General features: G+C 70.0%; 105 protein-coding genes and 6 pseudogenes (2 of these 111 cut by a window edge). 57 read left to right on the top strand and 54 right to left on the bottom strand.

The annotated features are described in order from the left end of the window. The 3 genes in view from OO70_RS29585 to OO70_RS29575 are tightly spaced (at most 17 nt apart) and all read left to right on the top strand, a layout consistent with a single transcriptional unit that may run on beyond the window. Positions 1-293: the 3' end of an ABC transporter permease gene (locus OO70_RS29585; RefSeq protein ID WP_043677705.1), read on the top strand. The gene continues 628 nt to the left of window position 1, outside the view; 293 of the gene's 921 nt are visible here — the last part of the coding sequence; its start codon lies beyond the left edge, outside the window; its stop codon occupies positions 291-293. Positions 294-310: 17 nt separating this feature from the next. After that, positions 311-1408, top strand: coding sequence for an ABC transporter ATP-binding protein (locus OO70_RS29580; protein WP_043677703.1), 1098 nt, complete (start codon positions 311-313; stop codon positions 1406-1408). After that, complete coding sequence (locus OO70_RS29575; RefSeq protein WP_043677702.1) at positions 1405-2475, top strand: ABC transporter ATP-binding protein; 1071 nt, start codon at positions 1405-1407, stop codon at positions 2473-2475. The genes OO70_RS29580 and OO70_RS29575 overlap by 4 nt, the downstream gene beginning before the upstream one ends. On the opposite strand, the gene OO70_RS29570 is transcribed toward OO70_RS29575, so the two are convergent. Genes OO70_RS29570 through OO70_RS29560 form a run of 3 tightly spaced genes read right to left on the bottom strand, consistent with a single transcriptional unit; the run spans position 2448 to position 5210 of the window. Then, positions 2448-3503: a protein kinase family protein gene (locus tag OO70_RS29570; protein ID WP_043677699.1), complete on the bottom strand. Its 1056-nt coding sequence runs from the start codon at positions 3501-3503 to the stop codon at positions 2448-2450. The genes OO70_RS29575 and OO70_RS29570 overlap by 28 nt on opposite strands. Before the next feature lie 14 nt (positions 3504-3517). Beyond that, positions 3518-3820, bottom strand: a complete 303-nt coding sequence (locus OO70_RS29565) for a DUF1905 domain-containing protein (RefSeq protein ID WP_043677799.1) — start codon at positions 3818-3820, stop codon at positions 3518-3520. Positions 3821-3854: 34 nt separating this feature from the next. After that, positions 3855-5210 carry a dipeptidase gene (locus OO70_RS29560; protein ID WP_043677695.1) on the bottom strand — a complete coding sequence of 452 codons (1356 nt, stop codon included), beginning with the start codon at positions 5208-5210 and terminating at the stop codon, positions 3855-3857. A gap of 132 nt (positions 5211-5342) precedes the next feature. On the opposite strand from OO70_RS29560, the gene OO70_RS29555 reads away from it, so the two are divergent. After that, positions 5343-6602: a geranylgeranyl reductase family protein gene (locus OO70_RS29555; protein WP_043677692.1), complete on the top strand. Its 1260-nt coding sequence runs from the start codon at positions 5343-5345 to the stop codon at positions 6600-6602. Here the strand turns inward: OO70_RS29555 and OO70_RS29550 are convergent. Further along, a complete protein-coding gene (locus OO70_RS29550) occupies positions 6592-7041 on the bottom strand; it encodes a nitroreductase family deazaflavin-dependent oxidoreductase (RefSeq protein ID WP_043677690.1) in 450 nt (149 codons plus the stop codon). The two genes, OO70_RS29555 and OO70_RS29550, sit on opposite strands and share 11 nt — an antisense overlap. Positions 7042-7213: 172 nt before the next feature. Here OO70_RS29550 and OO70_RS29545 point away from each other — a divergent pair, with 172 nt between their 5' ends. From OO70_RS29545 to OO70_RS29535, 3 genes are all read left to right on the top strand, one after another. Beyond that, positions 7214-7906, top strand: a complete 693-nt coding sequence (locus tag OO70_RS29545) for a TetR/AcrR family transcriptional regulator (protein WP_043677685.1) — start codon at positions 7214-7216, stop codon at positions 7904-7906. 160 nt (positions 7907-8066) lie between these two features. Next, positions 8067-9287, top strand: a complete 1221-nt coding sequence (locus tag OO70_RS29540; RefSeq protein WP_043677684.1) for a sensor histidine kinase — start codon at positions 8067-8069, stop codon at positions 9285-9287. Further along, positions 9284-9949: a response regulator transcription factor gene (locus OO70_RS29535; RefSeq protein WP_043677681.1), complete on the top strand. Its 666-nt coding sequence runs from the start codon at positions 9284-9286 to the stop codon at positions 9947-9949. Before OO70_RS29540 ends, OO70_RS29535 begins: the two co-directional genes overlap by 4 nt. On the opposite strand, the gene OO70_RS29530 is transcribed toward OO70_RS29535, so the two are convergent. Together OO70_RS29530 and OO70_RS29525 are read right to left on the bottom strand one after the other, a co-directional pair. Continuing rightward, a complete protein-coding gene (locus tag OO70_RS29530; protein WP_043677679.1) occupies positions 9910-10197 on the bottom strand; it encodes a DUF6332 family protein in 288 nt (95 codons plus the stop codon). The genes OO70_RS29535 and OO70_RS29530 overlap by 40 nt on opposite strands. Before the next feature lie 174 nt (positions 10198-10371). Next, on the bottom strand, positions 10372-11862 hold the full coding sequence (locus tag OO70_RS29525) for an MFS transporter (RefSeq protein WP_043677677.1): 1491 nt from the start codon (positions 11860-11862) through the stop codon (positions 10372-10374). Positions 11863-11949: 87 nt separating this feature from the next. Between OO70_RS29525 and OO70_RS29520 the strand changes: the two genes are divergently transcribed. Next, complete coding sequence (locus tag OO70_RS29520) at positions 11950-12327, top strand: MarR family winged helix-turn-helix transcriptional regulator (RefSeq protein WP_043677676.1); 378 nt, start codon at positions 11950-11952, stop codon at positions 12325-12327. 7 nt (positions 12328-12334) lie between these two features. Here OO70_RS29520 and OO70_RS29515 read toward each other — a convergent pair whose 3' ends face one another. Both OO70_RS29515 and OO70_RS29510 read right to left on the bottom strand, forming a co-directional pair. After that, positions 12335-13075 (bottom strand): maleylpyruvate isomerase family mycothiol-dependent enzyme, encoded by a 741-nt coding sequence (locus OO70_RS29515; protein ID WP_043677797.1) that lies wholly within the window; start codon positions 13073-13075, stop codon positions 12335-12337. 63 nt (positions 13076-13138) lie between these two features. Beyond that, entirely contained in the window at positions 13139-14107 is a 969-nt protein-coding gene (locus OO70_RS29510) for an alpha/beta hydrolase (protein WP_043677675.1), read from the bottom strand. Between the two features lie 195 nt (positions 14108-14302). On the opposite strand from OO70_RS29510, the gene OO70_RS29505 reads away from it, so the two are divergent. Together OO70_RS29505 and OO70_RS29500 are read left to right on the top strand one after the other, a co-directional pair. Further along, the gene (locus tag OO70_RS29505) at positions 14303-14758 is read left to right on the top strand and encodes a MarR family winged helix-turn-helix transcriptional regulator (protein ID WP_199827429.1); all 456 of its coding nucleotides are present in this window, start codon (positions 14303-14305) and stop codon (positions 14756-14758) included. 302 nt (positions 14759-15060) lie between these two features. Further along, positions 15061-16674, top strand: a complete 1614-nt coding sequence (locus tag OO70_RS29500; RefSeq protein ID WP_043677674.1) for an MFS transporter — start codon at positions 15061-15063, stop codon at positions 16672-16674. Positions 16675-16689: 15 nt separating this feature from the next. On the opposite strand, the gene OO70_RS29495 is transcribed toward OO70_RS29500, so the two are convergent. Genes OO70_RS29495 through OO70_RS29460 form a run of 8 tightly spaced genes read right to left on the bottom strand, consistent with a single transcriptional unit; the run spans position 16690 to position 23913 of the window. Beyond that, positions 16690-17322 (bottom strand): TetR/AcrR family transcriptional regulator, encoded by a 633-nt coding sequence (locus tag OO70_RS29495; RefSeq protein WP_043677672.1) that lies wholly within the window; start codon positions 17320-17322, stop codon positions 16690-16692. Between the two features lie 12 nt (positions 17323-17334). Further along, positions 17335-17922, bottom strand: a complete 588-nt coding sequence (locus tag OO70_RS29490; RefSeq protein WP_043677670.1) for a TetR/AcrR family transcriptional regulator — start codon at positions 17920-17922, stop codon at positions 17335-17337. A gap of 32 nt (positions 17923-17954) precedes the next feature. After that, the gene (locus OO70_RS29485; RefSeq protein ID WP_043677667.1) at positions 17955-19127 is read right to left on the bottom strand and encodes a pyridoxal phosphate-dependent aminotransferase; all 1173 of its coding nucleotides are present in this window, start codon (positions 19125-19127) and stop codon (positions 17955-17957) included. A gap of 27 nt (positions 19128-19154) precedes the next feature. Further along, complete coding sequence (locus tag OO70_RS29480) at positions 19155-19940, bottom strand: SDR family oxidoreductase (RefSeq protein ID WP_078651599.1); 786 nt, start codon at positions 19938-19940, stop codon at positions 19155-19157. Between the two features lie 49 nt (positions 19941-19989). After that, entirely contained in the window at positions 19990-20988 is a 999-nt protein-coding gene (locus tag OO70_RS29475; RefSeq protein ID WP_043677665.1) for a 5-oxoprolinase subunit C family protein, read from the bottom strand. Continuing rightward, complete coding sequence (locus tag OO70_RS29470) at positions 20985-21719, bottom strand: 5-oxoprolinase subunit B family protein (RefSeq protein ID WP_043677662.1); 735 nt, start codon at positions 21717-21719, stop codon at positions 20985-20987. The genes OO70_RS29475 and OO70_RS29470 overlap by 4 nt, the downstream gene beginning before the upstream one ends. 7 nt (positions 21720-21726) lie before the next feature. Further along, positions 21727-22533: a 5-oxoprolinase subunit PxpA gene (locus OO70_RS29465; protein ID WP_043677659.1), complete on the bottom strand. Its 807-nt coding sequence runs from the start codon at positions 22531-22533 to the stop codon at positions 21727-21729. A gap of 27 nt (positions 22534-22560) precedes the next feature. Next, complete coding sequence (locus OO70_RS29460) at positions 22561-23913, bottom strand: MFS transporter (RefSeq protein ID WP_043677658.1); 1353 nt, start codon at positions 23911-23913, stop codon at positions 22561-22563. Between the two features lie 251 nt (positions 23914-24164). Here OO70_RS29460 and OO70_RS29455 point away from each other — a divergent pair, with 251 nt between their 5' ends. From OO70_RS29455 to OO70_RS57110, 5 genes and pseudogenes are all read left to right on the top strand, one after another. Continuing rightward, positions 24165-24812: an RraA family protein gene (locus tag OO70_RS29455; protein ID WP_043677656.1), complete on the top strand. Its 648-nt coding sequence runs from the start codon at positions 24165-24167 to the stop codon at positions 24810-24812. Positions 24813-24844: 32 nt separating this feature from the next. Then, positions 24845-25900 (top strand): D-2-hydroxyacid dehydrogenase, encoded by a 1056-nt coding sequence (locus OO70_RS29450; protein ID WP_043677790.1) that lies wholly within the window; start codon positions 24845-24847, stop codon positions 25898-25900. Between the two features lie 143 nt (positions 25901-26043). Then, positions 26044-26478 carry a hypothetical protein gene (locus OO70_RS29445; protein WP_043677655.1) on the top strand — a complete coding sequence of 145 codons (435 nt, stop codon included), beginning with the start codon at positions 26044-26046 and terminating at the stop codon, positions 26476-26478. Positions 26479-26710: 232 nt separating this feature from the next. Then, entirely contained in the window at positions 26711-27532 is an 822-nt protein-coding gene (locus OO70_RS29440) for a class I SAM-dependent methyltransferase (protein WP_043677788.1), read from the top strand. A gap of 318 nt (positions 27533-27850) precedes the next feature. Continuing rightward, positions 27851-28071, top strand: a pseudogene (locus OO70_RS57110) (aldehyde dehydrogenase family protein); the annotation flags it as partial. A gap of 8 nt (positions 28072-28079) precedes the next feature. Here the strand turns inward: OO70_RS57110 and OO70_RS29430 are convergent. Then, positions 28080-28688, bottom strand: a complete 609-nt coding sequence (locus OO70_RS29430; RefSeq protein ID WP_043677651.1) for a flavin reductase family protein — start codon at positions 28686-28688, stop codon at positions 28080-28082. Between the two features lie 296 nt (positions 28689-28984). Here OO70_RS29430 and OO70_RS29425 point away from each other — a divergent pair, with 296 nt between their 5' ends. The 3 genes and pseudogenes from OO70_RS29425 (at position 28985) to OO70_RS29415 (ending at position 31650) form a co-directional block, all read left to right on the top strand. Then, positions 28985-29674, top strand: coding sequence for a haloacid dehalogenase type II (locus tag OO70_RS29425; RefSeq protein WP_043677649.1), 690 nt, complete (start codon positions 28985-28987; stop codon positions 29672-29674). 30 nt (positions 29675-29704) lie between these two features. Continuing rightward, positions 29705-30104, top strand: a pseudogene (locus OO70_RS29420) (DUF1062 domain-containing protein); the annotation flags it as partial. 148 nt (positions 30105-30252) lie between these two features. After that, on the top strand, positions 30253-31650 hold the full coding sequence (locus OO70_RS29415; RefSeq protein WP_043677647.1) for a DEAD/DEAH box helicase: 1398 nt from the start codon (positions 30253-30255) through the stop codon (positions 31648-31650). Between the two features lie 114 nt (positions 31651-31764). On the opposite strand, the gene OO70_RS29410 is transcribed toward OO70_RS29415, so the two are convergent. Next, positions 31765-32112 (bottom strand): VOC family protein, encoded by a 348-nt coding sequence (locus OO70_RS29410; RefSeq protein WP_063749747.1) that lies wholly within the window; start codon positions 32110-32112, stop codon positions 31765-31767. 169 nt (positions 32113-32281) lie between these two features. Here OO70_RS29410 and OO70_RS29405 point away from each other — a divergent pair, with 169 nt between their 5' ends. Continuing rightward, on the top strand, positions 32282-32890 hold the full coding sequence (locus OO70_RS29405; protein ID WP_043677646.1) for a TetR/AcrR family transcriptional regulator: 609 nt from the start codon (positions 32282-32284) through the stop codon (positions 32888-32890). Between the two features lie 145 nt (positions 32891-33035). Here OO70_RS29405 and OO70_RS29400 read toward each other — a convergent pair whose 3' ends face one another. After that, a complete protein-coding gene (locus OO70_RS29400) occupies positions 33036-33695 on the bottom strand; it encodes an SDR family NAD(P)-dependent oxidoreductase (RefSeq protein WP_043677645.1) in 660 nt (219 codons plus the stop codon). A 287-nt stretch (positions 33696-33982) separates the two neighbouring features. On the opposite strand from OO70_RS29400, the gene OO70_RS29395 reads away from it, so the two are divergent. From OO70_RS29395 to OO70_RS29380, 4 genes and pseudogenes are all read left to right on the top strand, one after another. Continuing rightward, positions 33983-35503, top strand: a complete 1521-nt coding sequence (locus OO70_RS29395) for a carboxylesterase/lipase family protein (RefSeq protein ID WP_043677643.1) — start codon at positions 33983-33985, stop codon at positions 35501-35503. 64 nt (positions 35504-35567) lie between these two features. Beyond that, positions 35568-35831: pseudogene (locus OO70_RS29390) on the top strand (MmyB family transcriptional regulator); the annotation flags it as partial. A 155-nt stretch (positions 35832-35986) separates the two neighbouring features. Then, entirely contained in the window at positions 35987-36448 is a 462-nt protein-coding gene (locus OO70_RS29385) for a nuclear transport factor 2 family protein (protein WP_043677640.1), read from the top strand. A 70-nt stretch (positions 36449-36518) separates the two neighbouring features. Further along, positions 36519-37139 carry a TetR/AcrR family transcriptional regulator gene (locus OO70_RS29380; protein WP_043677636.1) on the top strand — a complete coding sequence of 207 codons (621 nt, stop codon included), beginning with the start codon at positions 36519-36521 and terminating at the stop codon, positions 37137-37139. A 212-nt stretch (positions 37140-37351) separates the two neighbouring features. Here the strand turns inward: OO70_RS29380 and OO70_RS29375 are convergent, their stop codons facing one another. Together OO70_RS29375 and OO70_RS29370 are read right to left on the bottom strand one after the other, a co-directional pair. After that, complete coding sequence (locus tag OO70_RS29375; RefSeq protein WP_043677634.1) at positions 37352-38383, bottom strand: zinc-dependent alcohol dehydrogenase; 1032 nt, start codon at positions 38381-38383, stop codon at positions 37352-37354. Beyond that, positions 38380-39204, bottom strand: a complete 825-nt coding sequence (locus OO70_RS29370; protein WP_043677632.1) for an IclR family transcriptional regulator — start codon at positions 39202-39204, stop codon at positions 38380-38382. The genes OO70_RS29375 and OO70_RS29370 overlap by 4 nt, the downstream gene beginning before the upstream one ends. A 50-nt stretch (positions 39205-39254) precedes the next feature. Here OO70_RS29370 and OO70_RS29365 point away from each other — a divergent pair, with 50 nt between their 5' ends. The 3 genes from OO70_RS29365 to OO70_RS29355 all read left to right on the top strand — a co-directional run bounded on the left by OO70_RS29365 (position 39255) and on the right by OO70_RS29355 (position 43471). Further along, positions 39255-40967 carry an IlvD/Edd family dehydratase gene (locus OO70_RS29365; RefSeq protein ID WP_043677630.1) on the top strand — a complete coding sequence of 571 codons (1713 nt, stop codon included), beginning with the start codon at positions 39255-39257 and terminating at the stop codon, positions 40965-40967. Between the two features lie 108 nt (positions 40968-41075). Next, a complete protein-coding gene (locus OO70_RS29360; protein WP_043677626.1) occupies positions 41076-42632 on the top strand; it encodes an MFS transporter in 1557 nt (518 codons plus the stop codon). 113 nt (positions 42633-42745) lie between these two features. Further along, a complete protein-coding gene (locus OO70_RS29355; RefSeq protein ID WP_043677625.1) occupies positions 42746-43471 on the top strand; it encodes a GntR family transcriptional regulator in 726 nt (241 codons plus the stop codon). Here the strand turns inward: OO70_RS29355 and OO70_RS29350 are convergent. The 6 genes from OO70_RS29350 to OO70_RS29325 are packed head-to-tail and all read right to left on the bottom strand — an operon-like array spanning position 43461 to position 49620. Beyond that, a complete protein-coding gene (locus OO70_RS29350) occupies positions 43461-43784 on the bottom strand; it encodes an L-rhamnose mutarotase (RefSeq protein ID WP_043677622.1) in 324 nt (107 codons plus the stop codon). The genes OO70_RS29355 and OO70_RS29350 overlap by 11 nt on opposite strands. Then, the gene (locus OO70_RS29345) at positions 43781-45307 is read right to left on the bottom strand and encodes a sugar ABC transporter ATP-binding protein (protein ID WP_043677619.1); all 1527 of its coding nucleotides are present in this window, start codon (positions 45305-45307) and stop codon (positions 43781-43783) included. The genes OO70_RS29350 and OO70_RS29345 overlap by 4 nt, the downstream gene beginning before the upstream one ends. Continuing rightward, positions 45304-46335 carry an ABC transporter permease gene (locus OO70_RS29340; RefSeq protein ID WP_043677783.1) on the bottom strand — a complete coding sequence of 344 codons (1032 nt, stop codon included), beginning with the start codon at positions 46333-46335 and terminating at the stop codon, positions 45304-45306. Before OO70_RS29340 ends, OO70_RS29345 begins: the two co-directional genes overlap by 4 nt. A gap of 5 nt (positions 46336-46340) precedes the next feature. Then, positions 46341-47405, bottom strand: coding sequence for an ABC transporter permease (locus tag OO70_RS29335; protein WP_043677617.1), 1065 nt, complete (start codon positions 47403-47405; stop codon positions 46341-46343). Continuing rightward, positions 47402-48493 carry a mandelate racemase/muconate lactonizing enzyme family protein gene (locus tag OO70_RS29330; protein ID WP_043677615.1) on the bottom strand — a complete coding sequence of 364 codons (1092 nt, stop codon included), beginning with the start codon at positions 48491-48493 and terminating at the stop codon, positions 47402-47404. Before OO70_RS29330 ends, OO70_RS29335 begins: the two co-directional genes overlap by 4 nt. A 35-nt stretch (positions 48494-48528) precedes the next feature. Beyond that, on the bottom strand, positions 48529-49620 hold the full coding sequence (locus OO70_RS29325; RefSeq protein WP_199827428.1) for a sugar ABC transporter substrate-binding protein: 1092 nt from the start codon (positions 49618-49620) through the stop codon (positions 48529-48531). Between the two features lie 329 nt (positions 49621-49949). On the opposite strand from OO70_RS29325, the gene OO70_RS29320 reads away from it, so the two are divergent. After that, positions 49950-50858: a helix-turn-helix domain-containing protein gene (locus tag OO70_RS29320; RefSeq protein WP_043677613.1), complete on the top strand. Its 909-nt coding sequence runs from the start codon at positions 49950-49952 to the stop codon at positions 50856-50858. A gap of 36 nt (positions 50859-50894) precedes the next feature. Here the strand turns inward: OO70_RS29320 and OO70_RS29315 are convergent, their stop codons facing one another. Continuing rightward, the gene (locus tag OO70_RS29315; protein WP_043677611.1) at positions 50895-51710 is read right to left on the bottom strand and encodes an SAM-dependent methyltransferase; all 816 of its coding nucleotides are present in this window, start codon (positions 51708-51710) and stop codon (positions 50895-50897) included. A gap of 625 nt (positions 51711-52335) precedes the next feature. Here OO70_RS29315 and OO70_RS29310 point away from each other — a divergent pair. Beyond that, positions 52336-53289, top strand: a complete 954-nt coding sequence (locus OO70_RS29310; protein WP_043677610.1) for a sugar ABC transporter substrate-binding protein — start codon at positions 52336-52338, stop codon at positions 53287-53289. 270 nt (positions 53290-53559) lie between these two features. Here OO70_RS29310 and folE read toward each other — a convergent pair whose 3' ends face one another. The 3 genes from folE to OO70_RS29295 all read right to left on the bottom strand — a co-directional run bounded on the left by folE (position 53560) and on the right by OO70_RS29295 (position 57355). Continuing rightward, positions 53560-54162, bottom strand: a complete 603-nt coding sequence (folE, locus tag OO70_RS29305; protein WP_043677608.1) for a GTP cyclohydrolase I FolE — start codon at positions 54160-54162, stop codon at positions 53560-53562. 239 nt (positions 54163-54401) lie between these two features. Continuing rightward, complete coding sequence (locus OO70_RS29300) at positions 54402-55745, bottom strand: aminomethyltransferase family protein (RefSeq protein WP_043677606.1); 1344 nt, start codon at positions 55743-55745, stop codon at positions 54402-54404. 710 nt (positions 55746-56455) lie between these two features. Further along, positions 56456-57355, bottom strand: coding sequence for a LacI family DNA-binding transcriptional regulator (locus tag OO70_RS29295; protein ID WP_234336957.1), 900 nt, complete (start codon positions 57353-57355; stop codon positions 56456-56458). Between the two features lie 478 nt (positions 57356-57833). Between OO70_RS29295 and OO70_RS29290 the strand changes: the two genes are divergently transcribed. The 7 genes from OO70_RS29290 to OO70_RS29260 all read left to right on the top strand — a co-directional run bounded on the left by OO70_RS29290 (position 57834) and on the right by OO70_RS29260 (position 65910). Further along, complete coding sequence (locus OO70_RS29290) at positions 57834-59240, top strand: NAD-binding protein (protein ID WP_051741715.1); 1407 nt, start codon at positions 57834-57836, stop codon at positions 59238-59240. A 169-nt stretch (positions 59241-59409) separates the two neighbouring features. Further along, complete coding sequence (folP, locus tag OO70_RS29285) at positions 59410-60300, top strand: dihydropteroate synthase (RefSeq protein ID WP_043677603.1); 891 nt, start codon at positions 59410-59412, stop codon at positions 60298-60300. A gap of 107 nt (positions 60301-60407) precedes the next feature. After that, positions 60408-61748: an aminomethyltransferase family protein gene (locus OO70_RS29280; RefSeq protein ID WP_043677602.1), complete on the top strand. Its 1341-nt coding sequence runs from the start codon at positions 60408-60410 to the stop codon at positions 61746-61748. Positions 61749-61905: 157 nt separating this feature from the next. Beyond that, entirely contained in the window at positions 61906-62778 is an 873-nt protein-coding gene (locus OO70_RS29275) for a methylenetetrahydrofolate reductase (protein ID WP_051741713.1), read from the top strand. Beyond that, on the top strand, positions 62775-63683 hold the full coding sequence (purU, locus tag OO70_RS29270; protein ID WP_043677600.1) for a formyltetrahydrofolate deformylase: 909 nt from the start codon (positions 62775-62777) through the stop codon (positions 63681-63683). The genes OO70_RS29275 and purU overlap by 4 nt, the downstream gene beginning before the upstream one ends. Before the next feature lie 219 nt (positions 63684-63902). Next, positions 63903-64766, top strand: a complete 864-nt coding sequence (locus OO70_RS29265) for a bifunctional 5,10-methylenetetrahydrofolate dehydrogenase/5,10-methenyltetrahydrofolate cyclohydrolase (protein ID WP_043677775.1) — start codon at positions 63903-63905, stop codon at positions 64764-64766. Between the two features lie 76 nt (positions 64767-64842). Continuing rightward, on the top strand, positions 64843-65910 hold the full coding sequence (locus OO70_RS29260; RefSeq protein WP_051741711.1) for a chorismate-binding protein: 1068 nt from the start codon (positions 64843-64845) through the stop codon (positions 65908-65910). 31 nt (positions 65911-65941) lie between these two features. Here OO70_RS29260 and OO70_RS29255 read toward each other — a convergent pair whose 3' ends face one another. From OO70_RS29255 to OO70_RS29235, 5 genes are all read right to left on the bottom strand, one after another. Then, complete coding sequence (locus tag OO70_RS29255) at positions 65942-67054, bottom strand: cobalamin-independent methionine synthase II family protein (protein ID WP_043677598.1); 1113 nt, start codon at positions 67052-67054, stop codon at positions 65942-65944. A 103-nt stretch (positions 67055-67157) separates the two neighbouring features. Continuing rightward, positions 67158-67763 (bottom strand): TetR/AcrR family transcriptional regulator, encoded by a 606-nt coding sequence (locus OO70_RS29250; RefSeq protein ID WP_234336963.1) that lies wholly within the window; start codon positions 67761-67763, stop codon positions 67158-67160. Between the two features lie 49 nt (positions 67764-67812). Then, positions 67813-68841 (bottom strand): ABC transporter permease, encoded by a 1029-nt coding sequence (locus tag OO70_RS29245; protein WP_051741709.1) that lies wholly within the window; start codon positions 68839-68841, stop codon positions 67813-67815. Further along, a complete protein-coding gene (locus OO70_RS29240) occupies positions 68841-70424 on the bottom strand; it encodes a sugar ABC transporter ATP-binding protein (protein ID WP_043677766.1) in 1584 nt (527 codons plus the stop codon). Before OO70_RS29240 ends, OO70_RS29245 begins: the two co-directional genes overlap by 1 nt. Positions 70425-70441: 17 nt before the next feature. Next, the gene (locus tag OO70_RS29235; RefSeq protein ID WP_043677596.1) at positions 70442-71608 is read right to left on the bottom strand and encodes a sugar ABC transporter substrate-binding protein; all 1167 of its coding nucleotides are present in this window, start codon (positions 71606-71608) and stop codon (positions 70442-70444) included. A gap of 513 nt (positions 71609-72121) precedes the next feature. On the opposite strand from OO70_RS29235, the gene OO70_RS29230 reads away from it, so the two are divergent. The 3 genes from OO70_RS29230 to OO70_RS29220 all read left to right on the top strand — a co-directional run bounded on the left by OO70_RS29230 (position 72122) and on the right by OO70_RS29220 (position 75831). Then, positions 72122-73033 (top strand): LysR family transcriptional regulator, encoded by a 912-nt coding sequence (locus OO70_RS29230; protein ID WP_043677763.1) that lies wholly within the window; start codon positions 72122-72124, stop codon positions 73031-73033. Positions 73034-73169: 136 nt separating this feature from the next. Further along, entirely contained in the window at positions 73170-74294 is a 1125-nt protein-coding gene (locus OO70_RS29225) for an MBL fold metallo-hydrolase (RefSeq protein WP_043677594.1), read from the top strand. Between the two features lie 175 nt (positions 74295-74469). Beyond that, positions 74470-75831, top strand: coding sequence for a glycine cleavage T C-terminal barrel domain-containing protein (locus OO70_RS29220; RefSeq protein ID WP_043677592.1), 1362 nt, complete (start codon positions 74470-74472; stop codon positions 75829-75831). Between the two features lie 133 nt (positions 75832-75964). Here the strand turns inward: OO70_RS29220 and OO70_RS29215 are convergent, their stop codons facing one another. The 3 genes from OO70_RS29215 to OO70_RS29205 form a co-directional block, all read right to left on the bottom strand. Next, complete coding sequence (locus tag OO70_RS29215; protein ID WP_043677590.1) at positions 75965-76585, bottom strand: flavodoxin; 621 nt, start codon at positions 76583-76585, stop codon at positions 75965-75967. Positions 76586-76677: 92 nt separating this feature from the next. After that, positions 76678-77457: an SDR family oxidoreductase gene (locus tag OO70_RS29210; RefSeq protein ID WP_234336956.1), complete on the bottom strand. Its 780-nt coding sequence runs from the start codon at positions 77455-77457 to the stop codon at positions 76678-76680. A 122-nt stretch (positions 77458-77579) separates the two neighbouring features. Beyond that, positions 77580-78431 (bottom strand): aldo/keto reductase, encoded by an 852-nt coding sequence (locus OO70_RS29205; protein WP_043677588.1) that lies wholly within the window; start codon positions 78429-78431, stop codon positions 77580-77582. Between the two features lie 151 nt (positions 78432-78582). Here OO70_RS29205 and OO70_RS29200 point away from each other — a divergent pair, with 151 nt between their 5' ends. Further along, a complete protein-coding gene (locus tag OO70_RS29200) occupies positions 78583-79497 on the top strand; it encodes a helix-turn-helix transcriptional regulator (RefSeq protein WP_043677586.1) in 915 nt (304 codons plus the stop codon). Between the two features lie 40 nt (positions 79498-79537). Here OO70_RS29200 and OO70_RS29195 read toward each other — a convergent pair whose 3' ends face one another. Genes OO70_RS29195 through OO70_RS29185 form a run of 3 tightly spaced genes read right to left on the bottom strand, consistent with a single transcriptional unit; the run spans position 79538 to position 82336 of the window. Next, on the bottom strand, positions 79538-80560 hold the full coding sequence (locus OO70_RS29195) for an NAD-dependent epimerase/dehydratase family protein (protein WP_043677583.1): 1023 nt from the start codon (positions 80558-80560) through the stop codon (positions 79538-79540). A 10-nt stretch (positions 80561-80570) separates the two neighbouring features. Further along, positions 80571-81290 carry a DUF998 domain-containing protein gene (locus OO70_RS52780; protein ID WP_078651596.1) on the bottom strand — a complete coding sequence of 240 codons (720 nt, stop codon included), beginning with the start codon at positions 81288-81290 and terminating at the stop codon, positions 80571-80573. Then, complete coding sequence (locus OO70_RS29185) at positions 81287-82336, bottom strand: aldo/keto reductase (protein WP_043677581.1); 1050 nt, start codon at positions 82334-82336, stop codon at positions 81287-81289. The genes OO70_RS52780 and OO70_RS29185 overlap by 4 nt, the downstream gene beginning before the upstream one ends. A 75-nt stretch (positions 82337-82411) precedes the next feature. Between OO70_RS29185 and OO70_RS29180 the strand changes: the two genes are divergently transcribed. Further along, complete coding sequence (locus OO70_RS29180; RefSeq protein WP_043677579.1) at positions 82412-82948, top strand: TetR/AcrR family transcriptional regulator; 537 nt, start codon at positions 82412-82414, stop codon at positions 82946-82948. 69 nt (positions 82949-83017) lie between these two features. Here OO70_RS29180 and OO70_RS29175 read toward each other — a convergent pair whose 3' ends face one another. Then, the gene (locus OO70_RS29175) at positions 83018-83944 is read right to left on the bottom strand and encodes a helix-turn-helix transcriptional regulator (protein ID WP_043677577.1); all 927 of its coding nucleotides are present in this window, start codon (positions 83942-83944) and stop codon (positions 83018-83020) included. Between the two features lie 208 nt (positions 83945-84152). On the opposite strand from OO70_RS29175, the gene OO70_RS54770 reads away from it, so the two are divergent. Next, positions 84153-84329, top strand: a complete 177-nt coding sequence (locus OO70_RS54770; protein WP_158711531.1) for a hypothetical protein — start codon at positions 84153-84155, stop codon at positions 84327-84329. 45 nt (positions 84330-84374) lie between these two features. Here OO70_RS54770 and OO70_RS29170 read toward each other — a convergent pair whose 3' ends face one another. Beyond that, entirely contained in the window at positions 84375-84782 is a 408-nt protein-coding gene (locus OO70_RS29170; protein WP_051741707.1) for a winged helix-turn-helix transcriptional regulator, read from the bottom strand. A 96-nt stretch (positions 84783-84878) separates the two neighbouring features. On the opposite strand from OO70_RS29170, the gene OO70_RS29165 reads away from it, so the two are divergent. The 3 genes from OO70_RS29165 (at position 84879) to OO70_RS29155 (ending at position 87611) form a co-directional block, all read left to right on the top strand. Then, positions 84879-85517: an NAD(P)-dependent oxidoreductase gene (locus OO70_RS29165; RefSeq protein WP_043677575.1), complete on the top strand. Its 639-nt coding sequence runs from the start codon at positions 84879-84881 to the stop codon at positions 85515-85517. 15 nt (positions 85518-85532) lie between these two features. Beyond that, on the top strand, positions 85533-86309 hold the full coding sequence (locus OO70_RS29160; protein WP_324604881.1) for an NADPH-dependent F420 reductase: 777 nt from the start codon (positions 85533-85535) through the stop codon (positions 86307-86309). A gap of 453 nt (positions 86310-86762) precedes the next feature. Then, positions 86763-87611, top strand: coding sequence for an SDR family oxidoreductase (locus tag OO70_RS29155; protein WP_043677571.1), 849 nt, complete (start codon positions 86763-86765; stop codon positions 87609-87611). Positions 87612-87851: 240 nt separating this feature from the next. Here OO70_RS29155 and OO70_RS29150 read toward each other — a convergent pair whose 3' ends face one another. Continuing rightward, the gene (locus OO70_RS29150) at positions 87852-88781 is read right to left on the bottom strand and encodes a helix-turn-helix transcriptional regulator (protein WP_078651595.1); all 930 of its coding nucleotides are present in this window, start codon (positions 88779-88781) and stop codon (positions 87852-87854) included. Positions 88782-89010: 229 nt separating this feature from the next. Here OO70_RS29150 and OO70_RS29145 point away from each other — a divergent pair, with 229 nt between their 5' ends. Together OO70_RS29145 and OO70_RS29140 are read left to right on the top strand one after the other, a co-directional pair. After that, the gene (locus OO70_RS29145; protein WP_043677569.1) at positions 89011-89424 is read left to right on the top strand and encodes a (R)-mandelonitrile lyase; all 414 of its coding nucleotides are present in this window, start codon (positions 89011-89013) and stop codon (positions 89422-89424) included. 25 nt (positions 89425-89449) lie between these two features. Further along, on the top strand, positions 89450-90484 hold the full coding sequence (locus OO70_RS29140; protein WP_043677567.1) for a zinc-binding dehydrogenase: 1035 nt from the start codon (positions 89450-89452) through the stop codon (positions 90482-90484). Between the two features lie 25 nt (positions 90485-90509). Here OO70_RS29140 and OO70_RS29135 read toward each other — a convergent pair whose 3' ends face one another. Continuing rightward, entirely contained in the window at positions 90510-91427 is a 918-nt protein-coding gene (locus tag OO70_RS29135; protein WP_043677565.1) for a helix-turn-helix transcriptional regulator, read from the bottom strand. 188 nt (positions 91428-91615) lie between these two features. Here OO70_RS29135 and OO70_RS29130 point away from each other — a divergent pair, with 188 nt between their 5' ends. The 6 genes and pseudogenes from OO70_RS29130 to OO70_RS57105 all read left to right on the top strand — a co-directional run. Then, on the top strand, positions 91616-93022 hold the full coding sequence (locus tag OO70_RS29130; protein ID WP_043677564.1) for an MFS transporter: 1407 nt from the start codon (positions 91616-91618) through the stop codon (positions 93020-93022). Continuing rightward, on the top strand, positions 93019-93411 hold the full coding sequence (locus tag OO70_RS29125; RefSeq protein ID WP_043677563.1) for a DUF2255 family protein: 393 nt from the start codon (positions 93019-93021) through the stop codon (positions 93409-93411). The genes OO70_RS29130 and OO70_RS29125 overlap by 4 nt, the downstream gene beginning before the upstream one ends. Before the next feature lie 56 nt (positions 93412-93467). Further along, the gene (locus OO70_RS29120; RefSeq protein WP_043677754.1) at positions 93468-94538 is read left to right on the top strand and encodes an NAD(P)-dependent alcohol dehydrogenase; all 1071 of its coding nucleotides are present in this window, start codon (positions 93468-93470) and stop codon (positions 94536-94538) included. 97 nt (positions 94539-94635) lie between these two features. Next, positions 94636-95019 carry a DUF2255 family protein gene (locus tag OO70_RS29115; RefSeq protein WP_043677561.1) on the top strand — a complete coding sequence of 128 codons (384 nt, stop codon included), beginning with the start codon at positions 94636-94638 and terminating at the stop codon, positions 95017-95019. A gap of 139 nt (positions 95020-95158) precedes the next feature. Continuing rightward, a complete protein-coding gene (locus OO70_RS29110; RefSeq protein WP_043677559.1) occupies positions 95159-96751 on the top strand; it encodes a Na+/H+ antiporter in 1593 nt (530 codons plus the stop codon). Beyond that, positions 96748-96966 (top strand): annotated as a pseudogene (locus OO70_RS57105) (DUF4440 domain-containing protein); the annotation flags it as partial. The gene OO70_RS29110 and the pseudogene OO70_RS57105, both read left to right, overlap by 4 nt. Before the next feature lie 216 nt (positions 96967-97182). Here the strand turns inward: OO70_RS57105 and OO70_RS29105 are convergent. Beyond that, positions 97183-98364, bottom strand: a complete 1182-nt coding sequence (locus OO70_RS29105; protein WP_043677558.1) for an MFS transporter — start codon at positions 98362-98364, stop codon at positions 97183-97185. A 227-nt stretch (positions 98365-98591) separates the two neighbouring features. Next, the gene (locus OO70_RS29100; RefSeq protein ID WP_051741705.1) at positions 98592-100361 is read right to left on the bottom strand and encodes a serine/threonine-protein kinase; all 1770 of its coding nucleotides are present in this window, start codon (positions 100359-100361) and stop codon (positions 98592-98594) included. A gap of 179 nt (positions 100362-100540) precedes the next feature. Between OO70_RS29100 and OO70_RS57100 the strand changes: the two are divergent. The 4 genes and pseudogenes from OO70_RS57100 to OO70_RS29090 all read left to right on the top strand — a co-directional run. Further along, positions 100541-100774, top strand: a pseudogene (locus OO70_RS57100) (MFS transporter); the annotation flags it as partial. A 581-nt stretch (positions 100775-101355) separates the two neighbouring features. After that, entirely contained in the window at positions 101356-101826 is a 471-nt protein-coding gene (locus OO70_RS54760) for a hypothetical protein (RefSeq protein WP_158711530.1), read from the top strand. A 279-nt stretch (positions 101827-102105) separates the two neighbouring features. Further along, positions 102106-102270, top strand: a pseudogene (locus OO70_RS56190) (lantibiotic dehydratase); the annotation flags it as partial. Positions 102271-102572: 302 nt separating this feature from the next. Beyond that, positions 102573-103724 carry an acyl-CoA dehydrogenase family protein gene (locus tag OO70_RS29090; RefSeq protein WP_043677551.1) on the top strand — a complete coding sequence of 384 codons (1152 nt, stop codon included), beginning with the start codon at positions 102573-102575 and terminating at the stop codon, positions 103722-103724. Here the strand turns inward: OO70_RS29090 and OO70_RS29085 are convergent. From OO70_RS29085 to OO70_RS29060, 6 genes are all read right to left on the bottom strand, one after another. Beyond that, entirely contained in the window at positions 103718-104266 is a 549-nt protein-coding gene (locus tag OO70_RS29085; protein ID WP_234336953.1) for a PaaI family thioesterase, read from the bottom strand. The genes OO70_RS29090 and OO70_RS29085 overlap by 7 nt on opposite strands. A gap of 68 nt (positions 104267-104334) precedes the next feature. Then, entirely contained in the window at positions 104335-105309 is a 975-nt protein-coding gene (locus OO70_RS29080; protein WP_043677550.1) for an LLM class flavin-dependent oxidoreductase, read from the bottom strand. Then, positions 105306-107723, bottom strand: coding sequence for a bifunctional acetate--CoA ligase family protein/GNAT family N-acetyltransferase (locus OO70_RS29075; RefSeq protein ID WP_043677549.1), 2418 nt, complete (start codon positions 107721-107723; stop codon positions 105306-105308). The genes OO70_RS29080 and OO70_RS29075 overlap by 4 nt, the downstream gene beginning before the upstream one ends. A gap of 14 nt (positions 107724-107737) precedes the next feature. Further along, a complete protein-coding gene (locus tag OO70_RS29070; protein WP_043677548.1) occupies positions 107738-108817 on the bottom strand; it encodes an amidohydrolase family protein in 1080 nt (359 codons plus the stop codon). 85 nt (positions 108818-108902) lie between these two features. Next, the gene (locus OO70_RS29065) at positions 108903-109868 is read right to left on the bottom strand and encodes an electron transfer flavoprotein subunit alpha/FixB family protein (protein ID WP_043677547.1); all 966 of its coding nucleotides are present in this window, start codon (positions 109866-109868) and stop codon (positions 108903-108905) included. Positions 109869-109955: 87 nt separating this feature from the next. Continuing rightward, entirely contained in the window at positions 109956-110717 is a 762-nt protein-coding gene (locus tag OO70_RS29060; RefSeq protein ID WP_063749749.1) for an electron transfer flavoprotein subunit beta/FixA family protein, read from the bottom strand. 163 nt (positions 110718-110880) lie between these two features. Between OO70_RS29060 and OO70_RS29055 the strand changes: the two genes are divergently transcribed. Next, a protein-coding gene (locus OO70_RS29055; protein ID WP_043677544.1) for a phenylacetate--CoA ligase family protein crosses the window boundary here: on the top strand, positions 110881-112035 show its 5' portion. Its footprint extends 168 nt past the window's final position; only the first 1155 of its 1323 coding nucleotides appear in the window; its start codon is at positions 110881-110883; its stop codon lies off the right edge, out of view.

Raw genomic sequence — 112035 nt, 5'->3', positions numbered from 1 at the left:
TCTTCCGGCATCTGCTGCCCAACGCCCTCGGCCCGATCATCGTCAACGCGACGATCCTGGTGGCCACCGGCATCCTCACCGAGACCGCGCTCTCCTTCCTCGGCTTCGGCGTCCAACCGCCCGACACCTCCCTGGGGTTGCTGGTCTCCCAGGCACAGACGGCGGTCGACACCCGGCCCTGGCTCTTCTACATCCCCGGCGCGTTCATCATCGCCATCGCGCTGACCATCAACTTCATCGGCGACGGACTGCGCGACGCCTTCGACCCCCGGCAGCAAAGGGTGCGACAGTGACGACCACGAGTCATGGAGTGCACGAGGTCCCCGTGACGTCCGCCGTCCTCGAAGTCGAGGACCTCAGCGTGGAGTTCGGCACGGAGGACGGCACCGTACGCGCCGTGCGCGGTGTCGGCTACCGGCTCGACCGGGGCGAATCCCTCGGCATCGTCGGCGAGTCCGGGTCCGGGAAGTCGGTCACCGCCCTCGCCGTGATGGGGCTGCTGCCGACCGGTGCCCGGGTGCGCGGCTCGGTCCGCTTCGAGGGCACGGAGCTGCTCGGCCTGTCCGACGCGCGCCTGTCCGACCTGCGCGGCAGCGGCGTCGCGATGATCTTCCAGGACCCGATGACCTCGCTCAACCCCGTCTACAACGTGGGGTACCAGATCAGCGAGACCCTGCTCCGCCACAACCCCGAGATGAAACACAAGGACGCCCGCAAACGGTCGATCGAGCTGCTCGGCACCGTCGGCATCCCCAGCCCCGAGCGGCGCGTCGACAGCTACCCGCACGAGATGTCCGGCGGTATGCGTCAGCGCGTCGTCATCGCGATCGCCATGGCCAACGACCCGGACGTGATCATCGCCGACGAGCCGACCACCGCCCTCGACGTCACCGTGCAGGCCCAGATCCTCGAGGCCCTGGAGACCGCCCGCGCCGAGACCGGCGCCGCGCTCGTCCTCATCACCCACGACCTGGGTGTGGTGGCCGGCCACACCGACCGGGTCGCGGTCATGTACGCGGGCCGGATAGTGGAGACCGGCTCGGTCGAGGACATCTTCTACACCCCGCGCATGCCCTACACCCTCGGTCTGCTCGGCTCCCTGCCCCGTCTGGACCGCGAGGAGGAACGTCTCACCCCCATCTCCGGCTCACCGCCGAGCCTGCTCAACCTGCCGCCCGGCTGCCCCTTCTCACCCCGGTGCCCGATGAGCCGGGACGTGTGCGACACGGACGAACCCGCGCTGCGCAGGGTCGGCAGCGACCTCCACCTCAGCGCCTGCCACTTCGCCGACGAACTCGTAGACACGGGCGCCGGTCAGGTCTTCGACGCGGTCGGCGCGGACACCGAGGCCCTGGCCCGCTTCGCCGACGCGGCCCCCGCCACGAACCCCGAGGAGGACGCCGTATGACCGCGCCCGCGCAGGCCACCACCCCCCTGCCGCCGCTGCCCGGCCACGGCGGCACCGGCGAACCGGTCCTCCAAGTCCGCGACCTGGTCAAGCACTTCCCGGTCATGTCCAAGGGCGTCATCCGCCGCCGCGTCGGTGATGTGCACGCGGTGTGCGGGGTCTCCTTCGACCTGTACGGGAACGAAACCCTGGGCCTGGTAGGGGAGTCGGGCTCCGGCAAGACGACGATCTCCCGCACCGTCCTCGGCCTGGAACGGGCCACCTCGGGCCAGGTCCGCTACCAGGGCCATGAACTCACCGAACTGAGCAGACGTCAGATGCGGCCCCTGCGGCGCGAGTTGCAGATCGTCTTCCAGGACCCGTACGCCTCCCTCGACCCACGGATGACCGTCCACGAGATCGTCGCCGAACCCCTGCGCATCCACGGGCAGTACGGGACGGGCGCCAAGGGCGAGGTGAGCGAACTCCTGCGCCTGGTCGGGCTCAACCCCGAGCACGGCAACCGTTTCGCCCACGAGTTCTCCGGCGGGCAGCGCCAACGCATCGGCATCGCACGGGCGTTGGCCCTGCACCCGAAGGTGATCATCCTCGACGAGCCGGTGTCGGCGCTCGACGTCTCGATCCAGGCGGGCGTCCTCAACCTGCTGATGGACCTGCAGAGCGAACTGAGCCTGTCCTTCCTGTTCGTGGCGCACGACCTGTCGGTGATGCGGCACGTGGCCGGCCGGGTCGCCGTCATGTACCTGGGCCGCCTGGTCGAGATCGCCCCCGCCCGCCAGCTCTTCGCCCGCCCCGCGCACCCGTACACCCAGGCCCTGGTGTCGGCCATCCCACTGCCCGACCCGCGCAAGGAACGCGCCCGGAAACGGATCACCATCCAGGGCGACGTCCCGAGCCCCGTCCGCCCGCCCAGCGGCTGCCGCTTCCGCACCCGCTGCCCCAAGTTCGCGAACCAGCTCACCGACAGCGAACGCACCTCCTGCGTCGAGGAGATACCGGCGCTCGTCGACCGGGGCGGCGGCAACCCGGTCGCCTGCCACTACGCGGAGAGCGTGGAGCTGCTGTAGTCGAGGCCGAGCTCCTCGGCGGACGGGTACGGGGTCAGCCTGCTCTCGTCCTTCAGGCGACGGTTGAAGTCACCGACGACCGCGCCGAGTTGGGCGTACCGGGAGATGAGCCCCGCGGCGGCATGCGGGATGCCCTCGGGCCGCTTGCCCTCGGCGCACGCGCGGAGGAACTCCTGGCGCTCGTCCGGGCCGTAGCCGTACAGGTCCACGACGAGCCAGTGCACCAGGTAGGAGAAGGCGTAGGCGCGGTCGTAGTGAAGGTGACGGTCGTAGAAGTCGCGTTCGTCCGGGGCGAGTCGGAAACGCGGGGAGAGCGCGAGACCGTAGTCGGCGAGGTAGAGCTGCTGTCCGTCGGTGAGGATGTTCCCGAAGTGGACGTCGAAGTGCAGGAGTTGCTGCGCGCGGAGGAAGCCGGTGACGGCTTCGAGGCCCTGTTCCACGAGGGCGCAGGCGGTGTCGGCGTCGTCGGTGCGCAGTTGGGCGGAGAGCCAGTCGTGGACGGTGTGCGGTTGGTGTTCCATGAACAGCGTCAGGCTCGCGGAGGCCGTGCGCAGGGCCTCGATGTGCTCACGTCCGCCGCCCCAGTAGGCCACGTTCCGCTCCACGTCGGCGAGTTCCTCGGGAAGTGACTGCTCCGGGTCGGGCAGCACACGCCAGTGGTGCAGCAGCGGGAAGCCCGAAAAGCGGTCGGAGAGCACCCAGTTGGTCGTCATCTCGTGCGTGGCCAGCTCGCGCCAGACGCCGAAACCGGGGCTGGGGATCGCACCGATGCCGTAGTGGCAGTAGGCGGGCGCCCCGAACACGTTGGCCGTGGACCGCACGTTCTCCGGCCGCCGCTCCAAGTCGGTCAGCGGCATCCGCTTCACGAACACGTTTCTGCCGTCGACCTCGATCAGCGTCGAGCGACCGCCGATGCCGGTCCCCAAGGGCGTGCCGGCCTCGACCAGTTCGGCGAGTTCGTGGTCGGAGAGAAGCGCGAGAGACGTGGCGATGTCGGCGTGGGCGGCGACGCGCGAGGTGCGGGACATGCCCTCATCCTCGTTCAGGAAGCGCCGAGTTGGAGGTGGACGGTCATCTCCACGGTCACCTCGTCGTCCGCCCCGAGACCCTGCGCCCCTCTCACGGCGCTCTTGAGCGGCAGCAGATAACCGCCGTCCTTGGGGAAGAGCGACGTGGTGAACTCGACCTCGCCGATGCGGGCCTCGACGGGGATCACACCCCAGCCGTACGAGGCTATGGCGGCGACCTCACGGATGTCCGCCGACTCCTCGTCCGGCACGGGGACGAAGTAGTACGGCGAAGGCCCGCGCCACTCGATCACCCGGCCGGTGAAGACGAACCGCATGCCGTCGATCCCTCCAACACCCATCAGTCCGCGCTCAGTTGCCCGCGTAGTTCTGCAGGAACAGCGCCTCCGCCACCGACAGCCGCTCCAACTCCTCAGGGGAGACACTCTCGTTCACCGCGTGGATCTGGGCCTCCGGTTCGCTGAGGCCGATGAGGAGGATCTCCGCCTGCGGGTAGAGGGCCGCGAGGGTGTTGCACAGCGGGATGGAGCCGCCCTGGCCGGCGTACTGCATCTCCTGGCCCGGGTAGGCCACGGCCATCGCGTCGGCCATCGCCGTGTACGCCGGGCTGGTCGTGTCGGCGCTGAAGGGCTGGCCCTGGCCGATCTGCTCGGTGCGGACGCGGGCGCCCCACGGGGTGTGGGCCTCCAGGTGGGCCTGGAGCAGCTTGGTGGCCTCGGCCGCGTCGACGCCCGGCGGGACCCGGAGGCTGACCAGCGCGCGGGCGCCGGCCTGCACGGACGGGGTGGCGCCGACGACCGGCGGGCAGTCGATGCCGAGGACCGTGACGGCCGGGCGGGCCCAGATGCGGTCGGCGACCGCGTCGGAACCGATCAGCTCGACGCCGTCCAGCACCTTGGCGTCCTTGCGGAACTGCTCCTCGTCGTACGTCAGCCCGTCCCAGGTCGACTGGGCGGCGAGCCCGTCGACCGTCGTCGAGCCGTCCTTCGCGCGCAGCGAGTCGAGTACGCGGATCAGTGCGGCCAGCGCGTCGGGCGCGGCACCGCCGAACTGGCCCGAGTGCAGGTTGCCTTCGAGGGTGTCGACCTGCACGCGCACCATGGTCATGCCGCGCAGGGTCGAGGTGACCGTGGGCAGACCGACCCGGAAGTTGCCTGTGTCGCCGATCACGATGGTGTCGGCGGCGAGCAGCTCGGGGTGTTCCTCGGCGTACCGCTCCAGGCCGCCCGTGCCCTGCTCCTCCGAGCCCTCGGCGATCACCTTGACGTGCACCGGGACACCGCCGTTGGCCTTGAGGGCGCGCAGCGCGAGCAGGTGCATGATCAGGCCGCCCTTGCAGTCGGCGGCACCGCGCCCGTACCAGCGGCCGTCGCGCTCGGTCAGTTCGAACGGCGGGGTCGTCCAGGCGGCCTCGTCCAGTGGCGGCTGCACGTCGTAGTGGGCGTACAGCAGCACGGTCTTGGCACCCTCCGGGCCGGGCAGGTAGCCGTACACCGACTGCGTGCCGTCCGGGGTGTCGAGCACGGCCACGTCCTGGAAACCCTCGGTGCGCAGCGCGTCGGCGACCCAGTTCGCGGCGCCCTCGCTCTCGCTCTTCGGGAACTGGTCGAAGTCCGCCACCGATTGGAAAGCCACGAGCTCGGTGAGCTCGGTCCTCGCCGTGGGCATCAGCGAGGCGACGGTCTCGGCGACCGGATGCGACGACATGGGCACGCTCCTTGTGGGTGCGACGTTGTACGAATGATGCCGTCGATCCTCCCACAGCGGTCTGTGGCGATGTCCGCCGTAGGATGCGGGGGACAGGTGCGGCAGCGGCTTGATCGGGAGCAGTAGACCATCGTGAGCAGCGAGAACTCTTCGGCGGACGACGAACAGCGGGTGTGGGACGTCGTCGTGGTGGGCGCGGGACCCGCGGGGGCTTCGGCCGCCTATGCGGCGGCGGTCGCGGGACGGCGCGTGCTGTTGCTGGAGAAAGCCGAGCTGCCCCGCTACAAGACATGCGGCGGCGGCATCATCGGACCCTCGCGCGACTCCCTGCCACCGGGCTTCGAGCTGCCGTTGAAGGACCGGGTGCACGCCATAACGTTCTCGAACAACGGGCGTTTCACGCGCACCCGCCGGTCCCGGCAGATGCTCTTCGGGCTGATCAACCGGCCCGAGTTCGACCAGCAGCTCGTCGAGCACGCGCAGAAGGCGGGCGCCGAGCTGCGTACGGGCGTCACAGTGACACGAGTCGAGCAGCACGGCTCCGCGGTGCCGGACCGGCGTACGGTCGCCGTGGTCCTCCAGGGCGGTGAGACGGTGCTCGCGCGGGCCGTCGTCGGCGCCGACGGCAGCGCCAGCCGGATAGGGGCGCACGTCGGGGTCAAGGTCGACCAGGTCGACTTGGGACTGGAGGCGGAGATCCCGGTGCCGGAGACGGTCGCCGAGGACTGGAAGGGCCGGGTGCTCATCGACTGGGGCCCGATGCCCGGGAGTTACGGCTGGGTCTTCCCCAAGGGCGACACGCTCACGGTCGGGGTGATCTCCGCGCGCGGTGAAGGCGCCGCCACGAAGCGGTACTTGGAGGACTTCATCGCCCGGCTCGGACTCGCCGGATTCGAACCGAGCATCTCCTCCGGGCACTTGACCCGGTGCCGGGCGGACGACTCGCCCCTGTCGCGCGGTCGAGTACTGGTGTGCGGGGACGCGGCGGGACTCCTGGAGCCGTGGACCCGGGAGGGCATCTCGTTCGCGCTGCGGTCGGGGCGGCTCGCGGGGGAGTGGGCGGTACGGATCGCCGAGGCGCACGACGCCGTGGACACCCGCCGCCAGGCCCTGAACTACGCGTTCGCGATCAAGGCGGGGCTCGGCGTGGAGATGAGCGTCGGCAAGACCATGCTGGCGGTCTTCGAGCGGCGCCCCGGTCTGTTCCACGCGGCCCTCACCGGCTTCCGGCCGGCCTGGAAGGCCTTCATGGACATCACCCGGGGCTCGACGACACTGGGCGAGCTGGTGCGCAGCCACCCGATGGCGCAGCGCGCGCTGACCGCGTTCGACCGCAGGACCGCGGAGGCCGAATCGCCCGTGGAGCCCGAGGAGGGCGAGGTCAGCTCCTGACCGTCACGTGGAAGACGGGGTGGTCGGGGGCGATCCGCCGCAGCTCGTCGTCGGAGGAGTCCGGGCCGACTCCTCCGAAGAACACGCCGACCTCGGCCTTCCAGCGCTTGAGGTAGGCGCGCAGCAGCGGCACCTTGTCGTCGCCGGTGACCTCGGTCGCGGTGAACGTGTCCACCTTCTTGCCGAGCCGCAGCTCGCCGCCGCCCGCCGCCCGCATGTTGTGCGTCCACTGGACGTGACCGCGCGGGGCGACGAGGTACTGCTGTCCGTCCACCGTCAGCAGGTTCACCGGGGTGGTCCGCCACTCGCCGCTCTTGCGGCCGCGGACCGCCAGCACCCGTGAACCCCAGACGCTGAGACCGCGGCGGGTGAACCAGGCGACGGCGCGGTTGAAGACGTTCACGGTGAACCAGCCGGGCTTCTGAACGTGCGTGCTCATGACGACTCCTGGGTTTCGTTTCGGAGAGCGCGGCTCCCATTTGTAAGCACTGCTCTCGCTCTCGGGAACAGTCTGCATCGGCTTGCCGGTCCAATGCAAGAGCGGTGCTCTCTTTTTTGTTCGGCGCTCTTGTTTGTGTGCGCTGCTCTGGATCCATGCCACACTGGCTCGTATGAGCACCACACAGGGCGCCCGTGCCCGAGCCAGGATCGAGGTCACCGCCGCCATCAAGGACGAGGCGCGCAGACAGCTCGCCGCCGAGGGCGCCGCGAAGCTCTCGCTGCGCGCGGTGGCTCGTGAGCTGGGCATGGTGTCCTCCGCCCTGTATCGCTACTTCCCCAGCCGGGACGATCTGCTGACCGCTCTCATCATCGACGCGTACGACTCCGTCGGGGAGGCCGCGGAAACGGCGCACGCCGAAGTCGCGGACGCGGGCGTGTTGCTCCGGTGGACGGCCGTGTGCGAGGCGGTGCGGGGTTGGGCGCTGGCGCATCCGCACGAGTACGCGCTGATCTACGGCTCGCCGGTCCCCGGGTATGTCGCCCCTGAGACCACCGTCCCGCCTGCCGCCCGCGTTGCCCTCCTGCTCATTGGCATCGCGCGGGACGCCCAGCGGGCCGGCATGCTGGCCGAGCCCCCGCTCCCGGCGGACCTCCACGCCGAGGCGGAGCGCATGGTCGCGGACTTCGCCGGTGACCTTCCGCCCGCGGTGGCCGTGGCCCTTGTGGCTGCGTGGGCCGAGCTGTACGGGCTGGTCAGTTTCGAGCTGTTCGGTCAGTTTCGCCGGGTGGTGGAGGATCGGGAGGCGTTCTTTCGGTATGCGGTGCGACGGCTTGCGCTGGGAGTGGGGCTTGCGGATGTCTGAGTGCTGCGCTGGACAGGTGGTTCGTTGGCTGCGAGCCGGTGGGGGCTGATCGCGCAGTTCCCCGCGCCCCTTGCAGGGGCGCTGTACTTCCCGGGGAGTATGTGTGATCACCCCGTCCGGCTGACGACCCCGACCCCGCCCGGCGTCTAGCGTGACGTGCATGGACGAGCAGCGGGTGCACGGCGAGGGACCGCCGCAGTGGTGGCGCCACGGGCCGCCGTGGGGCGGGGCGGCGGCCCCGACGCGGTGGCCCTGGCGGTCCACGCTGCTGGTCACCGTGTTCGTGCTGGGCGGCAGCAACTTCGCCTCGCACAGCCAGCCCGACCGGGTCCCACTCGACCTCTACGCGCGCGTGCTGCTCGTCGCCGGATCGGTGCTGCTCCTGTGGCGCCATCGGTACCCCGTGGGGGTGGCCTTCGGCACCGTGCTCGCCACCGTGCTGTACTTCGGCGCCGGATATCCGTACGGCCCGGTCTTCCTGCCCGTCGCGCTCGGCTGCTTCAGCGCGGTCGTCGCCGGCCGCCGGTGGGCCGCCTGGACCGCGCTGGGTGTGCTGTGGTCGGCGCATGTCCTGATCGCGCACTGGCTCTACCGCTGGCTGCCCCCGCAGCACGACCACGGAATGCCGTGGGGCCGTGAACTGGCCGTCGCCACCTGGGTGGTGGCCATCGCAGCGATCGCGGAACTGGCCCGCACTCGCCGCGAACAATGGGCCCGGGACCGTGCCGAGCGCGCCCAGGCGGCCCGCCGCCGCGCCGACGAGGAACGGCTGTGCATGGCCCGCGAGCTGCACGACGTCCTCGCGCACAGCATTTCCGTCATCAACGTCCAGGCGGGCGTCGGCCTCGCGCTCCTCGACTCCGACCCCGAGCAGGCCCGTACGGCCCTCACCACCATCAAGGCCGCCAGCAAGGAGGCGCTCGGCGAGGTCCGCCAGGTCCTCGACACCCTGCGCACCCCGGGCGACGCACCACGCGCCCCGGCACCCGGCCTCGACCGCCTGCCCGAACTGGTGCAACAGGCGGCGAGCGCCGGCCTCACGGTCGCGATCGACGGAACACCGCCGCACCTCCCGCCCGGCACCGACCTCGCCGCCTTCCGCATCGTCCAGGAGGCGCTCACCAATGTCGTACGGCACTCGGGCTCGCGGCACGCGCGCGTGCACATCGGCCACGAACGCGGTGCGCTACGGCTGCGCGTCGACGACGACGGGCCCCCGACCGGCGCGGACGCCGGGGGCAGCGGCAACGGGCTGGCCGGAATGCGGGAGCGGGCCGCCGGCCTCGGTGGCACGATCGAGGCGGGCCCGCGCCCGGACGGCGGCTTCCGGGTGCTCGCCGTACTGCCGTTGAAGGTCACGCCGAAGGAGGACGACCGGTGATCCGGGTACTGCTCGCCGACGACCAGTCACTGGTCCGGGCCGGCTTCAAGGCGTTGCTGGACGCGCAGCCGGACATCGAGGTGGCGGGCGAGGCGTCCGACGGCGAGGAAGCCGTGCGCACAGTGCGCGAACTGCGCCCCGACGTCGTCCTGATGGACATCCGCATGCCGCTGCTCGACGGGCTGGCCGCGACCCGCCGGATCACCGGGGACAGTGACCTGAAGGACGTGAAAGTGGTCATGCTGACCACCTTCGAACTCGACGAGTACGTCTTCGAGGCGATCCGCTCGGGCGCTTCCGGCTTCCTGGTCAAGGACACCGAACCGGAGGAACTCCTGCGTGCCGTAAGGGCGGTGGTCGAGGGCGACGCGCTGCTGTCGCCGGGTGTGACCCGCCGTCTGATCGCCGAGTTCGCGGCCCGTTCCAAGGAACCGGCGACCGCCGATGTCCTCACCCGGCTCACCGAGCGGGAACGGGAGGTGATGGCCCTGGTCGGCATCGGCCTCTCCAACGACGAGATCGCCCGCCGCCTGGTCGTCAGCCCGCTGACCGCCAAGACCCATGTCAGCCGCACAATGGTGAAACTCGGCGCCAGGGACAGGGCTCAACTGGTCGTGCTGGCCTACGAGTCGGGGTTGGTGCGGCCAGGCTGGCTGGGCTGACCCGCTGCCTGCCGGTACCGGTACAGCACGGTCACCACCCGGACGAGGAACACGACCGGCACGAGCACGAGCGCCCCGCGCACCAGCAACGTCTCGACGACGCCCGGCAGTTCGAACATCAGGGCGGGACCGGCGACCACCCCGAACAGCACCGCCGCCACGAACACCGCGCTGACCAGCGCGTACCCGATCTCCACGGTCATCGCGTCCCGCTCGGCCTGCGTGCGCCGTCCCCCGGTCATATCCATCCAGAAAGTCTCACACGTGTGCGCCCGGCGGGCAATCGACTCCGCCGGGCGCACAGGTGGGACGAGTTTCTCTGGGTGAGGCCTTGTAATCAGGCTCAGTCAGTCGCGCCCCATAGGGGCGCGGGGAACGGCGCGACCAACCCCCACCGGACCCGCAGACGAAATCCGACGCGCCTAGTCGTTGACCGCTACCCGCTCCGCTTCCGCCTCCGTCACCGTGGACTTGGCTACGACGATGGACTCTTGGGCATGCCGGGTACGCAGCCCCGGCAACGTGATCAACAACCCGGCCAGCGCGATGAACGTCACCACGACCAGCCCGGGCCGGTAACTGTCCAGCACCGCCTGCGGGGTGGCGTGTGCGGGCGCGTGCGCGGTGACCACGGCCGTGACGACGGCCAGGAAGATCGCGCCACCCACCTGCACCGAGGTGTTCAACAGCCCGGAGACCATGCCCTGTTCGTGGTCGTCGACCCCGTTGGTGGCCTGGATGTTGAGCGAGGGGAAGACCAACGCGAAGGCCGCTCCGATCAGCAGCATCGACGGCAGGATCACCGACGCGTACACGGGATCGACGCTGACCCGCAGGAACAGGGCGTACCCCACGACCATCAGCGCGAAGCCCACCACGATCAGTCGCTGGGTACCGAACCGGTCGACGATCGCACCCATCTTCGTCGAGGACGCCGCCACCAGCGCACCGGCCGGCAGGAAGGCGAGCGCCGTGTGCAACGCCGACCAGCCGAGCAGTTGCTGCATGTACAGCGTGACCAGGAACTGGAAGCCGACGTACGACCCGAAGAGGGCCATCGCGCCGAGCTGCGCGCGGATCTGGTTGCCGGAGCGCAGCACCCCGAGCCGGATCAACGGCCCGGCGGAGCGCCGCTCGACGTACACGAACACGGTGAGGAGGACTGCAACTGCCAGGAAGGACAAGAGAGTTCGCGCCGACGCCCACCCGGCCTCGGGAGCCTGTACGACGGTGAAGACCAGCAGCAGCATCGACGCGGTGCCGAGGACGGCGCCGGGGACGTCGTAGCCGTTGTGGTCCTTCTCGCGTTCGCTGCGCGGCAGCAGCTTGAGGCCGGCGAGCAGGGCGAGCAGTGCGATGGGCGCGGGGAGCAGCATGGTGAGCCGCCAACTGGCCTCCGTGAGCAGGCCGGAGAGCACCAGGCCCATGGAGAAGCCGGTGGCCGCGCAGGTGGTGTAGATGGACAGGGCGCGGTTGCGCAGGGGGCCCTCGGCGAAGGTCGTCGTGATGATCGAGAGGCCGGCGGGTGCCGTGAACGCCGCGCTCAGGCCCTTGATGAAGCGGCTGGCGATCAGCAGCGGGCCCGAGTCGACGAGGCCGCCGAGCAGCGAGGCCACCGCGAAGACACCCAGGGCGACCAGGAAGACCTGACGTCGGCCGAGCAGGTCGGCGGTCCTGCCGCCGAGGAGGAGCAGCCCGCCGTATCCCAGGATGTAGCCGCTGACGATCCATTGGAGCGTCGAGGTGGAGAGGTCGAGTTCGGAGCCGATGGAGGGCAGGGCGACGCCGACCATCGACACGTCGAGCGCGTCGAGGAACATCGCGGCGCAGAGCACCAGCAGGGTGCCCCACAGCCGGGGGGTCCAGCGGACCGCCGACGACGGGGCCGCCGGAGGGGAGAGCGGAGAGGTCATGCCGAAGACACTACATGCGCGTGCATCGAATGCAAATGCATTTAATTCCGATGCAACAATCCTGCTTCTCTGCTACGGTGCGCTGTCATGGCGGCGAAGAAGGCCGAGCAGGCGCTCGTGGACCAGTGGCGGGAGATGCTGGCGCTGCACGCCCGCACGCAGTGCGAACTCGACCGGGCGCTGCATCAACACGGCCTGTGCGGCAGCGACTTCGAGGTGCTGGACGTGCTGTCCGGCGAGTCCTGCGCGTTCCGCGTCCAGGAGATCTCCGAGCGCGTCCACCTCAGCCAGAGCGCCCTGTCCCGGCTGATCGCCCGGTTGGAGAAGGACGGTCTCGTCGAGCGCGGCATGTGCGCCGAGGACCGGCGGGGCGTCCGCGTGACCCTCACGGACAAGGGGCGCACACTGCACGGTGAGGTACTCCCGTTGCAGCGCGCGGTGTTGACGAAGATGCTGACGGACTGACGACTCGTCAGCTCCAGGTGACGGCCGACTTCTCCCGCCACAGCCCGGCGATCGACATGTCACCGGTCACCCTCGGGAACGGCCCCCGGTTCCACAGCGCCCGGTACAACTGCCCCGCAGGACCGGACAGTTCGCAGTCGGCATCCCCGGTGCCGCCCCTCTCGGCGGCGGGCGGTTCCTGGGACAGTCGTACGGTCCACACCGCGCCGTCCGTGTCCGTCGCCCGCACTCGCAGCACCCGGGGCTCCTCACTGCGGACCCTGCTCTTGCGGCGACCGTGGAAGCCGCGCAGCAACTCGTCGATGCCGTCGGCCGCGAAGTCCGGGGCGATCTCGGCGGCGATCCCGCCGCGCGCCGCCTCGGCGTCCAGCCGGTGCACGGTCGTCTCGTGCGCCTGCCGCCGCGCCCAGAAGGCGAGCGGTGACGGTGCCGCGAAGAACTGCCAGCACTCCACGTCGGGCGGGGCGGCGGAGAGGGTGTCCACGAGGGAGCGGTGCCCCGCCCGGAACCAGGCCACCAACTCGGCGCCGTCCAGGTCCGGGAGGCCACCGTCGGGGTGGTGCTCGGTGTACCCCTCGGCGACGAACGCGGTCGCCCACCGATGCACCATCCCCGTGTGCCGCAGCAGATCCCGCACCTGCCACCCCGGACAGGGCGGCACCTCGGCGCCGACGCCCGCCTCCTCGGCGGCCGAGGCCAGCAGGCCGCCCTCCCGGTCCAGCGTCCGTACGAAAGCGTCGGTGTCCATGCGGCCGAGTGTGCCGTATCGCAGGGGTGGCGCGCGCGTCACCACGGGAGGGCGGCCGGTACGTCAGCCGGAGGCGAGGGCCTTGCGCAGGACCGTGACGGCCATCGTGATCGCGGCCTCGGCGGCGTGCGTCTCGCGCAGGGCGTTGAGCATCACGAAGTCGTGGATGATGCCTTGGAAGCGGACGGCGGTGACGGGGACTCCGGCTTCGCGCAGCTTGTTCGCGTAGGCCTCGCCCTCGTCGCGGAGCACGTCGGCCTCGCCGGTGATGACGAGGGCCGGGGGCAGCCCGGTGAGCTGCTCGGTCGTGGCGCGCAGCGGCGACGCGGTGATCTGCGCGCGGTCGGCCTCGTCGGTCGTGTACTGGTCCCAGAACCACTGCATGCCGTCACGGCGCAGGAAGTAGCCGGTGGCGAACTGGTGGTAGGAGGCGGTGTCGAAGTTCGCGTCGGTGACCGGGTAGAACAGCACCTGCTGCACCAGGGGAACATCCCCCCGCTGCTTGGCCATCAGCGTCAGCGCGGCCGTCATGTTGCCGCCCACCGAGTCGCCGACGACGGCGATGCGCGTGGGGTCGAGGTCCTTGGTGGCGCCCTGTTCCACGATCCACTGGGCGACCGTGTAGTTCTGCTCGATGGCGACCGGGTAGCGGGCCTCGGGGGAGAGGTCGTACTCCGGGAAGACCACGGCGGCGTGCGCGCCCACGGCGAGTTCGCGCACGAGCCGGTCGTGGGTGTGGGCGTTGCCGAAGACCCAGCCGGCGCCGTGGATGTAGATGATCACGGGGAGCGTGCCGGTGACCCCGGCAGGGCGGACGATACGGGCCCTGACCTGCCCGGTCGGGCCGCCGGGCACGGTGATCCACTCCTCGTCGACGGCGGGCTTCGCGATCTCCCCGGACTGCACCTCGTCGACCGCCTTGCGGCCCTCGGCGGGCGCCAGATCGAAGAGGTACGGCGGGTTCGCGGTCGCCTCGGCGAAGGCCTGCGCCGCGGGTTCGAGGACGGGGCGGGGTGCGCTGCTGTCGGTCATGACGATCTCCTCGGATCGGGTACCGCGGGCGGGTTCCGGCGGGATTCCGGACCGGTGGTGCGGCACGAGAATGAGAGTAGCGTGCGATTAAGTCGTGCACAACTAAAGCGTGCTCGATAGAATCGACCGGACTTGAACGATAAGGTGGAGATTGCCCTGAAGAGCGCCTCAGGCGCCGGAGCGAGGAGTCGCACCATGAGCCCAGCCGCCGCGGAACCGGCAGAGGGATCGCTGCTCCTCGACGACCAGCTGTGCTTCGCGCTCTACGCGGCATCCCGCGCGGTGACCGCCCGCTACCGCCCGCTGCTGGAAGAACTCGGCCTGACCTACCCGCAGTACCTCGTCATGCTCGTCCTCTGGGAGCAGGACTCGATCTCCGTACGGGACCTGGGCACCGCGCTCCAACTGGAGTCCAGCACGCTCTCCCCGCTGCTGAAGCGGCTGGAGGCGAACGGCCTGCTGCGCCGTGAACGCCGGCGGGACGACGAGCGCTCGGTCGCCATCCGGCTCACCGACACCGGGGCGCGGATGCGCGAACAGGCCGCCGCCGTCCCCCTCGCGATCGGCGACGCGATGGGCCTGACCCCCGATCAGGACGCCCTGGCCAAGCAGCTCCTCCGGCTGATCACCGCGAACGTCGCCGCGGGCTGAACGGCCCGCCACCTGCGCGTTCCCGCTCGTCGGAGCGGTGTGTCGTCGCGGCTGTTCACCTTAGTTTGCAGGCCCAACGGCATCTCCAGGACCGGGTCCCCGGTATACGGTCCGAAGCGATTTCCCGAAGAGAAATGGCTTACGTCAATGGAGATTCGAGCCGATCAGCCACGTCATGTACCGGGTCGCGGGCCGCGACCGACGGAGTCGGCACCGTCACCACCGCCGTAGCCACGCGCGGAACGCCTCGCGAAGGTCACACCCCGTCAACCCGCCCCCGTACGACGACGTTTAGAGGTGCCATGCCGACCCTCGTCTCCGAAGTCTCGCCGCCGTCTCCCCAGCCGGACTCCCCGTCCCGGAACGTCACCGCCACCATCGCCCTGGCCTGCGTGGGGGTCTTCGTCTCCTACCTGCCGGTCGTCGGAGTCTCGGTCGCGCTGCCGGTGATCCAGCAGGCGCTCGGCGCCTCCACCACCGGGCTCCAGTGGATCACCGACGCGTTCATCCTGCCGACCGCCGCCCTGCTCCTGACCTGCGGTGTCATCGGTGACCTCTTCGGCCGCAAGAAGATGTACCTGATCGGGCTGGCGCTGTCCTGTCTCGGCTGTCTCGTCGCGCTCACCGCCCACGGTGTCGTCCAGGTCTGCGTCGGCCAGGCGCTCACCGGCGTCGGCACCGCCGCCCTCCTCCCCGCGACCCTCGGCCTGATCAGCCACGTCTGCCCCGACCACCGCAAGCGGGGCGCCGCGATAGCCCTGTGGACGGCCGCCCTTGGCCTCGGCCTGACCCTCGGTCCGCTCTTCAACGGCGTGATCGTGGAGCACACGAGCTGGCGCTGGATCTTCCTGCCCACCCTGGCCATCGGCGCCGTCACGGTCCTCGTCGGCGCCCTCGTCCTGGTCGACTCCCGCTCCGACCGCGAACGCCACCTCGACATCCCCGGCCAACTCCTCGCGATCGTCGCCATCACGGCCCTCGTCTACGGCGTCATCGAGGGCGGGGGCGCTCCGGGGTGGGGCTCGGCGGAGGTCGTGACCGCGTTCGTCGTCGCCGCGCTCGCCCTGCCGGCCTTCGTCCTCGTCGAACTGCGCTCGCGCTGCCCGATGTTGGACATGCGGCTGTTCACGTCCTCGGCGTTCTCCGGGGCCGCGCTCGTCATGGCGCTCACCCTGTTCGCCCAGGTCGGCCTGGTCTTCTCGCTCAGTGAGTACTTCGGGCTCGTCCATCACGCCTCGACCTGGGACATCGGGGTCCGCCTGATCGCGCTCAACGGTTTCACCGTCGTCCTCGGCCCGCTGGTCGGCAAGCTGATGCACCGCTTCTCGCCCGGCCTCGTGCTGGCGACCGGTCTGGTGATCGGTGGTGTCGGGGCGCTCATGGTGAACCTTTTCGACGCCACCACCGGCACCGGAGAAGCGGTCCTCGTCATCGCGGTGCTCGGCCTCGGTATCGCGCTCGCCATGGCGCCGATCACCACGATCGCGATGAACAGCCTCCCGCGTCGGCTGGGCAGCACCGCCGGTGCCGCCAACAGCGCGCTGCGCCAGATCGGCAGCGCCTTGGGCCCCGCCATCTTCGGCGTCGTCCTCACCCACCGCACCCTGGACACACTGCCCGGGCATGTGGCCGCGTCAGGTCTGAGCCCCGCCGACCAGGGCCAGGTCATCGGCACGGTGAACGGCGTCGGCATCCAGGCGGGCGCCTTCCTCCACCTCGACACCGGTGAGGCGACGGGCCAGGCACTGGCCGCCTACGGCGCGAGCTTCACGGATGCGCTGCACACCTGTGCCCTCGTCGGAGGCATCGGCATGCTGGTGGCCGCGGCCGTCGCCCTCGCCACGATCGGCATCCGGGCCCGGGCACCGCACACCGAGCCGGAGACCGCAGTGGCGACCGTCGGCGAGGCCGGCTGAGCAACAGCCTTTGTTTCAGGGGCGGTTGTCGTTCTCCAGCGCCGGGGTGAGGAGATGGCACAGGGAGTCGGCAAGGAGGCGGAGGGGGTCGGCGGTCTCCAGGGGCCACTCGACGGCGATCCAGGTGGAGAAGAACGACTCGGTCTGCAGAACGGTCATCAGCGCGCGTTGGCGGGCCTCCGCGGGGTCGACGCCCCGCCAACGTTCGGGGTGGCCGATCAGCAGGGCGACATAACGCTCGTGCGCCTCGACGAACTGCGCCCGGCCCTCGCCGAGGCTACGGAGTGCGGCCGGGGCCGCCGCGTTGGCGACGCGGCGCACCGGTGCCATCTCGCGCCAGCGGTCCGCGGCCTCGTCGAGCCAGGCGCGAATGGCACCCGGGGTCCAGCGGGGAAGTGCGGCCAGGTCGGCGTACGCCTCACCCATCACCCCGTACACGCGCTCCACCAGCGCGTCGACGATCTCGGCCTTTCCGGGGAAGTGGGCGTAGACCGTCACCCGGGTCACCCCCGCGGCCCGGGCGATGTCCTCCATCCGCGCGTCGAGGAACGGCTTCTCGGTGAACACCGTGACGGCCGCGTCGAGCAGTCGGCGATGCGTGAGGCTCTTCTGCTCTTCGCGCAGGTTCCTGCGGGGCGTCGGCTCCATCCGCCCACGATCTCACTCGTCCCGCCGGTCCGGTGCCGTCGACCAGCCGATGAGGGCGCCGCGCAGTGCGGCCACCAGACGGGAGGCGGCCTCGTCCTCGGTGCGTCCGCTCTTGATGAGGTCGAGGATGTCGCGGGGGTCGAACAAGGCGTTCCACAGGAACAGTGCCTCGTCGCCCAGGTCGCCGAGACCGAGGTCCTCGGTGGTCTGGCGGAGGGGTTCGGTGAGCGCTTCGGCCTGCGGGGCGAGATAGCCGGTGTTCTCGCGCAGCCGCTCCAGATAGCCGCGGTGCGAGCGCATCTGCGCCATCGCACCGCCGTGTTCGAGGACGAGCGACACCCAGTAGCGGGACACCGCGTCGAGGCGCTGCATGCCACGGGTGGTCTGCTCCGCGCTGAAGTCCCGTAGCTCGGAACCCACTTGGGCGCGAAAGGCGTGCAGGACGTCCTCGACGGAGGAGAAGTGCCGGTACGCCGTCGCGGTGGACACCTCGGCCCGCTTGGCGATCTCGGCCAGGCTCACCGGAGTCGGCGAGTTCTCGAACAACTCCGCGGCGGCCTTGATGAGTTGCCTGCGGTTGCGCTGGGTGTCACTGCGCATGGGTCGACTCCCCGTCTGCGTGGCGGCGGCGTTCACCGGAGGGCCGACAGGCCGTGGCCCAGACGACGGACGCCCTCGGTGACGGACTCCGCGTCGGCAGCGTACGACAGCCGCAGATGCCCCTCGCCCCGGGCACCGAACTCGCTCCCAGGCCGCACCGCCACGCCGTGCGTGCGCAGTGCCGCAACGACGTCCACGGAGGGCAGGTCGAGGTCGTAGCGCGGGAATTGGTAGAACGCCCCCTCGGGCGTGCTCAGGGTGAGGCCCGGGATCTTGGCCAGCTCGGCCCGCATGAGCTCGCCGCGCCGCTCGTACTCCGCCCGCATCCGCGCGATGTCGGCGTCGCAGGTGCGCACCGCGACCAGCGCGGCGTCCTGGACGACCGTGTTCACCGAGCCGTTGAAGGTGTTGTGGATGCGCGCGGCGGCCTGGATCAGCGGCGGCGGACCCCAGAGGTAGCCGACGCGCCAGCCGGTCATCGCGTAACTCTTGGAGAAGGTCTGGCAGTAGACCGTACGGTCGCGCAGGCCGTCGAGGGAGATCGTCGAGGTGAACGGGCGGCCGGTGAAGTCGAGATCGGCGTAGGCCTCGTCGGAGATGACCAACGTGGGCGTGCCGTCGAGGAGTTCGGCGAGGGCCTCCAACTCGGCCCGGCTGTGCACGATTCCGGTCGGGTTGCCCGGGTTGCAGAAGACGAAGAGCTTCGCCCCGGCGAGGGCGTCGCCCAGCCGGTCGAGGTCCCAGTGCAGGTCGGGTGCGAGCGGGACGGGGACGACGACTCCGCCGGCCATGCTCACCAGGTCGGCGTAGAGGGAGTACGTGGGATCCGGGATCACCACCCTGTCGCCCGGGTCGACGAGGGAGAGGATCGACGCGGCGAGGCCTGCGGTGCCGCCCTGGGTGATCAGGACGTCGGCGGCGGAGACCGGTGCTCCGGCGATGCCGGCGAGCTTGTCGGCGAGCGCTTCGCGCAACGCGGGTTCGCCCAGCAGCGGCGAGTAGTGGGTACGACCCCTGCGCAGCGAGGCGTGTGCGGCCTCGGTCACCTGCGCGGGTGTGTCGAAGTCGGGTTCGCCCATGGCGAGGGAGACCAAGTCGCCCCCGGACTGCGGCTGTTGGGTCCGGCGGGAGGCGGCGGCGATGCGGGCGACGGCGGCGGCGGGCGCGAACGAGGGCAGCGGGCCGGCGGTGACGGTGGAAGGCATGCGGTTCTCCTGGTGAGGCAGGGGGCGTCAGTCCTGGGGTGAGGCACCGGCGGGGGCGCCCGCCCATCGGCTGATCTCGAGGTCTGCGGAGGTGTCGCGCTGGCGGGTCGGGGCGACGACGATCTCCTGGAGGACGACCCGCTGGGGGAGCGTGATTGCGAGGTGCACGGCCTCGGCCACGTCCTGTGGCTGCAGCATGTGGGCGCGTTCCTCCGGGGCCGGCGGTCGGGCGCGGTTGTCGAGGATGGGCGTGTCCGTCTCGCCGGGCAGCACGGTGACGGCCCGCAGGCCCTCGTTGCGGAAGGTGTGGTGCAGGAAGGTCATGAAGTTGCGGACGCCAGCCTTGGCCGCTCCGTAGGCCGCCCCGCCGAGCAGGTTGGGGTTGACGGCGGCGAGCGAGGACACCGTGACGATCGTGCCGCCGCCTCGGCCGAGCATGTCGGGCAGTACGGCCTGGGTGAGCTGGAAGACCGCCGTGAGGTTCACGTCCAGAACCTGGCGCCATTCGTCGTGCGGCAGCCACTGCGGGTTGAGCACCGAGGAGGAGCTGCCCGCGTTGTTGACGAGGACGTCGATCGGACCGAGTTCCGCGTGGGTCCGGTCGATGACGCGACTCACGTCGTCCGCTCTGGTGATGTCCGCCGCGAGGGCGAGGGCCGTCCCTCCCTCGGCGCGGATCTCCGCCTCGGCCTTGTCGAGCGCTTCCTGCCGACGCCCGACGAGGACTACGGCGACGCCGTCCCGGGCGAGCAGGCGGGCTGCTTCGAGCCCGATCCCGCTGCCGGCGCCGGTGATGAGCGCGGTCCGCGTCACTGTTCTCCTCCAGGTGAGACGTTCATATCAAGTGAGAATAGTTTCTCATCTATGGATGGATCAAGTGTCCTGCAAAACCGAGCGCGCCGAATGCCTCGGCCGTCGCCCGCTCCAGCGCCCGCACCTCGTCCTCCCGCTGTGCGGACCGTCGGACCGAGGTCTCCCGGTCGACCCAGCGGAACCGCAGTTCCCGCCCCGGGCCGGCCTGCCCGAGCAGCGGGAGCGAGGCCCGCGAGGCGACCCCGACGATCGGGTAGCCCGCCGTCAGGCTCCGGTAGCGGCCGAGGACGATCAGCTCGTCCGCGTGCGGGATCTGGAGCGCCCCGACCGGCACGCCGTGCGAGACGATCTCCGTGTCCGTGTCCGGGTGCAGCACCGGTCCGTCGAGCCGCAGTCCGACATGGTTCGAGCGGGCGGTGACGACGTACGACGAGTCCGCGATCAGCTCACGGACCCCCGGGATCGAGCGGGCGCCGTAGCTCTCGACGACGTCGACGAGCCACGGCCCCTCCTTCGCGCAGGGCAGGACGGGGACGGGGAGCCGGAAGAGCGGGGGAGCGAAGTGACTGTGCCGGAAGCCCCGGAAGCCGGACTCCAGCAGGACCCGTTCTCCGAGGGCCTGTGTGAACCCCATCCGGGCGTCCGGGGCGGTGCTGCCCAGCAGGGTCTCCGCCGTGAACACCCCGTTCACGGCGAGGTAGTTGCGGGCGCCGAGAGCCAAGTCGGCGCGCACGTGGATCTCCTGGCCCGCCGGCACCACCAGCGGTGACCAACTCGCGGCGGGCGCACCGCCGATGGTGACTCGGGCGGGCGCACCGGTCACGGCGACCAGGACATCGGCGTCGGGCACGAACGCCAGCTCGCCGCCCAGGTTCTCGATCAGCGTGGCGTCGCGCGGGTTGCCCACGAGGACGTTCGCCACGGCGGCCGAGTGCTGGTCGGCCGCGCCGCCGGTGGGTACGCCACGGCGTTCGGTGTCGCGCCGGCCGAGATCCTGGAACGTCGTGACCCACCCGGTGCGGGTGATGTCGAGGCCCACGGTCCTCATACGGGCACCTCCGCCACCGGCAGCAGGAAGTCCGCGCCCAGCGCCGCCGCCTCGTCCCGCGTCACGGGCACGAACCGCACCACGTCACCCGTACCGAACGAGACGGGCTCCGGGCGGGAGATGTCCACGATGGTGTACGGCGTGCGTCCGACCACCCGCCAGCCGGTCGGGCCGGGGAACGGCTGGATGATCGCGTTGGTGCCGGCGATCATGATCGCGCCGGGTGCCACATCGGTACGCGGCTCGGCCCGCCGCCGCACCGGCCTCGGCACCCGGAGCCCGTCCATCATCGGAGCCATCGCCGCGCCCAGCAGGGCGATCGTGAACGTGGACTCCGCGATCGCCTCGACGACTTCGGTGGGGGCCACGCCCAACTCCTCGGCGACGGACGCCAGATCGGGCCCGGTCTCCTCGTCGAACACGACGGGCACCGCGAACCGCAGCGCCGTACGCGCCCGGAGCGGCTCATGGACCGGCGGGCGCTCGGCGAGCAGTCGTACGGCGTACTCCACGTGCGGCAGCGTGGTCTGCAGCGGGTCGAACTCGACGAGCAGCGACTCCAGACCGGAGACGACGTCGAGCACACCGGGCGGGCGATGCGCCAGGAACCGCTCGCGGAAGGCGACGATCGCGGTCCTGCGGATCGCCTGCTCGGGATGGGGGACGGTCACCATCACCGCCGAGTCCCCGAAGGGCTCGACGGTGACGGCGGTGAACTGTTCGGTGGTCATGGGGTGTTCAGACCAACGCCTTCGCCTTCTCGGCCAACACGTCTTTCAGCCCTGTGACGTTGACAGCCGCCGCCTCCAACGCGACCCGCAGCGCGGTGCCGTTGGCGAGCACGGTCGGATGGTCGCCGTGCAGGAGGAGTACGTCGACGTCGTGGCCGAGCGGTACGACATTGCCGTCCACCGAGCGCACGGTGCCCTCCCGGACGACCTGGACGCAGCGCTCGCCGATGAGTTCGGGGTCGTAGATCAGGCCTTGTTGGTGCGAGCGCGGGACGGGCATGCCGTCGTCGCCGTAGCCGCGGTCGGCGAGGAAGACGTAGCCCACGTCGAGGCCGCGCTTGCGCGACTCCTCGGCGAGCAGGCCGCGTTGACAGATGACGATGTACTCCTTGTTGTACGCGGCGATCGCGTCGGTGATGGCGCGGGCGTGCTTGGCGTCGGTCTGCGCGATCGAGCCCATGCGGCCGTGCGGGGCGACATGGCTGATCGTGCCGCCGTGCACGCGGGCGAAGGCGTCGAGCGCCCCGAGCTGGTAGAGGACGTCGGTGCGGATCTCCTCCTCCGACGCCTCGATGAGCCGGCGGCCGAAGCCGACGAGGTCGGGGTAGCCGGGGTGGGCGCCCAGTTCGATGCCGCGCTCGACGCAGTCGGCGACGGTGCGGTCCATGATGCGCGGGTCGCCGGCGTGGAAGCCGCAGGCGATGTTCGAGGCGGTGACGAGGCCGAGCAGGGCCGCGTCGTCGCCGATCGTGTAGTTGCCGAAGCTCTCGCCGAGGTCGGCGACGACGGCCACCGAGTTGATTCCGGATGCCATGGTGTCTCTCCCGAAGTGCGGTTCGGTTCAGTGGGAAGCGAGCGGCCGGCCCTTTGTCTCCCGCAGGAACGCCACGGTGACCAGGGTGATCGCGGCGGTGATGATCGCGGCGAACGCCGGGATCAGGTTGGACCCCGTCGACTCGATCAGATCGGTCATCACGAGCGGGGCGCTGCCGCCGAAGACGACCGTCGAGAGGCTGAACCCGATGCTGTACGCGGAGTAGCGCACGCTGGTCGGGAACATTTCGGCGAGCACGGTGTGCACGACCGCCGCGTGGCCGGAGAACGCCACGGCCAGCACGACGGTGCCGATACAGGCGAGCCCGAACCTGCCGGTGGTGATGAGCAGGAACATGGGGTACGCCACCACGCCCACCGCGACGGCGGAGAAGGCGAGCACGGGCTTGCGGCCGATCCGGTCCGACAACCGCGCCATCAGCGGAATGCTGATCACGATGGCGACCAGGCTGCACGCGGTGACCATGAGCGCCCGCACCATCGAGAAGTTGTGGTCGCCGAGCGAGGTCTTCAGATAGGTCGGCATGTAGACGAACAGCAGGTAGTAGCCCGGTCCGTTGAGCGCGGGCAGGAAGATCGTGAGCAGGATCGCCTTCAGATGCCGCTTCGAGGTCAGTGCCTCCCGCAGCGGGTTGCGGGCGACGGTCCGCTGCTCGCGCAGGGCCGTGAAGTGCGGGGTCTCCTCCAGCTTGCTGCGGATGTAGAAGCCGACGTAGCCGAGCGGTACGGCGACCAGGAACGGCACCCGCCAGGCCCAGGAGGTCATCGCGCCGTCGCCGAGCGTCGTGATGAGGACGGCGGAGAGGGTGCTGCCGAACATGAGGGCAACGAACGAGCCGACCGCGATGAAGCTCATCATGTAGTTGCGGCGCGCGTCCGGCGCGTACTCGCCGACGAACGACATGGCACCCGCCACCTCGCCGCCCGCCGAGAAGCCCTGGAGCACCCGGAGCAGGACCAGGAGGACGGGCGCGCCGACCCCGATGGCCGTGTGCGAGGGGATGAGGCCGATGGCGGCCGTCGCTCCGGAGATGAGCACCAGAAGGATGGCCAGCAGCTTCTTGCGCCCGAGCCGGTCCCCGAGGTATCCGCAGATCACGCTGCCGAAGGGGCGGGCGAGGAAGCTGACCAGGAAACCGACGTTGGTGAGGAAGAGTCCGCCCGCGTCGGCCTCGCCCATGATGTTGAGCGCGAGATAGGTGACGAGCAGGCCGTAGATGCCGTAGTCGTACCACTCGACGAACGAGCCGATGGCGCCCGCGACGGTGGCCTTGCGGACGACCTTGTCCTGTGCGGTGACGACGTCGACCGCTGTCTCTGAGGGTTCTGTGGTGGTGCCGAGTCGATCTGACGTTGCCATGGGCCCACTTCCGGTCCGGAGCCGAGCTGCGACTTGAATCGCGAATGAGAATAAGTTCGCATTCTCGGAGCGGTCAAGGGCTGGAGTTGCGCTGGTGTCAACCTTGCGATTCGGTCATGTTTCCGTGGTGATGGCAGGTGTTCCGACGATCACGACCCCTTGCCTGTCGACGTGGACGGATGCAGACTGGCACCTTGAAACGCGAAAGGGTTCGCATTTTTGTGAAGGGGTCTGTGGTGAAGGGGTCTGTGATGAGTCAGGACAACGTGCGCGACAACGTGCGCGTCAGCACCGGGTGGGAGCGCGTCGACCGGCAGGTGCTCGACCGGTTCCGCGAGCACTCCGTGGCCAACCTCGGTGACGCCCTCGACCGGCTGAACATCGTCGACGGGGGCATCGCACCCGTCTGGAAGGGGGCCCGGGCCGTCGGCACCGCGCTCCCGGTGCTCACCGTCGCGGGCGACAACAAGGCCGTGATCGCCGCGCTCGAACACATCCGCCCCGGCGACATCCTCGTCATCAACTCCTTCGGCCATCCCGGTCGCGCCATCATCGGCGACAACCTCGCCCAGCGATTCGACGTGTACGGCGCGGTCGGCGCCGTCGTCGACGGCTATGTGCGTGACGGCGCGATCATCGAGAAGCTCGGCGTCCCCGTCTTCGCCCGCGGCCTCACCCCGGCCGGCCCCTTCAAGAACGGTCCCGGCACGATCGGCGAACCCGTCGCCGTCGGCGGGGTGGTGGTGAACCCCGGCGACATCGTCGCCGCCGACGCCGACGGCGTGATTGTGATCCCCCCGCACCGCGCCGAGGAGGCCCTCGCGGCGGTCGAGGAGATCGTCGCCCGTGAGGCCGACCTCGACGCCGAGGTCGAGGCGCTGCGGAAGCGGGCCGCCTGATGCGGGAGAGCGACCGGCTCCGTGTAGCGCTGATGGGGGAAACCGACCGGCTCCGCGTCGCGGTCGCCGCCCCGCTCGCCGAGGAAAACTGTGCGCTCGTACGGGAGTTGGAACCCAGGATCGACCTCGTCGTCGACCATTCCCTCCTCCCGCCGATGCGCTGGCCGGCCGACTTCGCGGGCGACCCCGCCTGGCGGCGCACACCGCGGCAGCAGAGCGCCTACGAGGCGGCACTCGACTCGGCCGACGCGCTCTACGGCATCCCCGACGTGGACCCGTCCGCCCTGGCCCGTACGGTCCGTGCCAACGGGCGGCTGCGCTGGGTGCACACCATGGCGGCCGGCGGCGGCAGCCAGGTCAAGGCGGCGGGACTCGGCCCCGAAGAACTCGACCGGGTCGCCTTCACCACCTCGGCCGGCGTGCACGGACAGCCGCTCGCCGAGTTCGCCGTCTTCGGCGTCCTCGCGGGAGCCAAGGACCTGCCTCGTCTGAGCCGTCAGCAGCGCGCCCACGAATGGAGCGGGCGCTGGACCATGAAGCAGGTGAGCGAGCAGACGGTACTCGTGCTCGGCCTCGGCGGGATCGGCCGTGTCGTCGCCGCGAAACTGCGGGCGCTGGGCGCGCGGGTCATCGGCACCAGCAGGAAGGACGTGAGCGTCCCCGGTATCTCCGAGGTCGTCCATCCCGACCGCCTGGTCGAGGTGGCGTCGACGGTGGACGCCGTGGTCAACACCCTCCCCGGCACGGCGGCGACCGAGCACCTGCTCGACAAGCGGTTCTTCGACGCCCTCCGGCCCGGCGCGACCCTCGTCAACGTCGGGCGCGGAAACGTCGTCGACGAAACCGCCCTGATCGACGCCCTCGACACCGGCCGGGTCGGCTTCGCCGCACTCGACGTCTTCGAGACCGAACCGCTGCCTGCCCACAGCCCGCTCTGGGACCACGACCAGGTCCTGATCAGCCCCCACACCGCCGCGCTCAACGCCGCGGAGGACCGTCTCATCGCCGAACTCTTCGCCGCCAACGCCACCCGTCTCCTCGACGGACGCGCTCTGCTCAACAGGGTGAACACGGTCGAGTTCTACTGACCGACCCGGGAGAAGACACCTCCGGGCCGCGAACGGGTGGTGCTCGGTGACCTGCCCTCCACCGCCCCGTTGAGCCGCCGGGACACGTGTCCGCTGTCCCCTTCGCGAACCGCCGCACCTGGCGGGTGCAGGGAGAGGGAATCATGGGAGCGTTGAAGTGGTCCACGGCTCTGGGGACTTCGGGGCTGGTGCTCGCCGCCGTGACGGCAACCGCCGCGGGGTCGGCGGCCGCTCAGGGTCAGGCATCACGCGAGTACCTGGCCGCGCGCGTCGTGCTCACGAACGCGGACAGCGGCCGGTCGGTGCAGGCGAGCGTCGGTGACGACGTCGAGGTCAGGCTCACCGGCTACCGCGAGCGCGGACTGACCTACACCTGGAGCGTTCCGGTTGCCGGTGACGCGGCGGTGTTCCGGCGTACTTCCGGCACCACGTCACCGGCCGGAGACGCATCGGCCGTCTTCCACGCGGAAGTTGGTGGCGTGGCCACCCTCAGCGCGGAACTACGCTGCGTGCCGGATCCGGGCCGCGTCTGCCCGTTGACCGTCGTCCCCTGGAAGGCCACGATCGAGGTGAAGTGACCCGGCGGACCGGGTTCTCGGCGGATCCGGCCGGACGTCACGTCCAGACTTCACGCCCAGAGGTCACGCCCAGAGGTCACGCCCAGACGTCACGTCCACGGGAAAGGGCTGTGCGCCGACGGGAAAGACGGCATCTCCTTCGCGTTGGCAGAGTCGTCCTCGCAGCGAACTCACCGGGTGGGACACCTGACAGATGCCCCACCCGGTACTCATGAACGGCGAGGGGACGGACATGTCGGAGAATTCCATGAGCGCGTACGCGATGGGAGACACCCCGGAGGAGGCGGACCGGCTGGATGTCCAGGACGGGCTCTACCGGGGAGCCACCGAATACCTCCTGAGGGCTGCCGGTCTGCGCGAGGGAATGCGTGTCCTCGACGTCGGCTGCGGCACGGGCGGAGTCTCCCTCGCGGCTGCGCGCATTGTCGGTCCGGAAGGCCATGTCGTCGGCGTGGACATGAATCCGGAGGTACTGGAGATCGCGCGCACGAACGTTGCCGCGGCCCGGATCCAGAACGTCGGGTTCGAACACCACCTGCTGCCCGATGTCGAACTCCCGGAGCCTGTCGACGCGGTGGTGGGCCGACTGATCCTGATGCATCTCGACGACCCGGTGGCGGTCGTGAAAGAGCTGACCGGGCTCGTACGTCCCGGCGGTCTCGTGACCTTCCAGGACGTCAACATCTCCCGGGCGCGGGCCGTACCGGACGTACCCCTGGTGACGCGATGCCGCGACTGGATCTCCGCGGGGCAGCGAGAGGGGGGCCGCAACCCAGACATGGGCGAACAACTGGCCCACGTGCTGCGCTCCGCCGGGGTGACCGATCCCGCCGTCACCGTCGTCGTGCCGACCGGCGGCGCGGACTCGGACGCGATGACCCTCGTCGCCGAAACCGTACGCAGTCTCCTGCCGTTGATCGAGCGCAGCGGGGTCGCCGATGCGCGGGAAGTGGATGTCGAGACTCTGGAGAGCCGCCTGTCGCAGGCGTGCGCGGAGGTGCAGGCGACCGTCTATCTGTCGGAGTTGGTCGCGGCGTGGGGACGCGTCGGCTAGGGGCTGTCCGACCATTCCCGTCGTCGTCGGAGGGGGGGGCCGCGCGCCCGCTGCGGCGAGAGTGAGTGCAGGGCTGCGCGAGGCAGACGGGAAGTGTCGGACAGGCCGCCCTGGTACCCCGAAGGCCGACGAGACTCCGGCCAAGCGGCCCAGGTCGCTCACCAGCAGCGAGGCGCAGTGAACCAGTCCGGCCCCGAGCAGTCCGCCGACATCGTCGCCCGGCTGCGCGCCACCTTCCGTACCAGGCGCACCAAGCCCGTCGAGTGGCGCACCACCCAACTGCGCGGGCTGCGTGCCCTGTTCGTGGAGAACGGCCCCATCTTCTACACCGGCAACGGTGTCGTCGGCCGTATCGTCCTGCGTGCCGCCGCCGAGCATTTGACCCTGGTCGCCCTCGAACTCGGCGGCAAATCACCGGCGTTCGTCTACGGGGATGCCGATCTCGCCGTCGTGGCCGACCGGTTGGCGCGCGGGAGTTCCTCAACGCCGGCCAGACCTGCGTGGCCCCCGACTACGTCCTGACCGACCCGGAGACCGCCTGCCCGGCTCAGTCCGACTCGGGCCAGTCGGCGTATCGGATACGGCGCAGGTCGAGGACTTCGCCGAGGGTGCCCCACTCGTCCTTGCCCAGGCGTGCCAGGGGGCGCATCCGATTCACCTCGGGATGGCCGTTGTCCAGGACGGTTTCGTCGATCGCGATGTGCACCACCCGTCCGAAGACCACGGTGGAGTCACCCAGCCCGAGGGTGCTGTGCAGCTCGCACTCCAGCGCCGCGGGGGAGCCGGCGACGCGCGGTGCCTTCACCCGTGCGCCGGCCTCGCGCTTCAGTCCCACGGCGTCGAACTCGCTGACACCTTCCGGGAAATCCGTCGCGGTCTTGTTCACTTCTTCGATGAGCGACTCCGGGGCAAGGTTGACCACGAACTGCCCGGTGGCCTCGACGTTGCGCAGCGAGTCCTTACGGCCGACCGAAGTGAACTGGACGATGGGCGGCGTGACAGACGAGACCGTGAAGAAGGAGTGCGGAGCGAGATTGTCGACGCCGTCGGCGGAGACGGTCGAAACCCAGGCGATGGGGCGCGGAAGAACAGTCGAGGTGAGCAGGCGATACACCGCGAACGGCTCCAGCTGGGCCAGGTTGTATTCAGTGCGCATACCAGCGATATATCAGATGCTCGCGAACCTCCGTACTGCCGTCTCGACGGTTCCGCCCGGACACCACGCCCACGGGAAAGGACTGTGCGCCGACGCGAAAATCGACTTCGTGGGCAGCACGCCGACTCAATCGGCGAAGGCTTCCAGGTATCGCCCCCGGCATCGCCCTTCCTCGCCGATGAGGCAGAGCGGGACGTTTCGGTGCGTCACCGGGTCCTTCCGGAATCCGGTGGTTTCCCTACGCGTTGGATCAACAGCCGCTCCCGCGCCCCTACTTCGTCCAGGAGACCTCGCCCATGCCAGAGCTGGACATCGATGCCGTCGTATTCGACGTGCTCGGAACGCTCGTCGATGAACCCGCCGGTATCCGCACCGGCATTCGTATGCTCGACCCATTGCTCGACGATTCCGGGATCGAGCGGCTTCTGTCGCTGTGGCAGCGGCACATCGACCGCGAGCAGCGGCGCATTCTCGGCGGCGACCGGCCCTACCTCCCCAGTGACTTCCTCGACCTGGAGGCCGCCCGGCTCGTCGCCGAGGCCGTCGGAGTCGACGAGCCGGATGCCGTAGAGGCGCTGGCCCGGTCGGGGCGTCGGCTTCCGCCGTGGCCCGACACGGTGGCGGGGCTCGCCCGACTCGCCGAACGGTTCCCGCTGATCGGGCTCTCCAATGCGAGCCGGACGGCGTTGTTGGAACTCAACGCGCATGCCGGCCTGCGCTGGCATCAGGCCCTGTCCGCGGAGGAGGCCCGGACCTACAAGCCCGACCCGGCGGTGTACCAGTTGGCCGTCACCGTTTCCGGTCGGCCGGCGGAACGGCTCCTGATGGTCGCCGCCCACGCCTGGGATCTGCGCGGAGCGCAACGCCTCGGCCTGCGCACCGCCTACGTCGCCCGTCCCGTCGGCGACCCGCCCACCTCCGCGGACCGGTTCGACCTCCACGCCGACGGCCTGGCCGACTTGGCCGACCAACTCGCCGATTTCTAGCGGAGTTTCAGGCCGGTTGTCGACATATTTCTGCGTTCCGTACGATCTGGACTGCTGGACCAGGTGCACGGCAACTCCCCTGGCCTGGCAGCCGAGTTGCTCCAGGATCCGGTCGTGCGGCGCCGTCACCGCATCGCTCTCGACTGGGACGGCGCCTGGGGGCGCCGACACCGGCGGGTCGGACTGCCAGGACCGCGAGGTGATCGACGTCCGGGTTTGCTTCGCGGCGCGGATCCCGGTCCGGCCCGTGCGGCTGATCGCTGAAGGGCGCGGTCTTTCGCGGGCCGAGGTCGAGGGATCGATCGCCGAGGGGAACCTTGTCTCGGCAGTCCGGCTGAGCGGCAGGCTCTCCGGAGACTTCACCTTCACCTTCACCTTCACCTTCACCTTCACCTTCACCTTCACCTTCACCTTCACGCTCAAGCCCTGAGCCCTCCTCGCGGCGTACCTGAAAGAGCTCAGGCCGGTGCCTCGGGTGTCCGCTGGTAAAATGGGTGAACGCTTCGACACCGCTGGGGCCCGTGCCAAGAGGTACGGGCCCCAGCGCGTTGCGGGCATCAGACCCAGGAAGGTTCCCCATGAACGCGAAGCCGCCGGCCTCCGGACACTCCCGTGCCGACGAGGACGGGTCGGCACCGGCGCCCCGCGCGGTCTCCGCGAACCCGTCGCCGGTCGCTTCCTTCGACGGGTTCGGGCTGCCGCCCGAGCTGGTGGCGACGATGACCGGCCTCGGGGTGACGGAGCCCTTCCCGATCCAGGCGGCGACCCTGCCCGACGCGCTGGCCGGCCGGGATGTGCTGGGCCGGGCGCGCACCGGCTCCGGCAAGACGCTTGCCTTCGGACTCGCGCTGCTCGTACGGACCGCGGGCCGGCGGGCGGAGTCGAAGCGGCCGCTCGCACTCGTCCTGGTGCCGACCCGGGAGCTCGCCCAGCAGGTGAGCGACGCGCTCGAGCCGTACGCGCGGACAGTGGGTGTGCGGCTGGCGACGGTGGTCGGCGGCCTGTCGATCAACCGGCAGCAGGCGTTGCTCCGGACCGGCGTCGAGGTGGTCGTCGCGACGCCGGGGCGGCTGGCCGATCTGGTGTCACGCCGGGACTGCATTCTCAACCATGTGCGGATCACCGTGCTGGACGAGGCGGACCAGATGTGCGACCTGGGGTTCCTGCCGCAGGTCTCGGAGATCCTGGACCAGGTCCGCCCCGACGGGCAGCGGCTGCTGTTCTCGGCCACGCTCGACCGTGACGTCGACCAACTGGTCAAGGACTACCTTCACGACCCCGTCGTCGCGTCGGTCGACCGGGCCGCGGGCTCGGTCACGACGATGGACCACCACGTGCTGAACATCCACGCCGCCGACAAGTACGCGACGGCGACCGAGATCGCCGCGCGGGACGGCCGGGTGCTGATGTTCCTCGACACCAAGGCCGGTGTGGACCAGTTCACCCGTCACCTGCGGGCCAGCGGCGTACGGGCGGCCGCCCTGCACAGCGGCAAGTCGCAGCCCCAACGCACGCACACGCTCGGCCAGTTCAAGGACGGTGAGGTCACCGTGCTGGTGGCCACCAACGTCGCCGCCCGGGGTATTCACATCGACGCGCTCGACCTCGTCGTCAACGTCGACCCGCCGGCCGACGCCAAGGACTACCTGCACCGGGCCGGCCGCACGGCACGCGCCGGGGAGTCCGGGAGCGTGGTCACCCTCGTCACCCCCAACCAGCGGCGCGACGTGAACCGGATGATGTCCGACGCCAGCATCCGCCCGACCGTCACACAGGTGCGCTCGGGCGAGGAGAAGCTGACCGCCATCACCGGCGCCAAACGCCCGCCGACCGGCACGAAGACCAGCGGCGGCAACGCCCCCTTCCGCGGCATGGGCACCCGCTCGGGCCGCCCCGCGAAGGAGTCCCGCAAGGCCGCCGAGGCCCGCAAGACCGCGGAAGCCCGCGCGGCGGCCCGGGTCCGCAAGGGCCGCTGACTCGATGGAAGAGTTCTGACCGGGCCTTTTGGTCGGCGGGGGGCAATCGAGTGCCCTGGGACTCTTGCCGCTGCTGCCTGCGCGCCGCCTCACGACGATGCGGGCGCTCGGGGCTCAGGAGCGAGGCTGCATGTACTCGAAGACGGAGCCGTCGGGGTGGCGGGCGACGATCCTGGTGCCGTTGGGTACTTCGTTGGGAGTTTCGAGGATCTCGGCGCCGGCCTTGCCGAGGGCGTCGAGAACGGGCGTCAGGGATTCGACGACGACGGTCGCGTTCTGCGAGACGTACTTCTCCAGCGGGCCGGAGTAGAGCAGAAAGGGTCCTACCAGTGCCACCTCCAGTTCGCGGTAGGGGAAGCGGCGGACTTCCGCGTCTCCGGCCAGGGCCTGGTAGAGAGGGATCGCGTCTTCGAGGTTCTCTACTTCGACGTTCGCGACGATGGCTCGGATGTTGCTGCTCACGGGGATCTTCCTTGCTCAGTTGGCGATGAAGGGGCGCCGAAACAGGCCGCGCACCCACATCTGCGCCTGCCAGGTCGAGCGGGCAGCAGGAGTAGCGTCATGGGGGCCTTGGTTATGATGTTAGGCATCATTAAAAAGGTCAAGTCGAGAGCGATGCGAGAGGACGGTCATGCCGCGGATCACCAAGGAGGACAAGGCCCGCAACCGGCACAACATCCTCGAAGCTGCGGGCCGTATGTTTCGCTCGCGGGGTACAGACGCGGTCGGTATCGCCGAGTTGATGAAGGAAGCCGGACTCACCCACGGCGGCTTCTATAACCACTTCGCCTCCAAGGACGATCTGGTCGTGGAGGTGTGCGGTGCCTCCTTCGCCGCCTCGCTCGGGGGCCTGGCCCGGACGATCGAGGACGGTCCCGGCCAGGCCGGCTCTCCGCTGGAGCGGGTCGTGGCCGGGTACCTGTCCAGCGCGCACCGTGACGCCCCGGACGGCGGCTGCCCCTCCGCCTCCCTGGTCACCGACGCCGGACGGCACGGCGAAGCCGTGCAGAGCGCGTACGCCGAGGGCGTCGAGGGCTATCTCCTCGGCTTCGCCGCCGAGTTCCTGCGCGAAGCCGAGGAGAAAGGGCACGAGCTCGACCCGGGCGAGGCCCGCAACAGGGCCGTCCGCCTGCTCAGCGAACTGGTCGGCGCGCTGGTGCTCGCCCGCGCCGTACGCCAGGTCGAGCCCGAGCTGTCCGACGAGATCCTGCGGACCGGCCGCGGCCACGCGCTCGACTGATACGGCTCGGGGTCGCTGCGGGACGTGGAGTTGAGGCGTTCGCGACAGACGGGCCGGCCACGCTTCACCACGTAGCCAACCCCTCCGGCCGTTCTCGCCTCATGGCCCAGGCGTCCCCGATGCTGCCGTAACCGGCTTCACGCGATCAGACGTAGAGGAGCTCGGCCTCCCACTGGTCCTGCGGCTGCTGATGCAGGTTCAGGTAGGCCGCGGCCAGGTTCTCGGGAGAGAAGCGCGGGTTGTCACCACCGATGGCGCCGGCGACCGTCACGGTGGTCACGTGCACGCCGGAGCCTTGCTGCTGCTTGTGCAGAGACTGGACGTACGCCCGCAGCGACGCCTTGCTCACCGACAGGGACGTGTAGTCGGGCGAGGGGTCCAGAGCCAGACCACCACCGGTGAACAGCAGGCTCCCTCGGTCGTCGCGCAGGAGTGGGAGAACCGTCCGGGCCGCGACGACGGCTCCGGTGACGTTGACCGCGAGGGTCTGCGCGAACTCCCTTGCGTCCAGCTCGGTGGGCGTGTCGGCGCTCATCAGGGCCGCGTTGTACACGAGCACGTCCGGTGACCCGGATTCGTCCGCGGCACGAGTGAGCGCAGCCTCCAGGCCTTCGGGATCGGCCGCGTCCACCGAGTAGGCGCGCGCTGCGTGGCCCTCGGCGGTCAGCTCGGACGCGTACTTGTCCAAGCGCCCGGCGTCACGCCCGAACAGCGCCACGGGGTGGCCGTCCCTGGCGAAGGCTTCCGCAAGGGCGAGGCCGAGGCCGGGGCCGACTCCGACGATAAGCGCGGATCCCTTGGTCATGATCGCTACTCCTTCTGCTGAGTGTTGAAACGGGGCGCGACAGTGCGCCGACCGATGTCGCCACCAGGGCAGGCGAGCTGGGAGGACCCTGGTCCGACCTAGCGACCAACATCCACAGGGATGAGCTTGTTCCGCTTTCAACGGACACCGTTGGAGCGGTGGCCCGAGACAGTCGAGAAAGTTCGCCTGGTGAAATATGATTCACTGAGAATGGACATGAGTCTCACCTGAATCGAATTCCGTACGCGGATCGCCTGCCCGGCAGCCGGTCCTTTGAGGAGTCACCGATGAGCAGTGGCGAGTTCCCTGAGGTGAGGACGGTGGCGGGCGCGGTTCGCGGTCGCCGCGAGGGTGGTCTGGAGGTGTTCCGGGGTATCCCGTTCGCGCAGCCGCCGGTGGGTGAGGCGCGCTTCGGGGCGCCGCGACCGGTGGACGGCTGGGACGGCGTACGGGATGCGTTCGCGTTCGGTCCGCCGCCTCCGCAGGAGCCGATGGGCCCCGAGGTCGAGCCGCCTGCCGGACTTCCGGCCGGTGACGACTGGCTGACGGTCAACATCTGGACCCCGGAGTCGGACCCGGCCGCGCGACGGCCCGTGATGGTGTGGATCTACGGCGGCGCGTACAAGTACGGTTCCGCCGACGACCCGGCCTACGACGGCAGCCGGCTCGCCCGTGATGGCGAGCTGGTCGTGGTCACCCTCAACTACCGAGTCGGCATGGAGGGGTTCGCCCTGATCGAGGGGGCGCCCGCGAACCGTGGTCTGCTCGATCAGGTCGCTGCCCTGGAGTGGGTGCGCGAGAACATCACCGCCTTCGGGGGCGACCCCGAACAGGTCACCGTCTTCGGTGAATCCGCGGGTGCCGGGTCCATCGCCGCGCTGATGGCCATGCCGCGGGCGCGGGGTCTGTTCCGGAGGGCGATCACCCAGAGCGTGCCGGGCACGTTCTTCTCCTCCGCGCTGGCCGGTGACATCGCCGAGGCCCTGGCAGGCGAGCTGGGGCTGCGCCCGACGGTCGCCGACCTGTCCGGTGTGGACCCGCGCAAGCTGCCTGCGGCGGGAGCCGCGCTGACCGCCCGGATGCGTGAGTACGTCCACCGGTGGGGTCCGGTGGCTCTCACCCCGACCCCCTTCTCGCCCGTCGTCGACGGCGACGTCCTGCCCACCGCGCCATGGCAGGCCGTCGCGGACGGCGCCGCGCGGGACGTGGAGCTGATCGCCGGGCACAACCGGGACGAGTACCGCCTCTTCCTGATGCTCGGTGGCCTGCTCGGCCGGGTGGACGAGGGCCTGGCCTCGACGGCATTGGGCCTGTTCGGGCCGACACCGGACGCCGAACGGGCATACCGCACCGCGTTCCCGGACGCCTCCGCGGAGTACCTGTTCGAACTGGTGCAGTCGGACTGGCTGTTCCGCATGCCCTCGCTGCACCTCGCGGAGGCGCAGGTGGCCGGCGGTGGCCGGGCGCACGTGTACGAACTCACCTGGGCCGCGCCTGCCAACGACGGCGCCCTGGGCGCCTGCCACGGCCTCGACGTACCCCTGACCTTCGGCGTGTACGGCGGTCTCGGCGCCATGCTGATCGGGCCCGAGCCCACCCCCGAGACCGAGGCGCTCTCCGCCCGCTTCCGCTCCGCGTGGACTGCCTTCGCCGCCACGGGTGACCCGGGCTGGCCCGCGTACGACGTCGAGCGCCGCCTCGTCCAACTCCTCGACACCGAACCGACGGTGACCGCGTACCCGGAGGAGGCCGCCCGCCAACTTTGGGAACACCACGCCTTCGCCGCGCTGCCCCTGACGACCGCGTAACCCGGGCACCTCTGCCCCGCTTCGCCCGACGGCCGACCAGGTAGTGACTGGTCGGCCGTGCGCGCCCTCGCTGCTGGACCGGCCGGCCACCACGCCGGCCCAGGTCATCACCGACCTGCACGAGACCCGCGTCCAGAACGAGCCGGCCGCAGCGCTGCTCGGCAGGGCCCCGGAACCGCGAGGCCCCGCCACCGGCTTCGCGTACCGCTGGTTCACCGATCGGTCGTCCCGCGCGACATACCCGCCCGAGGACCATCCGCACCACTCACGGGTCTTCGTCGCCGACCTGCACGCGGTCGCCGCCCGCCGCAGCCACGACACCGAGGTCGGCATTCACACGGGCTGACAGCGGGCGATCGCCCCCTGCCGGCGCCCGCACGGCAGCCCCTCGGCTCGATTTTTGCGACAACCTGTCGTAATGTTTACGACAGGTTGTCGCATAAAGATGCGTCGCCATAGTGCGGGTGGAAAGGGACTCTTCTCATGAACGCCGACGATCGCGCCGACATCATCCAACTGCTGGGCCTCTACGCCGACATCGCGGACCAGAAGGAGTTCACGGAGCTGCCCCGCCGGGTCTTCACCGACCCGCTGACGCTCGACTTCTCGTCGGTCACCGGCATGCCGCCGATGGAGACGCCGCTCGGCCAGTACACCGAGATCCTCCGGGGCGCCTTCGCGCCCTTCGCGGCGACCCACCATGCGATCACGGGCCACGTCGTCGACATCGACGGCGACCGCGCGACGATCCACGCACACGTCCGTGCCGAGCACTGGCTCCCGGACGAGGCGGCCGGAGACGGGCCCAACCGATGGCTGGTGGTCGGCTTCTACGACAACGAGGCGGTCCGTACGGCGGACGGCTGGCGTCTCGACCGGGTGAAGCTCACCTCGACGCACCAGGAGAACGCGCAGCTGGCGAGCGCCGCCCTGCCCGCCGAATAGGCATACCGGCGGCGGGGGCCGAGGTCGACCCCGGGCGACAGGGAAGCCGCAGGGAAAGGAGAATGACCGGATGCCGCGTATCCGGGGAGCCAGCATCGAGGAACACCACGAGATGGTGTGGGCCGAACTCGCCGAGGCGACACGGCAGTTGCTGCTCGAACGCGACTACGACTCGATCAACATGGGCCATATCGCGGCCCGGGCCGGGCTCGCGCGCAACACGCTGTACAACTACGCCCGCGACAAGAGCGCCCTGGTCCTGGCCCTGACCGAGCGGGCGAGCCGGCCCGTGGTCGAGCGCGTGGCCGCGATCGCCGCGCGCTCCGAGGACCCGGCCGCGGAGCGGATGCGGGAGATCATCGAAGCGATCCTGGAGGCGTCCACCGACGAGGCCATGCGGCCGATGTTCCGGCCGGGTTCCGGCCCGCTGGTCGCCGAACTGCCCAAGGGGCCGGCCAACCCGTTCCACGCGATCGTGGTCGAGGTGGAGAACGTCGTCCGGGACGGCATCGCGCGCGGAGAGTTCCGCGATGTCGGCGACGTACACCTCACGGTGGAACTGCTGTCCGGTGCCATGCGCGCCGGAGCCGAACGCATCGGCCGGGACCCGTCCGCCTTCACGGCCACCGTCCGCGCGGCGCGCGAGATCGTCCTCGCGTCCCTGGCCCGCCACCCGGATCAGGACCAGTAGGCACAAGACCCGGTCCCGGAAGACCTGCGCACCCAAACCGGCGAGCGGCTGGGCGAGTTGATCCACGAGGCCGTACCCGTCTGTGCAGCGGGTTCCCGGCCGCGCCTACCTGCTCCCCCTCTTGGTGGACGGTGGACGGCGGACGGCGGACGGCGGACGGCGTTCGGTGGACACCGGGACGTCGCCTACGAGTTCCCGCCATGGGTCGCGCGTCAGCTCGTCCGTGGGTCGACGTGGATCTTCGGTCCGGGGCCGGCGTCGGCCGGGCGCTCGCCGGCGAGGACGGCTCCGACCTGTTCCAGGCCGACGGTCGCGGCGACGAGAGGCCTCGGGTCGACGGTGCCGTCGGCGTACGCGCGGATGGTGTCGTCGAGGCCGGGGGACGCGGACAGTACGCCCACCGCGGTCACGTCCTTGAGCGCGAGCCTGCGGGTGTCGATCCTGCTGGGCTCACCGGCCAGTCCCACGTACACGACACGTCCGGCCGGCTCCACCAACTCCAGTGCCAGGCCCGGCAGATGGGCGGCGTTCGAGGCGTCGACGACCGCGTCGAACGGCAGGTCCGGCACGGAGTCCTCCGTCCACATCTGCTCGAAGCCCAACTCGTGGGCGAGGACAGGGGAGTTGTCGGCGCGGCCCATCAGATGCACCTCCGCACCGGCGGCCCGGAGGAACATCGCGACCAGCAGGCCGATGGTTCCGGGACCCAGGACCAGCGCCCGGTCACCGGGCCGTGGCGCTGCGGCCCGTGCCGCCCGCAGGGCGTTGCCGCCCGGCTCCACCAGCGCGCCCAGCACGGAGTCGACGGAGTCGGGCAGGACGTGCAACGAGGAGACGGGCACGGCGAGTTGCTCCGCGAGGGCACCGGGCCGCTCCCCGCGTATGCCGAGCTCCTGCCGCTTCTCGCACACATGCTGGTGACCCCGTCGGCAGCGGCGGCAGACACCGCAGCCGAGCATGGTGTCGCCCATGACCCGCCGGCCCACCCACGCCGGGTCCACTCCGGCGCCGACCGCCGCGACACGGCCGGCCCACTCGTGGCCGAGCCGCATGGGGTAGGTGGAGTGGCCTTGATGGAGATAGGCCATCGCGCCGGTGAAGAACTCCATGTCAGTGCCGCACACGCCGACCCGCTCGACATCGATGACGGCCTCGCCGGGCGCCGCGATCGGTGCCGGAACCTCCTGAACCGCGTACTTCCCGGGGGCTGTCAGGACGAACGCCCGCATGAGGCGGTTGTTCATCGGGGCGGCTCACCCAGGGGCCCGAGCACGGCACGGATCTCGTCGAGCGCGTCGAGCAGGATGGACAGGGGTGTGCGGTAGGCCAGTGCGCTGATGCTCACGGCGCCGGAGGGGGCCGACGGTGAGGTCGCGTACACGGGCAGGGCGAGGCAGTTGACGCCGGCCTCGTTCTCCTGGTCGTCGCAGGCGTGGCCCTCGGCGCGGATGGTGCGCAGCTCGCGGTGCAGGGCAGGTGCCGTGCACAGGGTCCGCGGTGTACGGCGTGCCAGGGGCGTGTCGCCGATCCACTCCCTGACGTCCTCGACGGTGTCCAACTGGTGGGCGAGGAGCAGCTTTCCGGCAGCGGTGGCGTGCGCTGGGTTGCGGCCGCCGACCGTCGAGGTCAGCCGGACGGCGCCTGCCGCCGGGTCGGCCTTGGCCCGGTGGACGACCTCGCGGCCGTCCAGGATCGCGTAGTGCGCGGTCTCGCCGAACCGTGCGGCCAGTGCTTCGAGCAGGGGCCGGAGGCGGACCGGCTCAGGACGGGCCTCGTGATGGGCGAAGGCCATCCGGACGAACTCGTCGCCGAGCAGGTAGTGGCCGCGGCCGTCCTGGTCGGCCAGACCGGCCCGGCGCAGCGCACCCAGCGCCCGGTGCACGGTCGGTTTGGGGCTGCCGACCGTCCGGGTCAGCTCCTCCAGGCCCACTCCGCCGGGATACCGGGCGAGTTCCCTGAGGACGGCCAGGACCCGGTCCGATCCCACAAGTCGGCCGCGGTCGGGGCCTGTTGGGCCGTCCCGGCCGGGGACTGCCACCCCGTCGTGCGTCTGCGTAAGCTCCATGGCGTTCCAAAAAATAGACCTTCGTGTCGATTGTCGGAAGGAGCTCGACGATGAGACTCCGCAGTGCGCAGTGGTACGAGGGTCAGGACCGCAATGCCTACATCCATCGGGCGTGGATGCGGCGCGGTGTCCCGGAGGGCGCCTTCACCGGCCGCCCGCAGATCGCCATCGCCAACACCGCCTCGGACCTGACCCCTTGCAACGCGCACCTGAACGAGGTGGCGGCATCCGTGCGCAACGGTGTGTACGAGGCGGGCGGTATCCCGCTGGACCTGCCCGTGGTGTCGCTGGGGGAGACCCAGGTGCGGCCCACGGCCATGCTCTGGCGGAACATGGCGGCGATGGCCACCGAGGAGATGCTGCGGGCCAACCCCCTTGACGGCGTTGTCCTGTTGGGCGGTTGCGACAAGACCATCCCTTCGCTGCTCATGGCCGCCGCGTCGGTGGATCTGCCGGCTGTCGTGGTGCCGGGCGGCCCGATGCTGACCGGGACCTTCCGGGGTACGCCACTGGGCTGCGGTACTGATGTCTGGCGGCTGTCGGAGGAGGTCCGGGCCGGCACGCTCTCGCAGGAGCAGTTCACCCGGTCCGAGTCGTCGATGATCCGCAGCCGGGGCCACTGCAACACGATGGGCACCGCCTCCACGATGGCCCTGGTCGCCGAAGCGCTGGGCACCGTCGTCCCCGGGGTCGCCGGCACCCCCGCCCCCGACAGCCGACTGCTGGTCGCCGCCCACGACACCGGCCGACTCGTGGTCGACATGGTCGCCGCCGACCGGCGCCCCGGCACCTTCCTGACCAAGGCGTCCTTCCACAACGCGATCGTCGCCCTGGCCGCCGTCGGCGGGTCCACCAACGCGGTCGTCCACCTGCTCGCGATCGCCGGCCGCCTCGGTGTCGACCTGTCGCTCGACGACTTCGACCGCATCGGCTCACGCGTGCCGGTCCTCGTGGACCTCCAGCCGGCCGGCCGCTTCCTCATGGACGACCTCCACCGCGCCGGAGGCCTGCTCGCCGTACTGCGCGAGGTCCGCGACCTGCTCGACCCCGACGCGCTGACCGTCACCGGGAAACCACTGGTCAACTACCTTGACGACGCCCCGATCTGGGACCCGGAGGTCATCCGTACCCGCGCCGAACCACTCGTCGCCGAGGGCGGGATCGCCGTACTGCGAGGCAACCTCGCCCCCTCCGGAGCACTGATCAAACCCGCGGCGGCCTCCGCGCACCTGCTGCGTCACCGTGGCCGGGCGGTGGTCTTCGACAGCATCGAGGACTTCCACGCCCGCGTCGACGACCCGGACCTCGACGTCGACGCCGACTCCGTCCTCGTCCTGCGCGGCTGCGGCCCCAAGGGCTACCCCGGCATGCCGGAGGTGTCGAACATGCCCCTGCCCAAGAAGCTCCTCGAACAAGGTGTCCGCGACATGGTCCGTGTCTGCGACGGCCGGATGAGCGGCACGGCGTACGGCACGGTCGTCCTGCACGTGGCACCGGAGGCCGCGGCCGGTGGCCCGCTCGCGCTGGTGCGGACGGGGGACTTCGTCGTCCTCGACGTCGATGCCCGCCGTATCGACGTCGACGTACCGGACGACGAACTGGCCCGCAGGACACCCGACTTGGCCACCGTCACGGCCTTCGCCACCCCTCGGCGCGGCTGGGAGCGGCTCTACGTGGACCACGTCCTCCAGGCCGACACGGGCTGCGACCTGGACTTCCTCGTCGGCTCCAGCGGCTCGGAGGTGAGCCGGGAATCGCACTGACACCGCGGTCGCCAGGACGGCACTGTTTCGCGCTGCTATGCGCCGTGTATGGTGACTCGATGTCGCTATACGTGCTGTATAGCGAACCGGTGACTTGGAGTCTGTCTGATGAGCACGGCAGTGAACGAGTCGAGTCCCACGGACACGTCCCCCGCGGCCCGCCGGAAGGTGCTGAAGGCGCTCAGCGGGCTGCTGCTCGCGCTGTTCGTCTCCACCCTCAGCAGTACGGTCGTCTCCAGCGCGCTGCCGAAGATCATCGGGGCGGTGCACGGATCGCAGACCCAGTACACGTGGGTCGTCACCGCGACCCTCCTCACCACCACGGCGACGACGCCGATCTGGGGCAAGCTCGCCGATCTGTTCAGCAAGAAGACCCTCGTGCAGGCCTCCATCGCCGTGTTCGTGCTGGGTGCCGTGGCGTCCGGGATCAGCCAGACCGCGGGGCAGCTCATCGCCTCGCGGGCCCTGCAGGGTGTGGGAGTGGGAGGGGTGCAGGCCCTCGTCCAGATCACCCTCGCGGCGATGATCCCGCCGCGCGAGCGCGGTCGCTACAGCGGTTACCTCAGCAGTGTCACGGCCACCTCGACCATCGGCGGGCCGCTGCTCGGCGGTGTCATCGTCGACACCTCGTGGCTGGGTTGGCGCTGGTGCTTCTTCATCGGCGTGCCGATCGCCGCCGTGGCCCTGTTCCTGCTCCAGCGGACCCTGAACCTTCCCGTCGTCCGCCGCGAGAACGTCAGGATCGACTACCTGGGCGCGACCCTTATCGCCTCGGGCGTCAGCGTGTTGCTGGTCTGGGTGTCGTTCGTCGACAACTCCTTCGGCTGGGCCTCCTGGCAGACCGCGGCCATGGTGGCCGGCGGGCTGGCCCTCATCGGCGCGGCCGTGTGGGTGGAGTCGCGGGCCGCCGAACCCGTCGTACCGCTCGGCATCGTGAAGCAGCGCACGACCGCCCTGGCGATCGTCGGCAGTCTCGCCGTGGGGACGGCGATGTTCGGCGCCGCCGTCTTCCTCAGTCAGTACTTCCAGCTCAGCCGTGGGCACAGCCCGACCGAGGCGGGCCTGCTGACGATTCCGATGATGGCCGGCATCCTCATCGCCTCCACGGTCGCGGGCCGACTGATCAGCCGGACCGGGAAGATCAAGCCGTTCATCATCACCGGCGCGGTCCTCCTCACGGTCGGCTTCGCGGGCCTCGGCACCATCGACTCCAGGACGCCCATCCTGCTGCTGAGCGTGGAGATGCTGTGCGTCGGGATGGGTGTCGGCATGACGCTGCAGAACCTGGTGCTCGTCGTGCAGAACACCGTGCCCCTGAAGGACATCGGCGCGGCCAGCTCCACCGTGTCCTTCTTCCGTTCCCTCGGCGGCACGATCGGCGTCTCCGTCCTCGGCGCCGTACTGGCCCGGCACGTCCAGGACCAGATCGCGCACGGGCTCACTTCCGCGGGACTGCGGACCACGGGCGCCGCCTCGGACATCGCCGGGCAACCCGCCGCCGTACAGGAGATCATCCGTGTCGCGTACGGCGACGCCACGGCGCAGATCTTCCTCCTCTCGGCCGGGGCGGCCCTCCTCGCGGTGATCGCCGCGATCCTGCTGAAGCCGGTCAGTCTGCGCAGCAGCCTCGACCTGGCGGAGAAGAGCGGTGCGGCGGCTGGGTGAGGCCAGGCGATCGAGAGCGGCATCGGGTACGGCAGGGTGCCGCACCGACCCCCGCTCGCCGCGTCCACCTGGGTAAACTGGGGGAGTCCGCAGTGCCTTGAGGAGGAGTCGGGATGCCGCCGCACAGTCCTTCCGCGGCCGTCCCGGACGAGGGCGACGAGCGGGGTGCGCCGCCTGTGCGGCAGGCGCTGTCGGACAGTGTGTACGAGCGCATCAAGGCGATGGTCATGGACCATGAGATCGCCCCCGGCGCCCGCGTCGGCATCGAAGCGCTCGCCCGCAACCTCAAGGTCTCGCCAACTCCCGTACGGGAAGCGCTGGCCCGGCTGGAGTCGGACGGGCTCGTCGTGAAGCGCGCGCTCTCCGGGTACCGGGCCACGCAGTTGCTGACCCGGCAGGGGCTCGACGAACTCTTCGAAATGCGGCTGCTGTTGGAGCCCAGGGCAGCCGCGCTGGCCGCCGTCAACGCCACCGAGACGCAACTCGACGGCATCGAGCGCATCGTCGAGGAGATGCAGGCCCACCCGAGCCCGAACGAACGGTACGCGTCGTACCGCGACTTCGCCGCTCTCGACCAGCGCTTCCACGAAGCGATCGGACAGGCCGCGCACCGGCCCCTGTTGGCGGACGCGGTGGAACGGCTCCACGCGCATCTGCACATCTTCCGGCTCAGCAAGGTGGTCGGCGCCTGGGGCCCGACCGTCGCGGAGCACGAACGGATCGTCCGCGCGGTGCTGCGCCGCAACCCGGAGCGGGCGGCCGAGGCGATGACGGAGCATCTCACCCGGAGTCTGGAGCGGCAGATCGAGGACGGCGGCGGCGAACCGGCTACTCCATGAGGAACACCTGCTCCGCGGTGGCCCACCACGCGCCGGGGGCCGCCTCCGGAACCGGTGTCTGGCAGGGCGCGGTGAGGCGCCACCACTCCTGGGTCGCCTCGTCCGCGGCCATCAGTGCCAGGTCCGCGGTCAGATCGTCGCCGTGGTACTCGAAGTAGGCGAACAGCCGGTCGCCGAGCAGATGGATCGAGTAGTTGGCGATGTGGCAGTGCCGGAGCCGGGTCAGGACCGGCTCCGGCACCCTGCGGTGCAACTCCCGGTATTCGTCGAGCTTTTCGGGACGTACGGCGATGACCTGGGCCACGCGCTTCATGAGCGCACCGTGTCGCGGTCGTGGATCAGGCGGATGACCCGGCCGCTCATGCGGTCGTAGTCGCGGTCGTTGGCGATCTCGCCGCGGACGCGGTGGTCCGTCATGACGACGATGCGGTCGGCGAGGGTGACCATCTCCGCGAGGTCGCTGCTGATGAGGAGGATGGGCAGGCCGTCGCGGGCGAGGTCCCAGATCAGCTCGTGGAAGGTGTGCTTCGTGCGGACGTCGACACCCACCGTCGGTTCGTCGACGACCAGCAACCGGGTATCCGCGGCAAGCCACTTGGCGAGGCTGACCTTCTGCTGGTTCCCGCCCGAGAGTTCACCGGCGTTCTGCCCGAGCCCGGAGATACGGATGCCGAGCCGGTCGACGAGATCCTGCGCGGTGTCGCGCTCCTCGCGTGCCGAGACGTACCCGAGTGCCTTGGCGAGTCTCTTCCACACCGTCACCGTGATGTTGCGGACGATGGGCTGATCGAGGAAGACGCCCTCCTCCTTGCGGTTCTCGGTGACGTACCCGATGCCGAACTCGTGCAGGGCCTGACGGGGTGAGGTGATGCGCACCGGCTTGCCGTGCACCCGGACCTCGCCGCCGGTGATGCGGTCCAGGCCGAGCACCGCCTTGACCAGTTCGCTGCGCCCGGCGCCGACCAGTCCGTACAGGCCGACGATCTCGCCGGGCCGTACCTCCAGGCTGATGTCATGGTGCCCGCCGGCCGTGGAGACCGCGTCCAGTACGAGAGTCGGTGTGGTGGAGCGGTCGACCGTGCGGGGCCGCATCTCCGTCGCCGCGTGGGCGCGGCCCACCATGAGGCCGACGATGTCGTCGTGGGTGTGGTCGGGGAGCGGTGAGGACTCCAGCACCGACTTCCCGTCGCGCAGCACCGTGACCGTGTCGCAGACCGCGAAGACCTCCTCCAGTTTGTGGCTGACGAAGACGACGCAGGCGCCTCGGTCGGCCAGTCGCCGGATCACCTCGAAGAGGCGTTCCGTCTCCTGCGGGGAGAGGGACGCGGTGGGTTCGTCCAGGAGCAGTACCCGGCTCTCGGTGTAGAGGGCTTTCGCTATCTCCACCAACTGCTGCTGTGCGACGGACAGTTCACGTACTGGTTGCTGTGGATCGAGGTCGACTCCGAGTTCCGCGAGGCACTCAAGGGCCGGTGCGGTCATGGCCTCGCGGTCGACCAGGCCGCGGTGGGAGGGCGGGTTCTGGAGGGTGATGTTCTCCGCCACGGAGAAGCCCGGGATCAGGTTGCGTTCCTGGTGGACGACGCCGATGCCGGTGCGGGTCGCCTCCAACGGCGAGCGTAGATGCACCTGTTGGCCACACCAGGAGAGCGATCCGGCGTCGGGGGAGTGCGCCCCGGTGAGGACCTTGATGAGGGTCGACTTGCCGGCGCCGTTCTCACCGAGGAGCGCGTGCACGGTGCCGGCGGTCAGCCGTAGACCCACGCCGTCCAGCGCCCGCACACCGGGGAAGACCTTGACCAGGTCGTGGCATTCGAGAAGAACCGTGCCGCTCACTGGGCACCTCCTGTCTGCGGCAGGGCGGTTGGTGACTGCGGGCTCTTCTCCAGACGGGTCTGGTGCAGTCGGCCACCGGCGACCGTACCCAGCACGACCAGGCCGATGAGGAGGTTCACCCAGCTCGGGTCCAGCGAGAACTGGGCTCGCGCCGCGTCGATCAGCCGCGTCACGAAGGCCGCAAGGACCGTGCCCAGTACGGCAATTGAGCCGCCGGTCAGCGCCACGCCCCCGATGATCGGTGCGGCGAAGCTCGGCAGCAGCCAGTCGCCGCCGACGCTGCGGTTGACGCCGGGCAGCGAGGCCGTGGACGTCACGGCGGCCACGCCGATCAGCAGCCCGGACAGGGTGTGCGCGGCCACGATCTGCCGGTCGGTGGAGATCCCGGACAGCCGTGCCGCGAGCGGGTTGCCGCCCGCGGCGAGCAGTCGCCGGCCCGCGACCGTGCGGTACATGAAGCCGGCCAGCAGCGCCGCCGCGACGAGCGCCGTGACGAAGACCAGGGGGATGTTCAGCGGTGCCGCCGTGCCGAAGTCGCGCAGCGTGCGCGAGTAGCCGTCGACGGTACGGGTGCCGGTGAGCCGGTACTGCGCGCCCAGGAGGATCGTCATCGTGGCCAGGGTGACGATGAACCCGTTGATCTGCGTGGCCACGATGGCGGCCCCGGTCGCCAGGCCGATGGCCGTCGCCGTCAACAGGCCCAGGATCACGGCGACTCCGGCGGGCACCCCGTGGTCGGCCATGAGGACACCCATCAGGCAGGCGGTGAAGCCGCCCAACGCGCCGACGGCGAGGTTGAGTTGACCCACGCACAGCGCCACCATCTGGGCCAGCCCGATGAGGATGGGCGTGGCGAGGTACTGGAGGAAGACCCGTACCGAGGGACCCTCGAAGAAGGAGCCCGACGAGGCCACACCCAGCGCCAGGTATCCCGCCACGACCACGCACAGCAGCAACGCCGCCGTGGAACGGGAGAACCGGCGCAGCGACGCGTTGGCCCAACTCCCTTGGCCGAGAGCTGTGTTCATGCGGTTCATGTGGAGCGCACCACCTTGCGATAGGACACCACGGCGCGGATCCGGTCGGCCGACAGGGCCAGCAGGAGGACGCAGCCGAGATAGATGTTCAGGCTCTCCAGGCCCACGCCGAGCAGGTCGAGGCCCTTGCGGATCACACCGACCAGGGCGGTGCCGAGCAGGGTGCCCAGCACGGACACCACGCCGCCGGTGAGCAGGGTGCCGCCAAGTACCGCGCCCAGAAAGGAGGGCAGCATGAAGTCGTCGCCGATGGAGGCGCGGAACGTGCCCGTGCCGGCCGCCGCCATGAACCGGGCGAGCGCCGCGAGCAGCCCGGAGAGCGTGTGCGCGAGCAGGACCCGGCGCCCGGTGGGAACGCCGGACAGCTCGGCGGCGGCCGGGTTGGCGCCGGTGAGCAGCAGTTCGCGGCCGATACGCGTACAGCCGTAGAGGAAACCGAGGCCGAGCATGGCGAGGACGGTGAACTGGGCGATCTGCGGTACGGCGGGGGAGCCGCAGATCGGGCCCGCGCAGATGTCGGCGAGCGAGTAGGAGCGCAGTTGGTCGATGCCGGACGGGTGGGTGGTGAAGGCGGCGTCGTCGGTGAGGGCCGAGTAGAGGAGGGAGACCAGGCCGAGCAGGGCGAAGTCCATCGCCAGGGTGACGACGAAGGAGCTGACTCCGGTACGGGCGATGAGCCAGCCGGTGACCGCGCCGATGGCCGCACCGGCGAACAGGCAGAGGAGCAGGCCCACTTGCATGGGGAGGCCGAGGCGGTCGTAGCCGAGGCCGGCGAACAGGGCGCCGAAGGCGGCCATCCGGCCGACCGCGAGGTTCATGTGGCCGACGGACAGGGCGACCATCTGCGCGAGCGCGACCACGGTCAGGGTGGCGACGTCGCGCAGGAGCGGGAAGAGCACCAACTGCTGGTCCAGGAACGCCGGTCGGAGCACGCCGAACAGGACGCTGAGCGCGATGACCAGCACCAGCAGGCCGAGCCGCTGGTTGACCCAGAACGGCATGCGGTGCGGTGCCGTCCGCTCCTCCGGGACGGTGTCCGGCGGGCTGATCGAGGTCGTCATGCCACCCTCCGGTCGTCCAGCGCGTCCGGGTCCCAGTCGATGCCGATGCCCGGTACGTCGGGAGCGATCGCCATCCCGTCGCGGATGGTCAGCTCGGTCCGGGTCACCGCCCTCAACTGCGGGATGTACTCGACGTATTGGCCGTTCGGCACCGCGGCGGCGAGGCTGACGTGCAGCTCCATCAGGAAGTGCGGGCAGACCGCGACGTTGTGACTCTCCGCCAGGTGCGCGACCTTCAACCACGGTGTGATGCCACCGATCCGGGCGGCGTCGACCTGTACGACGGAGGCGGCACCGGCCTCCAGATAGCTGCGGAACTGCATCAGCGAGTACATGGACTCCCCTACGGCGACGGGGATTTGGGTCGCCGCCGCGAGCCGGACGTGACCGCTGATGTCGTCGGCGGGCAGCGGCTCCTCCAGCCAGTACGGGTCGTACGGCTCCAGCGCCGCCGCGAGCCGGAGGACGGAGGACGCCGTCTGGGACTGGTTGGCGTCGGTCATGATGTGCAGCGAGGGGCCGACGGCTTCGCGGACCGCGCGCAGCCGTTCCGCGTCCTCGGCGGGATGCGGCCGGCCCACCTTGATCTTGACGCCGGCCCACCCCAACTCCTGTGCGCGCAGGGCGCCTTTGACCAACTCCTCGGCGCTCAGATGGAGCCAGCCGCCCTCGGTGTCGTAGACCGGCACCTCCTGACGGTGCCCGCCGGCCAGCCGCCACAGCGGTTCGCCCGCCCGTTTGCAGCGCACGTCCCACAGGGCGGTGTCCACGGCGGCGAGCGCGAGCGAGGTGATGGCCCCGGTGGTGGTCGCCCGGGTCAGCGCGAACAGCCGCTGCCACAGCGCCTCGACGTTGCGGGCGTCCTGTCCGACGAGCGCGGGCAGCAAGTGGTCGCGCAGCAGGGCGAGTACGGACGTGCCGCCGGTGCCGATGGTGTAGGAGTAGCCCGTTCCCGTGACGCCTTCGGCCGTCTCCAGGTCGACCAGGACCGTCTCCTGTTTGACGAACGACTGCACCGCGTCGGTACGGTCCTGCTCGACGGCGATGTCGACCAGCCTGGCGGTCGCGGTCGTGATGATGCTGCTCATCCGGCGATTCCGATTTCTGTCGTGGGGGTCGGCGATCAGCCGCAGGAGAGGATCTTGTCGGCGAACTCCTGCTTCAGCTGCGCGGTCTTCGCCTGCCGCGCCTTGTCGTAGCCGGAGACGTTCGCCTTGGTGACGACGAACGAACCGGAGTCCACCTCGACGCCGGGGGAGCGCACGGTGCACTGCTTCGTCTGCAGCAGCGCCAGCGCCCAGGTCCCGATCTCGGCCTGCCCGACCGGGTTCTGGACCACGGTGGCCGTGACCGTGCCCTGCTCGATACCGCTGAGGATCTTGGCGTCGTCGTCGATGGCGATGACCTTCGCCTTCGACCCGGTGGACTTGACGACGTCCGCGGCGGCGACGGCCGGGTTGTAGGCGGTGGCGACGATGCCGGTGATCTGGCCGCCCTTGGCCGCCATCAGGTCGGACACCGCCTTCTGCGCGGTCTGCAGGTCCGTGTCGATGTCGGTGATGGTCTGCAGGAGCTTCACCTTGCCGCCCGACTCCTTCACGGCCTGAGCGACGCCCTTGATCCTCAACTGGGTATTGGCGTCGACGTTGTTGCCGGTCAGGTGGACCAGGGTGCCCTTGCCGCCCATGGCCGCGATCGCCGCCTTCGCGGCCTTGTAGGCGGCGAGTTGGACGTCCGTGGAGAGACAGAAGTCGGCGTCGTCCTTGTCTCCGGCCGGGCAGGACCCCAGCGAAGCCACCGGGAAACCCTGCGACTTGAGGTCCGCGAAGGTCGAGTTGATGTCGGTGGGGGAGACGCCGAACACCCCGAACGCGTTGTAGCCGCGCGCCGCCAGCGTGGACAGCAGGTTGTTCTGCTTCTGCTGGTCCCACTCGGCCGTCTCGTCGAAGGCGACGGCCCCGAGACCGTACGTCTTCTTCGCGGCGGCGCCCGCTGTCTTCCAGGGCTGGAAGTACGGGTGGGCGCCGCCCGGCACGAGGGCGACCTTGGTCCCGGAGGCGTCCCCGAGTTCGGCGCCGCCGCCCGTCCGAGCAGCAGGCGTGGCCTGACCGCCGGACTGGGCACCCGAGTTCTTGTAGGTACAGGCCGCCGTCCCCGTCGCCAGCAGCACGACTGCGACAACTCCGGGCAGGACAGATCTGGTTGGGAAGCGCATGCCCCACCCCTGAAGAATCAGATAGGAAATCGATGCGGCGATCGTGGGGGAGGAACGCGTACGCGTCAAGACTTGCGGCACGAATAGGTGCCGTGGGTAGGGGTGTTATGCCCCTGGAGGTGCCGCGGCCGCTGCGTCGAGAGGCGTCGAGGGGCATCGAGAGGCTCGGTCGCGCGTTAAATCGTATAGGAAATGTCCCCATGTCGGCCTGGCAGCAAAGGCGGAGATCATTCGCACGACTCGGGGATCGGGTACCCGACAGCCCCTAGGATGGCTGGCTTCAACGCATGTACGCGTGCAAGGTCCCGTTCACCGCAGGGAGATTGCCCATGGGCTCCGATGAGGCCTTCTTAACCACACCGTCCGACAGCGGGGTCCTGGACGACCAGTCGGCCGGTCCGATGCTGGCGCGCCTGGTACTGGGCGCGCGGCTGCGCGATCTGCGGGAGGACCTGGCCATCGCCCGTGAGGCGGCGGGATACGTCATCCGCGCCTCCCGGTCCAAGATCAGCCGCATGGAGGCCGGCCGGCACGGCTTCAAACTCCGTGACGTGGCCGATCTGCTCACCCTCTACGGCGTCACGGACGAGGCCGAGCGCGCCACCCTGCTCACACTGGCCGAGGAGGCCAACTCCCCTGCCTGGTGGCAGTACTTCAACGACGTGGTGCCCCCGTGGACGCAGGCCTACCTCGGGGCCGAACAGGCGGCGAGTCTCATCCGCTGCTTCGAGGTCCAGCGCGTTCCCCCGCTGCTGCAGACCCCCGACTACGCGCGCGCCTCCATCAGGCTTGCCCACGCGGGCAGTGGTGGGGAGGAGCTCGACCGGCGCGTGAAGCTGCGGATGACACGGCAGCGGATTCTGCGCAGGCGGCCGGCGGCACAGCTCTGGGCCGTGATCGACGAGGCGGCGCTGCGCCGACCGGTGGGCGGTATCCGCACGATGCGGGCCCAGTTGAGGCATCTCATCGAGATCTGCCGGCTTCCGCAGGTCACCGTCCAGGTCATGCCGTTCCTGGCCGGTGGCCACGCGGCGGAAGCCGGTCCGGTGACCATCCTGCGGCTGCCCGGCGGACGGCTGCCCGACATGGTCTACCTCGAGCAGCGCGTCACCGCCCTCTATCCCGACAAGCCGAACGAGATCGAGTGCTACTGGGATGTCATGAACCGCCTGGTGGTGGAGGCGGAATCGCCGGACGAGACTCCGACGATCCTGCATCGCATCCTTCAGGAGACGTGATCCGGGACGTGGGCGGACGGGGGGTGGACCGTGCGTTCAGCGCTTGAAGGCGACGCCGCCGTACTGGTGCACTTCGGCGGGCAGGCCCCAGGCGCTGTCGTCGGGACGCCAGCGTGAGCACGACGCGACGCCCGGTTCGATCAGCTCCAGCCCCTCGAAGAAGCCCGCGATCTGCTCGGGGCTGCGGAGGATGTACGGGATCGAACCGCCCTCGTTGTACTGCCGGATGGCGTCGACGTAGGCCTCGCTGGTGTCGGTGCTGTCGTACTGCACGAGGTAGCTGCCGGACGGCAGGGCGGCCACCAGGCGCCGTACGATCGAGCGCGCCTCGTCGTAGTCCTCGATGTGGCCGAGGATGCCCATCAGCATGAGGGCGACGGGCTGGTCGAAGTCCAGCGTCTTCGCGGCCTCCCGCACGATGGTGTCCGGGTCGCGGAGGTCGGCGTCGACGTAGTTGGTGACGCCCTCCGGGGTGCTGGTGAGCAGCGCGCGGGCGTGTGCCAGCACCAGCGGGTCGTTGTCGACGTAGACGATCCGGCACTCGGGGACCACCCGCTGGGCGATCTCGTGGGTGTTGTCCACGCTGGGCAGTCCGGTGCCTATGTCGAGGAACTGCCGGATGCCCTCCTCGGCGGCCAGATGACGGACGGCGCGGGCGAGGAAGTACCGGGCGGCGCGGGCTCCGGTCTCGATGCCGGGGAAGATCTCGCGGAACGCGTCACCTGCCACCCGGTCGACCTCGTAGTTGTCCTTTCCTCCCAGCCAGTAGTTCCAGATCCGGGCCGACTGCGGCACCGTTGTGTCGAACCTGGAAAGCGCATCCTGCTCGGAGTTCGCTGCCTCATCAGTCATGGACGCTCCTGTGCGTACGCGGCGAAACCACGAAACCGTCGAACATCGGTCGTGGACACCCACGTTATTCCTCCGGGGCTCGACTCATGCGCCCCGTGGGCCCCAACTGCCCTTGTCAGGCCACCCGTTGGCTTGTTCGCCACCCCTCGTGACGCGGAATCAGCGCTTGGCGGCCTGCCGGGTGAGGAATCCGATGCCGGCCGCGGTGGCGGCCGACGCGGCCACGCTGGTGAGGACGCCGGATCAGGCGTTGCGGACGGGCAAGTGTGCGCGGAACGCAAGCAAAGATTGCGCTACCGTGCCCTCGCCGCCCTGAGATTCACTCTGCTAGCTTCCGCCTGGGCCAATTCGGCTATCGATCTTGCCCCCGTCCCCATCATGTCAATCACGCGGAGAAGGATTTTTCTGCGTTGTCACTAGAACGTTCCAGTTCCTGGCTGGGCCAACGTCGGCCTGGTCGGTACTGGCTCGGTGCAGATGCTGACCGGCGATGCCTACGCCGACCCCGAAGTACCGCCGACAACCCCGTACCTCGTCCCCCATCGCAGGGTTCCCCTGCACCAGTCCAGCCCAGCGCTGTCTGCCTCGACACCGACGTCACGCGCAGCAGAAAGGCTCCCTTCTCATGCCCCTGTCCAACAGACGACTGCTCGCAACCGCCGTTGGCCTCGGCCTCCTGGCAACCGGATGCACTCTGGATCCCACCGACAGCACCCACACCACCGGCCCAGTCGTCTTAGGGTTCATCAATGGGGGTACCACTTCGTTCCACGCCTGCTTGCAGACGGCGATCACGAAGACCACATCGAACAACCTGGCAAAACTGCGGACCGCCGACTCGAACGGGAGCAAGTCCGCGGAACTGCGCAACGTGCGGGACATGATCGCGCACAAGGTCGACGCCATCGTCCTGCTCAGCGTGGACGCCAGTGCCCTGGACGCCGACATCGCCGCAGCGCAGAAAGCGAAGATACCCATCAGTCTGATCGCGGTGACGCCTTCGGACGACAGCAAGATCCTTGGTGCCGTCATCAGCGACCTGCCCGGGATAGGCAAGTTGGACGCCCAATGGGTCGACGCCGCCGCCGCCGGAAAACCTGTCAAGGCCGGTGTCATCTCCGGCGACGGGAGTACATCGTCCAACTTGATGGTCGACGGATTCACCAAGAACCTGGCAGGCGACGTTCAGTTGGTGGGGAACGAGCGGGGCATGTTCGACCGGGCGACGGCCAAGGCCGCCGCGGCCAGGATGATCCAGGCTCACCCCGACCTCCAGTACGCGTTCGTAGCCAACGAGGACATGGCCTTCGGTGTGCGGCAAGCGTTCGATGCGGCGGGCGCGTACGGCGTGAAGATCGTGACCGTCAACGGCACCGACCAGGGACTCGCCGCGCTCAAGGACGGGAAGTTCGCGGCGACGGTCTCCAACTCGGTCCGGGACTTGGGAGCACTGGCAGTGACACACACGCTCGCCCTGCTCCGCAAGGAGGAGACGAACAAGATCGAACACATCGATGCCCGTCTGGTGACCAAGGCCAACGCGGATACCGCGCCCCTGTATTGCGATACGGAGGGCTGATCGGCCAAGTCAAGGAGCGGGGTCGGCAGCTGCGTTGAACGGCGAACCGCGGGGCGCCCGAAGGTGTCGAGGAGGCCGTCGGCTCCAGCGTCGATGCCTCGCGGCGCGCCAGGTGGACGGGATCGGTCGCCAGGAGTTGCCGGCCAGGTGGCGAAGCCTTCCCGGGCTCTCCCGCGGTTCCGCTCACGCCGACGGCGAGGGCTGCGAGGTGAATCCCAGGCGCGGCAGGCTGAGTTCGTGGCGGGAGCTCACTGATCACGGGCGCTGTGGTCAGCGAGTCAGGATGAGGCTCATCGCTTCGGCGCGCGTCGCGGGCCGGCGCAGTTGGCCGCGTACGGCGGATGTCGTCGTCCGGGCCCCGGGTTTGCGGATGCCGCGGGCCGACATGCACATGTGCTCGGCCTCGACGACCACGATGGCGCCGCGCGCGTCCAGGATGCCCATCAGGGCGTCGGCGATCTGTCCGGTCAGGCGTTCCTGGACCTGGAGTCGGCGTGCGTACACCTCCACCAGCCGTGCCAGCTTGGACAGTCCGGTGATCCGGCCGTTCGCGGCGGGGATGTACCCGACGTGAACCCTTCCCCGGAAGGGCAGGAGATGGTGCTCGCACAGGCTGACGATCTCTATGTCCTTGACGAGGATCATCTCGTCGTGGCTGAGTTCGAACACGGTGGTCAGCACGTCTTCGGGCTCCTGCCGCAACCCGGCCAGGAGTTCTTGGTACGCCTTCGCCACGCGCGCGGGCGTGTCGCGGAGTCCTTCCCGGTCGGGGTCTTCACCGACGGCGATCAGCAGTTCGCGCACGGCGTCCTCGGCCCGCTTGGTGTCGAACGCGGAGACCGGTTGTCCGGGGAGTGGATCCAGGTGCGTCATCGGTGTCCCGTCTCTGCGTCGGGGCGAGTGCTCGCGCAGTCGTGGGGGAGGGGCGCTGGGGAAGTGCGGGCGGGGCACCAGGCGGGAGCCGCCTGCCTGGTGCCCCGCCCTGATCGACGAGCCCTCGGGTCACCGGGTTCTCGGTGCGCCTTCCGACGGACGGGGCTTGGACGACCCTCCGCCCGAAGGTGCGGGGCGGACGGGCTCGGGAGCGGGGGAGAGGTCGTAGACGGTCGTTGTCAGCGTTTGTCGCCGGCGAAGGGCCTGCGGGTGACGGTGGCGCGGACGGTGGTCTGGGAGTGGCGTTCGACGGTGGGGTTGGCGGAGCCGCCGCCGGGCTCGCCCCAGACCAGTTCGACCTGTTGTCCGTAGTGCACGTCGCCGTCGATCATGACGACGGAGATCCAGCCGCGGACGTTGGACGTGTAGCTGCACAGTGTCGAGATGCCGACGAGCCGGCCGTTGCTCTCGACGCGGTCGAACTGGGAGGCGGCGTAGAAGGCGGCGGGCATCTCGATGTGCTTGAAGCGCCGGTCGCCCTGCTCGTACTGGGAGGCGAAGACGCGGGCGACATCGTCGCGGTGCCAGGCCAGCCACGCCTTCCGGCGGTGCTTCTCGCCCTTCCGGCGTTCCAGGGCCTCGCGGCCGATGAAGTCGTGGTCGAACTTGAGGATGTGGCCGTAGCCGAGGTCCCAGGGGGTGACGTAGTAGTCCTCGACGTTGTCGGAGGCGAAGCTGCCGCCGAGGGAGAGGTTGGCCTCGAAGGTCCTGACACCGAGCCATTCGCGGTACGTCTTCATGCTCTCGCCCGAGTACACGGCGGGGACGGTGTTGGCGATCCAGCCGGACTCGGTGGCCACGGAGGCGTAGGCGCGGGCGCCGATCTGACGGACTCCGAAGGGTTCGCCGGCTTCCAGGATGGCGTCGCGCACGTCGTCGATGCGCTCGTAGGGGCCGAAGAACTCAAGCCCGGGGAAGCCGGACATACGGTGGTTGAGGGCGGTGACCTCGTGCTTGCCGATGCTGAACTTGCCCATACTGAAGAAGGGGATGTCCGGCATGGGGCCGCCGTTGACCTTCTCGAAGATCGCCGAGGCGTGCGGGCCCTGGAGCTGGAGTCGGAAGAACTCGCGGCCGTTCGGGTTCTGCGCGGTGCGTTCGTCGCGCCGCAGAGTGACGTCGTAGCCGCCGGTCTCGGCGTGGAACTGGACCCAGTTGAGGGCCGGCGGGCGGCCGACGAGGCGGACGTGGTGGTCGGCGAGGCAGAAGAGGATGCAGTCGCCGATCATGTGGCCGTCGTGGTTGACCGCGATGAACTGCTTGGCCTTCATCGGGCCGAAGCCCTGGAACGTGTTGGCGCCGACGTCGGCCAACAGCCGGTAGCAGTCGGGTCCTTCGACGGTGAGGTCGGTCATGTGGTGGGACAGGTCCATCAGCGCCGCCGAGTTGCGCCAACTCTCCTGCTCGTCACGCCAGTTGGTGAACTCTGCCTTGATCGGGAACGGATAGGCGCCGGACCGGCCGCTGCGGAGCAGGCCCAATGGGCCTCCGGCAGCCTGGATCTGGTCTTCGAGGTGTGCCATCGGTATCTCCATGTCGTCGCGATGCGTGGGTGAGGCGGTGGCAAGGGCGTGGGGCCGGCCGTTGCGGCGGCCGGGCGAAGCCGTTTGCGGCGCCTGGCGTCGTGAGTGACCCGGCTCGGGGGTGTCGCGGCTGATGGGTACAGCCCGAACGGGCGGGCGCGCCGAAGGAGCGGGAGCCTTCGCCGGCGAGGTGAACTGTACGGTACGGTACACCTCTGGCGCACTCAAGAGCCGGAGCGCGGATTTCCGGAGCAGATGGCCGCCGAGGCGTTCAGGAGGCCTTCGGCGTCAGTGAAAACTGGAGCGTGCGCGGCGTACCCCAGTCGCTGGAACCGAAGGTGGCGGGACTCATGGCTGTACGGGACTACGGCTGAGCGTGCTTTGGGAAGCGGCGCCGGCAGCGATCACGGCGGACGCTCTCGGCTGTGCACGCGTGCGCGTGGAGCCGGGCCTGGCCGCAGACCCGGAGGTAGCGCTCGCCTACGCCGGCGAGAGCGTAGGTCCGCCGGTCGGTGGCATCCATGTCGCCGTCTCCACGATCACCGTGGCTGAAGCACGTACCACTTGGGAGACGGCAGACGGCAGACGGCAGACGGCAGACGGCACACGGCACACGGCACACGGTCACGATGCGGACCTCCGGCCTGCGAAGGAGACCGCAGTCACCACGACGGGACGGCGAAGCCGCAACCGTCGAGTGGCCCGCTCCGTCAGATCGACTCGCGAACGACGACCCGCGCGGGCGGGGGCTCCAGACCACTGGTGTCGAGCCCCAGGGCGAGCCTGGCGCTGAGCCGGCCGTGGGCCTCGCCGTCGACACTGATCGTGGTCAGCGAGGGGATGACGTGTTCGCCGTAGCCGTTGTCGTCGAAGCCGATCACGGCCGTGTCCTCCGGCACGCGTCGGCCCAGGTCGCGCAGGGCGGTGAGGACGCGCAGGGCCACGTCGTCGTTGAAGCCGGCGATCGCGGTCACCTCGGGGGCTCGAGAGAGGAGTGCGTTGACGGCGTCGGCGCAGGCGGACCGGTCGTGGGGGGCGATGAAGGACACCGGAACAGGGATGCCGAGGTTCTGCGCGGCGTGTTCGGTGAAGCGGAGGCGGGCCGCCGCGAGCGGTGACTCCGTGTCCGGCAGCGCCACGGCGATGCGGGTGTGACCGTGGTCGACGAGGTGGCGGAGTTGGAGAGCGGTGTGGGCGGCGAGACCGTTGCGCCAGCCGCCTCCCAGGTCGTCGAGGGCGTGACCGGTGAGGTACGTCTCGCCGAAGCGGATCACCGCGCGGGGGACGATGACGTCGAGGATCTGCTGGGTGGACTGCGCGGTGTGGTGGCCGTGCCGGACCAGGAGGACGTGGTCGTGGGCGGCCAGCTCTGTGTCGAGCCCGTGGATGTAACTGCGGGAGTACGCGCCTTCCATGCCCGCGTCGATGTTCAGCACGACGACCCGGGAACTCCCTTCGCGCAGTGCTCTCGCCACACCGTGCGGAACGTAGCCGAGAGTTCGGGCCGCTTCCTTCACCCGGTCGCGGGTGGCGGCCGAGATCGTCTGGTGAGGGTCGTCGTTGAGAACGAAACTGACGGTGGCGCGAGAAACTCCGCTCGCCGCGGCCACGTCGTTCAGCGTGACTCTTCGGGAAGTCCCCATCACCCCTGCTCTGACGTTGTCATGTGCGCCTGAGTCCCGGCGACACGGTGTTCACCCATTGTAAGGAGATCGAGGGGGGCGAGGCACGGGCGGCTACGAGACGCCGAGTGCGCCGGTTCCGCCGGATCGTATGGTCTTGCCCCGTACGGCACCGAACCGTACGGTACGGCGCGGCGGGGATCGGGGCCCGGATCGGGCGCGTATCGGGAGTTCCGCGCCCCTCTGTATCCTCGCGTCGTCGCGCCGAGCCGTCGGAAAAGAGACGGGCGAGCGGTGGTACGCCGCGGCGCCACCGGAAGGCCGGCCGTAGTTCCCTCGTCGGTCGTCCTCGACGATCACCGTCGGCCGAAGGTCACTTGACGGCCGGCTCGGCTTCCCGGACGAGCTCCAGGCGGTCGGCTGCCCACCGGATCTCCGTCATCTCTCAAGGCAGGACGTCGACTTCATGACCTCGAATCCAACGCGTCACACGCATCACGGCCCTGTCCGTTCGTACGTCGTCATAGGTGACACGCACCTGGCCGGCCGGGTGTGCGGTGCCCTTCGCGCCTCGTCCGACGCGGTGCGCCACCTCCCGCGTCCACGTGACCCCGAACTGCGCGCGGCGCTGGCACCGCGGCCGGCGGGCGTGGCCGTACTGCTCCACGACGACGTCGCGGCCCTGCGCTACGCCCTGGCCGTCGCGCACGTTGCGCCCGACGTACCTCTGATCGTCACGATCTTCGATCGCACGATCGCCGACGAGCTCGCGCGCCTCCTGCCGCAGTGCGATGTCACCTCGCCGGCCGACCTCGCGGCGCCGTCACTGGCCGGCCCGTGCCTGGATCCTTCCTTCGTCGCCGCTCGCCGGCGCGGAGGATGTGTCCAGGTCGTCCGAGAGCGTGACGGTGTCCTGGAAGCAGAAGAATCAGCCCTGCCAGGGCAGTGGCGTCGCCGGTACCGCAGAAGGTGGGTCGGGTTCCAGCTGCGCTCCCACGATCCGGGCACCCGGCTGCTCGTCCTGGGCATGCTCGCGATGCTCGTCGTCCTCGCCGCCGACTGGGTGTGGCTCACGGCGTTCGGACATCGCCCGTCCGAGGCGCTGTTCGAGGCAGCCCGGGTCGTGGCCGGCGTCGGTCCGGCCGCCGCGCCACCGGATGCCCACGCCTACCAACTCTTCGCCGTCCTCGCGATGTTGAGCACGGTCGTCTTCACCGCCTTCTTCACCGCGGGAGTGGTCGAGCGGATGCTCGGGCCGCGCCTGATCGGGCTGGTCGGTCCGCGCACCCTGCCCCGCGCGGGGCACGTCATCGTGGTGGGAATGGGCCAGGTCGGCATGCGGCTCTGCGTCGAGCTGCGCGCGCTGGGCATCCCCGTCGTGGGCGTCGAACGCGACCCGCAGGCCGCCACCGCGCGGCTGGCGCGCACCCTCGGCATTCCCGTCATGGACGGTCACGGCGGCGACCGCCATGTACTGGAACGGCTGCGCATCGGTCACGCCCGGGCGCTGGCCGCCGTCGGCTCCGACGACCTGGACAACGTGGCCGTGGCCATCGCCGCACACGGCGTCGCGCCGCACGTCCGCGTGGTGATGCGCGCGGGGGAGGACGACGCCATCGCCGAGACGCGCTCGCTGCTGCCCATGGGGGTCGTCTGCGACATCACCGGTCTGGCCGCCGGTTATGTGGTCGCCCGACTGCGCGCCGAGCCGGTCGGCGACGTGGTCGCCCATCGCGACGAGATCCGGTTGCGGGACACCTCCGGCGTCTGGCGCCGCAGCGCTCTGGTCGGTCACGACCGCTGCGCCCACGTCGAGGGGAGGCGTCAGATGACAGGTGACGAAATTGAACTGCCCAGGGCTAGAACGATTTAGCGATCCGTTGTAACGTGTTCGCTATATCGATTTAGCTTTTCCAGCTCGCAGGGCGTACGGCCCGCAGGCGGAGGAGGTCGTTCGACCGATGATCGACATGCGATGCGCGTTCGCGCAACCACCCCCGAGAGGCCCGGCGGGGCTCCCGCGGCCCGACCGATGTCTGGTGATGGGCATCCTGAACGTGACTCCCGACTCGTTCTCCGACGGTGGCCGGTACACCGAGACCGGACGGGCCGTCGAGCGAGGCCTGCGGCTCGCCGAGCAGGGCGCGGACCTGGTCGACGTGGGCGGCGAGTCCACCCGGCCGGGAGCCGAACCCGTCCCGGTGGAGGCGGAGTTGGCCCGCGTGGTGCCCGTCGTGCGGGAACTGGTGCGCGCGGAGGTGGCCGTCAGTGTGGACACCATGCACGCGGCAGTCGCCCGCGCCGCGATCGAGGCCGGCGCGTGCATGGTCAACGACGTCAGCGGAGGGCTGGCGGATCCCGCCATGGCTGCCGTAGTCGCGGCGGCCGAGGTGCCGTATGTGGCGATGCACTGGCGTGCGCCTAGCCGTGAGATGGACCGCCATGCGGTCTACGGCGATGTCGTCGGCGAGGTCACCTCCGAACTGCTGCGCCGCGTGGAGGCACTCACCGCGGCCGGGATCGATCCGGGGCGCATCATCATTGATCCCGGACTCGGGTTCGCCAAGCGCGCCGCCCACGACTGGGAACTCCTCACGCATCTGCCCGCCCTGCGGGCCACCGGTTTTCCCGTACTGGTGGGGGCGTCCAGGAAGCGTTTCATCGGTGCCGCGTTGAGCGACCGGGCGGGCATCGATACCGTGCCCCGCGACCGCGACGCGGCGACGGCGGCGGTGTCCGCACTGGCCGCCGCGGCCGGCGCGTTCTGCGTGCGCGTGCACGACGTCCGCTCCAGCCTGCACGCGGTGTGTGTGGCCGCAGTCTGGGCGGGCGACCGCCGGTTCTCGGAGTCCGGAGACCGTCGCGCGGAGCCATCAAAGAATGCGCTGCACGAGTCTCCCCAAGCTCCAAACCCGTCTGCTAGCTTGCGCTAGATCGTTCTAGCGATCCACCTTTTCCTCCCGAAGTGAGTCGATTGTGACGAGCCGCGTCACTAGATCGATTTAGTGCTTCAGGGGAGATGGCTTTGAGAGGAGCCGCAATGGCAATCCCCAGTCTTCAGGACGGCATCGACAAGGCCGGTTCGCCCATCGGTCTGCTGTGGCAGCCGAACGCCGAGCCGTGGACCCCCGAGGTGGTCGAGCGGGAGTACGTCGGATGGCGCCAGGAACAGGCGGCCTGGCACGAGGGCGTCGCACTGCTCAACCTCTCGCACCACATGTACGACCTGTGGATCGAGGGCCCCGACGCCACCCGCGTGCTCGCCGAGTACGGCGCCAACAACTTCGAGAAGTTCGCGATCGGCCAGGCCAAGCAGTACGTACCGGTCACCCGGGACGGCAAGATCGTCACCGACGGCATCCTCCTGCGGCGAGCCGAGAACAAGTACCTCCTCAGCGGTGTCCCCGCCGCCCAGCACTGGGTGCAGTACCACGCGGAGAAGGGCGGCTACGACGTCGGCTTCGAGACCGACACGTCCTCCGCCTTCCGGCCCGGCGGCGGTGACCCCAAGCTGTTCCGCTACCAGATCCAGGGTCCGCTGGCACTGGAGCTGATCGAGAACGTCTTCGGCGGCCCGCTGCCGGAGACCAAGTTCTTCCACTCCACGCCGGTCACCCTGCACGGCCGCGACTTCGAGGCGCTGCGCCACGGTATGGCCGGGCAGGCGGGCTACGAGTTCATCGGCCCGTGGGAGCACGCGGGGTATGTGCACGAGGCGTTCCTCAAGGCCGGTGAGCCGCTGGGCCTGGTGCAGGTCGGCGCGCTGGCGTACACCACGCCGAGTGTGGAGAGCGGCTGGATCCCGTCGCCGGTCCCGGGTATCTACGGCGACCCCGAACTCGCGGAATACCGTGCCTGGTTGCCGCTGTTCGGCATCGAGGGCAAGCGCCCGCTCAACGGCAGCTACTTCTCGGAGAACATCGAGGACTTCTACGTCTCCCCGTACGAGCTGGGCTACGGCCGGCTCATCCACTTCGGGCACGACTTCCATGGCCGCGACGCCCTGCTCAAGGCGAAGGACGAGCCCCGCCGCACCAAGGTCACCCTGGTCTTCGACGCCGACGACGTGCGCCGGGTCGTCGGCGGGGGAGAGGATCCCGGCTTCGTCCTCACCTACGCCCGCCACCGGGTGGAGACCTCGGCCGGTCTGGTCGGCACGACCATGCAGACCGCGTCCATCGACCCGGTCGGCACCGTGCTGGCGCAGACGCTGATCGACTCCGCGCACGCCGAGCCCGGCACCGAGGTGACCGTGGTCTGGGGCGAGCACCCCGGCCCCGGTACCGACCCCGAGGCCGACCTCGGGTTCCCGCGCATCCGCGCCACGGTTCAGGCCAGCCCGTTCGACCGGCACGCGCGCACGGAGTACCGGCGCGGGTAGCTCCGCTGGATGCCGGTGAGTCGTCTGCGGGCCTGTGGGGGGCTGGGCGCGCAGTTCCCCGCGCCCCTGGGGGCGCGCTGGACATCGCCGGAGTTTCTCGGCGGCCGGAGGCAGCGTCACGCGTCCGGCCGCCCCCTCCCTATCGACAAGGAGCACGATGAACCCCCTCAGCACGGCCTCGGCGGCGGTGAGCACATCGCTGCTGGAGGACTTCTCCCTGGAGATGACAGGCAAGGACGTCCCGAAGCTGGAGGAGGCCCGGCACTTCATCCCGCAGGGCACCCGCATCAACGTCACCTTTCTCGGCAACGAGAACCTCGGCATGCGGCTGGAGGCGTCCCGGGCGGTGAAACGCCTCGGCTTCGTGCCGGTGCCGCACATCTCCGCCCGACGGCTCGGCTCGCAGGCCGATTTCGAGGAGTTCCTCGCCGGCCTGAGGGCCGACGGCACCTGCGCCAACGTCTTCACCGTCGGCGGCGACCCGACCCGACCCGAGGGCCCCTACGAGGACTCGCTCGCGCTCATCGAGACGGGACTGCTGCGGGAGTACGGGGTCCGGCACGTCAGCATCAGCGGCTACCCGGAGGGCCACCCGGACATCGCCGGGGACGCGCTGTGGTCCGCGCTGCGGGAGAAGAGCGCGTCCATCGCGGAGCAGGAACTCGACGGCAGCGTGATCACCCAGTTCGGTTTCGACGTGGATCCCGTCCTGGCCTGGCTGGAGAAGGTCCGCGCCGAGGGCATCACGCTTCCCGTCCGGATCGGCGTCCCGGGGCCGGCCGGCGTGCGGCGTCTCATGTCGTACGCCACCCGGTTCGGCGTCGGCACCAGCGCCTCCATCGCCAAGAAGTACGGCCTGTCCATCACCAACCTGATGGGCACCGCGGGCCCGGACAAGTTCCTGCGCGCACTCGCGGACGGCTACGACCCGGCCCGCCACGGAGACATAAAGATCCACTTCTACACCTTCGGCGGCCTGCGGGCCACGTCCGAGTGGATCGCACAGTTCAGGAAGGACAACCTCGTATGACCGTCACGCAGGCCGCGCCCACCGGCATCGCCAAGAAGACCGGGGGAGCGGGGCACCAGGCGTCGCTGATCGTCCAGGGCGCCGACGCCACCGGCATCGTCGCCGCCGTGACATCGGTCCTCGGGCGGCACGGCGCCAACATCGTGTCCCTCGACCAGTACTCCGACAACCCGCAGGGCGGCGCCTTCTTCCAGCGCACCGTCTTCGGACTGGACGGCCTACGGGCCGAACTGCCCGGTCTGCGCGCCGACTTCGACAAGGAGTTGGTGAAGCCGTACGGCCTCAGCTACACCCTGCGCGACCTGTCCGTGCCGAAGCGGGTGGCGATCTTCGCGTCCAAGTCGGACCACTGTCTGCTCGACCTGCTCTGGCGGCACCGGCAGGGTCAACTCCCGGTCAGCATCGCCATGGTGATCTCCAATCACCCGGACACGGCGGAGGAGGTGCGCGGCTTCGGCATCCCCTTCTTCCACGTCCCGTCCATGGGGGCGGACAAGTCGGCCGCCGAGGCGGAGCACCTGCGGCTACTCAAGGACAACGTCGACTTCGTCGTCCTCGCCCGCTATATGCAGATCCTCTCCGGCGACTTCATCGAGCAGGTCGGCGTGCCGATCATCAACATCCACCACTCCTTCCTGCCCGCCTTCATCGGCGCCGGTCCCTACGCCAAGGCCAAGGAACGCGGGGTGAAACTGGTGGGCGCAACCGCCCACTACGTCACCGAGGACCTCGACGAGGGCCCGATCATCGAGCAGGACGTCGTGCGCGTCAGCCACGCCCACACCGCCGGCGACCTCACCCGTCGCGGCGCCGACGTCGAACGCGCCGTACTTTCCCGCGCGGTGCTGTGGCACGCCGAGGACCGGGTCATCCGCAACGGCAGGCACACCATCGTCTTCGCCTGAACCACGTGTCGGCCCAACACCCTTGCAGGGAACGGCGGTTGTGTCGCGCCCGGGTTGCCGGGGGCGGTGGACCCGGCAGGCCCCGCGCGTCCGACGCGCGATCCAGGTGCCGTACATCTGCACATCCGGGGCCGGCCCGCCGCGACCTCGGCAGGCAGTCCTCGTAGGCAGTCCTCTTCACCGGGCGAAGTGTTCACCAGCAGAAAGCGGTTCGCCATCATGACAACCACCATCGACGGTGCCCGGATCGCCCGTGACATCCGGGCCCGGGTCGCCGAACGGGTCGCCGAGACCGCGGCCTCGGGACGGGTGCCCGGTCTGGCGACCATCCTGGTCGGCGACGACCCGGCCAGCGCCGTCTACGTCGCCGCCAAACGCCGCGCCATCCGCGAGGCCGGTATGCGCGACTTCCACCGACATCTCTCCTCGCTCGCTCCCGAGGAGGAAGTCGCCGCTGTCATCGACGAGTTGGCGGCAGACCCGGATGTCTCCGGCATCCTGCTCCAACTGCCGCTGCCCGCCCACCTCGACGCAGCGGCCCTGATCGACCGGATCCCCGCGACCAAGGACGTCGACGGCCTGACCACGGCCAGCGCCGGCCGACTGGCCCGCGGCGAACGAGGACTGCGCCCCTGCACACCGAGCGGCGTCATCGAACTCCTCGACACCGAGGGCGTCGAACTCAGGGGTGCGTGCGTCGCCGTCGTCGGCTGGGGCGAACTCGTCGGCCGCCCCCTGGCCCAGTTGCTGCTGCGGCGCGGTGCCACGGTGACGGTCGCCCACGAGTTCACCGCCGACCTGGCAGCCGTCACCCGCCCCGCGGACATCGTCGTCGTCGCCACCGGAGTACGGGGCCTCATCGGACCCGAGCACGTCAAGCCCGGCGCCACCGTCATCGACGTCGGCATCCACCGCACCCCCGAGGGCCTGACCGGCGACGTCCGCGCCGCCGAACTCGACGGCGTCGCCGGCCGCATCACCCCCGTACCGGGTGGGGTGGGCCCGATGACCATCGCCATGCTGATGGTCAACACCCTTCGTGCGGCCGAGTGGAATGCCGTGCCCAAGACCGTGCCCGCATAAGCGAGTTGGGCAGTCGGCGCCCAGAGCGGTGATGCGTACCCGCGCTGTCCGTCCGCGCTCAGGAAAGGTGCCGAACATGAGGCAACTCCCGCCGCTGGCCCGGCTCGGCGGCCGGGTGGCGACCGGCCTGATCGACGTCACCGGTGACCCCGCCGCGCTCGACTCCGAGGGTTTCTGGGCCGTCGTAGCCGACTTCGAAGGGCGTCTGACCTGCGCCCGCTTCCGGGACGTACGACCCGCCGCGCGGCACCCCGTCCGAGGTGCCCGATGGGACGGGCCCGCCCCCGGTCAGTGGGCCACGTCGCTGGATCGCGACGGCTACACGGAGGGCGTGCGGCGGATCCGCGAGCACATCGCCCGCGGCGAGGTGTACCAGGCCAACCTCTGCCGCGTGCTGTCGGCGCCCATAGCGGCGGACGCCGACATCGAGGCGCTGGCCGACCGGTTGGCGGCGCGCCACCGCGCGCCGTACGCGGGGTTCGTCCGACTGCCGGGCCTGGGGCTGGAGGTGGCTACGGCTTCCCCCGAGCTCTTCCTGCGCCGCGAAGGACGCGTGATCGAGTCGGGCCCCATCAAGGGCACCGGGCGCACCGAGGCGGATCTCCTGGAGAAGGACTACGCCGAGAACGTGATGATCGTCGACCTGGTCCGCAACGACCTCGGGCGCGTGTGCGCCACCGGCAGCGTCACCGTGCCGGACCTGTGCGCGGTGGAACGCCATCCCGGACTCGTCCACCTGGTCTCCACGGTGCGCGGGGAACTGCGGGACGGAGCAGGCTGGCCCGAACTGCTGGCGGCGACCTTCCCACCCGGATCCGTCACAGGTGCCCCGAAGGAGAGCGCCCTCGGCATCATCACCGCCCTGGAGACCGCACCCCGTGGACCGTACTGCGGCGGCATCGGCTGGGTCGACGCCGATCGCGGCACCGGCGAACTGGCCGTCGGCATCCGCACGTTCTGGATCGACCGGGCCCGGCAGTGCCTGAACTTCGGCGCCGGAGCGGGCATCACCTGGGACTCGGACCCCGAACGGGAGTGGCAGGAAACCGAGTTGAAGGCGGAGAGGCTGCTGACCATCGCGTCCAACGGTTCGCCCTACGACGCGAAGCCGCACCAACTGCTCGCCGCCCGCCCCGGCGCCTGAGCCCAGGCCGCTGCGGTGTCTGAGGCCGCCGTCAGCCCCAGACCAGACGTGCCGTCTCGGCGACGAGTTCCAGCTTGCGGCGCTGGTCGTCAACGGCCAGCAGATTTCCCTGACTTGTCGAGGCGAACCCGCACTGCGGACTGAGAGCGAGCTGCTCCAGCGGCAGATACTGCGAGGCCTCGTCGATGCGCCGACGCAGCGTGTCCACCGACTCCAGCTCCGCCACCTTGGACGACACCAGCCCAAGAACGACGGTCTTCGCGGGCGGCACGAAGCGCAGCGGTTCGAAGCCGCCGGAGCGCTCCGTGTCGTACTCCAGGAGGAAGCGGTCGACCTCTACCTCGCCGAACACCCGCTCGGCGATGGGCTCGTAGCCGCCCCGGGCGGACCAGGCGCTGCGCATGTTGCCCCGGCAGAAGTGCATGGCCACGGTCATGCCGGGGCGCCTCGAATGGGCGGACCGGATCAGGCCGTTGTCCGTGTCGATGATGTGGGAGAGATGCCCCTCCAGGTCCGTCACCCGGCGCATCCGCGCGGCCTCGGGGTCGATGTTGGCCCAGTAGGCGAGCGAGTCGAGCTGGAGCCAGGAGACGCCGGCGTCGAGGAGGTCGGCGATGTCCTGGCGGTAGATGTCGGCCAGTGCCGCCACCGCGTCCCGTCGGGTCGGATAGACGTCCTCCGACACCCCCGGCCGCCAGAAGCCCGCCACCATCGTCGGGCTCGCCATGGTGATCTTGAACGGTCCCGGTGCGTTCGCGGACAGCCAGCGCGCCTCCGCGAGGGACAGCGGCGTCCGCCGGTACAAGGGTCCCGTGATGGCCACCGACGCGACGTCGCCGTCGAGTTCGGCGCCGTCGCTGTCACGGATCCAGCGCGGACGGGCCGACGACTCCTCGGCGGGCTCCAGCCCGCCGACCGTCTCCACCACCGAGGCCATGAAGTCGTCCCGGCGCACCTCGCCGTCGGTGAAGACCTGTATCCCGGCGTCCTGTTGCAGTTTCACCGCGGCGGTCGCCGCCTGGTCCTCCAGTTCCGCGAGCTCTTTGTCGGACAGTGCGCCGCGCCGGTGTGCGGCACGCGCCGCCAGCAACTCCTCGGGGCGCAGCAGACTTCCCACATGTTCGGCTCGGATCGTCGTCGGCATCGGCCGTCCCTTCACGCCTGACACTCGGGGCGACTGTACGGTACGGTCCAGTACGCTTCGGGGGCAAGACATGTGCCGGCTACGGCGGGCTCCGCGGGGAAGGTCAGACCGGGGCGACGGAGACGCCGTGCAGGAAGACCCGTACCGCCTCGTTGATGGACGCATGGACCTCGGCGTCGGTCAGCTTGACCGGCGCGTCCGTCAGCAGTCGCATCTGGGCGTGGCCGAGCATGGCCTGGTAGAGCTGTTCCGCCGCTCGCAGCGGGTCCTCGACCTTGATCAGCCCGTCGTCGCAGGCCTGTTGGAGGCAACGCCCGAGCACCGCGTGACCCGCGTTCGGCCCGTGCTCCGCGAAGACCTCCCCGAGCCCGGGAATGCGCATGGCTTCGGCGGTGACCAGGCGGTGCAGGGCGATCGCCTCGGGTGTGAGGACGAGACCGGCGAAGTGTTCACCGAGTGCGACGAGCGTGTCGGTGAGGTTTGCGCCATCCGGCGTGAACGCGTGCAGCGGCTGGGACCACTCGTCGCACAGCGCCTCCACGGACGCGCGGAACAGGGCGCTCTTGTCGGTGAAATAGCGGTAGAGGGTCGCCTTCGACCCGCCCACCGCCGTCAGGACGTCCTCCATGGAGACACCGGCGTAGCCGCGCGCGATGAACAGCTCACCCGCGGCTCGGGTGATGAGTTGTCGCCGGTCGGTCGCTGTCATCCTCACACCGGCCATGTTAGGTGCCTGCAAGCTGGTGTCGGCGAGCCGGTCATGGACCGCGGCGGCGCAGCAAGGTCGAGATGGTGACCGCTGCCACCAGGACACCGCCGTAGAAGACCGAGGAGACCCACGCTTCCAGCCCCAGTAGTTGGAGCCCGAGGATGCCGGTCGCCAGGAAGTAGATGCCGATGAAGGTGCCGATCGGGTTGAAGCGTCCGGGCAGGACGATCGCGGTGCCGAGGAAGACCGAGGCGAAGACCGGCAGCAGCAGGGTGTCGGAGGTGGTGGGGTTGTAGCCGCCCAGGGCCGCGACGGAGATGACCGCGCCGACACCGCACAGGGCGCCGGAGGCGACGAAGGAGCCGAAGCGGATCCGGTTGACGCGGATGCCGGAGAGGCGGCTGACCTCTCTGTTGGCTCCGACGAAGCGGATGTGGCGGCCCAGTGGTGTGCACGCCAGCAGATAGGCGAAACCTGCCACCAGCACCACGCCGTAGTAGAACGAGACCGGCAGCCCGCCCACGGAGTACAACGCGATCTTGCCGAACCCGGTCGGCAGACCGCTGACCGTGTTGAGGTGCGACAGCCACAGGGCGATGCCGCCGACGAGGGTGCCCATTCCCAGGGTCACCACGATGGTGTTCACCCCGACCACGACGACGAGCAGGCCGTTGACCACGCCGACCACGATCGCGCCCAGGACGGCGACGAACGCCGCCGGCCACACTCCCCACCCGTGCTCCACGACCAGAACGGGCAGGATCGTGGCGGAGAACCCGAAGACCGCCGGGACCGACAGGTCCACGAACTCCCCGACACAGACGGTGCACAGCAGGGCCATGGTGAGGAACACCAGGGCCTGTTGGGAGCCGAAGATGGTCTGGAAGGTGCCCTTGGTCAGGAACACCCCCGGCTCCGCGGCGGCGTACACCGCGATCATGGCCACCCAGATGGCGATCACCGAGTAGCGGGACGCGAAATGCACGGCAAGGGCGGAGGTCGATGTCGGCTTCCCGGTTCGCGCCGCCTTCGGCGCGGCAGGGGGTGTGTCGGTGTCTTGCTGGCTGGTGACGTCCATCAGTCGCTCTGCCCCTCTTCTTGAGGTTTTGTGTCGTCGCCGAAGACGGCGTGGACGATGGCGTCCTGTTCGAGTTCGCCGCTGAGCTCCTTGGCGACCCGGCCGTCGCGGAACACCAGCACCCGGTCGCACAGCACGGCGAGGTCGACGGGGTCGATCGAGGCGAGGACGATTCCGCAGCCGTCCCGCGCGGCCTCCCGGATCGCGTCGATGATGTCGTGGCGGGCGCCGACGTCGACGGCCTGCGTCGGTTCGTGCAGCACCAGCAGGTTCGGTGCGCCGGCCAGCCACTTGCCCAGCAGGACCTTCTGCTGGTTGCCGCCGCTCAGGGTGTGGACCGGCGCCTGTGGGTGGGGCGGCCGGATGTCGAGTTTCGCGATCATCGCGGCGGTCTCCTCGGACTGCCACGCCGAGCCGGTCCGCAGTCGGCCGCCGCGGCTGCGCACACGCGGGAGTGTCAGGTTGTCGGCCACCGAGAGTTCGCCGGCCACTCCCGCCTCCAGGCGGCGCTCCGGTACGAACGCCACCCCCGCGTCCACGAACTCCTCGGTGCAGCCACGTTTCCGGTCCAGCGCGAGGTCGCGCCCGTGGACCGACAGGGTGCCGACGTCGGCCGGACGTGCGCCCGCGAGTGCCTCCGCCGTCTCGACGAAGCCTGAGCCGATCAGCCCGGTCAGTCCGAGGATCTCGCCGCGCCGGATGTCGAGGTCGAGGCCGGTCACCGGGCCGACCGCGAGACCCCGCACCGAGGCGACGACCTTGTCCCTGACCTGGCTCCCGACCCGCCCGTGCGTCACGAGGTGACGTCCGAGCATCATGCGGGTGAGCGAGACCTCGTCCACCTCGCTCGTGCGCAGGCCCGCCTCGACCACGGCGCCGTCACGCAGCACCGTGACGCGGTCGGTCGCCTCGACGACCTCTTCCAACTGGTGTGAGATCAGCAGGACCGACGTGCCCTCGTCGACCAGCGACCGCACCAGCTCGAAGAAACGGGCCCGCGCCGACCTGCCCAGTGCCCGGGTCGACTCGTCGAAGACGATCAGCCCACCCCCCGGGCGGTGGTCCTGCACCGCCCGGGCGATGGCGACGACGGCCCGGTCCTCCGCCGAGAGCTGTCCGACCTGGCGGCCGACATCCAGGGGTCGGTCCAGCCGGGCCAGGACCCGCTCGGTCGCCCGCTGTTCTTCGCGGCGGTTGATCCGCCGTGAGAGCCGGCCTGCCCGGTAGTGCCCCAGCCGCACGTTCTCCCACACCGTCAGGTCGTCCACCAGACCGCTGTTCTGGTGGACGACCGAGACTCCCGCCTCGCGCTGCTGCATCGGGCGGACCGGCAGCGCCAACTGCCGTCCGTCCACCGCGATGGACGCTCCCGGGTCGGGCGCGTACACGCCCGTGAGGATCTTGACGAGGGTGGACTTCCCGCACCCGTTCTGGCCGACCAGCCCGTGCAGTTCTCCTGGGGCGATCCGCAGATGGACCTCGCGAAGCGCTCGGGTCGAGCCGAACGCCTTGGACAGCTCGGCCACTTCCAGACGATGGAGCGGTGCCGTGTCCGGCGGGTCGGTGCGCGAGCCGGCGCTCACGGTGTGCGCCTCGTTCGTCACCCGATGCCCCAGAGCTTCGCGAAGTCCGCCTGGAAGGAACCGTCGCCGAACCACTCACCCGAGGCCTGGGCCGCGGCCGTCACCTTGATGCTGCCGATGTTCTCCTTGGTGAACAGCCGCATGGGCTGGGCCTCGTCGATGGGCCCGGACTCGGTCATCATGCGCAGGAGTTCGTCGGTCACGCCGTAGCCCATGTAGAGCTGGTCCGCGGCCACGACCGCCTTGACCGAACCGGTCTTGATCAGGCCCAGTCCGTTCACCGAACCGGCCGCTGTGGACACGGAGATACTCGAAGAGCGCCCCGACTGCTGGACGCCTTGGAGGGTGGCCTGGAGGCTGTCCTCGAACTCGGTGTAGTAGTAATTGGCATTCGGGTTGCTCAGGACGTTGGAACTCGCCTTCGAGGCCAGCAGGGCCGGCGTCGAGGCAGTGATCTCCTTGACCGTGACCTTGCAGCCGGGGCAGTACTTCTTGTAGATCGGCAGCGAGTCGGCCACCATCTTGATGGCTGTGGGGCTGTCGGCATTCTGCGCGATGATCAGATTCGCCTTGCCCTTGGAGTCGGCGATGATCCACCAGGCCATCGCGCTGGCCTGGGAACTCGCACCCGGCACATAACTCACCTGGTTGCTGTTCTTGACTCCGGTCGGAGGATTCTGGTCCGCGATGACGATCGGGATGCCCTTGGCCTTCGCGGCGTCGAGGGCGTTCTGCGCCATGCCGTACGGGATCGCGTCCAGGATGATCCCGGCCGCGTCCGCGGTGATCGCCTGCTGGATGCAGGAGGCGATCGCGGTCGGCTGGGCCTTGCCGTCGCACACCTGCTGCGAGAGGCCTGCCTCGGAGAGCGCCTGCTTCGTCGATCCGGCCGTAGCGACGAAGGCAGGCACCTGCTGGACGATCGGGATGTAGAAGACCTTGCGGCCCTTGAACTTGTCCACGCCCGGCACACTCGCGGTGGGGACGGGATAGGTCTTGGCGATGGCCTGCAGGGCCGCCACGTTCTTCTCGGCCGTGGCAAGCCCCGATGCGGAACCGTCCTTGCCCGAGGTGGTGGAGCCGGAACCGGAGTTGGAGTCGGAGCTGCCGCAGCCTGCGAGCATGGCCGACGTGGCGAGGACAGCCGCGCACGAGGCCAGCCACTTCTTTCTGATAAGCGTCATTGCTTATGCCTCCATGGCCGAGCGTCCGTACTTCGCTGAGTGGACGCTGGTGGTGTCTGGAACCGCCCACCGTCACTGCGCGGGCGGAGAAGATACGAGAGGAGCGCGTTCGGCCCTGGTCCGCGGCTCGCGCCGCGGCGGCACCTCACACCACAAAGGCCCAGTTCGTGGACCGATTCCCGTCAATGGCCGAAAGTGTGTGCATGTCGGCAGGCACGCGGAAGCGCATCGGCAACAAGTTATGTTTGCGAGTCGCGCACGGGCCGCGGTCTCCCCAGGGGCTTTCCCTCGCCGTCGCGCCGTAGCGCGCCGGTTGTTCGTCGGCTGCCACGGATGGGATCCGACTCGCCTCCGGCCTCGCGGTCGCGAGGGGGTTCCGTTGCCGTCACTAGATCGATATAGTGACGTAGGCGTGTTGACCGATATGACCCTTACGGTCTTCGCCCGACTGCATCGCCCATGTCCGACGCGGCCCGGAGGGACACCGGTGCCGTGGACGACCGGAGGACCGCCATGGACCGTCTGCTTCTCATGCGTTGTTTCGTCATCGTTGCCGACCTCGGCAGTTTCAGCGGCGCGGCCAAAGCGCTCGGGTCGTCGGGATCACTTGTGTCGCGGCATGTCGCCGAGTTGGAGCGGCAGGTCGGCGTCCGGCTGGTCAACCGCACGGCCCGCTCGGTGAGCCTGACCGAACCGGGCCTGCGGTACGCCGAGTTCGCGGCCCGCATCGTCAAGGAGATCGATGCCGAGGATTCCAGCATCGCGGATCTGCACGACAGGGCGGAGGGCGTGCTCAGCATCATCTGCCCGAAGTGGATTGGGAGCCTGGACCTCGGGGACGCCATCGCCGCGTTCTCCGCCGCGCACCCGAAGATCCAGATCCGGTTCGAGTTGGGAGGCGTGTCCGACCGGACGTACGACTTCCTGGACGGTGGTTTCGACCTGGCGTTCCACACGCGGGACCTCCGGGACTCCAACGTCCGGCTGAAGAAGATCGCCTCGCTGCCCTTCGTCCTGTGCGCGTCGAAAACGTACATCGACGAACGCGGCCCCCTGACGCACCCCAACGACCTGGCCGCCCACGACTGCCTGGTGCACGTCAACGACCCCGTCTGGCGCATCGGCCACGGCCCCACCTCCACGCTGCACAAGATCCGCAACGTGGCCTTCTCGTCCAACTCCTACATCGCACTCCAGAAGGCGGCCGTCCACGGGCGCGGCATCGCCCTGCTGCCGCAGCGGTCCGCCTACGACGATCTCGTCTCCGGGGCCCTGCAGGTCCAGCTGCCCGAACTGGCGGCACCCGACCGGCCGCTCTACGCGATCCACGGGCCCGGGCCGGGTACCCAGCGCAAGATCACGGTCTTCCTGGACTACCTCGCCCAGTGGTTCGCGGCGAACCCGATTCCCACGATCGGCCGTTGACAGCCGCCGACACTTGCGCGGCACGAAATCTTATAGTTCGCACCGGTAGCTCATATTTTCTACCGGTTGGTGGACAGCTGTGCTCGATGTGGCCACTGTGGCAACGCGAATCGAGCCGCGAAGGAGCTGTCTCTCCATGTGTGAACCCTTGGGTGAACCGACGTCCCGCCGGACGATGCTGGGCGCGATGGCCGCATCTGCCGCCGCTGTCGCCGTACCACTGCTCGCCACCGAGCCGGCCGCGGCGGTGACGAACACCGGCTCCGTGTCCTCTGGAGCAGGTCTGTCCGTGACGCTGCTCGGCACCAACGGCGGCCCGCCGCCCCTGGCGACCCGGTACGGCATCTCGTCGGCCCTGACGGTCAACGGCAAGACGTATGTGATCGACTGCGGACGGGGAGCGGTGACGCAGTATCTGCGCGCCGGACTGTCGCTGCCGTCGCTGGCCGGGATCTTCCTGACCCACCTGCACGCCGACCACATCGTCGACTACTACTCGTTCCCGATGCTGTCGGCGGGCGTCGCGGGCGTCCAGGGCTTCCAGACCGCGATCGACGTGTACGGCCCCGGCTCCGCCGGCATCGCCTCGACCGTCACCGGCGCCCCCGGGCTCCTGCCGGGCACCGTCGAGATGACGAAGCTGGCCGGCCAGGCGTACGCGGCCTCACCGACCTTCTTCATGACCGAGCACGCGGGCATCGACCCGGCCACCCTCCTCAACGTCCACGACGTACTCCCGCCCTCGGGCGTCGGCGCCTCGGCGACGAACTCCGCACCGGCCATGGCACCGTTCACCGTCATGGAGAACGACGACATGAAGGTCACCGCCGTCCTCGTCCCGCACGGCGCGGTGTTCCCCGCCTACGCCTACCGCTTCGACACCGACCACGGCAGCGTCGTCTTCTCCGGCGACACCGCACCGACGCAGAACATCATCACGCTCGCGGCACAGGCGGACGTCCTGGTGCACGAAGCCCTCTACCCGGCGGGACTCGCCAGCCTCGGCCTGCCCCAGGCACTGATCGACCACATCCTCTCGACCCATACGGACGTGGCGCAACTGGGCCGGATCGCCGCCGAGTCGGACGCGGGAACCCTGGTCGCCACCCACCTGGGCCCGGGCCGGCAGACGGTGGTCTCCGACGCGACCTGGCGACGGCTGCTCCGCGACAGCGCCCGCCGGGCGGCCTTCGGCGGGTCGACGGTGCTGGGCACGGACCTGCTGCATCTGCCGGTACGACGGCGGGGGTTCCGTCGCTGAACCATCCGGCGTTGCGCGGAAGTTCCGCATTGCTTGCGCTGTGGGACCGATCACCGGTGCGTCACGACTCTCGCCTCGTCCGAAACCGCCTGTTACCGTCCGACTTAATCGATCTAGTCGGTGCCGGCGCCCCGGCGGCGCTCTGGACGACGCCGTCCACCCGATGGAGTGTGAAATGGACTTGGTCGCACAACAGCGCAGTACCTATGAAGCGGTCCTCAGACTGCACGACGCACCGTTCATCACCGAGCGGCCGGCGATGTTCAGCCCGGCCGCCGCGGCTCAGGACGAGGGCAACACGCGGGGCACCTACGGCCGCTTCGCGCAGCTCCTGCTCCCCGAGGAGTACACGGACTGGGTCGAGGAGAGCGCCGCGCATGTCGGCTCGTGCTACGTCGGCGACTGGACTTCGCTGCACAAGGTGAGGGTGCATGGCCCGCAGGCGCTCGCCTTCCTGAGCCGGTTGGGGATGCGGGACCTGTCCCGTTTCGAGACCGGACAGATCAAGCACCATGTGCAGCTGGACGAGAACGGCTGGATCGCCTCCGAGGGCGTGCTGTGCCGGCTCGGCCCCGAGGAGTTCCTCTACACCGCGGGCAGTTGCGACTGGCTGCTGTGGCAGTTGAGCCAGGGCGGTTGGGACGCGGCGGCGACCGACGTCAGCCCCGACCGCTTCGTCTTCGGCGTCCAAGGACCGGCGTCCTTGGCCGCGTTGGAGAAGCTGACAGGGGACGATCTCCGCGACATCGGCTTCAGCCGCAGCCGTATGTCGACGGTCGACGGGGTGCCGGTACGGGTCCTGCGCACCGGGATCTCGGGCGAGCTCGGGTACGAGCTGCACGGGCCGACCGAGCACGCCAACGAGATCTGGGCGGCGGTCGTGGCGAGCGGGCAGGACGTCGGCATCCGTCAACTCGGCTTCCGGGCCCAGCCTGTTCAGCACATCGAGGCCGGGATCGCGACCAACGGTCTCGACTATCTGCCGGCGTCGATCCTCACGCCGGGTGCGCCGAGGCAGTTCCGCAAGGGTGTGCCGACCGGCAGTTTCGTCCCGGCGGGCGGGGTGACCGACTACTTCCGCAAGCCGGGCGAACTCGGCTGGGGATTCCGCAAGGGCGTCCCCGACCGCGACTTCGTCGGCCGGGATGCGCTCGTCAGGGACGCCGAAAGTGGCGTTCCCGCCCGCCAGTTGGTCGGTCTGCGCTGGGGCGAGCAGGATGTGGCCGGCATCCTCACCTCGCTCCTGAGCGAGGCCGAGCTGCCCGACCAGATGGAGATGCCCCGTGGTCGCGGTCCTCACTTCGACCAGGTGCTGGTCTCCGGCGACCCGGTGGGCGTGGCCACGGGCCGCACCGTGAGCCCGACCCTGCGGGCGATGATCTCCCTCTGCGTGCTCGACCCCGCGCACGCGACGCCCGGCACGGAGGTCGCCGTCCTGTGGGGCCGACCAGGCACCCCGCAGCGGGAGATCCGGGCGACGGTCACCACACTCCCGTTCAAGCCGGACAACCGGCGCACCGACGTCACGGCACTGTGACCGCCCACCTCGCTCCACGATCTCCACCGCCCCTCTCCCTCACCCGCACGGACCGGTCAAGTCGGCGCTGTGCGTGGGGAGTTGGCGGCGCGATCAGGATGAGCCCCGCGCGCTGACGTGACGTGGGAACAGGTCAATTCCGGAGAGCACCGATGCGCCGCAGCCACGACCGGACCTCGGCGTCGGCCTTCGCGACTTCCTCGCCGCGCACCGCGAGTCCTTTCCCGATGGTCGCGCCCGGGCAGATCGCCGCGTAGTCGCGCTCGGTCGTGCCCAGTCCGCTCATCGCATACGTCGTGACCGGATGGACCGTCCTGCCGCGGAAGTCGTGGCTCTCGGCGAAGGTCGACATGATCATGGGCGCCCGGACGTTCCAGATGGGGCTGCCCAGCAACACCACGTCGTAACGGTCGATCGAGGACAGGGGGTTGGCGATGGCCGGCCGTGCGTCGGCGTCCTGTTCGCGGACGTTGCGCGCGACCGTCGCGTCGTAGTCGTCGGAGTAGGCATCGGCGGCTTCGATGCGGTGCACGTCGCACTCGATGTGCTCGCTGATCATGCGGGCGAGGACCTCGGTGTTTCCGGTCTTGAGGTCGGTACGCCCGCCGTTGTAGTAGTTCTCGCCCGCCCGGGAGAAGTAGGCCAGCAGTATCCGTTTCCCGGACGAGGACGTCGCCCCGGTTCGCTCACTGGCCTCGGGCGCCGCCCCGCTCGGCTGCGACGGGGAACAGCCCGTGATCTGTACGCCGGTCATGGCGGTGGCTCCTCCCAGAAGTGCCCCACGAAGGAGCGTGCGTCGTCCCGACGTGGCGGGTCTGTTCTTCGCGGTGCCGAGTCCGCGCGCTGTCATCCACTGCTTCCGTTCAGGGAACGGACCGTGTCGAGATCCGCGCGTACTGCCCGCGGTTCGGCTTCGACGGGGAGGTCGGCCGGGTCCAGCACGCCGTCCACGGAGCCGTGTTCGTCGTTCTTCAGGGCGTCGAAGAGTCCGGCCCAGTCGGACGGCTCGTTCCCCTCGATGGCGATGAGCTCGAACGTCTTGCCGAGTGCGGTGTCGGTCAGCAGGCTGCGTACGAGCGTCTCGGCGATCTGGCCGCGCGCGATCCCGCCGTCGGCCGTGCCGTCCTGCTCCAGGACGAGCCGGCGTTGGGAAGGGCCGGCGTGGTCGAACCCGCCGGGGCGGACGATCGTGTACGGCACGCCGCCGGCCCGCAAGAGACGTTCGGAGCGCCGCTTCCACGGGGTGGCCCCGGGAACGTCGCTGCGCGTGGCGTGGACGGAGGTCATCAGTGCCACGCGCGGCCGGGCGCCGTCGAGGGCCTGCAGGATGTTGCGTACGCCGCCGTAGTCGACGTGCGCCCGGGCGTCCGGTCGGCCGTCGCGCTCGGACCCGTGGGTGAGGACGATCGCATCGGCTCCGCCGACCGCACCCTGCAGGGAAGCGGGATCCTCGAGGTCGCCCTGCACCAGTTCGACGCCGGGGAGCGGTTTTTCGCCTCGCCGTACGTCGCGTACCAGTGCCCGGGGGCGCAGACCATGCCGTTGTGCGGCCTGCACGGCGAGCCGTCCGATGCTGCCGGTCGCGCCGACCATGAGTACGTCGGTGATGTTCTGCTCGGTGGGCACGGCGAGGTCCTGGTCCGTGAGATGGGTGCCGTCGTGAGGGACACCGAGGAGGTGTCCCTCACGGGCGGATGCCTGGGGGCCGCACAGGAGGAGTGCCCGTGCGGCCGCTGCCGTCTGCCGGCTCAGCTGTCCAGTCGCCGTGCGCTGAGCCAGTTGACCATCGCCGGGTCGTGGTGGTCGAAGAACAGCGTCGCCCCGGTCTCCAGCGTGGCGATGGCCGCCATCTGGTCGTCGGTGAGCTCGAAGTCGAAGATGTCGAAGTTCTCCGCCATGCGGTCGGCACGGACCGACTTGGGGATCGCGACGACGCCGCGCTGGGTCAGCCAGCGGAGTACGACCTGGGCCACGGACTTGTCGTGTTTCGCGCCGATCTCGCTCAGGACCGGGTGGGTGAAGATGTCGTTCTTGCCCTCGGCGAACCCGCCCCACGACTGGATCTGGACCCCGTGCTCGCGCATGAGCTCCTGGTCGGCGGTGCGCTGGAAGAACGGATGGGTCTCGATCTGGTTGACCGCAGGGGTGATCTCGTTGTTGAGGACCAGGTCGAGGAGCCGGTCGGGGTAGAAGTTGGCGACGCCGATCGCCTTGACCCGGCCTGCGCGGTTGAGGGCCTCCATGGCGCGCCACTGGCCGTACACGTCACCGAAGGGCTGGTGCATCAGGTACAGGTCGAGATGGTCTAGGCCGAGCTTGGTCAGCGACGTCTCGAAGGCGCGCTTGGTGTTCTCCTCGGCAGGCGCGTCCTGGACCCACAGCTTGGTGGTGACGAACAGCTCCTGGCGCGGGACGCCACTGTTCTTGATCGCGCGGCCGACGGCCTCCTCGTTCCCGTAGGCGGCAGCTGTGTCGAGCAGTCGGTAGCCCGCGGCGAGGGCGTCGCTGACGGCCTGCTCGGTCTGCTCCGGCGGGATCTGGTAGACGCCGAAACCGAGGATCGGCATCTCGACGCCGTTGTTGAGGGTGACGGTCTGCATGGGGCGTTCCTTACCTTTCGCGGGTTCTTCGAGCATCCCTCCTCTGCGCCCCCAGTGGCAGGTCGAGTTGTGCCGGGGAGCGGTGTTCGGGGTAATGACAGGGCCTCCCACGCGCCTGCCGCCCAGGTCAGCGCGGTGTGACACTGGCGGCATGGCATCCGAGCAGAGCACCGGCCGGGGCGACGGCGGCGAGCTGGGCCGGTTCCTGCGCGCGCGACGCACCCGGACGAGCCCCGACCAGGTCGGCCTCACCGTGGGCACCGGACTGCGCCGTACCCCCGGTCTGCGCCGCGAGGAACTGGCCACGCTCTCCGGCATCAGCATCGACTACTACGTCCGTCTGGAGCGCGGCAGGGAGACCCGGCCCAGCCCGGCCGTACTCGACGCTCTCGCCCGTGCCCTGCGTCTCGACGACGCCGAGCACCAGCACCTGCGCGAGCTCGCCACCCGGGCCGCGCGGTACGCGCCCGAACCCTCGTCGCCGAGCCGCACCGTGAGCCCGCACCTGAAGCTGGTCCTGGAGACGCTGCGCCCGAGCCCCGCCTACGTCATCAGCCGCAGCATGGACCTGCTGGCCTGGAACCCCGGCGGCCTCGCCCTGTTCGCAGGCCTCTCCGACTGGCCCGCCGGCCAACGCAACATCGCCCGCTACCTCTTCCTGCACCCGACCGCGCCCACGCTGTTCCCCGACTGGGACTACCAGGTCCGCGGCTGCGTCGCCCGGTTGCGCGCCCAGTCCGGCATCGACCCGGACGCCCCCGACCTCACCCACCTGGTGGGTGAACTCCTGCTCAAGAGCCCCGACTTCGCCAAGCTGTGGGAGCGCTACGACGTCGTCGGCCGCAAGAAGATCCAGAAGACGTTCCACCACCCCGAGGTCGGCATCCTGACCCTCAGCGGTCAGAGCATGCACCTTGAGGGCACCCCCGGCCAGCGCCTCGGCGTCTACACCGCCGAACCTGGCACCGCCGACCACGACGCGATGCTCCTGCTCGACCTGACCGTTCCCCGACCCGCCGCGCATCCGGACGTGACGGCCGAACAGCGACGGCGTACACGGTCGTGACCGAGACGCCTCCCGGCTTCCGTACGGAGTCATGAGCCGGTCATGTCCCGATGCCGTGGGCGAGGAGGCTCTCCGCGGTGTCAGCGATGGTGTCCTCGATGGGACGCGCTCGCCACCCGAGAAGCTTCTCCGCCTTGGCGCTCGTGGCGTCGAGATCGCGGCCCAACTGGTGCCTGAGCAGTCGCAGTTCGGGGTTCACGATGCCCAGTGCGCGTGCGAGCCACACGGGCAGTTCACGGGTCGGGGCCTTCGCGGCGCGCTCGCCGAGGCGGTCATGCAGAATGCGCGCGATGTCGACGACGCGCAAACTGTGCCCGGCGATTGCCAGGAAGCGTTCGCCGGCGGCTGCCGGATCGGTCATCGCGCGCAGATGCAGATCCGCGACGTCGCGGACGTCGACGAATCCCATCCCGAAGGGTGGGCACGCAGGAACCTGTCCCTCGAGCATTCTGCGCACAAGACGCAGGGACGGCGGGTCGTCCAGGCCGAGCAGCGGGCCGAGGACCCCCACGGGATGAACCGCTGCCAGCTCCAGACCACCGCCCTCCTCCTGGACGAACTGCCAAGCGGCGCGCTCGGCGAGCGTCTTGGAGCGCTGGTAGGGCGGGATGCCGCTGTCCACGTCGGTCCAGTCCTCCTCGGTGAACGGGGTCGAGCGCGGGGGGTGCCCGAACCCGATGGCACCGAAGGCGCTTGTCAGCACGACCCGGCGTACGCGGGCGTCGCGGGCTGCGCGCAGCACCCGCAGGACGCCCTCGCGTGCCGGGACCACCAACTCGTCGTCGGTCGCCGGCATGTGGCGCAGGGTCGGCGAGGCGACGTGGAGGACGAAGTCGCAGTCGGCGACAGCGGTGTCCCAGCCGTCGGGGTGTTCGAGGTCGGCGCGTACGACCGTGAGACGGTCGTCGTCGAACTGTGTGGCCGCGTGCAACCAGGAGCGCAGTGCCGGCTCACGCCCCAGGTCGCGAACTGTCGTGCGTACGGTGTGCCCTGCGTCGAGCAGCGCCGTCACGCACCAGCTCCCGATGAATCCCGTTCCGCCGGTGACCAGTACCTGTGTCATCTGTCTGTCCTCAGTTCTCGACTCGTGCAATAAGGGGTGCCGGCGGGTGCGTCGCGCGATGCCGTTGCGCGGCGGCCACGCTGCTTCCGAGGAGGGCGTGGCCGATCATGATCGGGTAGATCACGGCGCGCTCGAACAGCCCGATGTCCCACATCCAGCCGGTGAACACGTCGGCCATGAAGAGGGGGAACGCGATCAGCCCGACGGTGCCGAGGGCGATGCTCGCGACCGACCGGCCCCTGGTGAGACCGATGCGGGTTCCGCCGGCGCCGACGACGATCGCCATGATGTTGCCGGCGAGCATGACGCCCTGCGCGCCGACGGTGTGGAACGCGATCAGGCCGTTGTCGACGTTGGCGTTGGAGCCCTGGAAGATGCCGACGAGCGAGACCCCGACGCCGGCGAGGACAGCGAGGATCATGATGCTGACCGGGCGGGTGCCCTTGCGCGGGTCGAACACGAGGAACGTGCCGACGATCAAGAGGGTGCCGTAGATCACCCAGCCTGTGTCCATGACGGCGCCCAGGGGGGAGTTGGCGACCTGTCCGAACGCGGTCTGTGGGGGACCGGTCAGGCCGAGGTGGCTGACCCAGTTGTACAGGGGCGAGTACGGCGGGTCCTGCCATGCGGCGGCGGTGACGAACTCGGCGACCCAGGACACGAGCGGGCCGAGAAGGAGGAAGAGGGCTCCGGCGCGCGCAGCAGCGCCGGAGCGGACGATGGTGTTCATGCGAGAGCCATTCCGGGGACGCGCCTGCGGATGGCCTCCAACTCGGCTTCGTCCGAGACGCCCTGCCAGTCGTACCGGGGCGTGTACGGGGCCTCCAGGGCGCGCACTTCGTCGTCGGTGAGCTCGATGTCGAGGGAAGCCACAGCCTCGTCGATCTGCCGGACCGAGCCGGCGCCGACCAGCGGCGCGGTGACGACCGGCTGGCGTCGCAGCCAGGCGAGCGCGACCTGTGCGCGGCTGACGCCGTGCGCGGCGGCGACCTGCCCGACCGCGTCGACGATCGCGCGGTTGGACGCCTCCTCGGCCGGCGAGTAGAGCAGGTCCGCGTAGGCACCGTCCGTCTCGGAGCGCACCGTCGAGCGGGCGTCGTCCCACGCGCGGGTGAGGCGACCGCGGGCCAACGGCGACCAGATGATCGTGCCGACGCCTTCGTCCAGGCACAGCGGGATCATCTCCCGCTCCTCCTCGCGGGCGAGCAGGTTGTAGTGGTCCTGCATCGACACGAACCGTGCCCAGCCGTTCAGCTTCTGCAGGTGCAGCGCCTTGGCGAACTCCCACGCGTGCATGGACGAGGCGCCGAGATAGCGCACCTTGCCCGCCTTGACGAGGTCGCTGAGGGCTTCGAGGGTTTCCTCCAGCGGCGTCGCGTGGTCGTTGCGGTGGATCTGGTAGAGGTCGATGTAGTCGGTTCCGAGGCGGCGCAGCGAGTGGTCGACCTCGGTCATGACCGCCTTGCGCGACAGTCCCCGTCCGTTGGGTCCCAGCCGCATGGGGTGCCGCAGTTTCGTGGCGATCACCACGGCATCGCGGTCGGCGAAGTCCTTGAGCGCCCGGCCGAGGATCTCCTCGCTGGAACCGTTGGAGTACATGTTCGCGGTGTCGAAGAAGTTGATCCCCGCCTCCAGCGCGTGCTTGATGAGCGGGCGCGCGTCTTCTTCGCCCTTCGACCAGACGGGGTGCCCGCGGTCGGGCTCGCCGTAGGTCATCGCGCCGATCGCGATCGGGGATACGTCGAGGCCGGTCATGCCCAGCTTGATGTAATGCATGACGCTCCTTAAAGTATGTGGAGAGCTCTCCGAATAACGTAGTGGAGAGCTCTCCACTTAGCAAGGTGAGGTCCTGTGGTCCGCTCAGACGCCCGCGAGAACAGGGCACGCATCCTCGCCGCCGCACGCGAAGCGCTCGCGGCGGACGGCAGCACGTCGATGAACCAGATCTCCCAGCGCGCGGGAGTCGGCGCGGGCACCCTGTACCGCAACTTCCCCACCCGCGAGTCGCTGGTCCTGGCCGTCTACCAGGACGAGGTGGCACGCATCATCAACACCGTGCCCGACCTGCTGGCCCGGATGTCGCCACTGGAAGCGCTCCGCCACTGGACGACCGACCTCGTCGAGGCCATGCGCAGAAAACATGGCCTCGGCGACGCCCTCAGCCCGGGCGCACACCAGGCGATCACCGAGCAGAGCTACGGGCCGGTCATCGCCGCCATCACAGAACTCCTCGACGCCGGCAAGAAGGACGAAAGCATCCGCGCGGACGCCGACCCGGGCGACTTCCTCCAACTCACCGGCGCCTTGTGGCGCGCCGCGTCCAGCCCCCAGGACCGGGCACCCCACATGCTCGCGCTCATCCTCGACGGACTCCGCACGCACAGGTAGACGCCGCGCACGAAACAGGGCCCGTCAAGTGAACGATCTACAGGTCAGTTCATGCCGGTGACCGACGCGCTACCGGTTGGCCATGGGGGTGCCAGTGGCCAACCCGGTCCCGGTCCGGGGCTGGTCCATGTCGAGGAGCACCATCACGTCATAAGCAGGGGTGCCTGGCTCGGCGTAGTAGAAAATCAGGCGGTGACCGCCGGTGCCGTCCAGGTCGAGGGCTTGAAATCCGAGCGTGAAGACGCCGAACTCCGGGTGGTGGAAGGTCTTTGTGCCTGTGGTGTGCCCCTGGACGTCGTAGTGCTCCCACAACTCGGCGAAGTCCGCGCTCTTGTCGCGTAGTTCAGCGATGAGGCGGTCGAGCCCCGGGGTGTCGGGGGCGGTGCCGGCGAGTGAGCGCAGCCGGGCCACGCAGCCGCGGATCTGGTTCTCCCAGTCGTCCGGATACAGGGCGCGGGCCCCCGGATGCAGGGCGAGCCACCGTACGACGTTGCGCTCCTCGGGCGGGGTGTCCTTCATACCGGGCAGCAGGCGCAGACCGCCGGGAGTGGCGGCAAGCAGTTCGTAGGTGCGGCTGACGACGTGGACGGGGTGGGGCCGCATTGTCCGGAGGAGCAGTTCGACGCCCCGGTCCACGGCCGGACGCTGCCCGGCGCGATCCGGCTGTCCGCCTCCGTTACCGCCACGGGCCGTCCTGGCGGCCAGGTCGCGCAGGTAGGTGCGCTCCGTCTCGCCCAGCCGCAGAGCGGAGGCGAGGGCCTCGACGACGGACGGGCTGGGCCGGGTCTCCTTGCCACGTTCGAGCCGGGTGTAGTAGTCGATGCTCACCCCGGCGAGCGTGGCGAGCTCCTCGCGGCGAAGGCCTGGTGTCCGGCGCGGCCCCGGACCGATGGACAGGCCAACGTCCGCAGGCTTGACCCGGGTTCGGCGGGCCCGTAGGAAACAGCCCAGCTCACTGTCGGCGCTCCGGCCGCCGATCTGTCGCTCGGGATCCATTTGTTCAGTGTGGCACCTGAGTGAGCTCTGTGTTCGGTGGCACCGGCCGGACGCGCATCCGCGCGGTCGGCACTCGGCGGCAGACGGCGCCGCACGTGACGGCATCACGATCGCCCGGGGTGGTCCAGCTCAACTCCGGGCGGGGCACCCGGCGCAGGGGCAGTGGACCGCCCGCTCAGTACACCGCGGCAGGCCTGCGCACCGCCGCATGCCCATGACGGCCGTACTGCGAGTCGGCGAGAGCTTGTTGGTGGAACACCGGCGGGACGCGGCACAGGGCCAGGACCGTTGGAGCCTGGCGGTCGATGGCCGCGGCTACGGCCAACTCCCCGACACCGCGTACCGGCAGGGGACCCCGCGTCCGCCCTCCGGCTCCCTGCCGTGATCGTGCTGCCATCGCCGATCCCGCCGGTGGACTCCAGGAACTGCCTCAGCCCGCCGTGTCTTCCGCGGGCGGAGCCGAGCCGGTGCCGTTCGCGCGCTGGTGGGCGACGATGCCGGGCAGTTGCTCGTAGATGGCGTCGATCAGGTCGCAGACGCGCTCGGCGATCGGGCGGCCGAGACCGGTGAGTTCGTAGTCGACCCGCCTGGCGGCCGTGGGGTGCGGTGTGCGTGCGACGAGACCGTCGTCCTCCAGGCGCTGGAGGGTCTGCCACAGCATCCGGTCGGAGACCCCGGACACGTTACGACGTACCTCGGCGAACCGCAGGGGGCCCTCGACCAGGGCGGCGAGCGTCAGGGCACCCCAGCGGCCCGTCGCGTGCTCCAGTACCTCCCGCGACGTGCACTGCGGATCGAACACGCTCATCCCGGCCACGCGGTCCGTCCCTCTGCTCATGCGTTCATGCTAGACGGGCGATGTACTTATTCAGAGTAAGTACTGTATTTTCGTAAGCATGAGCCGCTACGGGCTCCTGAAGGGAGACGTTGTCCGATGAAATTCCTCCTCCTTGGCGCTACAGGCGCCACCGGCACCCTGTTCGTGGAGCGTGCCACCGCGGCCGGACACGAGGTCGTCGCCTTCGTCCGCGACGCCTCCAAGATCACCCCGGCCGACCGGCTGACCGTGGTCGAGGGGGACGTCCGCGACGCCCGCGCGCTCACCGAGGCGATGCGCGGCACCGACGCGGTGATCAGCACGCTCGGTCTCGGCAAGGTCAAGGACCCGGGGAACCTGATCGCCGACACCACGCGCGCGCTGGTGCGGGCCGCCGAGGACAGCGGAACCAAGCGCGTACTGGTCATGTCGGCGTTCGGGGTCGGCGACTCCTTGGCCAAGGCCTCCGCCTTCGCCCGGTTCCTCTACAACTCGGGCGGCAGGGCCACCTTCGCCGACAAGGCCGCAGGGGAGCGGATCCTCACCGCCTCCGGCCTGGACTGGACGCTGGCCTATCCGGTGCTGCTCACCAACAAGCCCGCAGCGGGCGACGTCCACGCCGTCGACCTGACCGCACTCGACCGTCTGCCCGGCCTGCCCAGGATCTCCCGGGCCGACGTCGCCGCCTTCCTGCTGGAGGCCGCCGTCGAAGGCTCGTGGTCCCGGCGCACCGCAGTGCTCACCGCTGGCCGCTGACCATCTCGTCCTGCCATCCCACCCACCCCACAAGGAGATCGCCCCATGACCAGGACCCTCGGCCTCATCGGCGCCGGCAACATCGGCAGCGCGTTGGCCCGCCTGGCGGTCAACGCCGGCCTGAATGTCGTAGTCAGCAACTCCCGCGGTCCCGAGACGCTCGCCGGCCTCGTCGCCGAACTCGGCGAACAGGCTCGCGCGGCCACACCCGCCGAGGCCGCGCAGGCCGGCGACCTGGTGGTGGCGACCGTCCCGCTGAACACCTACGAGCAGCTCCCCGCCGCTGCCCTGGCCGGCAAGACCGTCATCGACACCATGAACTACTACCCCGAGCGCGACGGCCGGATCGCCGAGCTCGACTCCGGCGAGCAGACCTCCAGCGCCCTGGTCCAGCGACACCTGGCCGACTCCCGGGTGGTGAAGGCCTTCAACAGCATCGACTTCATACGCCTGTTCAGCTCCGCCCGCCCCGCCGGCGCCGACGACCGCAGCGCCCTGCCCATCGCCGGTGACGACCCGGCCGCCAAGGTGCAGGTCGCCGAGCTGCTGGACGTCCTGGGCTACGACGCCGTGGACATCGGCACTCTTGCCGACAGCTGGCGCAGCGAGCCGGGCACCCCCGTCTACGTCCAGCCGTACCTGCCGGCACGGCCCGACGGGCTGACCGACGAGGAGATGGGGCGCTGGTTCTTCGAGGTCCCGGGCGTCCCGGTGCCCGCCGACAAGGTGAGGGAACTGGCCGACACCGCCGTGCGGCGTCCTGCGGGCGACGCCCGCGCGACTCTCGGCTAGGGCCGCAGCGACTGTTCGGCGGGTGGGGGGCCGTGCCAGAGCCTGGAACACGGCTCCCCCGTACAGCCCGGCCTGTCACCCACCAGGCCGGGCGCCTAACTTGGCACTGGGCGGCCAAGTAGCCACACGCGACACCGCGGATCGAGGGCATCGGACACATCGCGTGTGCTCGCACAAAGCCGACGCGGGGACACCGAGTCGAACGCAGCCGACTTGGCCGAGCCCGACGAGCCGCCCACTCTCGTGGACAGCCGCCAACAGTTTCGCTTGGTGGGTTCGCCGAGTACCGCGACGGGAAACTTCGGCAGGGGAAGATCGACTTCTCTGCTCTGTTCGCCGCTTCCACGTCCTGACCGGATCCGCTGCGCTGGCGACGACCAGCCGGCCGGTCCGTCCGCCCTGTCCCGGGCACCCGAACCCACCCCGAGAGCATGGAACGAGGGAGTCCGACACATGAGCACGGACAACAGGCCCGCCAAGGAGATCGTCGTCGTCATCGGCCCCGGCAGCATCGGCTTGGCCATCGCCCGCCGCGTCGGTACCGGCCGCACCCTGCTGCTGGCCGCCCACGACGAGAAGGCCTCGCGGGCCGCCGCCGAGCAGCTGCACGGCGAGGGCTACGACGTTGCCGTCCAGGCCACCGACATCTCCGACCTGGCCCAGGTCGAGGCGCTGGCCGCCACGGCGGCCGGGATGGGCGCGGTCACCCAGGTGATCCAGGCCGCCGGCGTCTCGCCCACCCAGGCGACCATCGAGCGGCTGCTGCACGTCGACCTGCTCGGCACGGCGTATGTCCTGGACGCCTTCGCCCGGGTGATCGCGCCCGGCGGGGCCGGCATCGTGGTCGCCAGCATGGCCGGGCACCGGGAGAGCCCCTACGCACCCGAGATCGAGCACGCGCTCGCGACCACCGAGACCTCACAGCTGCTCGCGCTGCCGTTCCTGCAGCCTGAGCAGCTCGGCTCGTCCGTCCACGCCTACGCCATGTCCAAGCGGGCCAACTCGTTGCGCGTGCAGACCGCGGCCGCGGCGTGGGGCAAGCGCGGCGCCCGCGTCAACGCCGTCAGTCCCGGCGTGATCATCACCCCGCTGGCCCTCGACGAGCTCTCCGGCCCACGCCGCGAGTGGTTCGACAAGGTACGTGAGACCTCGGCGGCCAAGCGGTTCGGCACCTCCGAGGAGGTCGCCGCTGCCGCCGCCTTCCTGCTCGGCCGTGACGCCGGCTTCGTCACGGGGGCCGACCTCCTGATGGACGGCGGCGTGACCGCGGCCCTGCGCGCCGGTGAGCTGACGACGCCGTAACGAGCCGCCGTCGATCGAGAGTGACGCGCGAGCTGGCGCCGGTGGCTGTCCGTGCCGAGGGCGTTGCGGCTCCCCGTCGGCAGTGCGTTCGCCACCTCATCCGGGCGTCATGGCCGTAGAACTCGTCTTCGGGCCCGTGATGCCCGTGAGGGCCGGCCTTCAGATCGTCCGCAGGGGAGCGGGTGGCAACAGGACCACCGGCGTTGGGCTGACAGCCCGAGGGGCCGACAAGCCATCAGGTCAGGGGGACGCGGGGCCCTCCGCCTCTGCCGTCGAGCGGTCGTCGCCTGCCGGCATCCCCTTGGCGAGGTGTTCCTGCCCCAGCAGGTCGAGCAGGGCCATCGCGTCGTGATCGGCGGTGCCCGGCTCGGCGTAGTACGTCACCAGGCGGTGGCCGGGGGTGCCTTCCAACTCCATGGACTGGTAGCCGAGGGTGAGGTCGCCGACCTCGGGGTGGTGGAAGGTCTTGCGGCCATGGGAGTGGCCCTTGACGTCGTAGCGCTCCCACAGGCGGGCGAACTCCGGGCTCTTGAGGAGGAGTTCACCGGCGAGCCGGGTCAGGTCCGGGGCGTCGGGATCGGTGCCGGCCAGGGCGCGCAGCCGCGCCACGCACCCGCGGACCTGGGTGTTCCAGTCGTGGAACAGGTCACGCGAGGCGGGGTGGAGGAAGAGGTAACGGGCGATGTTTCGCTCTCTGGCCGGCCAGTCCTGGATACCGGGAAGAAGTCGCATACCGCCGGGGTTGGCGGCGAGCAGGTCGTTGGTACGGCTGACGACGTGCGCGGGGTGGGGGCGCAGGCTCTCCAGGAGCAGCTTCACGCCGGGCCGGACGGTGCGGCTGGGCGCGGTGGGAGGCTCGGGCGCACTGCGCGCGGAGCGGGCGGCCAGGCTGCGCAGGTGCTCGTGCTCGTCGTCCTCCAGCAGGAGGGCGCGGGCGAGGGAATCGACCACGGACGCGCTGGGCCGGGTCTCCTTGCCGCGCTCCAGGCGGACGTAGTAGTCGATGCTGATCCCGGCCAGGGTGGCCAGCTCTTCGCGCCGCAGCCCGGGCGTACGGCGCAGACCCGAACCGGCCGTCAGGCGGACCTCTTCCGGGGTCACGCGGGCCCGGCGGGCGCGTAGAAAGCTCCCCAGCTCGTTGCCCCCGCCGTTCCGCTGCTCGCTGTTCATGTCTTCCAGTCTGCGGGCCCCCACCACCTCCTCGGCATATGCGTGGGGGGCCCTGTCACGCCCCTGAATACCGCTCCCCTGCACAGCCCGCCCTGCCACGCGGCGGGTGATGCGGGAAGGGTCGATGTCATCGGAGATTTCCGTTCGGCGGCCTACGCCGGGCGGCTCGACGCCATGAGCGCGATCGTGCGACTCAAGGACATCGTCGAGGACAGCAAGGAGCAGAGCGTTGGAAATCCTGAAGAAGCAGCCCACCGTCAAGGCACCCGCCGACTGGTTCACCGGGGACGTCTGGTTCGACGTGATCCACGCCGGCGAGGAGCCCTCACGGATGCGCGTCAACATGGTGCGCTTCTCGCCCTGCGCGCGCACCGACTGGCACTCGCACGTCATGGGCCAGACCCTGCACATCGTCTCCGGCAGCGCCCTGATCGGCACGCGCGACGGCACGGTCATCGAGGCTCACCCCGGCGACACGATCCACACGCCGCCGGGCGAGGAGCACTGGCACGGTGCGACGTCCGACCACTTCATGACCCACCTCGCGATGTGGGAGGGCGCGGGCGACGGCAGCCCGGAGACGACCTGGCTGGAGAAGGTCGACGACGCCGAGTACAACGCGCCGCGCAGCAGCACCCGCTGAACAGCGACACTCTGGGAGAAGGCTCATGCGAGCGACAGTGATGTACGGCGCCGGCGATGTCCGCGTCGAGAACGTGCCCGACCCCAAGATCCAGAACTCCACGGACGCCGTCGTACGTGTCGTGCGCTCCTGTGTCTGCGGCAGCGACCTGTGGCCGTACGGCTCGATGCCCGCCTCCGAGGAGGGCCGGCGCATGGGCCACGAGTTCCTCGGCGTGGTCGAGGATGTCGGCTCCGACGTCGCCGGGCTGACGAGTGGTGACCTGGTGGTCGCACCCTTCGTCTGGGCGGACAACACCTGCGACTTCTGCCGCGAGGGCCTGCAGACCTCCTGCCGTCACGGCGGCCAGTGGGGCCCGAACGGTGTGGACGGCGGCCAGGGCGAGGCCGTCCGCGTGCCGCAGGCGCAGGGCACGCTGGTGAAGCTGCCGGTGGCCGAGGACTCGGCGCTGCTGCCGTCCCTGCTGACCCTGTCCGACGTGTACTGCACCGGCCACCACGGAGTCGTGACGTCCCGGGTCGCCCCCGGTAAGTCCGTCACCGTGATCGGCGACGGTGCGGTCGGACTGTGCGCGGTGCTGGCCGCCAAACGGCTCGGCGCCGAGCGGATCATCCTCATGGGCCGGCACACGGACCGTACCGACCTGGGCCGCGACTTCGGCGCCACCGACATCGTGCCCGAGCGCGGCGAGGAAGGCGTCGAGCGCGTACGGGAGTTGACCGGCGGCGACGGAACGCACGCGGTGATCGAGGCCGTCGGTGCCACGGAGGCGATGGACACGGCACTGAGCATCGTCCGCCACGGCGGTGTGATCAGCCGGCTCGGCGTCGCGCAGTACACGGAGATCCCGCTCGGGTTCGAATCGATGATGGGCAACATCACGGTCACCGGCGGCGCCGCCCCGGCCCGCGCCTACATCGAGGAACTGCTGCCCGACATCCTCGACGGCACGGTCGATCCCGGCCGGGTCTTCGATCACACCGTCGGCTTCGACGGCGTACCGGACGGATACCGGGCCATGGCCGACCGGACCGCTCTGAAAGTCCTGATCCGGCCCTGACCCGGTCGAGAGCCCACGTCGGCCGTCAGTTCCGCTTCTCCTCGGCGGGTTCGGCGGGTTCGGCGTTGGGCCCGTCCGACCCGGTGGCGACCATGTCCAGCAGGACCATCTTGTCGTGGTCGGGGGTGCCGGGCTCGGCGTAGTGGGCGACCATCCGGTGACCGGGGAAGCCCTCCAACTGCATGGACTGGTAGTCGAGGGTGAGGGTCCCGACGTCCGGGACGTGGAAGGTCTTACGGCCGTGGGTGTGCGCCCGGACGTCGTAGCGGTCCCAGAGCTGTACGAACTCCGGGCTCTCGGCCAGGAGTTCGTCGACGAGCCCGACGAGGTCGGGGGCGTCCGGGTCGGTGCCGGCCAGCGCGCGCAGCCGCCCCACGCACGCACGGACCTGCTCGTCCCAGTGGTCGAACACGGTGCGGGCACCGGGGTTGAGGAAGATCCAGCGCGCGACGTTCCGCTTCTCCACCGGCCACTGCTCCATGCCCACGAACAGCCGTAGCCCGCCCGGGTTCCACGCGAGCAGGTCCATCGTGCGGCCGACCACGACCGCGGGATGGGGCCGCAGGCTCTCCAGCAGCAACCCGACCCCGGGCCCCACCGAGGAAGTAGGCGCCGTCGGGGGCTCGGCCGCGGTGGGGCGGGCGGCGCACACCGCGAGGTCCCGCAGGTGCTCGTGGGCGTGCTCGTCCAACAAGAGGACACGGGCGAGCGCGTCGACGACGGAGGGGCTGGGGTGGGACTCCTTGCCCCGTTCCAGGCGCGTGTAGTAGTCGATGCTCACACCGGAGAGGGTGGCCAGCTCCTCACGGCGCAGCCCCGGCGTGCGCCGCAGGCCGGGGCCGGCCTTGAGACCGGCCTGCTCGGGTGTCACGCGAGTGCGGTGGGCGCGCAGGAAGCGCCCCAGTTCGGTGCCGTCGCTGCCGTTGCGCTGCTCACGTGCCATGCGGCCAGTGTGTCAGGGCGGGCAGGACTGATCCACGGGCTGTGCCTGGGGGGCCCTGTCACACCCCCGAACAGCGCTCCCCGGCACAGCTCGGCCTGTCACGCGAGACGTTCGGCAAGCAGGCTGGACGACGGTTCGAAGAACCCGTTCCGCACCAACCACTCGTTTCCTCATCAGGAGATCCACCCGTGTCCAGTTCTGTCGCACCGGACAAGCCGTCGGCGCCGGCCGACACCGCCGCCGGGCAGCCCCGCACCGCCAACGGTGCCCGGTGGGCCCTGGTGGCCGCGCTGCTCGGCTTCTTCGTGATGACGCTCGACGCCCTGATCGTCAACGTCGCGCTGCCCGAGATCGGGCGCGGCTTCGGCGGCGGGATGACGGGACTGCAGTGGGTGGTGGACGGCTACACGCTGATGTTCGCCGCGCTGCTGCTGTCCGCGGGGTCGGTGACCGACCGGATCGGTGCGCGGCAGGCGTTCGGGGCGGGGCTCGTGGTGTTCACCGTCGCCTCGGCGGCCTGCGGCTTCGCACCGAACCTGGGCGTGCTGATCGGGGCCCGGCTGGTGCAGGGCGCGGGTGCCGCGGTGATCGTGCCGGCCTCGCTGGCGCTGATCCGCGAGGCGTTCCCCGACCCGGCCGCGCGAGCCCGGGCGATCTCGGTGTGGGCGATGGGCGGCTCGGTGGGTGCCGCTGCCGGACCTGTGCTGGGCGGTGTGCTGAGCGAACTCGACTGGCGGATGATCTTCTTCGTCAATCTGCCCGTGGGCGTACTCGCCCTGTTCCTGCTCACCCGGACCGCCCGCTCGCCCCGCCGGGCGGACGCTCCGTTCGACTGGGCCGGGCAGATCGCCGCGGTGGCGGCCATGGGCGGCCTGACCTACGCGGCGATCGAGACCGGCGCCGTCGGCCTGGGCGCACCGCGCGTACTGCTCGCCCTGACGGTGGCCGTGGTGGCGGGTGCGGTCTTCCTGCTGACCCAGGCGCGCGGCCACAACCCGATGGTGCCGTTGGAGCTCCTGCGCGCCCGGACGATGGCACTCTCGGCGACCATCGGGTTCGCGCTCAACGTCGGCTTCTACGGGATGATCTTCCTGCTCGGCCTGTACCTCCAGCAGGAACAGGACCTCTCGCCGATGGCCACCGGGCTGGCGTTCCTGCCGATGACGCTGCTGACCGCGGTCGTCAGCCCGACCGCAGCCCGGCTCGCCGCGCGCTTCGGGCCGCGCATGCCGATCATCACCGGGCAGCTCCTGATGGCCGCGGGCCTGTTGGCACTGTGCGTTCCGCCGGCGTCGGCGCCCGCCTGGCTGCTGGTCCTGCTGATGATCCCGGTCGGCACCGGCGGCGGCCTCGCCGTACCGGCGGTGACCTCACTGCTCCTCGACCGGATTCCCGCCCAGCGCGCCGGCACCGCGAGCGGCGTACTGAACGCCTCCCGCCAACTCGGCGGCGCCCTGTCCGTCGCCGTGTTCGGCGCCCTGGTCTCCCACCACGCCCAGTTCCTGCACGGGCTGCGCACCAGCCTCCTGATCGCCGCGCTGCTCGTGGCCCTGACCGCGGCGGCCTCCGTCCTCCTCAAGGAGAAGACCTCATGACCTCGACATCGGCGACATCGGCCTGGACGAGCCAGGAGCTCGACACCATCGATCACGCGGAGGAACTGGAGATCGCGTCCCTGCGACGCGGCGGCGAGCTGGGCAGTCGGCGCACCATCTGGGCGGTCCGGGTCGGCGACGCCATCTACGTCCGTTCCGTCAACGGCCCCGGCTCCGACTGGTACCGCGGCACCCGGGCGCGCCAGGAAGGCCGTATCCAGGCCGGCGGGGTGTCGAAAGACGTGACGATCGTCGACGCCGACGACGAGGTCAACGACGTCGTGGACACCGCCTACCGGGCCAAGTACGGGCACTACGCCGCGTACATCGTCAAGGCCATCACCAGCCCCGAGGCGAGCTCCACCACGATGTGCCTCGAACCGCGCTGACCGAATTCCCTTACGGACAAACGCAGTTGAACCAGAACCACCAGACCGGAGAAGTCATGCTCACCGTCCCTGCCTACGCCGCCACATCCGCCACGGAACCTCTCACCCCCACGACCGTCGAGCGCCGTGACGTCGGCCCGCACGACGTCCTCATCGAGATCAGGTTCGCCGGCATCTGCCACTCCGACATCAGTAACGCCCGCAGCGAGTGGGGCCCCTCGACCTACCCCCTGGTCCCCGGCCACGAGATCGCCGGCGTGGTCACCGAGGTCGGCGCCGAGGTCACCCGGCACTCGGTCGGCGACCGGGTCGGCGTCGGCTGCATGGTCAACTCCTGCCGCGAGTGCGCGTCCTGTCTGAAGGGCGAGGAGCAGTACTGCCTCAAGGGCAACACCCTCACCTACGGCTCCGTCGACAAGGACGGCACGGTCACCCAGGGCGGCTACTCCACCCACGTCGTCGTGACCGAGGACTTCGTCGTACGGATTCCGGAGGGCATCGACCTCGACGAGGCCGCCCCGCTGCTGTGCGCGGGCATCACCACCTACTCCCCGTTGCGCCGCTGGGGCGCGGGCCCGGGCAAGAAGGTCGCCGTCATCGGCCTCGGCGGACTCGGCCACATGGCCGTGAAGCTCGCGCACGCGATGGGCGCCGAGGTCACCGTGCTGTCCCAGTCGCTGAAGAAGATGGACGACGGCCTGCGCCTGGGCGCCGATCACTACTACGCGACGAGCGATCCGGCGACCTTCGAGCAGCTGGCCGGCACCTTCGACCTGATCGTCAACACGGTCAGCGCGAAGCTCGACCTCGACGCCTACCTCGGCCTGCTGGCCGTGAACGGCGCCCTGGTCAACGTCGGCGCCGCCGCCGAGCCGCTGTCGCTCAACGTGTTCTCGCTGATCATGCGCGGTCGCTCCTACGCCGGTTCGCTGATCGGCGGCATCCGCGAGACCCAGGAGATGCTCGACTTCTGCGCCGAGCACGGCATCGGGTCCGAGATAGAGGTCATCCCGGCAGACAGGATCAACGAGGCGTACGAGCGTGTCCTCGCCTCCGACGTGCGGTACCGGTTCGTCATCGACACCTCGACGCTGGCCCGACCCACGGTCACGGTCACGTCGACCTGAGACCACCCCGTACGAGGAGCCGCGCCCCGAAGCCCTCTTCCCATGTCCGTTGCCCGCCCCGCAGTCACAGCCGCACGAGAACCGAGGAGATGACCGGATGACCACCACCGCTCCCTGGACCGACGACGAACTCGACCGGGTCGGAGCGGCCGAGGAACTGGACGTCGCCTCCCGGCGGCCGGACGGCAAGCTGAGCAGCCGGCGCACCATCTGGGTCGTGCGCGTGGGCGACGACATCTACGTCCGCTCCGTCAACGGCCCCACCTCGGCCTGGTTCCGCGGCACCCGAGTTCGTCACGAGGGCCGTGTCGAAGCCGGCGGGGTCGAGAAGGACGTCGCGTTCGAGGACGTCGACGGTGAGATCAACGACGTTGTCGACGCCGCCTACCGCAGCAAGTACGGGCGCTACTCCGCCCACACCATCCAGCGCATCACGAGCTCCACCGCGGGCTCGACAACCATGCGGCTCCTGCCTCGCTGACCTGCTGCGGGAGAGGAACGATGTTGACCGTCAACGCCCCTGAGGCCGGTTCGCCTTGCGCCCCGACCAGGGGCGAGCGCGATCCCCACGATGTCCTGCGGTCGGCCGTACGACCTTCGAACCGGCCGGGAGACATGCCGTGATCGGTCTCGAACTCGTCGTGGTACTCGGCGTAGCGGTGCTCGTGGGCAACGCCGCCGGTGACCGGTACCGGATCGCCCCACCTGTCGTGCTGCTGCTCTTCGGCGCACTGCTCGGCTTCGTGCCCGCGCTGCGCGAGGTGGAACTGCCGCCGGAGGCGGTGCTGCTCATCTTCCTGCCGGTGCTGCTGTACTGGGAGAGCCTGACCACCTCCCTGCGGGAGATCCGGCGCGATCTGCGGGGCATCATCCTGATGAGCACCGTACTGGTCATCGGCACCGCCGGCGCGGTGGCGACCGTGGCACACCAACTGGGCCTGGCCTGGGGACCGGCATGGGTGCTGGGCGCGGCCGTAGCCCCCACCGACGCGACCGCCGTCGGCGTCCTCGCCAAAGCACTGCCCCGCCGCAACGTCACCCTGCTGCGTGCCGAGAGCCTCATCAACGACGGCACCGCGCTGGTCGTTTTCGGGCTGGCCGTCGGCATCACGGTCGGCGACGAACACTTCACCGTTCCGCACGTCACTTGGCTGTTCGCCCTCTCCTACGTCGGCGGTGTCGCGGCCGGAGCCCTGATCGCATGGCTGGTGATCAGGGCTCGGCGGGTCTTCGACGACCCGCTGCTGGGCAACGTCGCCATGATCCTCACCCCCTTCACCGCCTATCTCCTCGCCGAACTCATCCACGCCTCCGGTGTCCTCGCCGCCGTCTCCGCCGGGCTGATCATGAGCCAGGCCGGACCGCGCGTGGCCGCCGCCGCGATGCGCCGCCAGGCGGAGGAGTTCTGGTCGCTGGCCACCTTCCTGCTCAACGGCTCCCTGTTCGTCCTCGTCGGCCTGCAGGCACAGGCGGCCGTACGCGAACTGCACGGCAGTGACCTCACCCGCGCCCTCATCGCCGTCGCGGCCGTCTCCGCCGTCCTCGTCGCCGCGCGCTTCGCCTTCAACTTCACCGTCCCCTACCTCATCCGCCTCCTCGACCGCCGTCCCCAGCAGCGCCTGCGCCGCATGAACTACCGCGCGAGGGTGGTCACTTCAATCGCCGGCTTCCGGGGCGCGGTCTCACTGGCAGTGGCGCTGTCGGTGCCGAAGGCGCTCGACTCCGGCGCGCCCTTCCCGGACCGGGACACGATCGTCTTCGTCACCTCCGGCGTCATCGTCACCACCCTGGTCCTGCAGGGACTGCTCCTGTCGGCCGTGGTGCGCTGGGCCCGGCTGCCGCGCGACACCTCGGTGGAGGAGGAGCGCTTCCTCGCCGAAACGACCGCCACGGAGGAGGCCCTCAAAGCCCTCCCCGCCCTCGCCGAGGAACTGAACACGGACCCGGCGGTCACTGAACGCATGCACGAGGAGTACGAGACCCACCTGCTCGTCGTCCGTGCCGGGGACGGCGAGACCGACGACGTGGACGAGGATGTCCTGCGCCACGACCGGCACTACACCGCACTGCGTCTGGCCCTGCTTGCCCACAAACGCGCCACGGTGCTCCGCCTCCGCGACGACCACGAGATCGACGACACCGTGCTGCGCCAGGTCCAGCGCCGTCTCGACCTGGAGGAAGTACGGCTGTCCCGACGGCCGGCCGCCGAATGACCCCCACCGGGACGGGAGAAACCACGCCCGCATCCCTGGACGCGAACGCCGGCGACGAGGTCCTGGCCGCCTACCGCGCCCATCTGCGGGCGATGGCCGACGGCGACACCGACGCCCTGGACGACCTGCTCGACGACAGCTTCACCCTCACGCACATCACCGGCTACCTACGGCCCAAGGCCGAGTGGCTTTCCCGGATGCCGCCAAAGCCGCCTGACCGGGCGTCGGCCGCCACGGCTCGACGCGGCGCAGCGATGCCGGGAAGAGGGCCCGACGCGACCGAAATCCGGCTGGGGCCGAGCCGTGCTCCCTCGCGAAAGGGCAACTTCCTCATGCGTTCGTCGCACAAGGCCACGCCCGTCGCGGCTGTCCCATCACGAGTGCCCCCGCTCAGTCGACCAACTGCAGCGCTCAACCAGGTCGGCAAAGGCTCAGTGCTCGGCGGCGTTCCGGGTGAGGAATCCGATGCCGGCCGCGGCGGCGGCCAGCACCGCCACGCTGGTGAGGGCGGCGGGCAGGGAGTACCAGTCCGCCATGAAGCCGATGGCGGGTGGGCCCAGGAGCATGCCGCCGTAGCCGAGGGTGGAGGCGATGGCGACGCCGTCGGGGCCTGCGAGGGTGCCGGCGCGTTCGACGGCGACGGGGAAGAGGTTGGCGAGGCCGAGCCCGGTGATGACGAAGCCGAGGACGGCCGCCCACAGGGTGGGCGCGAGCGCGCCGAGCAGCATGCCGAGGGCGGCGATCGTGCCGCCGGAGACGAGGGTGCGGGTCCGGCCCAGGCGTTCGAGGAGTCGGGTGCCGGTGAGGCGGCCGACGGTCATGGCGAGCGCGAAGCAGGAGTAGCCGATCGCCGCCGCGCCGGCGGTGGCGTCGAGGTCCTGCGTCAGGTGCAGGGCGCTCCAGTCGGCCAGGGCGCCTTCGCCGAAGGCCGTGCACAGGGCGATCAGGCCGAAGGTGAAGACGAGACCACGAGTGCGGGTGTCCAGGCGGCGGGGCGCGGCCTCCTCCTTCGCCGAACCCTTCGGTGAGTCGTCGGGGGGTGTCGGCGGCTGGAGGCGCAGCAGGGTGGGGCCGATCAGGGCGGTGACGAGCAGACCGATCACGGTGAGGCCGAACAGGTGCTGCGCGGGGGTGAGGATTCCGGCGACCAGCCCGCCGAGCCCGGCGCCGACCATGCCGCCGAGGCTGAACGCGGCGTGGAAGCTCGGCATGATGGGCCGCCGCATGGCCCTGACCAGGTCGACCGCCGCGCTGTTGAACGCGACGTTGATCCCTCCGTAGGCCGCGCCGAAGACCAGCAGGACGAGGCCGAGGGTGAGCGGCGAGTGGGTGAGCGGTGGCAGGGAGACGCTCAGGGACAGCAACACGGCGCAGGTGACGGTGACTTGGTGGTTGCCGTAGCGGTGGCAGAGACGGCCGGTGAGCATCATGGTGATGACGGCGCCGGCGGAGACGCCGAGGAGCGCGAGGCCGAGGGTGCTGGCGGAGGCGCCGGTCTGGTGCTTGATGGCGGGGATACGGACGACCCAGCCGGCGAAGACGAAGCCGTCGAGGGCGAAGAACGCGGTGAGGGTGATCCGGAGCCGGGTGAGGTTGGTGGGGGTGCCTGGCACGGCGTTGTGCGTTCGTGGTTTGTTTATTTGCGGCACAAAGTCAGGTTAGGTGGGTGCTGTTGCTGGGGCAAGGGCGGGAGCCGGCCGGTCGGGTGCCGCGGACAGCGCACTACCGCGCGCGGTTCGTCGGGGGTGCCGTTCCGGAGACACTCGAAGGCCGTGTCGCCCGGGTCGGATGCGGCGACCGAGCCGCAGGGTCGGACATCGCGGCGGGCGGGGCAAGTGCATCACTCCGTGCTGCGCAGGGCGAGCCAGGTCTCGTGGCCCACGATGCCGTCGGCGTCCAGCAGTTTGTCGCTCTGGAAGCTCCGCACCGCGGACTCGGTTCCGGCACCGAAGTCGCCGTCCACGCCTGCGCTCCCGACGTCGTACCCGCGCTTCGTCAGCATGCACTGCACCTGCAGCACACGTTTGCCGCTCTCTCCCAGGCGCGTGCGTCCGTTGCCGTTGTAGTACGTGCAGTCCGAGATCCAGGCCGGGGTCGCGGGCCCGGTGGTGGGTGGACTGCTCGGGGACGACGAGGGAGTCGCGGTGGCCGAGGCGCTGGGATCGGCAGCGGGAGCGGAGGGAGTGCCGTGCACTCCCGGTGCGGCGGAGCCGGAATCCCCGGGGTTCGTGGCCGCGCCGTTCGGGTGCGCGGCGCCGTCGACGCTCTTGCCGGACGCAGCCCTCACGTCCGAGGCCCCGGGTATGGGTGACAAGACGGTGCCGCCGGGCACGGTGCGGTCGGTTGTCGAAGCGGATCCCGGGGCGGAAGCGGTGGGCGGGGGGTCATGGCGACTGAGCATGAAGCCCCCTGCGGTCACCGCGCAGACGGCGATGCCTACGGCGACGGCCCGTGCCGATTTCCTCCGTGCCCAGGTGCGGACCTTGCTCTCCTGGGGACGTGCCGATGGTGTCGCGGAGGCGGCGTCGGCGGCCACCACCGGTGGTTCGAGAACGGGCGGACCAGGTCGGCCGCCCTGCCCGGCCGGTGCCGGCGGCATCGCCATCGCCATCGGCCGTTCGTCCGGAGACCCTAATCGGGCATGCGACGCGACAGGGAGGCGGTAGAGCACCTCGTACGCCCGCTGCCGGGCCAGCAGTTGGCCGGCGAGCGGCTCGGGCCACACGGTCGTTTCGGTGCGTTCCCCGGCGGCAATGATCAAGTCCTGCCCTGTGGGCCGCCGTTCGGGCTCTTTGGCCAGGCAGGCGGTCAGCAGCGAGCCGAGTGCCGCGTCCGCAGTCGAGATCTCGGCGATCAGCTCGGGATCCGGCTCTTCGAACGCCACCCGGTGCATCACGTCGACTCCCGTACCGTCGCCGAACGGGGCACGCCCCGCCGCCGCATACACCAGGGTCCCGGCGAGTGAGAACACGTCCGACGCCGTGTCGGATCTGCCGGTCCTCAAGTGTTCCGGCGACATGTAGGCCGGAGTTCCCACCCGGACACCCGTGCCGGTGATCGTGCTGGCATCCATGGCCTTCGAAATGCCGAAGTCGATCACATGCGCGCCCCCGACGGACAACAGCACGTTGGACGGCTTCAGATCCCGGTGCACGATCCCCGTGACCGCGAGGTCTGCCAGCGCCTGCCCCAGCTCCGCCACCAGACGCCAGACCGCGGCCGTCTCCAGGGCGCCGTGCTCACGTACGGCATGCGCGAGATCGAGCCCCGGGAGGTACTCGGTGGCCATCCACAGCAACTCGTCCTGGAAGCCCGTGCCGCACAGTCTCGGTGTGTGCGACGTGCTGACCTGTTCGTGCACCGACGCTTCACGCTCGAACCGGCGCCGGAAGCCAGGATCGTCCGCGTACTCCGGCCTGATCACTTTCACCGCGGCCAGACCGGGACCGCCGTCCGCCGGACGTGCGAGATAGACCCGACCCATACCGCCGCTACCGAGCAGTGCCAGTGGCACATAGGGGCCGATGCGGTCCGGGTCGCCGAGGCGTAGGGGTGAGGCACCGGTCTGCCGCAGTGCGGCGGCCTCGTTCGTTGCCAAGTCCGGTGACATCGGCCGCTGTTCTGACAAGGAACCCCCGAAGTGATGTGCGCCGTACGTCAGTTCGGCCCCAAGGAGTCACGAGGCTAGCCGAGCGGTGGCCTACGTTCAGGGTTTCCCACACTTCCGTTCCCCCCAGTGGGCTGTTCAGGACGCCTCACCCACACCCTGGTCGACGAGATGTCGGGCGACTGCTCCCGTTCGCGTTCGACTCACTCCGCGTCACCCTCACCGCGTTCTTCGCCCTCGACGGCTTCGTCTTCGCCGGCTGGGTCGTCCGCATCCCCGCCATCAAGCACCAGGCCGGCGCCTCCGCAAGCACCCTCGGCCTCGTCCTGCTGCTCTTCGGCGCGGCCTACGGAGGGATCAACAACCAGCAGACACAAAGACTTTGCCGGCTTCTCACCGAGCACCGTCGCGTCGTCACCGTGCGCCGTGCCGCCCCGGCCATCGGTACGGCGGCGCAACGCGTCCACAGGGACATACCGCATGAAGTATCGGGCGTCGGTCGCACTGCGGCGCGCCGAACGCCGTCTTCGGCCGCGGAGCCCGGCGTTCGGCGGCCGAAGACAGCGAAGCCGGGAATGACCTACGACGTGCGTACGTCCAGGTTCATCTTTCCGGCGTGATCCACCTCCCGGGCCGGAAAGCCACACAGCGGCTTCCCGTCACCGTCCGCGACTGCCTCACGGTGCCGGCACCGCCAAAGAAGCCTCCCTCCCGGGGAGTCTTGATCGAGGCCCAGTGCGGGTCGTCACGTTGCCCAGCAGGGCTCCTTCGTGGACGACGTCGAGTTCGACGTCGCGCGGGGCGGCCGCCATTCCGTCGTAGGTATGACCGGCCGAAGTCGAACGCCGGGACCCGGTGGGCGACTTGGGGTGAGTCTGTTCATTTCTCGTTCGATTTTTGTTGGGGTGTCTGCCGTTACTGTCTGGCGTGCACTCGGATCGACGACCATAAGACGACCAGAAGCCGTGTCCGTGGTTTCCGAATACGGGAGAAACACGTGAAGGTACTTCGCCTGCCGTTCGTCCTCGCCGTTGCACTGGCGGCCCTTTTGGGCACTCTCGCATCCCCCGCTTCGGCCGTGGAGCGCACCTGCTACGGGAAAGTGGGAAACTTCAACGACAACTGGCTTCTCCTGGTGGACTGGGACCGAGGCGAAAGTGAATGCTTCGGCGTCGCGCCGTCCGGCAGTATTTGGCACACATGGCAGACTGCTGACAAGTGGTACGAGATGCCGGGCAACGGCCGCGCCTCGTATGTCGCACTTGGTTATGACATCTACGACGGCGTTTCCACGAATGCTCAGAACATTGGGAAAGCCATAAAAGTCGTTACGACGAGTAGTTCTTACTGCAGTTATCTTGACTACGCGACCAACACCTGGGGTGGCTGGTACGAGGTCTCCACTTTCAGCACATGCACGAGTTCACCCAACATCGGTTACGAGGCCACGCATTGGCTCGAGCAGTAGGGCATAGCCGCGCTCCACGGACAGCTGCCTCGCGAGAGACAGCTGTCCTGTGGTACCTGGCCGGGGCCGGCCTTGCCCGGGGCTGTGAATCCAGCCGAGCGGTGCCAGTGAGCCGCCAGAAACTCACGCTCACCCTGCGGATCGTTACACGCGCGTTTGCGTAAAGGGGAGTTCACGCTGCACGTCGTCGGGTGGCTCGTGCGGCCGGAACGCCCATCGGGCGCTTTCTCCACCTGTTCGACGCCGACGACCGCCGCCGGATGACCAACGCACACCCCGCAGGCGGCGGAGCTGGTGATCCCTCTCGGCGACTACCACGGCCCGGACGCGGGCCAGCTGCCCGTGATGGACCTGGCGGTGACCGCCGATGCCGGGCAGTTGCATCTGGTCTCGTTCTCCCGCCGAAGCCGGCCCGGGTACTGGAGTGGACGGCTTGGTCCGTGACGAGGTCCTCGAGCGTGCGGACGAGCGGAAGCGTGCATTGGTGGGCCCGTTCGCGTCGCTCGTGTCGGCGCGGCGCAGGGTGTTCACGCAGGCCGTGTGCGGCGTCGTACGCGTGGCCCCGCCTTCGACGGCTCCCCCTTCATCCCGGGCTCGGGCGGGTGGGCCCGCTGTGTCGGAACGCGGGGCCGAAGTGAGTCGGCTCTCGGTGCGGGTGGCGGTCGGTGCATTCCGGCTGGGCCGCCCTATCCGCTAACATAGAATAATTAGCTAGATGAATAGCCTAGTGAGGGCGAGGAGCGGCCGTGGACTTCGGGCTGACCGACGAGCAGGACCTGTTGCGCGCGACGGCACGGCAGTTCGTCGCCGACGTGTGCCCGGCCGAGAAGGCCAAGCGGTGGGACGAGGAGGGCATCGTGCCGCCCGAGCTGTTCCGCGGCATGGCGGATCTGGGGTGGTTCTCCCTCCCGTTCAGTGAGGAGGAGGGCGGCGACGGCGGCAGTCCGCTCGAACTCATCCTGATCGCGGAGGAGTTGGGGCGGGCCAGCTTCGACGTCGCCATGTGCTACATCGGCGTGCTCATCCCGGGGATCACCGTGTTCCGGTGGGGCAACGAGGCGCAACGCGACTTCATCCGTCAGCAGGTGATGACGGGGCGCCACCGGCTCGCCGTAGGCCTCAGCGAGCCGGACAGCGGGTCCGACGCCGCCGCCCTGCGCACCACCGCCGAGGACCATGGCGACCAGTTCCTCGTCCGCGGGCAGAAGGCGTGGTGCACGGGCGGCGGTCTGCCCGACACGACCATCGCGACCTACGTGCGGACCGGACCCCGCGAACCCAAGCACGGCGGCATCAGTCTGCTGCTCGTCGACCCCGCGACGGACGGCGTCGAGGTGCGGCGGACGCCGACGCTGGCCCGGCACATCCTCGGCACCAACGAGGTCTTCTTCAACGACGCCCTGGTCCCGAAGGAGAACCTCGTCGGACCGCGTGACGAGGGCTGGAAGGTCATGCTCTCCAACATCGAGCTGGAGAAGGTGATCATCACCGGGGGATATCTGGGCGCCGCGCAGGCCACGTTGGACGAGATGCTGGAGTACTCCCGCACGCGGCACGCCTTCGGCCGTCCGATCGGGAACTTCCAGGCCCTCGCCCATGACATGGCCGACCTGCAGACCGAGATCGACTCCGCCCGGCTGCTCGCGTACCGCGCCGCCTGGCTGCTCGCCCAGGGCAAGCCGTGCACTCGGGAGGGATCGATGGCCAAACTGAAGGGTTCGGAGACTTATGTCGCGGCCGCCCGGCTCGGGATGCAGGTCTGTGCCGGGCACGGCTTCTCGACCGAGAGCGTGATGAGCTTCCGCTACCGGGAGTCCATCGTGGCGACGATCTCCGGGGGAACCAGCCAGATCCAGCGCAACGGGATCGCCCGGAGCATGGGGCTGCGGTCCTACTGACCCGCGCCCTCGTGCTTGCCCTTGGCCTCCTGCGCGGCCAGCCACTCCTCGTGCCGCGCGAAGTGGCCCTGGTCTCGGGTCACCCAGATCCCGGAGACCCGGGCCAGCACGGCACGGGTCGGCAGCAGCACCATCTCGCCGGCGATGTACCAGCGCCGCCCCTCGCGCCGCTCGACCCAGGCCCGTACCTCCAGAGGCCGTTCCACCGGCACCGGCTTCACGAAGCTCACGCTCAACTCCGCCGTCACGCTCAACACCCGGTGCAGCAGCGGGAGATGACCGAGACAGTCGTCCAGTACGGCCGCCGTCCAACCGCCGTGCGCGACATTCGGGCCGCCCTCCTGGTCGCGGGGACAGGTGAGTTCGAAGACCGCCACGCCGTCGCCGTCGAGCCGTTCACCTTCGACACCCAGACGGCAGGAACCGGCGACACGGCACGCGCCGCACAGTGCCACGCCGCCGGGGGTGCGGGGCGGCTCCTGGAAGTCCGCGCCCGCCCAGGGCCCCGCCGGCATCCTGGCCCCACCAGTCGTACTCGTCACGCTGCTTCTCCTCGGATCGGACATGTGGATCAGACGCATGGATCAGACGTGCGGATCAGACATTCGGGTCAGACATCGGCAAGCAGCGGGCGCAACTTCCCAGCGATCAACTGGACTTGGCGCGCCACCATCTCCTCGGGCATCCCCGCCAACGAGGCCCACAGGAACACCCCTTCCACAGGCAGCCCCGCCACGTACGCCTTGACGGCGTTGGCGACGTCCTGCGGGGTGCCGTACAGGAACTGGCCGACGCCGGTTGCTTGCAGCCCCGTCTCCCGCCATTTCTCGGGGTCGATGGGGCGCGGTGCCGGCTGCTCGGTCCCCTCGACCATGTACCGGCGATAGCTGTCCCACTGGTACGCCAGGTGCTTGCGCACCACCGGCCAGTCGCCGTCGGGGTCCTCGGTGACGAACGTGGTGAACGAACCCTGCATCCGCGCCGCCGACACGTCGTAGCCGCTCTCGGCGAGCCCGTCCCGGTACGGAGCCAGCAGCGCCGGGTTGAGGGAGAGCAGCCCGGTGCCCAGCCGCCCGGCCCGGCGCGCGCCCTGCGGTCCCTGGTAGCCGAGCCAGATCGGCAGCGGGTCCTGGACCGGGCCGGGGGTGACCAGGGACTCGGACCACAGGCCGCGGATCTCCCGCACCCGCTGGTCCGTCGTGGAGTAGCGCCGGGCGAGATCGGCGCCGTAGAGCCGGTACTCGGGTACGCGGTAGCCGGTGCCGAGTCCGAGGTCCAGGCGGCCGGCGCTGATGATGTCGACGAGCGCGGCCTGTTCGGCGAGCTCGGGGGCCGCGTGCAGCGGCGCGGGGATGACCGCGGTGCCGAGCCGGATGCGACGGGTGCGGGCCGCTACCGCTGCTGCCATGGTGAGCGGTTGCGGGAGGTAGCCGTCCTCGAAGCCGTGGTGTTCGGAGAACCAGACCGAGTCGAGGCCGAGTTGGTCCGCCTCCTCGCACATCTCCAGGGCGAATCCGTAGACGCGTGACCAACTCTGTTGCCAGGGCGGGGGGTTGCGCATGTCGAAGTAGATGCCGACCTTCATGAGGGGCCACCTCTCCTTGTGTCGTCGGTGAGTTGGATCGTCGCGTGGGCGACGGCCACGCCGTTCCCGGGCGGCAGCAGCCGTACCGGACGCAGTTCCATCGACTCGATCTCGGGCAGGTCCTCGACCATCGCGGAGATCCGCAGCACGGTCTCTTCAAGGGCCGTCAGGTCTACACCCGGGCCGCCCACCCGGCCGTCCAGCAGCGGGGCGGCCCGCAGCGAGCGGATCATCTCGCGGGCGTCGCGGTCGCTGAGCGGGGTGATCCGGTGGGCGACGTCGGCCATGAGGTCGGCGTAGTCCCCGGTGAGACCGAACGCGATCACCGGGCCGAAGACCGGGTCCGCGCGGACGGAGAGGAATGCGTCCGGGCCTGGCGAGTGCGTGTCCCGGACCGAGATGCCGTACGAGGCCAGCAACTCGGCGGCGACCTGCGGCGGTACGGCTCCGGGAGCGCACTCGGAGATCAGCGAGCGGGCCCGGTCCGTGTCGACCCCTGGAAGGTCCGGGATGACCCCTGCAGGGGTACTGCGCCACGCCTGGTACGCCGCCGCGTGGCCGAGCGAGGTCGCCGCCGACTCGGGGAACGCATAGGTCGGTACGACGAGTTCGCCCCGGTGCAGGAGATCGGCGACGCCCGCGCCGCCCAGGAAACTCGCGACCACCGGTTTCCCGGGCGCTGCCTCGGCCGCGTCGAGGATCGCCGCCGCCGCCTCGTCGGGCTTGTCCGCCAGCGGGGGCATGAAGAGGACCACGGCGGCGTCGATGCCGTCGTCGGCCAGGACGGCGTCCAGCGCCTGCCGGTAGTGCGCGGCGGTGGCCATGGGCGTGAGGTCGATCGGGTTGGTGACGTCCGCGCGGGGCGAGAGTGCCGTACGGAGTGTGTGCCGTAGGCGCTCGTCCAGTGCGGGCACCCGCAGGCCGCTCGCCTCGCACGCGCCGACGGTCAGCGCGGCGGGGCCGCCCGCGTTGGTGATCACGGCGACCCGGTTGCCCGGCGGGGGCGGCTGGTGCGCCAACAGGAGTGCTACGTCGAAGAGTTCCTGGAGGCTGCGGGTGCGGATGACGCCGGACTGGGCGAAGAGCGAGTCGACCGCCGCGTCCGCGTGCCCCGGGTGCACCGCGACGATCGGCTTGCGCGGCGCGACCCGGCGCGCGACGCGGGCGAACCGGCGCGGATTGCCGAAGGTCTCGACGTACAGCAGGACCACCGAGGTCTCGGGGTCCTCCTCCCACCACTGGAGCAGGTCGTTGGTGGAGACGTCCACGGCGTGGCCCACCGACACGAACCCGGAGAAGCCGAGCCGCAGCCGCCGGGCGAAGTCGAGCACCGCGAGCCCGAGCGGCCCGGACTGGCTGGACATCGCGACCCGGCCCGGCGTCGGCAGTGCGGGGGAGAAGGTCGCGGCGAGCCGGGCGGCGGGCGTCGTGTTGACCACGCCCATGCAGTTCGGGCCCACCAGCCGCATCCCGGAGGCGCGGGCGAAGCGGGCCAGTTCCAGCTCGGTCGCCCGGCCTTCGACTCCCGTTTCCCCGAAGCCGGTTGAGACGACGACCACGGCTTTGACGCCGGCCTCCGCGCACTCTCGTACGACATCGGGGACCGCCTCGGCCCGGACGGCGACCAGCGCCAGGTCCGGCACCTCGGGAAGCTCCCGGACGTTCGGGTACGCCCGCGCCCCGGCGACCTGCTCGGCGCGCGGATTGACCGGGAACACGGAGCCGCGGAAGCCGCCCCGCAGCAGGTTGGCGACGATCTCGTGGCCGATGGTCAGGGGGCTGCGGTTCGCGCCGATCACCGCGACCGAGCGGGGTTCGAGCAGCGGGCGCAGGGAGCGTCGTACGGCCGTGTGCTCGCGGCGTTCCGCCCGGGCGACGGCCTGGGCCTGCGGGTCGACGGCGATCTCGAAGTGGACGATCTGGCCCGGTGGTCCGGACTCGACGCGGTAGCCGGAGCCGAGGAACACGTTGATCATGCGGGTGTTGTCGGCGAGGACGTCGGCTTCAAGGACCCGGATACCCCGGGTGCGCGCGGCGGCGGCGATGTGCTCCAGGAGCAGCCTGCCGAATCCCTCGCTCTGGTGGTCGTCGCGGATGGTGAAGGTGACCTCCGCGTGCTCCGGCTCCTCGGGATCGCGGACGTAGCGCACCAGGCCCGCGATCTCGTCGCCGGCCAGCGCGACCAGCGCCAGTTCGTTGAGGTAGTCCACGTGGGCGCCGCGCCGGATGACGTCGTCGCGGGCGCGGACCACCGGGCCGAGCGAGCGATACGCCAGGGTCGCCCGGGACAGCCCGCCGACGAAGGTGACCAGGCGGTCGGCGTCCTCCGGCCGGACGGGCCGGACGAAGGTCGACCGGCCGGTGCGCACGAGGCCCGGTCGTTCCAGATCCTCGGGATACGGCGGATTGCTCATCGGGGTGTCGCCGCTCAGACGGCCGCCTCCTGGGGAGTCTGCTCGGGCAGCCGGAACAGTTCGTTGAAGGTGCCGCGGGTGACGCGCTCGCGGATGTCCGCGGGCACGCCGTCGAACAGCTCGCGCAGGGTGGACTGGGTGTGGCCGTAAGTGCCTTCCAGGTGGGGGTAGTCGTCGCCCCACATCACGTTGCGGTAGCCCGTCGACTCGACGATCTCCACCGAGCTCTTGTCGTGCTGGAAGGAGGCGTACACCTGCTGCCTGATGATCTCGCTGGGCAGCCGGCTGAGCTTCGGCCGGACGAACATGCCGTGCTGACGGTAGGCCTCGTCCATCCGGTCGCCGATGGCCGGCACCCAGCCCGCGCCGCCCTCCGCGATCAGGATCTTCAGGTCGGGATGGCGGTCCAGGGCGCCGCCCGCGACCATGTGGGACACCACGCGCATGCCCGGGTAGGTCGTCTCCATGTAGTTGACGACGGCACCGCCGGGACCGCGGAAGACCACGTTCTCGCCGCCGGTGCCGATGTGGAAGCCCAGCACCAGTCCGGCCCGCTCGGCCGCCGTCCACAGCGGTTCCCAGCGGTCCAGGGCGTACTCCTCGCCGGGCCGCGTCTGGCACGGCAGGAACACCGACTGGAAGCCCATCTCCGCCACCCGCTCGACCTCGGCGACCGCGTCGTCGACGTCGGCGGTCGACACGCAGGCGGGAGTGATGATGCGCTTCTGCTTCCCGAGGACCTCGGAGTGCGCCCAGTCGTTCCAGGCCCGTACGGTCTCCCGGGCCAGCTCCCGCTCGGTGATCGACACCAGCCAGAACCCCATGGAGGGGAAGGCCAGTTGACCCCAGACGCCCTCCTGGTCCAGATCCTTCAGGCGTACGTCGAGGTCCCGGGCGCCCGGCGGCCGCATGGCGTCCATGAAGTCGTTGAGCTGGCGGTCGATGCGCTCGCCGTCGATGTACAGCACCTCGTACTTGTCACCGCGCTCACTGCGCGGCGCCCGGTCGGCGAGGCGCGGCGGCAGCGCCCGTATCCACAGGTCGTCGGGCTCCATCACATGGGAGTCCCCAGAGTTGACCCAGATCTTCGTCATGGCGCTCCTTCGGGTCAATAGATGCAATCAGTTAGCGATTTTAATCGTATCGCCCGTCGAGTGGAAGGCCGGGAGGCGGAGGAGATCAGCTCCGCCGCCGCTCGATCTCCTCCACCAGCTGCGGGAGCACCTGGAAGAGATCCCCTACGACGCCGTAGTCGGCGAGTTCGAAGATCGGGGCGTCCGCGTCCTTGTTGACGGCGACGATGGTCTTGGAGGTCTGCATGCCCGCGCGGTGCTGGATCGCCCCGGAGATGCCGGCGGCGAGGTAGAGCTGCGGGGAGACCTGCGTGCCGGTCTGGCCGACCTGGTGGCTGTGCGGGTACCAGCCCGCGTCGACGGCCGCGCGGGACGCCCCGACGGCGGCGCCCAGGGAGTCGGCGACGCGCTCGATCACGGCGAAGTTGTCGGCGCCGTTCACGCCCCGGCCACCGGAGACGACGATGTCCGCCTCGCTCAGTTCGGGTCGGTCGCCGCGCTCCCGGGGTGTGCGGGACAGGACCTGGACGGCGGCAGAGGCCGGGCCGAAAACGACGTCCCGCTTCTCCAACTCGGGTGTGACGGGGGCTGGTTCCGGTGCGGTGGCGTTCGGCTTCACCGTGATCACCGGGGCGCCCTGGGTGACGTGTGCCGTCACCTGGTATGTCGCCGCGAACGCGGACTGCTCGGTGACCGGACGGCCGTCCGCGCCCGCCGTGATGTCGACGGCGTCCGTGATCAGCCCCGACCCCAGTCGCAGCGCGACCCGGGCGGCGGTCTCCTTGCCGTCCGGGCCCGACGGCAGCAGGATCGCCGCAGGGGTGGTGCTCCCGGCGATCTGTACGAGGGCGTCGACGGCCGGAGTGACGAGGAACTCCTCGACCTCGGGCGCGTCCACGACGTACACCCTGTGCGCGCCGTACCGGCCGAGAACCTCGGTCGCGGTGTCCGCGCCTGGACCGAGGAAGACCGCCGACGGTTCACCCAACCGGCGTGCCAGGGTGAGGAGTTCGAGGGTCGGCTTGCGGACGACGCCGTCCAGGTGATCGACGAGTACGAGGATCTCGGCCACGTTGATGGGCTCCTTGGGTCGGTCAGACGAACTTGTCGGTCAGGCGAACGTGGACAGACGAACGTGTCGGACAGGCGACCTCGTCGGTCAGACGAACTTCTTGGCGGTGAGGAACGCGGCCAGTCCGATGCCGCCCGTCCCGTCGTCGGAGACGAGTTCTCCCTTGGTGCGCGGCGGACGCCGGGTCGCGGTGTCCACCGCCGTCCTCGCGGCCGTACGGCCGACCTGCCCGGCGTCGATCCCGAGGTCGGCGAGGTCGAGGGTCTCCAGGGACTTCTTCTTCGCGGCCATGATCCCCTTGAAGGAGGGGTAACGGGCGTCGCCGGAACGGTCGGTCACCGACACGACGGCCGGCAACCCGCCCCGGACCCGCACGGTCGCGGTGTCGCCCTCGCGCCGGCCGGTCAACGCCCCGTCCTCGACGGTCAGTTCCTCGATGTGGGTGAGGGCCGGGACGCCGAGCCGTTCCGCGAGCAGCGCTGGTACGACGCCCGCGCCGCCGTCCGTCGAGGCCATCCCGCACAGCACGAGATCGAAGCCGTGCCGTTGGATCGCCCCGGCCAGCACGAGCGAGGTGGCGAACACGTCACTGCCCTCGATGTCCTCGTCGGCCACGTGAATCGCCGAGTCGCCGCCCATGGCGAGCGCCTTGCGCAGGGCGTCCTTCGCGTCGTCCGGACCGATGGTGAGGTAGCAGATCTCGACGTCGGGGCCCGACTCCGCGATCCGCAGGGCCTGTTCGACCGCGTACTCGTCGAGTTCGGACAGCAGTGAGTCGACCGACGCGCGGTCGGTGGTGCCGTCCTCGGTGAAGGTGCGGTCCGCCGTGGCGTCGGGCACGTGCTTCACGCAGACAACGATCTTCACATCGCCCTCCCGAGGCTCTAATGAGTACTAATAGTTAACTATATAGGGCGAGCGAGCGCGAGAGTTCCCCGAGATTCAGTCGAATTAGTTGACTGATTGCGCTGATAGCTGGAAGATCTGGGCAGCTGAGCCGCGAGGAGGCGTCATGGCCGGGGACAGGGACACCGCTGACAGGTACTTCGAGCCACAGGTGGAGACCATGGCCCGGGACCAGCTGCGGGCACGGCAGGAAGAGCGGGTGGTGGAACTCGTCGAGTACGCCTACGCCAACTCCGCCTTCTACCAAGCACTTTGGGACGAGCACGGGGTGCACCCGAGCGACGTCCGCACCCTCGACGACTTCCGGGCCCGCATCCCGTTCATCACCAAGGACATGGTGCGCGCCCACCGGGCCCGCACCGGCGACCCCTTCGGCGGGCTGCTCTGCGTCCCGACCGAGGAACTGACCTCCGTCTCCTCCAGTTCGGGCACCACCGGCGACCCGGAGTTCTTCGCCGAGATCTGGGAGGACGCGCCGCCCCTGGTCACCGCGCAGGTGCGTGACCTGTGGGAACTCGGCCTCAGGCCGGGGGACCGGGTGCTGAGCCCGCCCGGCACCTTCCGCAACCTCATGGACCCCGGCTACCAGGCGCTCGGCGCGGTCGTCATCGAGGTGGACACCTGGCTCGGGAAGATGGACGAGGTCGTCGAGGCCCTGCGCACCTACCGCCCGGCCTACCTCCAGATGATGTATCCGCAGATGGTGGAGCTGGAGCACCTGGCCGGCCGGACGGACCTCAAGGAGGCGTTCTCCTCCCTCAAGGGTGCCTCCTGCGCCGGACAGCCCCTCAGCCGGAAGATGCGCGAGCGGATCCGCGAGGACTGGGGCATCGACGTCTACGAGTACACCAGCGCCGCCGACACCGGCACCGCCTGGGAGTGCCGCGAACACGACGGCTTCCACCTCTGGGAGGACACCGTCTTCGCGGAGTGCGTGGAGGTCGACGAGCACGGCTGGCGCGACGCGCCGGAGGGCGACCTCGGCGAACTGGTCGCCACCGACCTCGACAACCGGGCCGCGCCGCTGATCCGTTACCGCAGCGAGGACCTCGTCCGGCTGTCCCGGGACCGCTGCGGCTGCGGGCGCACCCATGCCCGGATGTGGGTGGCCGGCCGGCGCGGCGACGAGACGCTGGTCCAGGGGCGTTCCGTGGTCCTGCGGGACATCTGGCAGGCGGTCGAGGACCAGCCCGAGACTGTGGCGGGCGTCTTCCAGATCGTCCGCGCCGGACGCGAGGTCGACGAACTGCGCCTGCGCGTC

Origin of the sequence: Streptomyces xylophagus (assembly GCF_000716435.1) — a bacterium.
GTDB lineage: Bacteria > Actinomycetota > Actinomycetes > Streptomycetales > Streptomycetaceae > Streptomyces > Streptomyces xylophagus.
Note: the sequence above shows the minus strand (reverse complement) of the source record. Positions and strands in the feature narration are given on the sequence as shown.

Bases quoted from the DNA above. Each gene is read 5' to 3' on its own strand.
- OO70_RS29575 (WP_043677702.1), top strand. From the start codon at position 1,405: ATGACCGCGCCCGCGCAGGCCACCACCCCCCTGCCGCCGCTGCCCGGC.
- OO70_RS29570 (WP_043677699.1), bottom strand. From the start codon at position 3,503: ATGTCCCGCACCTCGCGCGTCGCCGCCCACGCCGACATCGCCACGTCT.
- OO70_RS29565 (WP_043677799.1), bottom strand. From the start codon at position 3,820: ATGCGGTTCGTCTTCACCGGCCGGGTGATCGAGTGGCGCGGGCCTTCG.
- OO70_RS29560 (WP_043677695.1), bottom strand. From the start codon at position 5,210: ATGTCGTCGCATCCGGTCGCCGAGACCGTCGCCTCGCTGATGCCCACG.
- OO70_RS29550 (WP_043677690.1), bottom strand. From the start codon at position 7,041: ATGAGCACGCACGTTCAGAAGCCCGGCTGGTTCACCGTGAACGTCTTC.
- OO70_RS29545 (WP_043677685.1), top strand. From the start codon at position 7,214: ATGAGCACCACACAGGGCGCCCGTGCCCGAGCCAGGATCGAGGTCACC.
- OO70_RS29540 (WP_043677684.1), top strand. From the start codon at position 8,067: ATGGACGAGCAGCGGGTGCACGGCGAGGGACCGCCGCAGTGGTGGCGC.
- OO70_RS29530 (WP_043677679.1), bottom strand. From the start codon at position 10,197: ATGGATATGACCGGGGGACGGCGCACGCAGGCCGAGCGGGACGCGATG.
- OO70_RS29525 (WP_043677677.1), bottom strand. From the start codon at position 11,862: ATGACCTCTCCGCTCTCCCCTCCGGCGGCCCCGTCGTCGGCGGTCCGC.
- OO70_RS29520 (WP_043677676.1), top strand. From the start codon at position 11,950: ATGGCGGCGAAGAAGGCCGAGCAGGCGCTCGTGGACCAGTGGCGGGAG.
- OO70_RS29515 (WP_043677797.1), bottom strand. From the start codon at position 13,075: ATGGACACCGACGCTTTCGTACGGACGCTGGACCGGGAGGGCGGCCTG.
- OO70_RS29510 (WP_043677675.1), bottom strand. From the start codon at position 14,107: ATGACCGACAGCAGCGCACCCCGCCCCGTCCTCGAACCCGCGGCGCAG.
- OO70_RS29505 (WP_199827429.1), top strand. From the start codon at position 14,303: ATGAGCCCAGCCGCCGCGGAACCGGCAGAGGGATCGCTGCTCCTCGAC.
- OO70_RS29500 (WP_043677674.1), top strand. From the start codon at position 15,061: ATGCCGACCCTCGTCTCCGAAGTCTCGCCGCCGTCTCCCCAGCCGGAC.
- OO70_RS29495 (WP_043677672.1), bottom strand. From the start codon at position 17,322: ATGGAGCCGACGCCCCGCAGGAACCTGCGCGAAGAGCAGAAGAGCCTC.
- OO70_RS29490 (WP_043677670.1), bottom strand. From the start codon at position 17,922: ATGCGCAGTGACACCCAGCGCAACCGCAGGCAACTCATCAAGGCCGCC.
- OO70_RS29485 (WP_043677667.1), bottom strand. From the start codon at position 19,127: ATGCCTTCCACCGTCACCGCCGGCCCGCTGCCCTCGTTCGCGCCCGCC.
- OO70_RS29475 (WP_043677665.1), bottom strand. From the start codon at position 20,988: ATGAGGACCGTGGGCCTCGACATCACCCGCACCGGGTGGGTCACGACG.
- OO70_RS29470 (WP_043677662.1), bottom strand. From the start codon at position 21,719: ATGACCACCGAACAGTTCACCGCCGTCACCGTCGAGCCCTTCGGGGAC.
- OO70_RS29465 (WP_043677659.1), bottom strand. From the start codon at position 22,533: ATGGCATCCGGAATCAACTCGGTGGCCGTCGTCGCCGACCTCGGCGAG.
- OO70_RS29460 (WP_043677658.1), bottom strand. From the start codon at position 23,913: ATGGCAACGTCAGATCGACTCGGCACCACCACAGAACCCTCAGAGACA.
- OO70_RS29455 (WP_043677656.1), top strand. From the start codon at position 24,165: ATGAGTCAGGACAACGTGCGCGACAACGTGCGCGTCAGCACCGGGTGG.
- OO70_RS29450 (WP_043677790.1), top strand. From the start codon at position 24,845: ATGGGGGAAACCGACCGGCTCCGCGTCGCGGTCGCCGCCCCGCTCGCC.
- OO70_RS29445 (WP_043677655.1), top strand. From the start codon at position 26,044: ATGGGAGCGTTGAAGTGGTCCACGGCTCTGGGGACTTCGGGGCTGGTG.
- OO70_RS29440 (WP_043677788.1), top strand. From the start codon at position 26,711: ATGTCGGAGAATTCCATGAGCGCGTACGCGATGGGAGACACCCCGGAG.
- OO70_RS29430 (WP_043677651.1), bottom strand. From the start codon at position 28,688: ATGCGCACTGAATACAACCTGGCCCAGCTGGAGCCGTTCGCGGTGTAT.
- OO70_RS29425 (WP_043677649.1), top strand. From the start codon at position 28,985: ATGCCAGAGCTGGACATCGATGCCGTCGTATTCGACGTGCTCGGAACG.
- OO70_RS29415 (WP_043677647.1), top strand. From the start codon at position 30,253: ATGAACGCGAAGCCGCCGGCCTCCGGACACTCCCGTGCCGACGAGGAC.
- OO70_RS29405 (WP_043677646.1), top strand. From the start codon at position 32,282: ATGCCGCGGATCACCAAGGAGGACAAGGCCCGCAACCGGCACAACATC.
- OO70_RS29400 (WP_043677645.1), bottom strand. From the start codon at position 33,695: ATGACCAAGGGATCCGCGCTTATCGTCGGAGTCGGCCCCGGCCTCGGC.
- OO70_RS29395 (WP_043677643.1), top strand. From the start codon at position 33,983: ATGAGCAGTGGCGAGTTCCCTGAGGTGAGGACGGTGGCGGGCGCGGTT.
- OO70_RS29385 (WP_043677640.1), top strand. From the start codon at position 35,987: ATGAACGCCGACGATCGCGCCGACATCATCCAACTGCTGGGCCTCTAC.
- OO70_RS29380 (WP_043677636.1), top strand. From the start codon at position 36,519: ATGCCGCGTATCCGGGGAGCCAGCATCGAGGAACACCACGAGATGGTG.
- OO70_RS29375 (WP_043677634.1), bottom strand. From the start codon at position 38,383: ATGAACAACCGCCTCATGCGGGCGTTCGTCCTGACAGCCCCCGGGAAG.
- OO70_RS29370 (WP_043677632.1), bottom strand. From the start codon at position 39,204: ATGGAGCTTACGCAGACGCACGACGGGGTGGCAGTCCCCGGCCGGGAC.
- OO70_RS29365 (WP_043677630.1), top strand. From the start codon at position 39,255: ATGAGACTCCGCAGTGCGCAGTGGTACGAGGGTCAGGACCGCAATGCC.
- OO70_RS29360 (WP_043677626.1), top strand. From the start codon at position 41,076: ATGAGCACGGCAGTGAACGAGTCGAGTCCCACGGACACGTCCCCCGCG.
- OO70_RS29355 (WP_043677625.1), top strand. From the start codon at position 42,746: ATGCCGCCGCACAGTCCTTCCGCGGCCGTCCCGGACGAGGGCGACGAG.
- OO70_RS29350 (WP_043677622.1), bottom strand. From the start codon at position 43,784: ATGAAGCGCGTGGCCCAGGTCATCGCCGTACGTCCCGAAAAGCTCGAC.
- OO70_RS29340 (WP_043677783.1), bottom strand. From the start codon at position 46,335: ATGAACACAGCTCTCGGCCAAGGGAGTTGGGCCAACGCGTCGCTGCGC.
- OO70_RS29335 (WP_043677617.1), bottom strand. From the start codon at position 47,405: ATGACGACCTCGATCAGCCCGCCGGACACCGTCCCGGAGGAGCGGACG.
- OO70_RS29330 (WP_043677615.1), bottom strand. From the start codon at position 48,493: ATGAGCAGCATCATCACGACCGCGACCGCCAGGCTGGTCGACATCGCC.
- OO70_RS29325 (WP_199827428.1), bottom strand. From the start codon at position 49,620: ATGCGCTTCCCAACCAGATCTGTCCTGCCCGGAGTTGTCGCAGTCGTG.
- OO70_RS29320 (WP_043677613.1), top strand. From the start codon at position 49,950: ATGGGCTCCGATGAGGCCTTCTTAACCACACCGTCCGACAGCGGGGTC.
- OO70_RS29315 (WP_043677611.1), bottom strand. From the start codon at position 51,710: ATGACTGATGAGGCAGCGAACTCCGAGCAGGATGCGCTTTCCAGGTTC.
- OO70_RS29310 (WP_043677610.1), top strand. From the start codon at position 52,336: ATGCCCCTGTCCAACAGACGACTGCTCGCAACCGCCGTTGGCCTCGGC.
- folE (WP_043677608.1), bottom strand. From the start codon at position 54,162: ATGACGCACCTGGATCCACTCCCCGGACAACCGGTCTCCGCGTTCGAC.
- OO70_RS29300 (WP_043677606.1), bottom strand. From the start codon at position 55,745: ATGGCACACCTCGAAGACCAGATCCAGGCTGCCGGAGGCCCATTGGGC.
- OO70_RS29290 (WP_051741715.1), top strand. From the start codon at position 57,834: ATGACCTCGAATCCAACGCGTCACACGCATCACGGCCCTGTCCGTTCG.
- folP (WP_043677603.1), top strand. From the start codon at position 59,410: ATGGGCATCCTGAACGTGACTCCCGACTCGTTCTCCGACGGTGGCCGG.
- OO70_RS29280 (WP_043677602.1), top strand. From the start codon at position 60,408: ATGGCAATCCCCAGTCTTCAGGACGGCATCGACAAGGCCGGTTCGCCC.
- OO70_RS29275 (WP_051741713.1), top strand. From the start codon at position 61,906: ATGAACCCCCTCAGCACGGCCTCGGCGGCGGTGAGCACATCGCTGCTG.
- purU (WP_043677600.1), top strand. From the start codon at position 62,775: ATGACCGTCACGCAGGCCGCGCCCACCGGCATCGCCAAGAAGACCGGG.
- OO70_RS29265 (WP_043677775.1), top strand. From the start codon at position 63,903: ATGACAACCACCATCGACGGTGCCCGGATCGCCCGTGACATCCGGGCC.
- OO70_RS29260 (WP_051741711.1), top strand. From the start codon at position 64,843: ATGAGGCAACTCCCGCCGCTGGCCCGGCTCGGCGGCCGGGTGGCGACC.
- OO70_RS29255 (WP_043677598.1), bottom strand. From the start codon at position 67,054: ATGCCGACGACGATCCGAGCCGAACATGTGGGAAGTCTGCTGCGCCCC.
- OO70_RS29250 (WP_234336963.1), bottom strand. From the start codon at position 67,763: ATGACAGCGACCGACCGGCGACAACTCATCACCCGAGCCGCGGGTGAG.
- OO70_RS29245 (WP_051741709.1), bottom strand. From the start codon at position 68,841: ATGGACGTCACCAGCCAGCAAGACACCGACACACCCCCTGCCGCGCCG.
- OO70_RS29235 (WP_043677596.1), bottom strand. From the start codon at position 71,608: ATGACGCTTATCAGAAAGAAGTGGCTGGCCTCGTGCGCGGCTGTCCTC.
- OO70_RS29230 (WP_043677763.1), top strand. From the start codon at position 72,122: ATGGACCGTCTGCTTCTCATGCGTTGTTTCGTCATCGTTGCCGACCTC.
- OO70_RS29225 (WP_043677594.1), top strand. From the start codon at position 73,170: ATGTGTGAACCCTTGGGTGAACCGACGTCCCGCCGGACGATGCTGGGC.
- OO70_RS29220 (WP_043677592.1), top strand. From the start codon at position 74,470: ATGGACTTGGTCGCACAACAGCGCAGTACCTATGAAGCGGTCCTCAGA.
- OO70_RS29215 (WP_043677590.1), bottom strand. From the start codon at position 76,585: ATGACCGGCGTACAGATCACGGGCTGTTCCCCGTCGCAGCCGAGCGGG.
- OO70_RS29205 (WP_043677588.1), bottom strand. From the start codon at position 78,431: ATGCAGACCGTCACCCTCAACAACGGCGTCGAGATGCCGATCCTCGGT.
- OO70_RS29200 (WP_043677586.1), top strand. From the start codon at position 78,583: ATGGCATCCGAGCAGAGCACCGGCCGGGGCGACGGCGGCGAGCTGGGC.
- OO70_RS29195 (WP_043677583.1), bottom strand. From the start codon at position 80,560: ATGACACAGGTACTGGTCACCGGCGGAACGGGATTCATCGGGAGCTGG.
- OO70_RS52780 (WP_078651596.1), bottom strand. From the start codon at position 81,290: ATGAACACCATCGTCCGCTCCGGCGCTGCTGCGCGCGCCGGAGCCCTC.
- OO70_RS29185 (WP_043677581.1), bottom strand. From the start codon at position 82,336: ATGCATTACATCAAGCTGGGCATGACCGGCCTCGACGTATCCCCGATC.
- OO70_RS29175 (WP_043677577.1), bottom strand. From the start codon at position 83,944: ATGGATCCCGAGCGACAGATCGGCGGCCGGAGCGCCGACAGTGAGCTG.
- OO70_RS54770 (WP_158711531.1), top strand. From the start codon at position 84,153: ATGCCCATGACGGCCGTACTGCGAGTCGGCGAGAGCTTGTTGGTGGAA.
- OO70_RS29170 (WP_051741707.1), bottom strand. From the start codon at position 84,782: ATGAGCAGAGGGACGGACCGCGTGGCCGGGATGAGCGTGTTCGATCCG.
- OO70_RS29165 (WP_043677575.1), top strand. From the start codon at position 84,879: ATGAAATTCCTCCTCCTTGGCGCTACAGGCGCCACCGGCACCCTGTTC.
- OO70_RS29155 (WP_043677571.1), top strand. From the start codon at position 86,763: ATGAGCACGGACAACAGGCCCGCCAAGGAGATCGTCGTCGTCATCGGC.
- OO70_RS29150 (WP_078651595.1), bottom strand. From the start codon at position 88,781: ATGAACAGCGAGCAGCGGAACGGCGGGGGCAACGAGCTGGGGAGCTTT.
- OO70_RS29140 (WP_043677567.1), top strand. From the start codon at position 89,450: ATGCGAGCGACAGTGATGTACGGCGCCGGCGATGTCCGCGTCGAGAAC.
- OO70_RS29135 (WP_043677565.1), bottom strand. From the start codon at position 91,427: ATGGCACGTGAGCAGCGCAACGGCAGCGACGGCACCGAACTGGGGCGC.
- OO70_RS29125 (WP_043677563.1), top strand. From the start codon at position 93,019: ATGACCTCGACATCGGCGACATCGGCCTGGACGAGCCAGGAGCTCGAC.
- OO70_RS29120 (WP_043677754.1), top strand. From the start codon at position 93,468: ATGCTCACCGTCCCTGCCTACGCCGCCACATCCGCCACGGAACCTCTC.
- OO70_RS29115 (WP_043677561.1), top strand. From the start codon at position 94,636: ATGACCACCACCGCTCCCTGGACCGACGACGAACTCGACCGGGTCGGA.
- OO70_RS29100 (WP_051741705.1), bottom strand. From the start codon at position 100,361: ATGTCACCGGACTTGGCAACGAACGAGGCCGCCGCACTGCGGCAGACC.
- OO70_RS29080 (WP_043677550.1), bottom strand. From the start codon at position 105,309: ATGAAGGTCGGCATCTACTTCGACATGCGCAACCCCCCGCCCTGGCAA.
- OO70_RS29075 (WP_043677549.1), bottom strand. From the start codon at position 107,723: ATGAGCAATCCGCCGTATCCCGAGGATCTGGAACGACCGGGCCTCGTG.
- OO70_RS29070 (WP_043677548.1), bottom strand. From the start codon at position 108,817: ATGACGAAGATCTGGGTCAACTCTGGGGACTCCCATGTGATGGAGCCC.